At 43.4% G+C, this 115,343-nt stretch carries 97 protein-coding genes, 1 tRNA gene and 1 riboswitch (2 of these 99 cut by a window edge); of the genes, 43 read left to right on the plus strand and 55 right to left on the minus strand.

The window, feature by feature from the left end:
• From uvrB to ACFSYC_RS00490, 4 genes are all read left to right on the plus strand, one after another.
• On the plus strand, positions 1-56 hold the 3' end of the coding sequence (gene uvrB / locus ACFSYC_RS00475) for an excinuclease ABC subunit UvrB (protein ID WP_377122204.1). Its footprint begins 1,972 nt before the window's first position; only the last 56 of its 2,028 coding nucleotides appear in the window; its start codon lies beyond the left edge, outside the window; its stop codon occupies positions 54-56.
• A gap of 256 nt (positions 57-312) precedes the next feature.
• Positions 313-573: a DUF4834 family protein gene (locus ACFSYC_RS00480; RefSeq protein ID WP_377122207.1), complete on the plus strand. Its 261-nt coding sequence runs from the start codon at positions 313-315 to the stop codon at positions 571-573.
• Positions 574-580: 7 nt separating this feature from the next.
• The gene (locus ACFSYC_RS00485; protein ID WP_377122210.1) at positions 581-850 is read left to right on the plus strand and encodes a hypothetical protein; all 270 of its coding nucleotides are present in this window, start codon (positions 581-583) and stop codon (positions 848-850) included.
• Positions 851-934: 84 nt separating this feature from the next.
• A complete protein-coding gene (locus tag ACFSYC_RS00490; RefSeq protein ID WP_377122213.1) occupies positions 935-3,418 on the plus strand; it encodes a YfhO family protein in 2,484 nt (827 codons plus the stop codon).
• A 97-nt stretch (positions 3,419-3,515) separates the two neighbouring features.
• Here ACFSYC_RS00490 and ACFSYC_RS00495 read toward each other — a convergent pair whose 3' ends face one another.
• Complete coding sequence (locus ACFSYC_RS00495; protein WP_377122216.1) at positions 3,516-4,274, minus strand: glycosyltransferase family 2 protein; 759 nt, start codon at positions 4,272-4,274, stop codon at positions 3,516-3,518.
• The gene (locus ACFSYC_RS00500; RefSeq protein WP_377122219.1) at positions 4,271-5,530 is read right to left on the minus strand and encodes a glycosyltransferase family 4 protein; all 1,260 of its coding nucleotides are present in this window, start codon (positions 5,528-5,530) and stop codon (positions 4,271-4,273) included. Before ACFSYC_RS00500 ends, ACFSYC_RS00495 begins: the two co-directional genes overlap by 4 nt.
• A 111-nt stretch (positions 5,531-5,641) precedes the next feature.
• Here ACFSYC_RS00500 and ACFSYC_RS00505 point away from each other — a divergent pair, with 111 nt between their 5' ends.
• The 3 genes from ACFSYC_RS00505 (at position 5,642) to ACFSYC_RS00515 (ending at position 8,991) form a co-directional block, all read left to right on the plus strand.
• Positions 5,642-6,157: a serine acetyltransferase gene (locus ACFSYC_RS00505; RefSeq protein WP_377122222.1), complete on the plus strand. Its 516-nt coding sequence runs from the start codon at positions 5,642-5,644 to the stop codon at positions 6,155-6,157.
• Positions 6,158-6,178: 21 nt separating this feature from the next.
• Positions 6,179-6,925, plus strand: coding sequence for a class I SAM-dependent methyltransferase (locus tag ACFSYC_RS00510; RefSeq protein ID WP_377122225.1), 747 nt, complete (start codon positions 6,179-6,181; stop codon positions 6,923-6,925).
• 245 nt (positions 6,926-7,170) lie between these two features.
• A complete protein-coding gene (locus ACFSYC_RS00515; protein WP_377122228.1) occupies positions 7,171-8,991 on the plus strand; it encodes a glycoside hydrolase family 2 protein in 1,821 nt (606 codons plus the stop codon).
• Between the two features lie 104 nt (positions 8,992-9,095).
• Here ACFSYC_RS00515 and ACFSYC_RS00520 read toward each other — a convergent pair whose 3' ends face one another.
• The 9 genes from ACFSYC_RS00520 to typA form a co-directional block, all read right to left on the minus strand.
• Positions 9,096-10,016, minus strand: a complete 921-nt coding sequence (locus ACFSYC_RS00520; protein WP_377122231.1) for a glycosyltransferase family A protein — start codon at positions 10,014-10,016, stop codon at positions 9,096-9,098.
• A 3-nt stretch (positions 10,017-10,019) separates the two neighbouring features.
• Positions 10,020-10,793, minus strand: coding sequence for a class I SAM-dependent methyltransferase (locus tag ACFSYC_RS00525; protein WP_377122234.1), 774 nt, complete (start codon positions 10,791-10,793; stop codon positions 10,020-10,022).
• A 39-nt stretch (positions 10,794-10,832) separates the two neighbouring features.
• A complete protein-coding gene (locus tag ACFSYC_RS00530; RefSeq protein ID WP_377122237.1) occupies positions 10,833-12,383 on the minus strand; it encodes a lipopolysaccharide biosynthesis protein in 1,551 nt (516 codons plus the stop codon).
• A 10-nt stretch (positions 12,384-12,393) separates the two neighbouring features.
• Positions 12,394-13,158, minus strand: a complete 765-nt coding sequence (locus tag ACFSYC_RS00535) for a TylF/MycF/NovP-related O-methyltransferase (RefSeq protein ID WP_377122240.1) — start codon at positions 13,156-13,158, stop codon at positions 12,394-12,396.
• A complete protein-coding gene (locus tag ACFSYC_RS00540) occupies positions 13,158-14,285 on the minus strand; it encodes a glycosyltransferase (protein ID WP_377122242.1) in 1,128 nt (375 codons plus the stop codon). Before ACFSYC_RS00540 ends, ACFSYC_RS00535 begins: the two co-directional genes overlap by 1 nt.
• Before the next feature lie 3 nt (positions 14,286-14,288).
• Complete coding sequence (locus ACFSYC_RS00545) at positions 14,289-14,975, minus strand: class I SAM-dependent methyltransferase (protein ID WP_377122244.1); 687 nt, start codon at positions 14,973-14,975, stop codon at positions 14,289-14,291.
• Between the two features lie 68 nt (positions 14,976-15,043).
• Positions 15,044-15,832 (minus strand): LamG domain-containing protein, encoded by a 789-nt coding sequence (locus ACFSYC_RS00550; RefSeq protein WP_377122247.1) that lies wholly within the window; start codon positions 15,830-15,832, stop codon positions 15,044-15,046.
• Positions 15,833-15,869: 37 nt separating this feature from the next.
• On the minus strand, positions 15,870-16,652 hold the full coding sequence (locus ACFSYC_RS00555; protein WP_377122250.1) for a hypothetical protein: 783 nt from the start codon (positions 16,650-16,652) through the stop codon (positions 15,870-15,872).
• 87 nt (positions 16,653-16,739) lie between these two features.
• The gene (gene typA / locus ACFSYC_RS00560) at positions 16,740-18,548 is read right to left on the minus strand and encodes a translational GTPase TypA (RefSeq protein WP_377122253.1); all 1,809 of its coding nucleotides are present in this window, start codon (positions 18,546-18,548) and stop codon (positions 16,740-16,742) included.
• A gap of 143 nt (positions 18,549-18,691) precedes the next feature.
• Between typA and ACFSYC_RS00565 the strand changes: the two genes are divergently transcribed.
• Together ACFSYC_RS00565 and ACFSYC_RS00570 are read left to right on the plus strand one after the other, a co-directional pair.
• Positions 18,692-18,871, plus strand: a complete 180-nt coding sequence (locus ACFSYC_RS00565) for a FeoB-associated Cys-rich membrane protein (protein ID WP_377122256.1) — start codon at positions 18,692-18,694, stop codon at positions 18,869-18,871.
• 44 nt (positions 18,872-18,915) lie between these two features.
• Complete coding sequence (locus ACFSYC_RS00570) at positions 18,916-22,278, plus strand: glycosyltransferase (protein ID WP_377122259.1); 3,363 nt, start codon at positions 18,916-18,918, stop codon at positions 22,276-22,278.
• Between the two features lie 228 nt (positions 22,279-22,506).
• Here ACFSYC_RS00570 and ACFSYC_RS00575 read toward each other — a convergent pair whose 3' ends face one another.
• The 6 genes from ACFSYC_RS00575 to kbl form a co-directional block, all read right to left on the minus strand.
• Positions 22,507-23,166, minus strand: coding sequence for a DNA/RNA non-specific endonuclease (locus tag ACFSYC_RS00575; protein WP_377122262.1), 660 nt, complete (start codon positions 23,164-23,166; stop codon positions 22,507-22,509).
• A 60-nt stretch (positions 23,167-23,226) separates the two neighbouring features.
• Complete coding sequence (locus ACFSYC_RS00580; protein WP_377122265.1) at positions 23,227-23,982, minus strand: GAF domain-containing protein; 756 nt, start codon at positions 23,980-23,982, stop codon at positions 23,227-23,229.
• Positions 23,983-24,043: 61 nt separating this feature from the next.
• Positions 24,044-24,625, minus strand: coding sequence for a TetR/AcrR family transcriptional regulator (locus ACFSYC_RS00585; RefSeq protein WP_377122268.1), 582 nt, complete (start codon positions 24,623-24,625; stop codon positions 24,044-24,046).
• Positions 24,626-24,628: 3 nt separating this feature from the next.
• Entirely contained in the window at positions 24,629-25,042 is a 414-nt protein-coding gene (locus ACFSYC_RS00590; RefSeq protein ID WP_377122271.1) for a hypothetical protein, read from the minus strand.
• A 1-nt stretch (position 25,043) separates the two neighbouring features.
• Positions 25,044-26,078 carry a phenylalanine--tRNA ligase subunit alpha gene (gene pheS / locus ACFSYC_RS00595; protein ID WP_377122274.1) on the minus strand — a complete coding sequence of 345 codons (1,035 nt, stop codon included), beginning with the start codon at positions 26,076-26,078 and terminating at the stop codon, positions 25,044-25,046.
• Positions 26,079-26,180: 102 nt separating this feature from the next.
• Positions 26,181-27,371 carry a glycine C-acetyltransferase gene (kbl, locus tag ACFSYC_RS00600; protein WP_377122277.1) on the minus strand — a complete coding sequence of 397 codons (1,191 nt, stop codon included), beginning with the start codon at positions 27,369-27,371 and terminating at the stop codon, positions 26,181-26,183.
• Positions 27,372-27,497: 126 nt separating this feature from the next.
• Between kbl and ACFSYC_RS00605 the strand changes: the two genes are divergently transcribed.
• Together ACFSYC_RS00605 and trhO are read left to right on the plus strand one after the other, a co-directional pair.
• Positions 27,498-29,990 (plus strand): DUF5686 and carboxypeptidase regulatory-like domain-containing protein, encoded by a 2,493-nt coding sequence (locus ACFSYC_RS00605; RefSeq protein WP_377122280.1) that lies wholly within the window; start codon positions 27,498-27,500, stop codon positions 29,988-29,990.
• Positions 29,991-30,068: 78 nt separating this feature from the next.
• Positions 30,069-31,022 carry an oxygen-dependent tRNA uridine(34) hydroxylase TrhO gene (gene trhO, locus ACFSYC_RS00610; protein WP_377122283.1) on the plus strand — a complete coding sequence of 318 codons (954 nt, stop codon included), beginning with the start codon at positions 30,069-30,071 and terminating at the stop codon, positions 31,020-31,022.
• A 44-nt stretch (positions 31,023-31,066) separates the two neighbouring features.
• Here the strand turns inward: trhO and ACFSYC_RS00615 are convergent, their stop codons facing one another.
• Positions 31,067-31,429, minus strand: coding sequence for a hypothetical protein (locus tag ACFSYC_RS00615; protein WP_377122286.1), 363 nt, complete (start codon positions 31,427-31,429; stop codon positions 31,067-31,069).
• A 447-nt stretch (positions 31,430-31,876) separates the two neighbouring features.
• Here ACFSYC_RS00615 and ACFSYC_RS00620 point away from each other — a divergent pair, with 447 nt between their 5' ends.
• A complete protein-coding gene (locus ACFSYC_RS00620) occupies positions 31,877-33,472 on the plus strand; it encodes a LamG-like jellyroll fold domain-containing protein (protein ID WP_377122289.1) in 1,596 nt (531 codons plus the stop codon).
• Positions 33,473-33,503: 31 nt separating this feature from the next.
• Positions 33,504-35,066, plus strand: coding sequence for a glycoside hydrolase family 76 protein (locus tag ACFSYC_RS00625; protein ID WP_377122292.1), 1,563 nt, complete (start codon positions 33,504-33,506; stop codon positions 35,064-35,066).
• Positions 35,067-35,271: 205 nt separating this feature from the next.
• On the opposite strand, the gene ACFSYC_RS00630 is transcribed toward ACFSYC_RS00625, so the two are convergent.
• Both ACFSYC_RS00630 and ACFSYC_RS00635 read right to left on the minus strand, forming a co-directional pair.
• The gene (locus ACFSYC_RS00630; protein ID WP_377122295.1) at positions 35,272-36,138 is read right to left on the minus strand and encodes a DUF808 domain-containing protein; all 867 of its coding nucleotides are present in this window, start codon (positions 36,136-36,138) and stop codon (positions 35,272-35,274) included.
• Positions 36,139-36,442: 304 nt separating this feature from the next.
• Positions 36,443-37,168, minus strand: a complete 726-nt coding sequence (locus ACFSYC_RS00635; RefSeq protein WP_377122298.1) for a Bax inhibitor-1/YccA family protein — start codon at positions 37,166-37,168, stop codon at positions 36,443-36,445.
• A 262-nt stretch (positions 37,169-37,430) separates the two neighbouring features.
• On the opposite strand from ACFSYC_RS00635, the gene ACFSYC_RS00640 reads away from it, so the two are divergent.
• Together ACFSYC_RS00640 and ACFSYC_RS00645 are read left to right on the plus strand one after the other, a co-directional pair.
• Entirely contained in the window at positions 37,431-38,261 is an 831-nt protein-coding gene (locus ACFSYC_RS00640) for a sterol desaturase family protein (protein ID WP_377122301.1), read from the plus strand.
• A 364-nt stretch (positions 38,262-38,625) separates the two neighbouring features.
• Positions 38,626-39,021 carry a hypothetical protein gene (locus ACFSYC_RS00645; RefSeq protein ID WP_377122304.1) on the plus strand — a complete coding sequence of 132 codons (396 nt, stop codon included), beginning with the start codon at positions 38,626-38,628 and terminating at the stop codon, positions 39,019-39,021.
• A gap of 1 nt (position 39,022) precedes the next feature.
• Here the strand turns inward: ACFSYC_RS00645 and ACFSYC_RS00650 are convergent, their stop codons facing one another.
• A complete protein-coding gene (locus tag ACFSYC_RS00650) occupies positions 39,023-39,907 on the minus strand; it encodes an AraC family transcriptional regulator (protein WP_377122307.1) in 885 nt (294 codons plus the stop codon).
• A gap of 113 nt (positions 39,908-40,020) precedes the next feature.
• Here ACFSYC_RS00650 and ACFSYC_RS00655 point away from each other — a divergent pair, with 113 nt between their 5' ends.
• From ACFSYC_RS00655 to ACFSYC_RS00665, 3 genes are all read left to right on the plus strand, one after another.
• Positions 40,021-41,184 (plus strand): alpha-hydroxy acid oxidase, encoded by a 1,164-nt coding sequence (locus ACFSYC_RS00655; protein WP_377122310.1) that lies wholly within the window; start codon positions 40,021-40,023, stop codon positions 41,182-41,184.
• 161 nt (positions 41,185-41,345) lie between these two features.
• Entirely contained in the window at positions 41,346-42,332 is a 987-nt protein-coding gene (locus ACFSYC_RS00660) for a glycosyl hydrolase (RefSeq protein ID WP_377122313.1), read from the plus strand.
• 48 nt (positions 42,333-42,380) lie between these two features.
• Entirely contained in the window at positions 42,381-43,268 is an 888-nt protein-coding gene (locus tag ACFSYC_RS00665) for a dienelactone hydrolase family protein (protein WP_377122316.1), read from the plus strand.
• A gap of 118 nt (positions 43,269-43,386) precedes the next feature.
• Here the strand turns inward: ACFSYC_RS00665 and ACFSYC_RS00670 are convergent, their stop codons facing one another.
• Positions 43,387-43,722, minus strand: a complete 336-nt coding sequence (locus ACFSYC_RS00670; protein ID WP_377122319.1) for a hypothetical protein — start codon at positions 43,720-43,722, stop codon at positions 43,387-43,389.
• A 261-nt stretch (positions 43,723-43,983) separates the two neighbouring features.
• Here ACFSYC_RS00670 and ACFSYC_RS00675 point away from each other — a divergent pair, with 261 nt between their 5' ends.
• Together ACFSYC_RS00675 and ACFSYC_RS00680 are read left to right on the plus strand one after the other, a co-directional pair.
• Positions 43,984-44,733 carry an SDR family NAD(P)-dependent oxidoreductase gene (locus ACFSYC_RS00675; protein ID WP_377122322.1) on the plus strand — a complete coding sequence of 250 codons (750 nt, stop codon included), beginning with the start codon at positions 43,984-43,986 and terminating at the stop codon, positions 44,731-44,733.
• 53 nt (positions 44,734-44,786) lie between these two features.
• Positions 44,787-45,368 (plus strand): TetR/AcrR family transcriptional regulator, encoded by a 582-nt coding sequence (locus ACFSYC_RS00680; protein WP_377122325.1) that lies wholly within the window; start codon positions 44,787-44,789, stop codon positions 45,366-45,368.
• 40 nt (positions 45,369-45,408) lie between these two features.
• On the opposite strand, the gene ACFSYC_RS00685 is transcribed toward ACFSYC_RS00680, so the two are convergent.
• Positions 45,409-45,531, minus strand: a complete 123-nt coding sequence (locus ACFSYC_RS00685) for a hypothetical protein (protein WP_377122328.1) — start codon at positions 45,529-45,531, stop codon at positions 45,409-45,411.
• Between ACFSYC_RS00685 and ACFSYC_RS00690 the strand changes: the two genes are divergently transcribed.
• Complete coding sequence (locus tag ACFSYC_RS00690) at positions 45,530-46,879, plus strand: sulfatase (protein WP_377122331.1); 1,350 nt, start codon at positions 45,530-45,532, stop codon at positions 46,877-46,879. The genes ACFSYC_RS00685 and ACFSYC_RS00690 overlap by 2 nt on opposite strands.
• Before the next feature lie 41 nt (positions 46,880-46,920).
• Here the strand turns inward: ACFSYC_RS00690 and ACFSYC_RS00695 are convergent, their stop codons facing one another.
• Complete coding sequence (locus ACFSYC_RS00695; RefSeq protein WP_377122333.1) at positions 46,921-47,865, minus strand: hypothetical protein; 945 nt, start codon at positions 47,863-47,865, stop codon at positions 46,921-46,923.
• 205 nt (positions 47,866-48,070) lie between these two features.
• Between ACFSYC_RS00695 and ACFSYC_RS00700 the strand changes: the two genes are divergently transcribed.
• From ACFSYC_RS00700 to ACFSYC_RS00720, 5 genes are all read left to right on the plus strand, one after another.
• Complete coding sequence (locus ACFSYC_RS00700) at positions 48,071-50,413, plus strand: TonB-dependent receptor (RefSeq protein WP_377122336.1); 2,343 nt, start codon at positions 48,071-48,073, stop codon at positions 50,411-50,413.
• Between the two features lie 5 nt (positions 50,414-50,418).
• Positions 50,419-51,642 carry a DUF4374 domain-containing protein gene (locus ACFSYC_RS00705; RefSeq protein WP_377122339.1) on the plus strand — a complete coding sequence of 408 codons (1,224 nt, stop codon included), beginning with the start codon at positions 50,419-50,421 and terminating at the stop codon, positions 51,640-51,642.
• A gap of 84 nt (positions 51,643-51,726) precedes the next feature.
• On the plus strand, positions 51,727-52,056 hold the full coding sequence (locus ACFSYC_RS00710; protein WP_377122342.1) for a hypothetical protein: 330 nt from the start codon (positions 51,727-51,729) through the stop codon (positions 52,054-52,056).
• Position 52,057: 1 nt separating this feature from the next.
• Positions 52,058-52,342, plus strand: a complete 285-nt coding sequence (locus ACFSYC_RS00715) for a hypothetical protein (protein ID WP_377122345.1) — start codon at positions 52,058-52,060, stop codon at positions 52,340-52,342.
• A 3-nt stretch (positions 52,343-52,345) separates the two neighbouring features.
• Positions 52,346-54,058 carry a PepSY-associated TM helix domain-containing protein gene (locus ACFSYC_RS00720; protein ID WP_377122348.1) on the plus strand — a complete coding sequence of 571 codons (1,713 nt, stop codon included), beginning with the start codon at positions 52,346-52,348 and terminating at the stop codon, positions 54,056-54,058.
• Positions 54,059-54,123: 65 nt separating this feature from the next.
• Here the strand turns inward: ACFSYC_RS00720 and ACFSYC_RS00725 are convergent, their stop codons facing one another.
• The 7 genes from ACFSYC_RS00725 to metE form a co-directional block, all read right to left on the minus strand.
• Entirely contained in the window at positions 54,124-54,615 is a 492-nt protein-coding gene (locus ACFSYC_RS00725) for a hypothetical protein (protein ID WP_377122351.1), read from the minus strand.
• 21 nt (positions 54,616-54,636) lie between these two features.
• Positions 54,637-55,557 (minus strand): transporter, encoded by a 921-nt coding sequence (locus ACFSYC_RS00730; protein WP_377122354.1) that lies wholly within the window; start codon positions 55,555-55,557, stop codon positions 54,637-54,639.
• Positions 55,558-55,569: 12 nt separating this feature from the next.
• Positions 55,570-56,616, minus strand: coding sequence for a cytochrome-c peroxidase (locus ACFSYC_RS00735; RefSeq protein ID WP_377122357.1), 1,047 nt, complete (start codon positions 56,614-56,616; stop codon positions 55,570-55,572).
• A 6-nt stretch (positions 56,617-56,622) separates the two neighbouring features.
• On the minus strand, positions 56,623-57,459 hold the full coding sequence (locus tag ACFSYC_RS00740; RefSeq protein ID WP_377122360.1) for an MbnP family protein: 837 nt from the start codon (positions 57,457-57,459) through the stop codon (positions 56,623-56,625).
• A 163-nt stretch (positions 57,460-57,622) separates the two neighbouring features.
• Complete coding sequence (locus ACFSYC_RS00745) at positions 57,623-57,991, minus strand: hypothetical protein (RefSeq protein WP_377122363.1); 369 nt, start codon at positions 57,989-57,991, stop codon at positions 57,623-57,625.
• Between the two features lie 51 nt (positions 57,992-58,042).
• Positions 58,043-58,978: a methylenetetrahydrofolate reductase gene (locus ACFSYC_RS00750; protein ID WP_377122366.1), complete on the minus strand. Its 936-nt coding sequence runs from the start codon at positions 58,976-58,978 to the stop codon at positions 58,043-58,045.
• Between the two features lie 108 nt (positions 58,979-59,086).
• On the minus strand, positions 59,087-61,384 hold the full coding sequence (metE, locus tag ACFSYC_RS00755) for a 5-methyltetrahydropteroyltriglutamate--homocysteine S-methyltransferase (RefSeq protein ID WP_377122369.1): 2,298 nt from the start codon (positions 61,382-61,384) through the stop codon (positions 59,087-59,089).
• An 18-nt stretch (positions 61,385-61,402) separates the two neighbouring features.
• Positions 61,403-61,540, minus strand: a riboswitch (cobalamin riboswitch).
• Between the two features lie 132 nt (positions 61,541-61,672).
• Between metE and ACFSYC_RS00760 the strand changes: the two genes are divergently transcribed.
• The 3 genes from ACFSYC_RS00760 to ACFSYC_RS00770 all read left to right on the plus strand — a co-directional run bounded on the left by ACFSYC_RS00760 (position 61,673) and on the right by ACFSYC_RS00770 (position 64,842).
• Positions 61,673-62,134 (plus strand): Lrp/AsnC family transcriptional regulator, encoded by a 462-nt coding sequence (locus ACFSYC_RS00760; RefSeq protein ID WP_377122372.1) that lies wholly within the window; start codon positions 61,673-61,675, stop codon positions 62,132-62,134.
• 99 nt (positions 62,135-62,233) lie between these two features.
• Positions 62,234-63,589: a S41 family peptidase gene (locus tag ACFSYC_RS00765; protein WP_377122375.1), complete on the plus strand. Its 1,356-nt coding sequence runs from the start codon at positions 62,234-62,236 to the stop codon at positions 63,587-63,589.
• 176 nt (positions 63,590-63,765) lie between these two features.
• Positions 63,766-64,842, plus strand: coding sequence for a nuclease-related domain-containing protein (locus ACFSYC_RS00770; protein WP_377122381.1), 1,077 nt, complete (start codon positions 63,766-63,768; stop codon positions 64,840-64,842).
• Here the strand turns inward: ACFSYC_RS00770 and bla are convergent.
• Both bla and ACFSYC_RS00780 read right to left on the minus strand, forming a co-directional pair.
• Positions 64,839-65,720 (minus strand): subclass B3 metallo-beta-lactamase, encoded by an 882-nt coding sequence (bla, locus tag ACFSYC_RS00775; RefSeq protein ID WP_377122384.1) that lies wholly within the window; start codon positions 65,718-65,720, stop codon positions 64,839-64,841. The genes ACFSYC_RS00770 and bla overlap by 4 nt on opposite strands.
• A gap of 73 nt (positions 65,721-65,793) precedes the next feature.
• Entirely contained in the window at positions 65,794-66,147 is a 354-nt protein-coding gene (locus ACFSYC_RS00780; protein WP_377122387.1) for a DUF4180 domain-containing protein, read from the minus strand.
• Positions 66,148-66,300: 153 nt separating this feature from the next.
• On the opposite strand from ACFSYC_RS00780, the gene ACFSYC_RS00785 reads away from it, so the two are divergent.
• From ACFSYC_RS00785 to ACFSYC_RS00800, 4 genes are all read left to right on the plus strand, one after another.
• The gene (locus tag ACFSYC_RS00785) at positions 66,301-66,714 is read left to right on the plus strand and encodes a VOC family protein (RefSeq protein WP_377122390.1); all 414 of its coding nucleotides are present in this window, start codon (positions 66,301-66,303) and stop codon (positions 66,712-66,714) included.
• Between the two features lie 98 nt (positions 66,715-66,812).
• Positions 66,813-67,175 carry a hypothetical protein gene (locus ACFSYC_RS00790; RefSeq protein ID WP_377122393.1) on the plus strand — a complete coding sequence of 121 codons (363 nt, stop codon included), beginning with the start codon at positions 66,813-66,815 and terminating at the stop codon, positions 67,173-67,175.
• Positions 67,176-67,185: 10 nt separating this feature from the next.
• A complete protein-coding gene (locus ACFSYC_RS00795; RefSeq protein ID WP_377122396.1) occupies positions 67,186-67,548 on the plus strand; it encodes a hypothetical protein in 363 nt (120 codons plus the stop codon).
• A gap of 2 nt (positions 67,549-67,550) precedes the next feature.
• Positions 67,551-67,802 (plus strand): hypothetical protein, encoded by a 252-nt coding sequence (locus ACFSYC_RS00800; RefSeq protein WP_377122399.1) that lies wholly within the window; start codon positions 67,551-67,553, stop codon positions 67,800-67,802.
• On the opposite strand, the gene ACFSYC_RS00805 is transcribed toward ACFSYC_RS00800, so the two are convergent.
• The gene (locus tag ACFSYC_RS00805) at positions 67,799-69,337 is read right to left on the minus strand and encodes an FAD-dependent oxidoreductase (RefSeq protein ID WP_377122402.1); all 1,539 of its coding nucleotides are present in this window, start codon (positions 69,335-69,337) and stop codon (positions 67,799-67,801) included. The two genes, ACFSYC_RS00800 and ACFSYC_RS00805, sit on opposite strands and share 4 nt — an antisense overlap.
• Before the next feature lie 206 nt (positions 69,338-69,543).
• Here ACFSYC_RS00805 and efp point away from each other — a divergent pair, with 206 nt between their 5' ends.
• Positions 69,544-70,104, plus strand: coding sequence for an elongation factor P (gene efp / locus ACFSYC_RS00810; RefSeq protein ID WP_377122405.1), 561 nt, complete (start codon positions 69,544-69,546; stop codon positions 70,102-70,104).
• Between the two features lie 183 nt (positions 70,105-70,287).
• Here the strand turns inward: efp and ACFSYC_RS00815 are convergent, their stop codons facing one another.
• Positions 70,288-71,457, minus strand: a complete 1,170-nt coding sequence (locus tag ACFSYC_RS00815) for a Gfo/Idh/MocA family protein (RefSeq protein ID WP_377122408.1) — start codon at positions 71,455-71,457, stop codon at positions 70,288-70,290.
• A gap of 287 nt (positions 71,458-71,744) precedes the next feature.
• Entirely contained in the window at positions 71,745-72,773 is a 1,029-nt protein-coding gene (locus ACFSYC_RS00820; protein ID WP_377122411.1) for a ligand-binding sensor domain-containing protein, read from the minus strand.
• A gap of 297 nt (positions 72,774-73,070) precedes the next feature.
• Here ACFSYC_RS00820 and ACFSYC_RS00825 point away from each other — a divergent pair, with 297 nt between their 5' ends.
• The gene (locus ACFSYC_RS00825; RefSeq protein ID WP_377122414.1) at positions 73,071-73,625 is read left to right on the plus strand and encodes a hypothetical protein; all 555 of its coding nucleotides are present in this window, start codon (positions 73,071-73,073) and stop codon (positions 73,623-73,625) included.
• A 29-nt stretch (positions 73,626-73,654) separates the two neighbouring features.
• Here ACFSYC_RS00825 and ACFSYC_RS00830 read toward each other — a convergent pair whose 3' ends face one another.
• Together ACFSYC_RS00830 and ACFSYC_RS00835 are read right to left on the minus strand one after the other, a co-directional pair.
• A complete protein-coding gene (locus ACFSYC_RS00830) occupies positions 73,655-74,665 on the minus strand; it encodes a glycosyltransferase family 4 protein (protein WP_377122417.1) in 1,011 nt (336 codons plus the stop codon).
• A 110-nt stretch (positions 74,666-74,775) separates the two neighbouring features.
• On the minus strand, positions 74,776-75,672 hold the full coding sequence (locus tag ACFSYC_RS00835; RefSeq protein ID WP_377122420.1) for a polysaccharide deacetylase family protein: 897 nt from the start codon (positions 75,670-75,672) through the stop codon (positions 74,776-74,778).
• Between the two features lie 349 nt (positions 75,673-76,021).
• Here ACFSYC_RS00835 and ACFSYC_RS00840 point away from each other — a divergent pair, with 349 nt between their 5' ends.
• A complete protein-coding gene (locus ACFSYC_RS00840) occupies positions 76,022-77,536 on the plus strand; it encodes a serine hydrolase domain-containing protein (protein ID WP_377122423.1) in 1,515 nt (504 codons plus the stop codon).
• Positions 77,537-77,951: 415 nt separating this feature from the next.
• On the opposite strand, the gene ACFSYC_RS00845 is transcribed toward ACFSYC_RS00840, so the two are convergent.
• Together ACFSYC_RS00845 and ACFSYC_RS00850 are read right to left on the minus strand one after the other, a co-directional pair.
• Positions 77,952-78,680, minus strand: coding sequence for a hypothetical protein (locus ACFSYC_RS00845; RefSeq protein WP_377122426.1), 729 nt, complete (start codon positions 78,678-78,680; stop codon positions 77,952-77,954).
• Between the two features lie 118 nt (positions 78,681-78,798).
• Positions 78,799-78,875 (minus strand) — tRNA-Met (locus ACFSYC_RS00850).
• 146 nt (positions 78,876-79,021) lie between these two features.
• Between ACFSYC_RS00850 and era the strand changes: the two genes are divergently transcribed.
• Positions 79,022-79,897 (plus strand): GTPase Era, encoded by an 876-nt coding sequence (gene era, locus ACFSYC_RS00855; RefSeq protein ID WP_377122429.1) that lies wholly within the window; start codon positions 79,022-79,024, stop codon positions 79,895-79,897.
• 156 nt (positions 79,898-80,053) lie between these two features.
• Complete coding sequence (gene der, locus ACFSYC_RS00860) at positions 80,054-81,355, plus strand: ribosome biogenesis GTPase Der (RefSeq protein ID WP_377122432.1); 1,302 nt, start codon at positions 80,054-80,056, stop codon at positions 81,353-81,355.
• Positions 81,356-81,486: 131 nt separating this feature from the next.
• On the opposite strand, the gene ACFSYC_RS00865 is transcribed toward der, so the two are convergent.
• The gene (locus ACFSYC_RS00865; protein ID WP_377122435.1) at positions 81,487-83,067 is read right to left on the minus strand and encodes a S41 family peptidase; all 1,581 of its coding nucleotides are present in this window, start codon (positions 83,065-83,067) and stop codon (positions 81,487-81,489) included.
• A 223-nt stretch (positions 83,068-83,290) separates the two neighbouring features.
• On the opposite strand from ACFSYC_RS00865, the gene murQ reads away from it, so the two are divergent.
• Together murQ and ACFSYC_RS00875 are read left to right on the plus strand one after the other, a co-directional pair.
• Positions 83,291-84,103 (plus strand): N-acetylmuramic acid 6-phosphate etherase, encoded by an 813-nt coding sequence (murQ, locus tag ACFSYC_RS00870; RefSeq protein ID WP_377122438.1) that lies wholly within the window; start codon positions 83,291-83,293, stop codon positions 84,101-84,103.
• 105 nt (positions 84,104-84,208) lie between these two features.
• Positions 84,209-84,775 carry a hypothetical protein gene (locus ACFSYC_RS00875; RefSeq protein WP_377122441.1) on the plus strand — a complete coding sequence of 189 codons (567 nt, stop codon included), beginning with the start codon at positions 84,209-84,211 and terminating at the stop codon, positions 84,773-84,775.
• A gap of 79 nt (positions 84,776-84,854) precedes the next feature.
• Here the strand turns inward: ACFSYC_RS00875 and ACFSYC_RS00880 are convergent, their stop codons facing one another.
• The 4 genes from ACFSYC_RS00880 to ACFSYC_RS00895 all read right to left on the minus strand — a co-directional run bounded on the left by ACFSYC_RS00880 (position 84,855) and on the right by ACFSYC_RS00895 (position 101,227).
• Positions 84,855-87,323 (minus strand): glycoside hydrolase family 95 protein, encoded by a 2,469-nt coding sequence (locus ACFSYC_RS00880; protein ID WP_377122444.1) that lies wholly within the window; start codon positions 87,321-87,323, stop codon positions 84,855-84,857.
• Positions 87,324-87,466: 143 nt separating this feature from the next.
• Entirely contained in the window at positions 87,467-93,013 is a 5,547-nt protein-coding gene (locus ACFSYC_RS00885; RefSeq protein ID WP_377122447.1) for a carboxypeptidase-like regulatory domain-containing protein, read from the minus strand.
• A 136-nt stretch (positions 93,014-93,149) separates the two neighbouring features.
• Positions 93,150-95,909 carry a carboxypeptidase-like regulatory domain-containing protein gene (locus ACFSYC_RS00890; RefSeq protein ID WP_377122450.1) on the minus strand — a complete coding sequence of 920 codons (2,760 nt, stop codon included), beginning with the start codon at positions 95,907-95,909 and terminating at the stop codon, positions 93,150-93,152.
• The gene (locus ACFSYC_RS00895) at positions 95,906-101,227 is read right to left on the minus strand and encodes a carboxypeptidase-like regulatory domain-containing protein (protein ID WP_377122453.1); all 5,322 of its coding nucleotides are present in this window, start codon (positions 101,225-101,227) and stop codon (positions 95,906-95,908) included. The genes ACFSYC_RS00890 and ACFSYC_RS00895 overlap by 4 nt, the downstream gene beginning before the upstream one ends.
• A 769-nt stretch (positions 101,228-101,996) precedes the next feature.
• On the opposite strand from ACFSYC_RS00895, the gene ACFSYC_RS00900 reads away from it, so the two are divergent.
• From ACFSYC_RS00900 to ACFSYC_RS00910, 3 genes are read left to right on the plus strand one after another with little or no spacing between them, the layout of a single operon-like run.
• Complete coding sequence (locus ACFSYC_RS00900; protein ID WP_377122456.1) at positions 101,997-103,712, plus strand: IlvD/Edd family dehydratase; 1,716 nt, start codon at positions 101,997-101,999, stop codon at positions 103,710-103,712.
• Between the two features lie 47 nt (positions 103,713-103,759).
• Positions 103,760-105,073, plus strand: coding sequence for a GntT/GntP/DsdX family permease (locus ACFSYC_RS00905; RefSeq protein ID WP_377122459.1), 1,314 nt, complete (start codon positions 103,760-103,762; stop codon positions 105,071-105,073).
• Positions 105,074-105,108: 35 nt separating this feature from the next.
• Positions 105,109-105,822, plus strand: a complete 714-nt coding sequence (locus ACFSYC_RS00910; protein ID WP_377122462.1) for a 3-keto-disaccharide hydrolase — start codon at positions 105,109-105,111, stop codon at positions 105,820-105,822.
• A gap of 619 nt (positions 105,823-106,441) precedes the next feature.
• Here the strand turns inward: ACFSYC_RS00910 and ACFSYC_RS00915 are convergent.
• The 10 genes from ACFSYC_RS00915 to ACFSYC_RS00960 form a co-directional block, all read right to left on the minus strand.
• Entirely contained in the window at positions 106,442-108,187 is a 1,746-nt protein-coding gene (locus ACFSYC_RS00915) for a tetratricopeptide repeat protein (RefSeq protein ID WP_377122465.1), read from the minus strand.
• A 22-nt stretch (positions 108,188-108,209) separates the two neighbouring features.
• On the minus strand, positions 108,210-109,136 hold the full coding sequence (locus tag ACFSYC_RS00920; RefSeq protein ID WP_377122468.1) for a PstS family phosphate ABC transporter substrate-binding protein: 927 nt from the start codon (positions 109,134-109,136) through the stop codon (positions 108,210-108,212).
• Positions 109,123-109,353: a hypothetical protein gene (locus ACFSYC_RS00925; RefSeq protein WP_377122471.1), complete on the minus strand. Its 231-nt coding sequence runs from the start codon at positions 109,351-109,353 to the stop codon at positions 109,123-109,125. Before ACFSYC_RS00925 ends, ACFSYC_RS00920 begins: the two co-directional genes overlap by 14 nt.
• 9 nt (positions 109,354-109,362) lie before the next feature.
• The gene (locus ACFSYC_RS00930; protein WP_377122474.1) at positions 109,363-110,181 is read right to left on the minus strand and encodes an energy transducer TonB; all 819 of its coding nucleotides are present in this window, start codon (positions 110,179-110,181) and stop codon (positions 109,363-109,365) included.
• 32 nt (positions 110,182-110,213) lie between these two features.
• Positions 110,214-110,756, minus strand: coding sequence for an ExbD/TolR family protein (locus ACFSYC_RS00935; protein ID WP_377122477.1), 543 nt, complete (start codon positions 110,754-110,756; stop codon positions 110,214-110,216).
• Positions 110,757-110,762: 6 nt separating this feature from the next.
• Positions 110,763-111,377, minus strand: coding sequence for a biopolymer transporter ExbD (locus ACFSYC_RS00940; protein WP_377122480.1), 615 nt, complete (start codon positions 111,375-111,377; stop codon positions 110,763-110,765).
• An 86-nt stretch (positions 111,378-111,463) separates the two neighbouring features.
• Positions 111,464-112,294, minus strand: coding sequence for a MotA/TolQ/ExbB proton channel family protein (locus tag ACFSYC_RS00945; protein WP_377122483.1), 831 nt, complete (start codon positions 112,292-112,294; stop codon positions 111,464-111,466).
• A gap of 576 nt (positions 112,295-112,870) precedes the next feature.
• The gene (gene nhaA, locus ACFSYC_RS00950; RefSeq protein ID WP_377122486.1) at positions 112,871-114,169 is read right to left on the minus strand and encodes a Na+/H+ antiporter NhaA; all 1,299 of its coding nucleotides are present in this window, start codon (positions 114,167-114,169) and stop codon (positions 112,871-112,873) included.
• Positions 114,170-114,179: 10 nt separating this feature from the next.
• Positions 114,180-114,521, minus strand: a complete 342-nt coding sequence (locus ACFSYC_RS00955) for a translation initiation factor (protein WP_377122489.1) — start codon at positions 114,519-114,521, stop codon at positions 114,180-114,182.
• Positions 114,522-114,526: 5 nt separating this feature from the next.
• A protein-coding gene (locus tag ACFSYC_RS00960) for a diacylglycerol/lipid kinase family protein (protein WP_377122492.1) crosses the window boundary here: on the minus strand, positions 114,527-115,343 show its 3' portion. The gene runs 80 nt beyond the window's last position; the window shows 817 of its 897 coding nt (coding positions 81-897); its start codon lies off the right edge, out of view; its stop codon occupies positions 114,527-114,529.

Below are 115,343 nucleotides of genomic sequence, written 5' to 3' on the forward strand. Positions count from 1 at the left end.
AACTGCGCGATGAAATGTTTGCTTTAGAGAAAATGATGGAAGAGAAATTTGGGTAACTCTAATGCATTCCTGGTTCTCATTTCGATACGGGGACGCGTGAGAAAACTTACACGTGCGACCTGCAAGCGGATAAAATTTCTCGCTATGCTTCAATGACAAGGTCGGGCTAAGTGATATTGACAATACCGCTACAATTCTGAAGTAACAAAGCGGCCCTTTCGTTCGTCTATAAACAAATAATCGCAAAATCATAAGCAAACACTTTTGCCGTTATAATATTTATATTTGTACGCTTAGTAAACAAATTAAAGAATGTCAGCATTACTTAAATTTCTATTAATCTCTATATCAATACTTTGGCTTATAAGGGCGGTTTTTCGTTGGTTATTGCCTATGTTATTTCAAAGCGTTATCAGCAAGGCACAACAACAGGCTCAGGCTCAATACAATAGCCAACAACAACGCCAGCAGCCACCTGCCGGGCGTATAAAAGTTGACTACGCGCCTCAAGCTCAAAAAGGCAAAATCCCAGACAACGAAGGCGATTTTGTTGATTACGAGGAAGTAAAGTAACCTCACTATGTTACCAGAGGAGCTATACAATCGCAGGCGCAATCATAATAATACCCCTAAGTATGCGCTGCTTATTATTGCCAACTTTGTGGTTTCCAGTGTTTTATTCTCGCTCACCGGCAAGCTTAACTGGTTTTTTTATATCACCGTTTTTGGCCTCGCGCTATACAACTATTTCACCATCCGCCGGCATATCCATGAGTTTACCAAACAGGTAATAATTGCTTACGCTTTAAGCCTGGTAGCGTTGCTTTTCTTCTTTTTTGTTACCCACTAAAAGGTTTCAAACATATAATTCCTATTGTCGGGCAATTTTCTATTTTTGAGGGAATTATTTTTTATCCAATTTAAATCACTTTAAATGAGTAACTGGTTTAAGCGCAATGGCATTCACTTTGCTATTACCGCATTTTTTTTCGTGATCTGTTTCTTCTATTTCACGCCTGCATTTCAAGGTAAAACCTTAGGTCAGGCAGACGTTATAGGGGCACAGTCAACCGTAACCGAGATTAATGCTTATAAGGAAAAAGGCACTACTATATTGTGGACCAACCAAATATTTGGCGGTATGCCGGCTTTTCAGTTATGGGCGCCATACAAAGCCAGCATTACCACGCATGTCATCAGCACGCTAAAAGCGACGTTTCCTAACCCCATAGATACCGTTTTAATATTTTTAATAGGTACTTATTTCCTGTTTATCGTATTAAAAATGAACCCCTGGCTGGCAGCAGCAGGCGCTGTGGCGTTTACCTTCTCGTCATACAATATCATATTGCTGGTGGCGGGCCACGCTAATCAGGCAGCGGCCATAGCTTATTTTGCACCAATACTGGCAGGTATAATTTTAACGCTGCGGGGTAAATATATCTTAGGCGGATCATTAACCGCCCTGTTTTTGGCTATGGAGATCCGTGCCAACCATATCCAGATGACTTACTACCTGATGCTAGCTATCTTGATTTTAGTAGGTATCGAGTTATATCATGCTATTAAGGCAAAAACAACATCATCGTTCTTTAAGTCTGTTGTTTACTTAGCAGGTGCATTAATACTGGCGGTAGCGGTAAACGCTTCTATCCTTTGGAGCACTTATGAGTATGGTAAAGAAACTTACCGCGGTCCGTCAAATTTAACCCGCCAAGCCAGCGAACCTAAAAACGGCCTTGGTCGCGAGTATGCTTATCAATGGAGCCAGGGCGTTGCAGAATGCTTAACTTTTTTAGTCCCTAACGCCTTCGGTGGCGGCAGCGGCACAGAGGTTTTAGACGAAAACTCTGCTACTGCTAAAGTATTTGCAGGCATTGCACAAACGCCTGAGCAAGCGGTACAATATGCCAATTCAATGAATGGTTTCCCGGGCATGGGTACCTATTGGGGTAATAAGCCCGGTACCAGCGGTCCGTTTTATTTTGGAGCGGCCATTTGCTTCCTGTTCATCTTTGGTTTACTGGTTGTTCGTAACCGTATTAAATGGTGGCTGTTGGCTACCGTGGTACTCACCATGTTGTTATCGTTTGGTGGCAACTGGCCGTATGTGTCTGATATTTTCTTTAACTACTTCCCGCTGTACAACAAATTCCGCACGGTCGAATCTATATTGGCGGTTGCCAGCATCTGTTTCCCTATATTGGCATTACTGGCCATTAAAGAGGTTTTAGAAGCGCGCGAGAGTAAAGAGGTTTTCAAAAAGCTTAAACTGGCAGGCTACATTACCGGTGGTTTATTATTGATATTGATTGCTGTGCCCGAGCTGTTACTGAGCTTCAGATCAACCGAGCAGGCTAACGGCGTTGCCGCCCTTGCAGAGGCGCTTAAAAACGATACTGCGCTGGCTAATACCATATCTAACGCTATCACAAAAGATCGTGCCGCGTTAGAACGTGCTGATGCTATCCGCTCTTTAATATTTGTGGCACTGGCATTTGGCTTGTTACTGGCTTATATCAAAAATAAGATCAACAGCACTGCTTTGTCTTTAAGCTTTTTAGTGCTGATTTTAGTAGATGTTTGGCAGATTGACAAACGTTACTTAAAAGACGAAAACTTTGCAGATAAGGTTGAAACCTATACCCCACAAGCCCGTGTGGTTGACCAGTTCATCCAGCGTGACAAGGACCCTAACTTTAAAGTGTTTGATTATACCCAAAATCCGCGCGCCGATACGCATAACCCGTTTTTTAACAAATCATTCGGCGGCTACTCTGCCGCGCGTTTAAAACGTATTGAGGAGCTGATTGATAACCAATTTACCAAGAGCATTAACCATGATGTTTTGGATATGATGAATGTTAAATACATCATTAATCAGGACCCTAAAACCGGTAGCGTTGGTATGCAGGCTAACGAAACCGCATGTGGCCACGCCTGGTTTATCAATAGTGTTAAATACGTAAAAAGTGCTGATGAAGAAATGGAAGCCATTAGCAGCTTTGCCCCTAAACATGCGGCCATTGTTGACGAACGCTACAAAAACCAGATCAGCGAGAAAGACGCTTACCTTGACACAAACGCTACGATTAAACTCGTAAGCTACAACCCTGATCACATGGTTTATCAAAGTAGTTCAACCTCATCACAGATAGCCATATTCTCAGAGATCTATTATGACAAAGGCTGGATCATGAAGGTGGATGGCAGAGAAACGCCTTATTTCCGTGCCAACTATTTGTTGCGCGCCGCGCAGCTACCGGTAGGTAACCACAAAATTGAATTTAATTTTCACCCTACCTCGTATTATATGGGCGAGAATATCTCGTTAGCAGGGTCGGTACTATTGGTATTGGCTCTAGGCTTTGCCGGATACTCCGAAAACAAAAAGAAACCTACAGGCAAGAAAGCCTAAAGGATTTTAAAATGGAATATAGAAGGGCGATAAGTTTATACTTATCGCCCTTTGTGTTTTTTGTGATTGCGAGGAGGAACGACAGCTTGCGTTGCTACTAATCGTTAGTCCGCCTGTTCATCAACCAATACCACCCTAAATTAAAAGCGATAACAGCGTGATTAAATAGCGTTGGCGTTAACCCGTAGTACCGCTTCATAATGTCAAAACGTTCCATCAAACTTTGGCGATGCTTAAGTTTCGACATGCCGCCAACGGCGTATTTAGCAACATATTGATGCACGTTTACAATCGTTGTAGCCTTTTTTGCTGCGCGGATTATCCAGTCGATATCAGCGCTTAGCTGGTATCTGGCGTCATAAGGCTCAACCAATGCGCGTTTGATGTATATCGCCTGATGGCTAATACTCATTCCGTATTTGAAATCGCGCCAGGTAAAGCGCTCAGGCGCCGCGTGACGACGTTTGCCAAGGCTGTTACTCTGCTGGTCTATCATTTCCGTTTCGCCGTAATAAATATCAGCATTGGTGGCTGTCGCAAAGACCTTAGCAACCGTATCAGCCCCGTAGATCTCATCGCCCGAGTTCATGAACAACACATAATCGCCGGTAGCAAGCGCAAGGCCTTTGTTCATGGCGTCATAAATGCCATTGTCTTTTTCAGTAATAAATTTGGCAAGGCGATCTTCGTATTTCTTAACAACGTCGATAGTACCGTCGGTAGACTGCCCGTCAATGATGATATATTCTATGTCCGTATAAGTCTGATTAAGCACCGATAACATGGTCTGCTCAAAACTAGCCACGTTGTTATACACAACCGTAATTACAGATAGTACAGGCTGCCCGGCTTTCATTTACTTAGTACGGATTGATAAAGGTTAATATATTGATCGGCCACCAATTGGTTGGTATAGTTATCTAAGACTTTCTGCCTGGCGTTTACAGCAAGTTGGGCATCGCCGTTAAGCATCTCATACAACCCTTTGGCCATATCAGCCGGGTGCTTAAATTGGGCGAGGTAGCCATTTTGCAGATGATCTACCATCTCTGGGATCCCACCGGTATTAAATGCTACAACCGGGGTACCGCAGCTCAGGGCTTCCATCACGGTATTGGGCAGGTTATCTTCTATTGATGAAGTTACAAAAACATCCGCCAGGCTATAAACTTCGGCCAGGTCATCTGCTGATGTCAGCAGGTTTAACTCATACACCTTAAACGGCAATGTAGTGACATCAAAATGCTTGTTTTTACCGAAGATCACCATTTCTATATTTCCGGCGTCCTCGTATCGTTTCAAAACATCTAAGGCCTCTACCAAATAGCTTATACCTTTACGTTTATCATTAATGTTAGCGGCACCAAATAAAATGATCTTAGCGTCAGCATTAATTCCCCGCTTTTGCCTTGCAGCAATTTTATCGCGCGGCGAAAAAACATCTATATCTATCGGATTGGGGATAGACTCAATCCGTTTATCACCAATCAGCGAACTTTGTTCGCCCACTCCGGCCAACCATTGGCTACAGGTTACAAAGGTGATATTGGCAGCACCCGCATACAGCGCAGCTTTACGCAGCCAACCTGAATGTGAGATATCCTTAGGACCATCATCCCGCAGGAGATAACAGTTACCACACTCATACATAAAATGATTGCAGGTACCCGGGTAGTGGCAGCCGCCGGTAAATGCCCACGTATCATGCAGTGTCCAGACAATGGGTTTGCCCGTGTTGAACAATTCTTTTAGATCTCGGATAGACAGGAACCCTTGATTTGTCCAGTGCAGGTGTAAAATATCAGCATCTTTAACCAGCGGGTGGTCTGCTATGCTGGTACCGGTATTGGCAGTAGAAAAAGCGAACCGCACCGATCTGTCCTGTTCATGAAAAAGCATGAAGGGGATCCGCTCCATCAAGAAATTAAATTTGGCTTGCAACCGCGCAAAAAACCCATCCGCAATACCTTCAACCCGTTCATCATCGGTGTTTTTATGCTGCACCAGCAAACGCGCATCTGCCTGTTGCGCTGTCAACGCTTTAAGCAAACGCAGGCAGGCCGCGGAAGCGCCGCCACCGGCATCAGACGTGTTGATGAGCGTAATTTTCATTGTCACAAGTATACTAATAATGCCGCAAGCAGAAAGACTAATGCAGAAAGCAATTGTTATGCGGAAAAACTTTACTTTTGGTTTCAGTAATCACCCAAGGGATAAACACTAATGAGCTATTTGTTTCAGGACAGGGCGGCCAACCGCCGCAACTTTAAGGGGCAGCTGGTTTTGTTTATGTTCAGGCTGGTGTCGCTCATCAACCGGTCTATGATAGCCAAGGTGATTTGTTTTCCATACCTGTTACTGTACCGCTATTTGGCAGAGTGGGTTTGGGGGATTGAGATACCACGTAAAACTGTTATTGGCAGAGGCTTATCCCTATACCATGGGCAGGCATTAGTTGTTAATCAGGGCGTTATTATAGGCGATAATTGCACCTTGCGTAACTCTGTTACCATTGGCCACAAAAAACTGGCAGACGGCAGCTTTAGCCCTTGCCCGCGCATTGGCAATAACGTTGACATTGGCGCTAACGTGGTGATTATTGGCGATATAGTGATTGGCGATAATGTGATTATTGGCGCAGGATCGGTAGTAACCAAAAGCATCCCGGCCAACAGCACCGCGGTGGGTAACCCCGCACGCATATTGGATAAAAAAGAAGAATCATCAGCAACCGTATAAAATTAAGGCTACAGCATATTAATGGATAATAATTTAACCGACCGTTCTTTTTGGAAAGCATTTTGGGAGTCAAGAAAAGGGCTGATTTTTAACATCAAGCGTGACTATATTTTTGGTGACATTTTAGGGAAATTAAAGTCAGAAAAAAACGCTAAAAATGCAATAGAATTAGGTGGTTTTCCGGGTTATTATGCTGTTTACCTTAAAAAATACGAGAACATGGATACCACCCTGTTCGACTATTTTATTCATCGTGATCTCATTAATCAATTATTGGTTGCCAACGGACTAAAAGACGGTGATATCAACATCATTGAAGCCGACCTGTTTACCTACCAGCCCGAAAAGCAATACGACGTAGTTACGTCGTTTGGATTGATAGAACACTTTAAGGATACCAAAGCCATCATTGAGACCCACCTGCCCTTTTTAAATGAGGACGGCGTGCTCTTTATAACCCTGCCCAACTTTAAAAGCATCAATGGTTGGGTGCAACGTAAATTTGATATCGAAAACTATAACAAGCATTACATTGAATGCATGGACCCGGCGCTGCTGGCCCGCATTTTTAAAGATTTAGGGCTAAAACAAGTAGAGTCGTACTACTACGGTAAGTTCTCTATGTGGTTAGAGAATAAGTCTACCCAATCTGCCCTGTCAAAAGCTTTTGTTAAAGGACTTTGGTTCACCGGTAAGGTTATTACCAAGATCATCCCTTTTGAGAGCAAAGCTTTATCGCCTTACATTGTTGTTAAGGGAATAAGGTAGCCCTTACCTACCGCCTTTTAAAGGAGGCTTCGCTGGAGCCTAAATTTACTTTCACTTAAACTATAAACAGGAAGTTCCTACGGAACTATTTGCCGCATGGCAAATCCGGAGGAGTAACTGTTTAAAGCGTTCTTGTCATGCTACGATGCTCCATGGGAGCCTCCTGTATAAAATGCCCCAATAGGACAAATCTTTGCACCTTTATATTATATTTGGTAACCCTGTAAATCAGATCATTTATCATCATGAATAATCGCGCTAAATTGTTGTTGCCGCTCCTGGCAATCTTTAACTTTTCACATCTTTACGCCCAGGTTGCAGATCTGCCCACCCGCTGGACAAAGGCTGCCATGGAGGCTGTTGTGCCATTCCCTGAATATCCTCGTCCGCAATTAGAACGTACCGACTGGCTAAATTTAAACGGCAGTTGGGATTACATTGGCGGCAAAGATGTACTTACCACCTTAAACGCAGAAACGGCGATTGACTTTGGTACCGCAACAGGTAAAATCCGTGTTCCTTATTGTCCTGAGTCTGTCATTTCGGGCGTAAAACGCAAGCAGGAGATCAATATGTGGTATCGCCGCACTGTCACTATCCCGGTCAACTGGAAAAATAAAGACGTTATTATACACTTTGAAGCTGTAGCACACCAGGCCACCTTGTTTGTTAATGGCAAAAAAGTGGGCAGCCACTCCGGTAGCTATGAGGAGTTTAACTTTAACATCACCCAATATTTAACCGAGGGCAAAAATACCCTTACCGTAGCAGTTTATGATTTAAACGATGGCCGGGTACCATCAGGCAAAAGCGGCCCGCGTGGCGATTACACCTTCTGTTCGGGCATTTGGCAAACCGTTTGGTTGGAGCCGGTAGACAAAACTTATATACAAAACATCACCCTGCTGCCTGATCTGGACAACAGTCGCTTAAAAGTGCAGGTAAATACCAGCGGACAAGGAAATATTACCGCTATAGCCTTGGATGGTAAAAAGGTAGTGGCGCAAACTACGTCTACTGGTGGTACCACCTTTTACCTGCCTATCGCGTCGCCCAAATTATGGTCGCCGGATAGTCCATTTTTGTATGATCTGAAAATTAGCCTGCAGGGTGCAAATGGCGCTAAGGTTGACGAAGTGAAAAGCTATTTTGGCATGCGCGATATCAAGCTTGGTAAGATCAACGGTGTTAATCGCCCGCTGATTAACGGCAATTTTATTATGCAGTTAGGTTTGCTTGATCAGGGTTACTGGCCGGATGGCATCTTGACCCCTCCTACCGAAGAAGCCTTAAAGTTTGATATAGAGTTTACCAAAAAGGCAGGTTATAACCTGATCCGCAAACACATGAAAACTGAGCCGCAGCGTTTCTATTATTATGCTGATAAAATGGGCTTACTGGTTTGGCAGGATATGCCCGCAATTTGGTATCAGCACGAAGATACTTTGAAAGTGCGAAATAACTTCAGAAAGGAATATAAGACACTGATAGATCAGCATTATAACTCACCTTCTATCATCACCTGGGTACCTTTTAACGAGAACTGGGGCGCGTTTGATGTGCCAGGCATTACGGCATGGACCAAAAAATACGATCCGTCAAGATTGGTGAATGGCAATTCGGGCTTTAACAATAACCCCGGCTATCAGAAAGCCGAAGGCGACCCAATGAACGGGGATTATGTTGATACCCATATTTATGTCGGGCCGGATGGTGCATCAAGACCGGATAAAAACCGGGCGGCTTCATTGGGTGAGTTTGGCGGTGTCGGGTTATTTGTAAGGGGCCACATGTGGCCCACAAGAAACGATGCTTATGACTATGAACCTACAAAAGCACGTTTGACTGATAGGTACGTCCTCTTAATTGACCAGGTAGAGCAACTCATGAAGTACCGAGGACTGAGCGTTGCCATTTACACCCAAACAACCGACGTAGAGCACGAAGTGAATGGCGTGCTAACTTATGATCGTGCAGTAGAGAAAATGGAACTGGAGCGAATTAAAGCGGCACACAAGGCCGTTATTGAGGCTGGTTATAAGATAGTAGAGAAGGGCGGGAGGTAATTCAATAAATACCTGTAGAGACGCAATGCATTGCGTCTCCCGCCGACAAGTGTAGAGGATTGAGAAGCATTGCGTCTCAATGTACCGGGATACGTTTTGAATTTCTAAGCGTTATTAGCTTCCTTTTTAATTTTCCATTGCTTAAAAAACCGCACACCACGCTCTATAAGCGAGCCCTTGCGTTTTTTAAGGAAAGCTTTAATCACCGTGTGGGCCTGCTCGTTTTCCTTTATTTCCGTAGGGAAATATTTAATAGGTTGTTGCGCTACTTTAACACCGTACATATCCTCTATGTTAGAGTGCACGCCCGTACCGTCATGCCCAATGTTGTGCACCAACGAGTGCGCGGGATGCAGGGCGATACCTTGGTTTAAAAAGATAGAAGCATACCAGCGTATGGCCCAGGAGTTGTTTTTGCCGGCTTTAAACTCCTCCATCTGTTTCCAGAAATTCATGGTGTATTCGATAGAAAAATTATATTTCTTTTCTGCATCAAAGCCAGCCATCAGTTTATCAATATCAGGCTCAAAGTTTTTCCACGCACGTGCCCAGGTGGCCCAGCCCCAACTGGTGGCTATGCGGTAAAAGAAGGTTTCAGGTAGCGTTTTATCTTCCAGCGGATACATGTAAGCGCCTATATGCATTACCTCATCATCTCGTTGATATTTGGTTAATCCTTCGTTAAAATATTGTAAAGTATATGGTGACGAGATCAGATCATCCTCAAAAACAATCACCTTTCCAAATTCAATAACTAGCTGGCTAACCCCAATAATAATAGCATTTGCCAAACCCAGGTTCTCTTTACGGGTAACAACCTTAACAGATTTAAAGCCCTTTACCTCGTTAAGCAAAGCGCGCACCTCATTTACCTTAGCCCTATCTGCTTCTGTTTTCGGCCCATCAGAAAAAATGAACAATTGCGACTCGGCGGCCAGTTCATTCTGCTGCAATGATTCCAGTGTTCGGCGCGTATGCTCGGGCCGGTTATAAACAAATAAGGCTATAGGGGCAATGTTTTGCATGGCTTAAAATATCCCGGGTTGATGGTCTGCTTTTTTACATAAAACCGTATAGTAGTTGGCAAATTGCTCTTCCACCTTTTTACCAAAAACGGCGGCTGCGATTCTTTTAACACTATGTTCAAGATCGATCTTTAAAACACTCCAAAAGTTTTTAGGTTTTCTCAGCGTTTCGAAGGTATAAAACTTGGTTACTTCAGGTGCTATGGTGTCGGTCAGGTCCTTAACGATATCCAATCCCTCTGTCAATAATAGGTATCGTAGTGATGTAGGTGTATAAACGTTGATATGTCCATACGCCAAAAAATGTTTAATCCTGGTGTCAACCCCCTGCTTATAGTCGCGTGGCACTTCTATCACAATCATTTTGGCAACACGTTTTAGTTCGCGCAGTAATAAACGTTCGTGCTCAACATGCTCTAACACATGTGTCAGGATGACCAGGTCCATACTCTCATCGCCGAAGGGCAAATGATAGCCATCAAACTCCTGTACAGATTTTATAGCTGCAATATTGCGTTCTTTAATGCGCTCTACACCACTCGCAGACAATTCGACAGCGTGTAGCTCGGTCGAGAAGTTGCGGTCAGCGAGGAGCTTTAAAATCACGCCATCGCCTGCCCCAACTTCAAGCACTTTATCAAAGGTATACCCTTTACAAACTTCGGCAATATGCTCAACCTTGTACTTGGCACCTAGCATACGCCAGGTTTCATCATTATCCTGGTAATAATTGTCGTACGCTGTCTTAAGGTTTTCGCTGCTGTTAACTTCTGGCATGGGTTGATATGGATGTAAATCGGAGAGCCAATTTAGAAATTATCTGATAAAGGCTAACATTTTTTTAAGCGTAGCATCAACCTTGTCATTAATATCTATCGAGATCTGACAGTAATAAGCCAGCAAGCCATAACAAAGGGTAGTTACGCCGCTGCGCACTGCTATATCTAAAAACACGTTAGGTATGCGCCAAAAGTATTTTCCCACGGCCCAGCCTGCTATTGCAATAAACACTACCAATAGGTGCTTATAGCTAAAGGGCTGCATTTTAAACCTTAGTTTTAAATAGAACCAGGTACAAAGGTTAATGAACACTGTAGTTAACAGGTAAGCAATTGCCGCGCCCATGCCAAGGTATTTTGGTATCAGCATATAATTTAAGCCGATGCAAAAAATAGCCGCAAAAATAGTTAAAGCTGTAATTAGCCTGTATTTGTGCGATGTGGTAATAATGTAGGTATTTAGTCCGCCGGTAATATCAACCAAAAAGCCCAATCCAATCACTAAAAACAAATCAAAATATTTAGGGTCTACATACTCAGGGGTTTGCACAATGGCATACAGGTTTTCGCGGTTTATTATAATGCCGATAAATAACAGGCAGCCTATCAGCATTTGTATGATGGATGTTTTGTAATAAACCTCGATAATATTTTGGCGGTTGTTGGCTTTCCAGGCATCGGCTACAATAGCGTAGGTAGTGCGGCTTAGTGCTTGCGCAGGGACACTAATTACGATGGCTATGTTAAAATACCAGCTGTACACACCCTGTACCCCATCGCCGGCCATTGCACTTAGCATAAGCGAATCTACCTTTTGCAGCAATACATAAATAGAGCTAGACACCATGGTAAAAAGGCCAAAACCAAGTATCTCGCGCTTGTTTACCGTTATCAGCGTTGTCGAGTCGAGCTTGTAAGAGAAGTTTTTTGTAGCTATAATGCTGATAAGTTGCAGCAGCGAAATTAACCCATTGGAGCCTATGTAAACCAGCACAAAAGTGTCAAAGTTTACCCAACCGGCTATCATCATTAACAATACAACCGATGTGATAAGCCTGAGCAACACATTCTGTAAAAAATTAGAATAGATGGTTTGATAAATGATGCGGCCCGTCATCTCCAGATAATTGAAGGCCAGCACAAAGAATGACAGCGGAATAAGATAGTAGTAATATTCTACCAAATATGGAGTATCCCTTACAGCGTCGGGCTTTTTAAACTTACCTGCCTGCGCTATGTGGTGGGCGGTGTCGTTAAAATAGGATAATATAACCGGCTTAAATGCTACAAATAAAATACTTGCTATTGCAAAACCCACCAGCGCCAAACCCGCCGACCAATGCATAAAACCGCTATGCTTTTTATCATCTGTACGGTAAGCCGGGAAATATTTGGCCAATATGCTTGGCACGCCCATAGAGGCGGCTAAAGAGTATAATACAGAAATACTAGTGATAAGCGTGTAAAAGCCATACTCGCTGATGCTTAAACATTTAGTAAAAAGCAGCACCGTATTTACATACGCTATTACCATACCGGCGTATGATACTATGGTATTTTTATAGGCCTGCGCTTTTACTATCCCCATTTAACGCGTACTAATATTTTATGCCGATACGACCGGTATAGTCTATACGGTTTAACAATAAAGGTAATTTGTGGGCATCAATATATTCGTCAACCGCTTTGCGAGCGCCTTCCCAGTGTCCGTAATCATCAATAATAATGACGCCGCCCGGTACCAGCAGCGGGTATAGATGCTCCAGCTCATGCTTGGTCGACTCATAAAAATCAGTATCCAAACGCAGCAAAGCAATTTTGCCCGGCAATGTATTTGGGATGCTATCCTCAACCTTACCTTTTACAAAATGCACTTTGGCTGCCGGGTAGCCTAAACCGCCTACATTTTTCTGCACCTCGTCAATAGTAGAATAGCACCAAACAGAGGTTGGGTCCTCACGCTCGGTAGTGTTCATCAGCTCAAGCGCATCGGTACCGGTAAATACTTTGTCTACCTCGGTAGGTTCAGACATCCCTTCATAAGTATCGTACAAATAGATCTCGCGGCCTTTGTCGCCAGCTTTCATTAGGGTGTCAATAGCAGCCATAGTACTGCCGCCGCGCCACACGCCACACTCCACAAAATCTCCCTGAATATCATTTTTAACCAGGTAATTCACCGCATTGCAAAGCGATGCAATACGCTCTGGCGTAGTCATGGTATAAGGTTTTACCTTTTTATAGGTAGCAACAGTTTCTTTATCAAAATCAGCCGGAAGGCCATCAACAACTAATCTTTCGTCTGGCTTTACTATGTCGTAACCAAATTTTTGGGCAATGCCCCTTACTGTTTTTCTGATCATTATTTATTGTCTGCTATAGCTTGCTTAAGCATTTTGGTAATCGTATCTATTCTGCTGTGAATATCGTAATTTTCGCGAATGTGGGCAGCTTCTTTTTTGCCTAACTCGACCGCAAGGTTTACATCAGCGGCTATTTTTTTCATATAATGGGCCATGCCCTCAATATCATGCTCGGGCACCAGGTAGCCGGTTACGCCGTTAACTACAGCTTCTTTAATACCGGCATGCTGGGTACTCACAATGGCCAGGCCGGATGATCCGGCTTCGAGTATAGTTACGGGCGTACCCTCCATGTCGCCATCGGCGGCGGTAACAGAGTGTTGTACAAAGCAGCGTGCCTGCGCAAAAAGTTCTTTTACCTGTTCGGCTTTTAAGCCGCCGTATAGGGTAACGCTGTCTTCTAATTCAAGCGCTGCTATCAGCGCCTTTACATCGCCATCCAGCGGGCCGGTACCTACCATAGCCAAAGTGGCATCCGGATATGCATCAAGCACCAGTTTAAATGCTTTGATGACTGAGGTTGGTGATTTTTTGGTAACAAACCTTCCAATCGCCAAAAACGCGCGGCCGGATTTTGAAATATCCAATACCGGGAAAGCTAAAGTATCAACCCCGCATGATGCGGTTACAATTTTCTCTGCAGGGGCGCCCATCCTAATCAACTCTTTCGCCATATCGCCTGATACTGCTATCAAGCCGCTGGCGTAGTTAAACGCTTTCAGGTAAAGCGAATGGTACAGGTCGACCGTAGCGCGGTGGTGCACATCTGCGCCATGATAATGGATCACCAGTGGCACGCCGGCCAGTTGGCAAGCCTCGGTAACTAATGCGCCTACCATGCCGTATTCGGCAAATACCACGTCTATCTTTTGTTGGGTTAGATATTTGGCCAGCGCGCGGGTGCGCACGCCTATTTCTAGCTTATTGAATATCTTTTTTTGGATCAGATAACTTAGCAAGCCAAAAGATGACTTGATCAAATACTTGCCCTCATGATCATAAACCGGGAACACGCCGCCATACAGCACCTTTTTGTTACCGGGCAGGCGCTCAATGTGTTCCCTGATAAAGGTCTCTGAAAAAGTGTCTTTATTGGGCTTAATGACGCAGAGGTTAAATTGCTCCATTAATTAGTTTAACGGTTTTTGAGCCAATACAACATACAACGATGCATCCCTGTCGCGCTGGGCCTGGTTGTTCATCTTATTAAAAAGCCTGATCTTAAGCTGCATAATAAATGCAAATGGCGGCACCAAAAAACGGGGTAATTTATTAATAATAGCATCCTGCAATAGCTGCAAGCCGCTGGCTGCCAAACCCATAATGCCGTGAAAAGAGGTGATCTTAAAATCCTCGTCCTCTACTGTTTTGCGCAAGCCGGCGCTGGTCCAGCGCCAGTAATCATTAGGCGTAGGGTGATAGTACCAGTAGCCGTGGGTGGTTAAAATAATGCTGCCCCCCGGTTTTAATATGCGTAAAGCTTCTTTCAAATAACCAGATGGGGTATCCACATGCTCCAGCACCTGGTTTGACAGGATGATGTCGCAGTAGTTATCAGGAAGGGTGGTTTTGCTGTCAAAGTCTATATGGTGTTCAGCCTTAGGGTTCATGTCGAGGTCCACCCCCAGGTATTTACCAACGTGTGGTTCAATAACGCTGCGGTAAGGCATATCGCCGCAACCAAAATCAACCAATAGCAGCTGTTTGTTGTTAGCTGTTAGGTCTCCGATGATTTTGATGGTAGCATCGCGCAGATGCGTTAAATGCACATATCTTGGGTGGAATACGCTTGGGCTTAGCCTGTCGTTAGCTTTCATGCGGCTAATTTACGGCTTTTATGCAGGTTATTAAAATACATAATAACCTGTATAAAGGCAGCCAAATATTAGTTGGTTACAGCGTAAAGTTTTTTAACCTGTGCAGCAGTTAGGGCGCGGTTATAGATCCGCACTTCATCCAATTTACCTTTTAGCAGGTAAGAAAAACTTTGACTGTCAGCACCAATATAAAGGTCGGCATTTGCTGTCCTTACAGGTGTAGGTATTTTAATAGCGGTGTTGTCTAACACGCCATCAATATAGTAGCTAATTTGTTTTTTATTAAAGTCGTATACGGTGGTTAACATATGCCATTGGTTAAGCGCAATAGGTTTGATACCTGCGGCAAGTGTGTCAGTGCCGCCTGACAATTGGAAACTTGTAGCACCTACTGCTCCACCGTTAGAAATGGCATTGCCATTGAGAGAGTAATTCCAGCCATTTTTTGATCCCGTGCCTCGTTTACACAAAATTTCACTACCGTACGACGCGTTGTAGGCATCAAGATTTACCCAAACACTTAACGTAAAATCAATACTGTTCAATCTCAAATCTAACTTATCTTTTACAACAACATTACTGCTGAGCCCGTTAAACTGTAATGCAGAGTTGACTTTGTTATTTCGATCAGTAGTATAAGTTACGTTGGCAGCAACGCCGTGATTGCTTTTCCCTGAAGAGTCAACAACGCTTCCATTGAAAGTATAGTAGGCTAATAAGCCTATTTTTAAACTATCAACAGTGGGCGTTACCGGCGGTAATGTCGGAGGTATTTCAGGAGTTGGTACAGCATCTAATTTAATACACGCTACGCCAAACACGGCTATAGCTAAAAATAAAAATATAATTCTCTTCATGCTAAGGTTTATTAACCTGATAATAAGGTATATAATTTTATTTATGTTTTGAGTAATGCCTTGATAAATTAAGGTTATTAACGGTGTCTTTACGCCATATCACTAAGGAATCAGCATTAACTTTTTGTACCTCGAATGAGCGCTCGTTGGTTTTGTTTTTATCAAGCACTAGTAAACAACCTGGCTGCGCCACGCCCCAGGTACCATTTACCGGCGGCGCAGGTGGTGTACCCGGCGTAAGCGAGTTAAATACCACATTGTAACTTGCATCTGGGTTTAACCTGAAATACCCCGACTGTTTTACAAATTCTGATTTGTAAACTGTATCAATGCCGTATGGTCTTTGCAAGGTAAAGGCCATATCCCAGCGGGCTATCAGGCTGCCAGAGGTGGGGCACTTAAAGGCCGCGTATCTTTGAATTACCGTTGTCTGGCCAATTTTTTGGTGAAGGATCAACGAATCGTCAGATAACTTCACAACGGTGAACCGGCGCTCTCTAAAGCCACCCGAGTTTAATACAAATTCGCAGTTTTTGTTAATGCTCCAGGTGCCGTTAAACGGTGCGTCGTCACTAAAAAGATTGTAGCTATAATTGCTATTGATCTGGAAATATCCGTTGGGATAAACCATGCTGTGGCTTAGCAACTTGCCACTGGCATCAACTACATCTGTTTGGTAATTTTTTATAGACCATCGTTTCATATAGTCGATTGACGAATCATGCAGGCAAATATCGGTAGTACGCACTTCTTTACGACATGATGCCAGCAATACTGCGGCAAGTAAAAAGCACCAAACTAAGCTATCCTTTTTCATCATCGGGGGAATGTAAATATACTGGTAATAGGTAAACAAAAAAAGAGCCACAATTACGTGGCTCTTTTTTATAATTTATCGTGTTAAATATTACGACTGGAACTTTTTGGCGTTGATTTTACGCTCGTTCTCATTCAAATAAATTTTACGTAAGCGGATGCTTTGAGGCGTAACCTCAATATACTCATCAGCCTGAATATACTCCATTGACTCTTCTAAAGAGAATTTGATAGCGGGCGCTATACGTACGTTGGTATCGCTACCAGATGCACGCATGTTGGTTAACTGTTTACCTTTAGTTAAGTTAATAACCAAATCATTATCACGAATGTGCTCGCCCAAAACCTGGCCTTCGTAGATATCAACTCCCGGATCAATGTGGAAACGACCGCGATCCTGCAATTTATCAATAGCGAAAGCAGTAGTTTTACCGGTATCCATAGATACCAATACACCGTTTGAACGGCCTGGGATAGTACCTTTCCAAGGCTCGTAAGCTTTAAAGCGGTGAGCCATAATAGCCTCGCCACCGGTAGCGGTTAATACGTTGTTACGTAAGCCAATAATACCACGTGCAGGGATCTCAAACTCTAAGTGTTGCAAGTCGCCTTTAGGCTCCATGATCAACAAATCGCCTTTACGTTGCGTAACCAATTCAATTACTTTACCGGCAACTTCTCCGGGAACGTCAACCGTTAAAACTTCTATCGGCTCGCATTTAACACCGTCAATTTCTTTAACGATTACCTGGGGCTGGCCTACTTGCAATTCGTATCCCTCGCGACGCATAGTCTCGATCAATACTGATAAGTGAAGAATACCACGACCGTATACTAAGTATGAGTCCGGCGAATCTGTTTCAACAACTTTCAACGCAAGGTTTTTCTCCATCTCTTTGTACAAACGGTCACGTAAGTGACGGGAAGTAACAAATTTACCTTCTTTACCAAAGAAAGGTGAAGTGTTGATGGTGAACAACATGTTCATGGTAGGCTCGTCAATATGAATAACCTCCAATTGTTCCGGTTTTTCAAAATCAGCAATGGTATCGCCAATGTCAAAACCTTCAATACCTACTACTGCACAAATATCACCTGCGGTAACTTCTGTAGCTTTAACCTTACCTAAGCCTTCAAATGTGTAAAGCTCTTTTATACGCGTTTTTTGGATAGTACCATCGCGTTTAACCAACGATACCGGCATATTCTCTCTAACCACACCCCGTGCAACACGGCCAATTGCAATACGACCAACGAAAGAAGAATAATCTAACGACGTGATCTGCATTTGCAATGTACCCTCGCTAATTGGCGGCGGTTGTATGTTTGCTATAATAGCATCCATCAAAGGAAAAATATCCTCAGTTTTTTGCTTGTAATCTGTGCTCATCCAACCTTGTTTTGATGAACCGTAAATTACAGGGAAATCTAACTGGTCTTCTGTAGCTTCAAGGTTATAGAATAACTCAAAAATTTGTTCATAAACTTCTTCAGGGCGACAGTTTTCTTTATCAACTTTATTTACAACCACAATTGGTTTTAAGCCTAATGCCAAAGCCTTTTGGGTTACAAAACGTGTTTGAGGCATAGCGCCTTCAAAAGCATCGCAAAGTAGTAACACACCATCAGCCATTTTCAGTACACGCTCAACCTCACCGCCAAAGTCGGCGTGACCAGGCGTATCAATGATGTTAATTTTAGTACCCTTGTATACTACCGATACGTTTTTCGAAACGATAGTGATACCACGCTCGCGCTCCAGGTCATTATTATCCAATATCAACTCACCAGTTTCCTGGCCTTCGCGGAAGATTGCACAACTGTGCAGGATTTTATCAACCAAAGTAGTCTTGCCGTGGTCAACGTGTGCGATGATCGCAATATTTCTTATATTTTGCATGAAATGCCTTTAAAATTTGGCGCAAAGGTAACGTTAATATATGGGATATTAAAACGTTTGATGCATTTTCAACTCCTTATAGTTCAGTTGAAAGTAAAAAAATGCGCGGGTAACATATCTTACCTAAACACGTTTATTAATAAATGCCTATTTTTGCTACCATGAATATACAGTTGATACTGGTTTTACTCATATTTGCGGCTGCCCTGTTTTTTATTGGGCGCATGATGTACAGAAATATATTTGTTAAGGAAGGTTGCGGCGAAAATTGCAAATGCGGGGTTGATTTTTCGAACATCGATACCCACAAAGCTGTTAAGTAACACAACCAGGCCCTGCTCTATATTTCTGCTAAATCGTTTCCCTAATGGCTGCAAAGCAGATTTTTCAAGCTGAGAACCCCGGCCGGTGGACCCGCTTTAAGTGGACAAGCCGTATCCTATTAATTGCTTTGGTATGCAGTATTATTGGCTCAACCATTACCATCACCTCGCAGACTTATCCGGTACTGCCCAACCTTAATCCTACCCCAAAAAAACTGACTAAAGAGGAGCTCGATCAGCTTAAAGCCTCAAAACAGTTTAAAGATTTTAGGATTGACAAGAGCCACCTTGAACGTCTTGAGCGTACCCGTTCGGGCTTTCGCGCCAGGCGGCCCAATAATAAAGACCGTATAAACGCCGCCTATTACCGCCCCTGGGAAGCACAAGCCTATAACTCGCTTGCAGACCATATTGGCAAGCTTGACATGATAGTGAGCGAAGGTTTTTATATTAAGCCCGGCGCCGATACCATACAAGCCAAAGTGGATACAGGCCTTATCAACATTAACAAAAAATTTAAAAAGCCGGTAATTGTTACCATTGGCAACTACGTAAGCTACACCAATAATACCGGCAAGTTTGATACCGACGATATTGAGCGCATTATAAAGCGCAAAGATTTGCGGGCCACTTTTATCAACAGCATTGCCAAACAACTGGCTATCCATAACTTTAAGGGCATTAACCTCGATTTTGAAGATATAAAAGATCGCAACGCGCCTAACTACATCAAATTTCAGCAGGAGCTTTATACTATTTTACATGCCAAAGGCTACCTGGTAACTCAAAATGCTGTACCCGACGACGAACAGTACGACCTGAAGCGCCTGCAACACGTTAACGACTACCTGTTTATAATGGCCATTAACCAGCATACCGAAGAGAGTAATGCCGGCGACATATCAAACCAGCATTGGGTCGAAGTAATATTAGACGAAGTTTGCGCCAAAATCTCAAGTGAAAAAGTTATCCTGACGGTATTTGGCGGGGGTGTAGATTGGCCCGAAAATAGCGTGGGTAAAGCCATTGGCTACCAGGCCGCCATCAGTATAGCGCATGAAAACAAGGCCAAAATAATTTACGACCCGCAATCGGCCAACTTGCGCTACAGCTATACAGGTACCGACAGCCTGAAACATACCGTTTACTTTACTGACGCGGCCACAAATTTCAACATCATCCGTATGGCCGATGATTGGGACACAGGTGGCGTGGCCCTATGGCGGTTAGGCAGCGAGGACCCACGGATTTGGACCTTTTATCAGAAAAATCTTGCCATAGACTCGTTGCGCAAAACTGGGTTAGATATGAAACATCTTCGCTCCGTTGGCCTCAATAACAAGATAGATTATGTAGGCGATGGCGAAGTGCTTGACCTGATAACCACCCCGGTTAAAGGTGAGATTGACGTTAAGATGGATACCACCAACTACGTCATCACTGATCAAAAATACATTAAGCTGCCTACCAAATATGTTATCCGCAAATACGGCTACAAACCGGGCAAAATAGTTTTAACGTTTGACGACGGCCCCGATCCGGACTTCACGCCACGGATACTGGATATACTAAAAAAAGAAAAAGTGCCTGCCGCCTTTTTCGTGGTAGGATCAATGGTTGAGAAAAACCTGCAGCTATTTAAGCGCATTTATGACGAGGGTTACGAAATTGGTAACCATACCTTTTTTCACCCCGATATATCGCAGGTTAGTATTGAGCGGGTAAACCTGGAATTGAATTCTACGCGCAAGCTAATCGAATCGGTTACAGGGCACAGCACCATACTGTTTCGCCCGCCATTTAATGCCGATGCCGAGCCGCAAACGCTGGAAGAGGTGATACCTGTGGCCGAGAGCCGCAAACAGAACTATATAAATATTGGCGAATCTATTGACCCATGGGATTGGGAGCCCGGAGTTACTGCTGACAGTATTGTTGCCCGCACCATTCGCCAGGCTAACAACGGATCAATGGTATTATTGCACGATGCCGGCGGCGACAGTCGCGAGGCTACCGTACAGGCTTTGCCCCGCATAATCCATTTTTTTAAAACTCATGGCTACGAGTTTACTACCATAGCCGACATTATGGATAAAACCAAAGACGACCTGATGCCACCCGTAAAAAACGGCACGAGGCTAACCACGTCGTTAACGGATGTTTTTATAATGACTTATTATTACTTCAACTGGTTTTTGTTGTATGTGTTTCTGTCGGCCATATTTTTAGCTATCGGCCGCATTGTGCTTATCGGGATTTTGGCTTTAAGGCAATACAGCGAGAACAAAAGCTTTAAACGCTACCGGGAGCGGGTAAACAAAATGCAGTTACACCCGGTGAGCATTATTGTACCAGCCTTTAACGAAGAGGTTACCGCGCTTAAAACCATTGAAAGCTTACTAAAAACCGAATATGACAACTTCGAGATCATATTTATTGATGACGGATCAAAAGATAAGACCTATGATATGGTTTATGCTGCCTACGGCGATAACCCGCACGTAATGGTGTTAACCAAGCCCAACGGCGGCAAAGCATCGGCCCTTAACTTTGGTATTACCCACGCCAGTTTTGACTACGTAGTTTGTATTGATGCCGATACCCAGCTAAAAGATGATGCCGTTTACCACCTGATGACCTATTTTACCGATGATGAAATAGGCGCGGTAGCCGGTACGGTTAAAGTAGGTAACGACAGTAATATTATTACCCGTTGGCAGTCTATAGAATACATAACCGCCCAAAACATGGACCGAAGGGCATTTGACCTGATCAATAGCATTACCGTTGTTCCGGGAGCTATCGGGGCGTTTCGCCGCTCGGCGGTGTTCGAAGCCGGCGGTTTTACCACTGATACGCTGGCCGAGGACTGCGACCTTACTATGCGGATATTGAAAAAAGGCTATGTGATACGTAACTGTGCCGATGCCGTGGCTTACACCGAAGCACCAGAGACCATTAGCGGCTTGCTGAAACAACGTTTCCGCTGGAGCTTTGGGGTAATGCAAAGTTTCTGGAAAAACCGCAGCGCCCTTTTTAACCCAAAGTACAAGTTTTTTGGCATGGTGGGCATGCCTAACATATTGATCTTTCAAATTGTATTGCCGCTGTTCTCTCCCCTTGCAGATCTGTTTATGATTATGGGGCTGTTTAGCGATAAGCCCGAGCGCATCATGATCTATTACGGCGTGTTTGTATTGGTCGATTTTATTGTGGGCACCATTGCCTTCTGGATGGAAAAAGAGGATTATAAAAAGCTGATCTACATCATTCCGCAACGTTTTGTGTGGCGCCAGTTGATGTACTATATCCTTTTTAAATCAATACGTAAAGCATTGAAGGGTGAGTTGAGCAGCTGGGGTGTGTTGAAACGGACGGGGAATGTGAAGGGAATGAGGAAGAAGTAATACAAAGTTATGTTATCAGCCATAAACGTGTAAAATACCCTTTTTAGGACTAATCTTGTTTCATTCTGAGAAATCTAAATGATTTTAAAAATGCTCATTATCAATAGATTAAACAAAAATCTTGTTTCATTTTGTTTTACTAAAATTTAGCAATCACCTAATTATCAATAAATTAGTTCAAAATCTTGTTTCACTTGTTTCATGTGTTGCACACGCGCGTGAAACAAACTACCTCACTCCCGACCCGGCAATGGCCAGCGGGTAGCCAACTGTATTACTGAGCGAAGCGGTATCTATAGGCCAGGCCTGCTGGCTGTTGTCGTTAGGGAAGATGAGGCTATAAACCATCATGTGGGTAGCCGAGTCGATAACCACTTTATAGCAGTAGTCGGGTACGCCAACGGGGTGGCCGGCCTTTAAGGTACGGTTGGTATAGATAGCCCCCGCCGTGATATACAGCGTATGGCTTTGAGACAGCTCGCGGATGCGGCTCTCCCAAACCTTCCAAACGCCACGGTTGAGCTTACGGGTTTGAGGGATGCAGTTATAGTAGCTAAAGGTCTGCTTATCAAGGCTACAGCTATAGGCAAAGTCTTCGGCATTAGCCAGGTGGCCGCGGTCGTAGCCTGATCGTCGGTAATCGTCGGAGGTAGCGGTGAGTGTACTGTCAGGCTTAAAGTCGAAGTTGTCGCGCTCGCAATCGCCGCCCCCTTGCTTCAAAGTGTAGGTGACGTATAAAGGATCCTTTAATGTATAGGAGTAATAGGATTTGTAGTTACCCATATTGATAACACTATCCACCCGCTGGTTATCATGCGGCACAGACTGCTGTTGGCAACTTGACAAGAAAATGAGGATGGCTAACAATTGTAACAGTTTCGGCTTCACACAGCAAAGTTGGCATTTTACCCCAAACCACAAAAGCGAAAGCTGTTAAAAAGAAAGAAACTAACCTACAGATTTTAGGCTTGCCTCTGCAACAATCAGTTTTTCGGCCATCTCAACAGCCTTACGCTGCGCCGGAGAGCCACTATCATAAAACCCAAGCCCGTCTAAATGCACCGCTATCAGCTCCGCAAACAGCTGGAACATGCCTATGGTCTCTGCGTTGTTTACTTTAGCTGGCTTAGGGTCGATAGAGCATAGAGTGCCGAAAAAAGACCCGTCCTTTAAAACAACGGGCAACGAAATGTAGCTTTGAAAGCCGTATTGTAGAGGGGTATGATGTTGGGCAAATTTAGGATCCTCGGCAACATGATCAATCACAATGCCCTTACCACTTTGCCGTATCTCATTACATATGGTTGATACAAGCTGTAGCTCGCCACCGGGTTTGAGGCCAAAGTTAATTTCATCGCGTACGCTGCAGGCTACCCATTTATCATGCGTAACCCGGGCAATTGCGGCGAAGCCCATCCCTGTAATACGGCAAACAACCTCCAGCATTTTGGGCACCATGGGGATGCGGTTTATAGCATCAATATCCGTCCACGCACCGGGGTCCTGTATCAATCTGTTAACGTCAACCTCTAGTATCGCGGCAATATCAACCACCCTGCGCAGGCTGATCTCTGATTGGCCCAACTCTATTTTACTATACCCATTTTGGCTTATACCTAGTTTATAACCCAGGTAGTCTTGAGAGTAATTGCGAAACAGGCGCGCGTTACGGATGTTGCTGGCAACAGCTTTTGCGTTGTACATGGGTTATAGGGTATTCTTGGTAACAGAAGTAACTGTGTAATTGGTAATACAGGAGCCTGAATTAGATCGTAATTGCAGCCTTTACAAGGTAAGGTAGTATTTCTTTTTGAAAGGATACAAAGTTTTTGCGCACGTCGCTGTCGCTAACTGAAGTGAAAGCGAAGCTAAATACAATGTTCTTGCTGCATTTGATTAAAAAACGCATGCGTTGCGCATAGTTATCAGTTTTCCGGATGGCGGTAATGCGGCTGAAAGATGCCAGCAACAGATCCTCTAACTCATTGCTCAGGTTCTTTAAAAAGTCCTGCGAGTTTGTGCTCTCGCGGATGAAATCCCAGCCTATAAACTCGTTGCAAACCGTATAGCTCAATCGGCAGGTTTTCATAATCAGGTTTCCAAGATGTTCTTCCTCGTCCATTTCAGACGGGTTAGCTTGTACCAGTTCGTCGACACTAACGCGTATGTAGTCCATCAGTAAAGTATGTAAAACGTGTTCTTTACTGTCAAAATATTTGTAAATGGTGGCTTTAGCTATTTTAGCGCGCTTTGCAATTTCGTTAACACTGGTTTTATGGTACCCGAATTTTCGAAACAGTTCTTGCGCTGCCTTCTTAATGCTATCCTTTATTTTGTCGGCTTCCATGTATCAGTTAGTTACAAATATCTCAAAATAACTAACATTTACTGTATAAGTCTTCAATGATTTTACAGCAGGGGCTTTGGCGGGTGTACCATCCTGTAAAAGCCATTTAGCGCCGCTGCATGGATCGGTTACGGTAAGGGTGGGATTATCAAGATTTAGGGCGCACTTATTTTGCGGCTGATAGGCGCTGCACCGGTCGTATGCAGCATAACCCTGCGTAGTACGATACAGGATTAAACCCGACACGCCATAACCGTTAATAATAACGGCACCACCGGGATTCTTTAAAGCTGCTAATCGAGGATCATTCAGGGCCATCTGGAAATTAACAGCTACACTGGGGACATAGTCAGTTGATTTACCGCAGCCGAACCAGCTGAGTATCAACAGTGCAATTATCCCCGGTTTTTTGATCATGCTATATAATTTCAGTTTGAAACTGTTTCAGAAAACGCTCATCATTCTCACTAAATAAACGCAGATCGCGTATTACATATTTAAGATTGGCAATACGCTCCATACCCATGCCGAAAGCAAAGCCGGTAAATTTCTTACTGTCTATGCCGCAATTTTCTAACACATTTGGATCAACCATGCCACAGCCTAAAATTTCAACCCAGCCGCTATGTTTACACATATTGCAGCCCGCTCCCTTACAAATGGTGCATGATACATCCATTTCCGCAGATGGCTCGGTGAACGGAAAATATGATGGACGGAAACGCACCTGCGTGCCTTCGCCATAAAGCTCTTGAACGAAATGGTAAAGCGTTTGCTTTAAATCGGCAAAAGACACATTCTCGTCGATATATAAACCTTCAACCTGGTGAAAAAAACAATGGGCACGGGCAGATATTGCCTCGTTACGGTAAACGCGGCCCGGCATAATAGCACGGAACGGTGGTTTGCCGTTCTCCATCATACGTACCTGTACAGATGATGTGTGGGTACGCAAAGCAATATCGTCTTTCCCGGCATTTTTCTTAATGAAGAAAGTATCCTGCATATCACGGGCGGGGTGCTCTTCCGGGAAGTTCAAGGCAGAGAAATTATGCCAGTCATCTTCAATTTCCGGCCCCTCGGCTACGTTAAAGCCAAGGCGTTTAAATATATCAATGATCTCATTACGTACCAGTGATAACGGATGGCGCGAGCCTACCTGAAAGTTATCGCCGGGTAAGGTTAGGTCGATGTCTGATTTCGATTCGTCAACAGCCGAAGTAAGGTTCTCTTTAAGATCATTGTATTTGGCTTCGGCCAGTTGTTTAAACTGGTTCAATACCTTGCCAAATATGCGTTTCTCTTCAGTACCAACGGTTTTAAAATCTTCAAAAAGATCTTTAATTAATCCCTTAGTTCCTAAAAATTTAATACGGAACACCTCCAGTTCATCCGCGTTAGCGGGAGAAAAAGCGTTTATCTCGGCAGTGTATTGATCTATTTTATCTTGCATTATAATGTATTGTAATCTACAAAATTAACATATTTGTCGTTATAGGGAGCCAACGTTACAGCGTGCTATCGCTTCACCTCCCGTAATGACAAATGGAGTCGTTTATTTAATCACTGCTAAAGCCTTACCTACTTTTGTAAAGGCAGCAACAGCTTTATCTAAGTGTGCAATATCATGCCCGGCAGAGATCTGCACACGGATACGTGCTTTGCCTTGCGGCACCACAGGGTAATAAAAACCAATAACGTAAATACCTTCTTCAAGCATTTTCGCAGCAAATTCTTGCGCAAGTTTTGCGTCGTACAGCATTACAGGCACAATTGGGTGCACCCCCGGCTTGATATCAAAACCTGCTTCGGTCATCGCTTTGCGGAAGTATTGGGTATTGCTTTCCAGTTTATCGCGCAGTTGTGTTCTCTCGCTTAACATATCCAACACAGCAATTGATGCACCGGTAATTGCCGGGGCCAAAGTATTTGAGAACAAGTATGGTCGTGAGCGTTGGCGCAACATGTCAATAATTTCTTTACGGCCTGATGTAAAACCACCCGATGCGCCACCCAAGGCTTTACCTAAGGTGCCGGTAATAATATCTATCTTACCCATAACATTATGGTGCTCATGCGTACCTCTGCCGGTTTTACCCATAAAGCCTGAGCAGTGACTTTCGTCAATCATCACTAAGGCATTATATTTTTCGGCAAGTGCGCAAACTTTATCTAATTGAGCAATAGTGCCATCCATAGAGAAAGCGCCATCGGTAACAATAATACGGTGACGCAAGCCTGCCGTTTCTTGTAGTTTAGCTTCCAAATCGGCCATGTCATCATGTTTGTATCTGTAGCGTTGGGCTTTACACAACCGTACACCGTCAATTATAGAAGCATGGTTCAACTCGTCGGATATAATAGCGTCCTGTGCGTCAAACAGCGGTTCAAACACACCACCGTTAGCATCAAATGCTGCGGCGTAAAGTATGGTATCCTCAGTTCCTAAAAAATCAGATATTTTTTGCTCTAGTTGTTTATGGATATCCTGTGTACCACAAATAAAACGTACCGACGACAAACCGTAGCCATGGGTATCCATCGCTTTTTTTGCAGCTTCAATAACCCGCGCATCACCGGATAAACCCAAATAATTATTGGCGCAAAAGTTTATTACTTCCTGCCCACCCTGCACGGTGATATCGGCGCCTTGCGCCGAGGTGATGATACGCTCTTTTTTAAATAAACCTGCCTCTTCTATAGCGGCAAGTTCTTGTTGCAAAACCGGTTGTAGTGTAGTGTACATGAGATCGTTTAATTTGCGCAAAACTAAGCATTTATAGGGGGATTTGACTTCACATCTACTTTGTTTAAATAATAATATGCCACAAACAAAACATTTAAGCTTTTTAAGCATTATTTGTTCAAACGCATGAAAAGATTTTTACTCCCGATATTCTTCATAATTAACGCCTTAGCATTTAAGGCGTCGGCTCAACAATACGTTTTGTCGGGCCGTATTACTGATGCGAAAAACCAGCCAATTTCTTTTGCCTCGGTTTACATTCGTAATTCAACTTACGGCACAACTACTAACGAAGAAGGTATCTATAAATTTAACTTAAGCCCCGGCACTTACGACCTGATATATCGTTATGTAGGGTACAGAGAGCGCGTGCAGCGGGTTGTTATTAATGATAAGGAAGAGCGCCGGGATTTACAGCTAGAGGACGAGACGTTTCAGTTAAACACCGTAACCCTTGCCTCTGATAAGCGTAATGCAGACACTGCGGCGGCTATTATTTTGCGTAAAGTAATAGCTAAACGCGAGTATTATTTAAACGAAATTAAATCATACGGGTGCGCCATCTATGTAAAAGGTGTGCAAAAATTAATAAGCGCCCCTAAATCATTACTAAAGAGCGGCGTATCAACCGTGTTGGATCTTGACAGCAATGGACGGGGAATATTGTACCAGTCAGAAACGCTGTCAAGTTTTAATTACCAAAGCCCTGATAAGGTGAAAGAGGAGATGATAGCATCGCGCGTTGCGGGTATTACCCCCACGTTTAGCTATAACAAAGCGTCAGACCTGGGCGCTAATTTCTATAATAATATTTTCACTATCGAAGGTTTGAGCAGCAACGGCTTTGTATCCCCAATTGCCCATAACGCTTTTAAATATTACAACTACAAACTGGTGGGCAAAACTGTTACCAATGGCCGCACTATTGACAAGATATCATTATGGCCTAAAGGATTGGGCGACCATGCTTTTGAGGGCGACATATACATTGTTGAGGGCGATTGGCGTATCTATAGTGTAAACCTGCGCCTAACAAACAGAACCAACAAGCTTAATTTGGTAGACACCATGCTGATAAGCCAGCAATATGTAGCTGTACAGGATAGTACCTGGATGCCGGTATCTATCCAATATGACTACAGCGGCAAGGTATTTGGTTTTAAATTTCAGGGATATTATTTGGGTGTTTATAACAACTATCGTTTTAACGTACAGCAGAAACCGGGCTTTTTTAATGGCGAGATTTTAAAGATAGACACCATTGCCAACACTAAAAACGAAGACTATTGGGTCAAAACCCGCCCAATTCCGTTAACCCAGCAAGAGGCACGCGACTATCAGAAAAAAGACAGCATTGCGGCCGTGCAAAAGTCGGGGCCATACTTGGACTCCTTACAAAAAAGCAAGAACCAATTTCTTATTTTGCCTTACATTGTATTTGGTTTTACGTCTACCAGCAGGGACAATAAAGACTCACTGTATGTATTTCCGTTTAATCAAACCTTGTTTTACAATACGGTTGAAGGTGTTGGCGTAAACTTAAAGGCCCGTTATTCCACCACGTCTGATGACCTTAAAACGTTCAGCATTTCGCCTGCAATACGATACGGATTTGGCAATAAGTTATTCAATGCCAATGTGCAGGCATCTTACCTTTACAACCCTTTTAATGCCAGTCAATTTTTTATTAATGCGGGCAGCGATGTAATTGACCTTAATAATGTAGGCACACGATCTCTGTTTTTTAATACGCTAAGTACACTGCTAAGTAATAACAATTATGTAAAATATTACAGGTCCGAATTTTTAAGCGGTGGTTATCGTCGCGAGCTGTCCAATGGCATCATGTTTAATGGTTCATTAACGTACGCCAGGCGTACCCAGATGTACAACAATTCGTATAATCACATTTTTAAAGCCAAAAACAGGGAATATACATCAAATAACCCGCTGGCGCCACCGGGCACGCCTGCCGATGACCGCTCGTTTTTGTTTCCGCAGCACGAGGCGTTAACTTTAAATACGTCCGTTAAGTTCACTTTTGATCAAAAATATATAACCCGCCCAACCGGCAAAGTTTACCTGCCATCAGCCTACCCTACTTTAACGGTAAATTATCGAAAGGCTTTTTCTGGCATTTTAGGTGCTGATGCCGATTACGATTTTGTATCGTTAGATATATCGCAGGATAAGATCAGAACGGGGCTGCTTGGCTATTCGGCATTTAAAGTAAATACAGGTACGTTCTTTACTAAAAAGGCCTTGTACTTTATGGATTACAATCACTTTTTAGGCAACCAGGGTACCACATTTGATCCTACTTACATTGGCAGTTTTCACTTCCTGCCCTTCTACCAGTTCAGCGCCCCAAGTTTTTATCTTGAAGCTCATTATCAGCATAACTTCGCCGGGGCGTTACTTAACCGCATAGGCTTTATCCGTAAGCTTAAGCTCGAAGAAATTATAGGTGTAAACTACCTTACTGAACGCAGCAACATGAACTATAGCGAAGCTTATGTGGGCCTGCAGCGGTTTGTTTTCAGGGTTGATTACGGCATATCTTACGCGGGTAACAGTAAGTATATGCAAGGGTTCAGGATATTTTATGGTATAAGATAAGCTGGGTCTTTTCGGTTTCAGCTCAATAACTTATCTTTGCGCCTCATTTAACGCCGTTTGCAGCGGCATCAATGGTTTATGGCACAATACAATACACTACTGTACTATTGTTATTCGACAATAGCCGACGGCGAGCAGTTTGCAGCCGATCATTTAAAATTTTGTAAATCCCTTAACCTTACCGGCCGGGTTATAGTTGCCACCGAGGGCTTAAACGGCACTATCTCAGGTTCGCCCGAATCTTGTAAAGCCTATATGGATACTTTACATGCTGATGAGCGTTTTGCATCAATAGACTTTAAAGTTGATGAAGTTGATTCCCCGTCATTTGTAAAAATGCATGTGCGATATAAAGACGAGATAGTACACTCCGGTTTGCGCGATCCGAATATCATCAATCCTCAAGATAAAACAGGGATTCATTTAGAGCCACAAGAATTCCTGGAGATGAAGGATGGCGAGGATGTAATAATTCTAGACGTACGTTCAAACTACGAGCACAACCTGGGCAAATTTAAAAACGCTATTACGCTGGATATTGAGAATTTTCGTGATTTCCCGGAGAAGATCAACGAGCTGGCTGAATACAAAGACAAAAAGATAATTACCTACTGCACCGGCGGCATTAAATGCGAAAAAGCATCGGCGCTGTTATTGCACGAAGGTTTTACCGATGTTTACCAACTGCACGGCGGCATTATAAAATATGGCAAAGAAGCAGGGGGCGAAGACTTTGATGGTAAGTGCTACGTATTTGATAATCGCTTAGCGGTTGAAGTAAATTCGGTTAACCCGGTGGTGATTGCAACTTGCTACAATTGCGGCAACGTTACCGATAAGATGATCAACTGCGCCAATCCCGAGTGCAATGAGCATTTTACCCAATGCGATGACTGCGGCACCACTATGCAAGGCTGCTGCTGCGATGCTTGTAAAGAGCATCCCCGCAAGCGCGAGTATGATGGTACGGGTTACTATGTAAAGGTGCCGCTGCCGGTTAACGTAAAGGCAGGTAAAGTTTCGCTTGCTTAATTAAGCCTGTCATCCTTCGCTACGCTCAGGATGACAGGCTGTTCTTACCACTGCATTACTCTAATGCCAATTTGCCCGTCTACCAAGCCAAATTCTTTTGCGCCCCAGGGCCTTAACGTCACTTCATTCAGGTTGGGATGCAGCAGCTCAGGGAATTTCGAGGCTACCTTCTGGTAAACGTGTTCGATATCGTGTGTCACCAATCTTAATTCAGGATGATCGGTTTGGGCCTGGTGTTTATTTTCAAAGATCATAACGCTTAGGCTACCTTTATCTACCACACAAAATGGATTGGCGGCATTTAGATCCTGGTGGGCGAGAGTAAATTCGAGGCAATCAATAAAAGTTTTAAGGCCTATGTTGATATCAGTGTAAAACACACTTGGCACCAGCTTGGTAAAAGTCATACCAGATTGATGAGTTGGCCTAAGCTAATAAATTTAAAAATCCTTTTAAAAAGGTTGGTAGCAACCTATAAGCGGTAACGGTTGTTTATCCCAACAAAGGTTATCATGATCTTCAAAAGCTTTTTCTTTAATCAAAAAGCAACTGTAACGCTATAAAAAGTAGCAAAACGAGAAGTGTAATGCTAGAAACACAAATTAAATTTGGCTTTCTGTTTTTTTTGCTACTTTAGTGCCACCAATTATTTACCGTTAAACAGCTTCAACCTTTTACCTAAATCCAGATAACTCCATTGCGGGTAGCCAATTCTGAGTAATTTGTTAAAGCGTTTATATTGATTAACACTAAGCTTAACCAGCTAAATAAGTACGACATTGTTTTGCAATTATAGTCAATCAATTCCGTTGTGCTCAAACCCTAAATTTTATTCACCCAATAACCAATTACCTATGTCAAAAAATTACCAGGCATTATTGCTAAGTGCGGCTCTAGGTTTGCAGCTGCTTATGTATGGCTGCACCAAGAAAGAAACCGTTAATCCTATCGTCGTCGAAATGACGCTGGAGAAATCTAACGTAGCCCTGTTACCCAGCGGCACCATAAATGTGAACATTAACAGTGGAAACGGCGAGTATAAAGCTATATCGTCAAATGATGATATAGCCAAAGCCACTGTAAGCGGCAACATTATAACCATTACCGCCGGTACAAACCAAGACAAAGCGCATGCCTACATTGTTATCACCGATAAAATGTTTAAGCGCCAAAGCATTGATGTAGAGGTTTCAAAGCTATTTGACCTTGTGCTAAGCAAAACGCAGGCCGATCTTGAAGTAGGTATCACCGGTAAAAACGAAGTCACCATAAATATAAATAGCGGCAATGCCGGCTACCAGGCCGAAGCTATTGAAAATACCGCATCATTGGTAGAGATCAACAAAACCAAGATAGAAACCTATGGCAAACTTACCATTAAAGCGCTTGCAGCTGGTACGGCAAAGGTTAAAGTGACCGACGCCAAAGGTAAAGAAGCTATTATAACACTAAACATTACAGCTCCAACTGCCGTCGCGTTAAGCAAAACTGACATTACTCTTGCTGCTGTACAAGCCAGTACAGAGATAAATATCACTGCAGGAAATGGCGATTATAAGGTTAGCGTTGCTAACCCACTAATAGCAAAAGCTTATATAATTGGCACCGTATTAACCATTAAAGGTAAGATCAACGGCACCACAGTGGTAACTATCGAAGATAAAAAAGGACAAAAAGCTACTGTTAATGTTAAGGTTGATGGTGCAGCATTTGCTATGAACCTTAGCGACCAGTACTTTGGTTATGCCAATTTTAATGACATAGCTATTGTTGACGTATCGGTAAAATCAGTTAAAACCGTAACATTTGAGCTTACCTGTAAAATAGATGGCTACCGCGGCCTGCAAACCTTTATCGGGCTGGAGGGCAACCTCCTCATCAGAGGTAAAAATGACGATTTCCGCCCGACGCATCCCTTACAGATTGTCGGTCTTGGTGATAAGATCACCCTTGAAAGCACATCAAACTTTAACCTTAACCAATGGATGAACATTGCGCTCGTGGTTGATTGCAACCAAACTGATGTGAAAGAAAAATACAAGTTATACATTAACGGTGTGCAGGATGTATTGGTGGTTATACGCCAAGACGAAACGCATACATCCATAAACCTTGCATCAAGCAGCGATGGTAACAGGTTTGAGATTGGCCGCGCCGTAGGTCAGGATTTTAGAGCTATGAAAGGTACTATCTCTGAAGCCCGTGTGTGGACTGTTGCCCGTACCGCGCAGCAAATTAAAGATAACATGTGCGGCCTAACTGGCGCTACAAACCCCGGCCTTTTGGCCCGCTGGAACTTTACTGCCGGTGCAGAAACAGGTTACATACAGGACAGCAATGGCGGCAAGTACGAAACTAATCTGATACTGGCTAACGCCAAGGCAGGTGGTAGCTATACCCAAGTTAAGGCCCCGGCCAGCGTGTTTGTAAGCAAAGGCTGCCCTAATTAATGCATGGTTTAAAAGATCTAAAAAAATTGAAATGAAAATATTATCTAAAATATTTATCCTGTTGGCGCTTTGTACGTTTGTACTAACCGCTTGTAAAAAGACACAGGAAATAATTATGCCTGGCGACACCGTTGGCACAACAATGGTTGGTGTAACCGGCTTAAGCGCGGTGCCGACTACAGAGGAAAATGAGCTTCAAATAAGCTGGACTAACCCTAACGACGAGGCACTGTCTAAGGTATCGGTGTCTTATACGCCAACATCAGGCGGAGTGAACGTTACTGCTAACCCGGTGCTTTTAAATGCCACTAAGGGTGCCGCGCAAAAAGTATCTGTTATTGTACCTAAAACCGTACAGTATAACATTAGCGTGGTTGCTATCAACAAAGCCGGGGTACGCTCTGTTGCGGCGACAACCCAAGCTACACCGTACTCGCCTACGGCGCCACCGGTGGCCGATTTAACGCCGGTATTTTTGAAACGTGCCGATACCCTGATGACATCGTTGGTGAGTCTTTACCTTAACGGTAAAGAGCGAGACATCTGGACCTCAAACTATCCGTTTAAAGATGGTTTTTGGAACGGCGCGGCGACAATGTGGGGGCACGGTGGAGCTTTCTCTGGCTACGCCGCTTTTAAAGAAGCTGCAGAAGCATACCCAACCTATAAAAACAAAATAGCAGGATCTTATGACAACCGTTTACTAACAGGTATAGACAAATTTAGAAACACCAAGGGTGGCAAACCAGAGGCATTCGCGGTGTACCCTGGTACCGGCGATGAGCGCTATTTCGATGACAACATTTGGGTGGGCCTGGATATGGTTGACCTATATATGCTTACCAAAAACGAAGGTTACCTTACACGCGCAAAACTGGTTTGGACCTTTGTTGCCTACGGCACGGATAACGTAATGGGTGGCGGTGTTTACTGGAAAGAATTTGGCGAATCAAAAAACACCTGTTCGAGCGCGCCTGCAGCGGTTTTAGCTGCTAAATTGTATATGGCAACTAATGATGCTACATATTTACAAAGTGCCAAAGCTTTATACGCGTGGACAAAAACGAACCTTCAAGACCCTGCAGATTATTTGTATTGGGATAACATTCACCCAAGCGTTTCAGGCAACTTTAACTCGCCGTTGGTTATTGAAAAATCTAAATTTGAATATAACGCCGGCCAGCCTATGCAAGCGGCGGCATTGCTGTACAAAATAACCGGCGAGACGCAATACCTTACCGATGCGCAAAACGTAGCTAAAGCTGCTTACGCCAGATGGTTTGCTCCGTTTAATTCTTACACCATGGGCGAGTCGTTCAGGATAATGCAACCGGGCCATGTATGGTTCCAGGCTATCCTGTTCAGAGGGTTTATTGAGTTGTATAAGATAGATGGGGACAAAACTTATGTCCGTGCTTACCAGAAAACCATGACCAATGCCTGGCTATCCAACGCCCGCAACCGTACCACCAATTTGATCAATAGTGATCTGAGAGGGGGCACAACGCAGACAGATTTTGACATACTGTTTCAGGGTGCTTGTTTAGAAATGCTATCGCGATTGGCGCTTTTAGAGCATCAGGGATTAAAGTAGTCCAAACAAGTTTTTATAAGCGATAAAGCCTTTCTACATAGTTGTGGGAAGGCTTTATTGTTTATATCTGTGTAACCAAAGCTCTGTCATCGCGGTGAGCAAAAATACTACCTTGGGATAGTCCGTTACCAAACCGCCCTCCGAAGAAGGCTATCGCACAGCCGGCCCTTTATCTATTCAAAAAAGGAATCATCTTGTACAAGTTTCACTTCTTAAATGCTGATATCGCTTTTTTTCCACCTTCTGCTACCGCCACTGCCAATAAGCCTGCCACTATGCCAAATGTTAGTTCTTTAACTATAACCGGCCAGGTTGGAAACAGGTGATGGAAGTATTCAATATTGTGCGCAAAAATACCGCCCGATACAAGGATAAGGGCTATAGTACCAACCACGCCCAATACTTTAATAATAACGGGTAGCGACTTAACTAGCAGTTTACCCAGTAATGAAAAGAAGCCTTTGTTTTTTGAGCGATTAATAAGGCTGTAACCCGCATCGTCCATACGAACAATAAGGGCTACAATGCCATAAACGCCAACGGTGGCTAATAGCGCAACAGCAGATACGGTGATGATTTGCGTAGTCAGATCTTTTTCTACAACTGTACCCAGTGCAATGATGACAATCTCGACAGACAGTATAAAATCGGTAGTTACGGCTGATTTCACCTTGGCCTTTTCAGCTTCGGCATCATCAGTAACCGCTTCTTTAATTACCTCGTGCCCCTTCTTTTCGCGATGAAAAAGAAATTCTACAATCTTTTCTACCCCCTCATAAGCCAAATAAAATCCGCCTAAAACTAAGGCTACGGTAATAGCGACAGGCAAAAATGCGCTTAGCAATAGCGCAATAGGAACTATAATTAGCTTATTTATAAAGGAGCCCTTTGTGATGGCCCAAAGCACTGGTAACTCGCGCGACGATAAAAAGCCGGTGGCTTTTTCGGCATTTACTGCAAGGTCATCGCCCAAAATTCCAGCGGTTTTACGCGCGGCAACCTTTGTTGTTATTGCCACATCGTCCATTAACGCGGCTATATCGTCTAAAATAGCAAAGAAACCAGATGCCATGTTTTATATAAGTTGATGTGTGGCAAGATATAAATTACCTACGGCTTGCTAAAGCTAAAATCAAGCCAAGAGTTGGTTTGCGGCTACATCTAACCATTCACGCTTTCGGAGAGGCGAATGGCTGTGCGATGCAACGATGGGGTTATCGCCCTTTCTAAATCGCTTATATATCTTCCAAAGCGAGAGACCGCGTGAACCGATCATCAATCGCAGATGAGCACCTGGTAAAGAGGAATTAAAATGCCGGTAGAAAAGCAATAAATAATTTACACTTTTTTACCGGCACGGTTATGGTTTATTGTGCTTAGCGTCTGTTACCAAAAATACGTAACATAGACATAAACAGGTTGATAAACGTTGTGTAAAGCATAAAAGCACCAATGATCACTAATTTTTTTGATTCTTCTGATCCATATTCTAAGCCCGCGCCTATACGCTTCAACATTTGCATATAGAATGATGTTAGGCCTATCATTATAATAACAAATACGATGCTGATGATGTAGTCAAGCTGCGCGCTTTTCATAAAGAAATTGATCAAGCCAACCACAAAAACACCGATAAAAACGGTAAATAGGATTGAACCAAATTTGGTTAGATCTTGCTGCGTTGTGTAACCTGCAACCGCCATAACAGCAAACACTGCTGACGCGCTTAAAAATACCGTGAACATAGAGCCTGCCGTATAAATGAGCCCTAAAATACTTAGCGTTATACCAATTGCCACCGCATACCCCATAAAAAGGCCAATCATCGCAGTATAAGATATACGGTTAAAACCGAAGTTGATCACTAACGAAAACGCCAACGGGGCAAACAATACACCATAACCTAACATGGTAAAACCGGTTGGCCCTACAATAAGATTTAACAAAGTAATGTTAGCAAAAAACGCATACGCAGTAGCTGCAGATACGCCCAAAGCGACAAACATCCAAGTGAAAACTTTTGCGAGATATTTTCTTGACGAGTCGGTATCAGTTACTTCAATTACGTTGTCGTAAGAGTAATTTGATTTATTATTTTCCATTCGTATTTAAAGATTACAAAGTACGAATTTACTGTTTTATACTTAAAATGCAAGGGGACCTATTTAAGTTTACAAATTCTTGATAACGCAAACTCCGCTAATAACATGGCAGCTCATGTTGAAGAATAAGAATAATAATTGCTCATAAATCAGCTTTCTTGTATTACGCTCCCACCTGCAATAAAAGAATAATAATTTTACCATGAGTGGTAAAAACTTCAGCATTATTTAATGCATATTTGCACTAGTAAACTGATTTAGCATGAGTTTTGAGCCATTTATAAAAATTTTCAGCGTTACGGCAATCCGTTACTTTGTGGTAGCAGGTATTCCGTTTTTACTTTGCTATGTGCTGCTAAAACAATGGCTATCTCCGGCTAAAATTCAAGTCCGCCATGCCTCAAAACAAGATTTTGCGCGCGAGATCTTGCACTCCATGCAAACTACACTGGTTTTTACCGTCATTGCCTGCTCGGTATTTTATACTCCCCTGCGCAATTATACCCAGGTTTACACAAAAGTTGCCGATTACCCCACCTGGTGGCTATATGCCAGCGTAGTGCTAAGCCTGGTAATACATGATACTTATTTTTACTGGATGCACCGCTTGCTGCACCACCCTAAGCTATTTAGGTACGCACATTTATTGCATCATAAATCTACTAACCCATCACCCTGGACATCATATTCTTTTCATTTTTTAGAGGCCTGGACGGAAGGATTGGTGCTGTTGGTAATTGTCGTAATACTACCTATGCACGCTCTAGCCATAGGGTTATTTGTACTGATAGGTTTCATTATCAACGTATATGGCCATTTGGGCTACGAAATTGCGCCTAAATGGCTGCGCCACACTGTCTTGTTTCAAATTAGCAACACATCAGTACATCACAACCTGCATCACAGCAAGTTTACGGGCAACTACGGCCTGTACTTCAGGTTTTGGGATAGGGTGATGGGTACCGAAAACCCAAACTATGTAAAGGAGTACGACCGTGTACAGCAGAATAGAGTTAATAAAAAAGGCAGTGATATAAGTTTATATGTTGATGCAAATCAAACTAATAAGCAATCTCTCGCCGCTAACTCTTAAGGCTCTTATTATTTGCGATTACCTTAGATAGACGGTATCTGAATATGTTTCGATAGCATATAAACGGTAAAGATGCTCACGCTACTAATTCGAAGGTTAATTATCAGGCAGTATCCTTTCTTAATTGCAAATAAAAATTTATTAGTTTGAGCTTCGTTTTGTTAAAGCGCCCTACATGCTGCTCAGCATTCTTGCTTTAATTATGTGAAATGTAACTTATCCAGCCGGGCCGGGAAAAAAGTATATCGTTCCTAGCTGCGTTTACTAAAAACCTCATATTGATAAAGATTTATTCGATTATTTTTCTGCGCCTCTGTAACGTTACAGCGGCGGCTGACGTTTAAACGGCCTAAACCTATACATTATGAAAATTTTACTTTTCCTTTTTATTATGGCTGCTACGGCCACAATGATTTCATCCTGCAGCAAGCAATCACTTCCTGTAAAAACATTAGCTCGTACCGTCAACTTTAATCGGTATACCGAAAAGGATTTTTCGGCCGAAAAAGGGAATATAACGTTCTTTGTCCAGATAACTGATGGCTCAAAAAAACTGCTCGATTCTGCAGTTGCTACTATGAGAATTAATGAAATACCTACCCAGGCGAATAAGTTGATTTACGCAAAAACGCTAAATAACACCAATGGCGAGCTCAAAGTTGGTTTTAAATATGTGCTTGAAAACTTTGGCTATTCCTTGCATTACGACATATTCAACTCCAACGAAGTGCACAAAGAGATGAACTTTTCTTATAAATAATTTAAACACATAGCGGCAGATTTTTCACATGCATGGCGGCCCGGTACTTATCAGGCGAAAGCTGGTTACGCTTTTTGAATAATCTTGAAAAGTAAGAAAAATCATTAAAGCCCAATTGGTGAGCTATCTGCCCTATGGGTGTATCGGTATGTACCAGTATCCGTTTAGCCTCCAGCATTATACGGTCACTAATAACCGCTGTTACAGTTTTGCCTGTGGCCTTTTTAATGACGGCATTGAGATGATGCGGCGTGACATGAAGCGCCTGGGCGTAATAACCCAAAGGACGCTGACCCGCGTAGCCGCTCTCTAACAAATAACGAAATTGATCCATTAAAACTATGTGTGCAGAGGTGATTACAGTCCCTTGCTGGGACTGGTAAACCCGCTCTAGCCCTGTCAACAATACAAACATCAGTGAGCCAAGCGCCAGGCGCGAATAGTCGTTCCGTGCAAATTCAGCGTACATTAGTTGCAGTACCGGTTCCAGCGATGCCCGTGTTTCTGCATTGACCGTAAGATGCGGGTTTTTGTAACTGTTGCGCAAAAACGCCAGCCTATCCAACGCCTCGTTATTGATAAAGTTTAGGATGAAGAACTCCTCGGTAAACATAATGCTGTGTCCCTTAAGCGCGCTATGGGTTTCAATGCGATGCACTTGCCCCGGCGAAATAAAGTAAACGTTATCGGCAGATAACTTCCATTCGTGATCATCAACCACATGTTTAGACTCACCTTCACAGATCCATAGTATCTCGTAAAAACTATGCTTATGGGGCCAAACAAATTGGGTGGGGCGGTTCAGGCTTTCAAAAGGAGCTATCATAAACTGCTGCTCCTTATTATAAAAAGGCGAAAAATCTGATATGTTATAAATTTTTATCATTTATATCCTGGCCCATAAAGCTATCAAAAAAGTACCAATTAAGATAGGTTTTATGCTAACCATACCACGTTGTAAGCTATTACTTTTATAATCTGAATTAAACCGCAAGCGATATGTCAACACCCGACTTATTTAAGTACAACCCCAATTACCCATCAGTGGCCGATCTGAAAAAGAAAGCCAAAAGCCGCATCCCAAAGTTTGCTTTTGACTACCTGGAAGGCGGTTGTAATGAAGAGGTAAATCTTGGCAAGAACGAAACCGACTTTCAGGCTATTGAACTAATGCCTCAGTATTTAAAAAAGTATAACGGCGTTGACATCAGTACCGAACTCTTCGGCCATCGCTATGACGCGCCCTTTGGTATCCCACCCATAGGCCTGCAAGGGCTAATGTGGCCAAATGCGCCCGAGATTTTAGCTAAGGCAGCGGTTAAACATAATATTCCCTACATATTGAGCACCGTATCAACTTCAAGCATTGAGCACATTGCAGAGGTTACTGACAGCAAGTTTTGGTACCAATTATATCACCCCGCTAAAACCACCATGCGCGATGATATTTTACAGCGACTGCGCGATGTTAACTGCGATGTATTGGTTGTTTTGGTTGATGTGCCATCGTTTGGTATCCGTTATCGCGAGGTTAAGGCCGGCTTATCTATGCCCCCTAAGATGAATATCAACAATATCTTTCAGGCGTGCATAAGGCCTACCTGGTCATTAAAAACTTTGCAACATGGCATCCCTGAGTTTGCTACGCTGAAAAAATACATGGAAAAAGGCCTGGACATGAGCCAATTGGGCGAATTTATGAATGCGTCCTTTGACAAACGGGTAGAAATGGACAAGATTGCCGCCATACGCGACCAATGGAAAGGCAAGATCATACTTAAAGGTATAGTTAGCGAGCCCGATATGGAAAAGGCAATAGCCTTAGGGGCAGATGGCGTCATCGTATCAAACCATGGCGGCAGGCAGATAGACGCGGGCGAGTCTTCTATAAAATCGTTAATCCGCATAGCGGGTAAATATGGCGACAAAATGCCGGTGATGATGGACGGCGGTGTACGGTCAGGTCCGGATATTGCACGTGCCATGGCTTGTGGTGCAAAGTTTGTATTTATGGGTCGCCCGTTTATGTATGGGGCGGCAGCTTTGGGTAACCAGGGAGGCAACCATACCATAGCTATGTTTAAAGCTCAATTTAGGCAGGCCATGGAACAATTATGCTGCGAAAACGTAGGTGCCCTGCCGGCTACGCTCATAAAGAAATAACGATTATCAAATCCACAAACCTCTGTTAACCCGCAGGGGTTTTGTTATTTAGGTATTATAAATGATACGCTAGCGTATTTTTGTTTTGCGCAGCGGATGGTATCTTTGATGAAATGCCTGCAACCACCTCTACACGCTTTTATTGTGCTTTTATATGCTTAATGGTTTTTGCCACACAAGCCCATGCGCAACAGCGTAAGCAATTGTCAAATAAAAATGCGTCAAGGCAGGCTAAGGCCTTGTATGCCTACCTGCAAAACGTGTACGGTAAAAAGATGCTGTCCGGGCAAATGACTTCAAACTGGGGCTTTGATGAACTAAAATATATTGAAGACAGTACCGGTAAACTCCCTGCTATCCGCGGACTGGATTTTATTGACAGTGCCAAAAATAATAACGAAGTAAAATATGCTAAACAATGGTGGCGCAAGGGCGGCATACCCACCCTTATGTGGCACTGGGGCGCACCGACCACTGGCGGGGGCTACGAAAACTCAAAGAAAGAGATAGATATAGACAAGATATTTGAAGAGGGAACCCCAGAGCATAAGGCTTTTTGGAAAGAGATGGATGAGAAAGCCGTGTTGCTAAAAAAACTTCAGCGTGCCAACGTGCCGGTATTATGGCGGCCGTTTCATGAGCTAAACGGCAACTGGTTTTGGTGGGGCAAGCAAGGCCCCGAACGCTTTAAACGCTTATGGCGAACCATGTATAACTATTATGTACATGACAAGGGCTTGAATAACTTGATATGGGTATTATGTTTTATGGACAAGCCCGACCCGGCCTGGTACCCCGGCCACGAATACGTTGATATTGCCGGACCTGACACTTACAAAGAGGCCGAGTCGCGCATCGGTATGTTTAATGGTACAAAGGCAATAGTTGGCGATGTGATGCCAATAGCGTTCCACGAATGCGGTATCCCGCCTGATCCGCAGCAATCATTTGACACCGGTGCTAAATGGCTTTGGTTTATGGAGTGGCATACCAACTTTTTACAAAAGGTTCCAACTACACACCTTAACTACGTGTACCATCATGATTTGGTAGTAACCTTGGATGAAGTGCCTGATATTGTTAAAGATTATGGCCCAAAACCGCGTTCTGTATTTGAGCGGATCTGGTGGTTTTTGTCGGGGCAATAGTTTAATACTTAATTTAAACGTTTATCTTAGATAAAGAACCACTAACATATGAGCCAGATAAACAAAGAAGACATCACGCAAGATATATATAATTTGTATGATGATTACGCGCATAACCGCCTTGACCGTCGCGGGTTTATGGAGAAGCTGTCCCTGTACGCCGTTGGCAGCCTCACGGTGCCGGCACTGATGAGTTTCCTGATGCCTGATTATAAAAACAATATTCAAATCAAGGCCGATGACCCGAGGTTAAAATCTGAGTATATTACGTATGATTCGCCTAACGGTGGTGGTAAAATCAAAGCACTGCTGTCTAAACCTATCGATGCTAAAAAGGTTCTTGGCGGTATCATTGTAGTGCACGAAAACAGGGGGCTAAACCCATACATCGAAGACGTTGCGCGCCGTGCTGCGCTTGCTGGTTTTATCAGTCTTGCACCCGATGCCTTAACCCCACTTGGTGGTTACCCCGGCAGCGATGATGCAGGCCGCGAGATGCAGTCTAAACGCGATAAAGGCGAGATGGAGCAGAATTTTATAGATGCTTTTAATTATCTTAAAAATCATAAAGATTGCAATGGCAAGGTAGGTGTTGTAGGCTTTTGTTATGGCGGCGGCATCAGTAACATGATGGCGGTCCGTGTGCCCGAACTGGCGGCAGCGGTACCGTTTTATGGTGGCCAACCGGCTGTTGATGATGTGCCCAAAATCAAGGCCCCTTTGCTGTTACATTATGCATCGCTGGATACCCGTATAACAAACGGATGGACTGCTTATGAGGCGGCTTTAAAGGCAAATAACAAAAAGTACCAGGCGTTTATATATGAAGGCGCCAATCACGGTTTCCATAACGATACCACGCCGCGGTATGATAAAGCCGCTGCCGAGTTAGCCTGGAAACGTACGATCGATTTCTTTAAAGAACATTTAGGTTAACAAGTTTCAAAGAGCATGTATAGATTGCATGATTAGCATATACAATACCATTAAACTCACTATTAAACAAAACCCGCTGCTTGCAGTGGGTTTTTGTTTAATAGGTGAGCCGATATCCTTAATTCCACAACGTGCCGTTAAGGCCCAGTACAATCCCTATCCACAGGGATATAATAAAACCTATTACCCCTACCGTAATAACCAATATCTTTTTTAATCCCTGTAGTTTCAAACTAGTCATCAGCGCGAAAAATGCCGCGCCACCTGCTGTAACTAACGGCGTAAGTACAACAGGTTTTATGCGCCAGTAATTGCCCCAGGCAACATTAGGGTGGTCAACATTAAAAATAAAGAAAAGGATAACTGCCAGGCCAATGCCCCAACCAATTAATGCAGGCTTAATTAGTGATGCCGTATTAAACGACGGTGTGGTGAATGTGTTTGCTGATGTCATGATAATTAATTTTAATCATTAAAAGTACTTTGCGTTACAAAGTTAAACGATGGCTTTCATATTTCCAAATAATAATTTGCTCTTTCAATTAACCGCTTAAAGCTAGCACATATCAACCGGGAAAAAACGGCTAAATTTTTACTTGACTATAAATCAATTGTCATCAAAACTCCACATTTAATAATAACAGAACGATTGTTCCAGTATTGTATTTACTTTTGGAACGTTCATTCCGATATAAAATAATGAACGCCAAAAATCATGTCAAAATTATTAAACAAGGTAGCAGTAGTAACAGGCGCATCAAAAGGTATTGGTGCTGGTATAGCAAAAAGTTTAGCGGCAGAGGGAGCCTCGGTTGTAGTTAATTACGCATCGTCAAAAGAAGGTGCAAAAAAAGTTGTGGCTGACATTGTTGCCGCCGGTGGCAAAGCCGTAGCGGTACAAGCAAACGTTGCAAACGCAACCGATGTAGACCGTTTATTTGCCGAAACCCAGGCGGCTTTTGGTGCTGTGGATATTTTAGTAAATAACGCAGGCGTTTATGAATTTGGCGCTATAGAGGCCATTACCGAAGAGCACTTCCACCGTCAGTTTAACACCAATGTGTTAGGCTTGCTATTGGTAACCCAGGGAGCTGTAAAAAGCATCGGCGACCGTGGCGGAAGCATCATCAACATTAGCTCTACCGTTACAAGCATCACTCCGCCAGAGAGTGCAGTATATACCGCAAGCAAAGGCGCGGTTGATTCTATCACCAAAGTATTAGCGAAGGAATTAGGCGCTAGAAAAATTCGTGTAAACGCCATTAACCCGGGTATGGTTGAAACCGAAGGTGCTATAACAGCTGGCTTTATCGGTGGCGATTTCCAAAAGCAAATTGAATCGCAGGTACCGCTTGGCCGTATCGGCCAGCCGGATGATATATCACCTATAGCCGTATTCCTGGCGTCCGACGATTCTGGCTGGTTAACCGGCGAGATATTGGTTGCCAGCGGCGGTTTGCGTTAATTAAATAATTAAAAATTAGTAATTTGCCCGCCCAAAGCGGGCTTTTGCAGTTTATGGCCAGAACAAAAGATTTTGACGAAGCAGAGATACTTAAAAAGGCAATAGCGCTTTTTTGGGACAAAGGCTATAATGGCACTTCTATGCAGGACCTGGTAGATGGGCTGGGTATAAGCCGCTCAAGCCTTTACGATACTTTTGGCGATAAACACCAGCTGTATATAAAAGCGCTGGATACTTACCAGAAAAATTATGGAGGGCAGTTGTGTACCCTTATCCGCGAGTCGCAAACGGCAGAAATGGCTATTCATGACTTGTTAGCCATGGTTGTAAATGACCTGCTGGCCGACAAACAACAGCGTGGCTGTTTTATGGTTAATGCCGGTATTGAATTGGCTAATCATGACACCGAAGTAAACCAACTGATCTGTCAAACTCAGAACCAATTAGAGGATACTTTTTTGTCGGTTATAGAACGCGGCCAGGCAAGCGGCGAAATTAGCCCCAATAAAAATCCCCTTGCCTTAGCGCGTTTCCTTAATAATACAGTTAAAGGTCTGCAGGTGTCGGCAAAGTCGTCTACAGATCGCGCTTTTTTTGACGATATCGTTGAAACGGCGTTAACCGTGTTGGTTTAAAGGAGCGCATCATTTGCTTCTTCACTAACAAATCCTACTTTTACTGATGATGAATCTCTTCGTCAAACCTATCTGTAATAGAAATTATGAAATCGGCAAATTCAATTAAAAAGGTCATTACCTGTTTTGTAGTGGTTTTTCTTTTAACCGCAAACGGTACCATGGCCCAAAGTAATGCCCAACCCAACGTACTGTTTGTGTTAATTGATGACTTGAATGATTACGTTACGCAGCTTAAAGGTTACCCCGGCCTTAAAACCCCTAACCTTGATAAGTTTGTAAAAACGTCGGTGAACTTTAAAAAGGCGTATTGCGCAGCACCGGTGTGCAACCCATCACGTGCCGCTATGTTGAGCGGCATAGCGCCCTATCACTCTGGTATTTATGATAACGATAACCGCATAGTTGACTCGAAGGTGCTTGACAGTGCTGTCTTTTTGCCCGAACTATTTAAAAACAACGGCTATACCACACTTACCCGTGGCAAAATTTTCCATACTGACCCGGCGAAAGCGAAGTATGATGCCATGTGGGATGTTAAAGCCGGAAAAGGCAATTACGGGCCGAACGCCGGCGTTCGCAATGTACCACGCGAGTTGAAAGCCCCACCCATGTTCAATTACGCGGAGTGGACCGGACCTGAGTCTGACCACACGGATAATGTAACTGCCGAAACTATTAGCGCCCAGTTAAAGCAAACTTACACTAAGCCTTTTTTTATGGCGGCAGGTTTATACAAACCCCATAACCCATGGACGGCCCCCAAACGTTTTTTTGATCTGTACCCGATAGAAAGCATGCAGATGCCAAAGGTGTTAGAGTCGGACTGGGATGATTTGCCTGAAATTGCTAAAGGCTGGGCGGCCAGCCCGGTTGATTACGATATCATGAAAAAAAGTGGCAAATGGAAAGAAATTGTGCGCAGTTACCTGGCCTGTATCTCTTTTATGGATTACAATTTCGGTCGCATTATAGCAGCGTTAGACAGCAGCGCTTATAAAAACAACACCATTGTCGTAGTATCGGCTGATAACGGTTTCCACATGGGCGAGAAAAAGCACTTCGCTAAGTTTGCCTTATGGGAGCAAACCACCCATATTTTACACCTATGGCGCGTGCCGGGCCTTACCAAACCTGATCAAACTTGCAATGAAACTGTAAGCTTGCTGGATATCTATCCCACGCTGATGGAACTTTGCAGTTTGCGCGGACCAGCATCGCGCATTGACGGCCGTAGTATTGTACCCTTGCTAAAAGATCCATCGTTAACATGGAAATATCCTGCGGTTACTACTTATAAACAAGGCAACCAGGCTATACGCAACCAACAATACCGCTACATCCGTTACAGCGATGGCACAGAAGAACTTTACGACGAACTAAAAGATCCTAACGAATGGAAAAACCTTGCCAAAGAACCGTCAATGAAAAAGGTGACAGAGGGATTTAGAACGCAGATAAGCAAAAGCTTTTTGCCGGCGACAGCGGCGGTTAAGGGCGGAGAGGAATAAATTTAACGTAATCACATAACAATTCTTACTCTTCTTAGCCCTCACTTTTTTATCGGCCCGATATATTTCCGGGCTATCACCAAATTAGCAAACTTAATATGATGCGATGCCCCGGCGGGTGACTGATCATCATAGAATTCTATCCACAAATTATTAATATTCAACTTAGCATTGGTTCGCCATTTAAAACCTTCAAAGGGTTGCTTGGTTGTGTCGTTATACCAAGAGTCTGCATCCCAATAGCCTTTAGGAAAACCCGGGCCCCAATGGCCCACCTCTTTACCGTCCTGCCAAACTTTTAGTTCGCCGTTGTGGGCGGTTATCGGGTTATTTAATTTTATCATCAGCTCAACACACATCCATTTGTCCCATTGCAGTGTCTGGGCAGTAGGGCTGTGGTTCACCATATCGTTACCGTAACATTTGCCACCACCTCCTTGTCGCATATCGCCCCAATATAAATAGGTGTCCATGTTGGGCGCTAAAACAGGTTCGTAAGCCACGGAAATCCTTTTATCGCCCAAGCCACAAATCCCCGCCCGCGGATTTGGCCAGGTAGTAGCCGGATTATAGCCCCCTATCCATACTGACTCATGATGGATATATCCTTTGGACGATGCCGGGTACTTAACATAATAGCGCAAATAAATTGTGCCATCAAAACCTGGCTTAAAAATGCGATACAGATGGCCGCCATCATTTACGCCACCCTTGTTAGTCATCACTAAAGCCGGCACTTTACTGCCGTCAGGCACATCTTTACTATCCAACCACATGCCATCCCGGTTACGCACATCACTGTACCTACTACAGATTTTATCCAAACCGTCGTTAAAACTTCCGCTATAAAGCACGTCAGGGTCTTGCGCTATTCCTGCATCGTTCCTGTATTTTCCGGCTATGCCTATTGGCGAAACCTTTAACAAAGGCTTAAAGCTGGAAGAAATAAGAATAATTGGAATTATGATTAGGGCCTTGGTATTCATAGGATTAAATATAAATAAAAAACAATACAGCGCTTAATAGCGTAAGCCGTTTCTTTCATCCTATCTGTAGCCAAAAAGCTATTATAAATATTATTTGTAATTAATCTAAATAAGAATAACTTTGACAAAAAATAAGCCACACAGCGGGAAACTGTGCGGCTAGGTCCCAATTAAGGGTGTTTTTTAAATGTGACTCTAAAAAACGATGCAATTTAAACAAATTTTGCTCTTGGTGCTTTTATGCGCCATTACTTTCTCTTCGTATGCGCAACGCTCTGGCTCTATCAGCGGGGTAGTCAAAGATCAGGCAGGTACTTTACCTGCAATTACGGTTAAAATAGCCGGAACCAACCGCGCAACAACCTCCAACAATAGTGGTGAGTATTTATTGCAAAACATTGCTCCGGGTAATTACACCTTAGTGTTTACTGGTGTAGGTTTCAAGAAAACCGAACATACAACCACCATAACGGCCGGTCAACAACAAGTAATTAATATCACTTTACAAGAAGACAAGGCCGAGCTTGATGCCGTAATGGTAACAGGCCGCACCATTGTGCAGGAGGTTAACCGCCAGGCTTTTAACGTTACCGCTATTGATGCCAAAGCGCTATATAATACAACTCTTGATTTGAGCGGCGCGCTCGACCGTGTTTCGGGCGTACGTGTTCGTGAGTCGGGCGGTGTAGGATCAAACTTTAATCTTTCTTTAAACGGCTTTTCGGGTAACCGGGTACGCTTTTTTATTGACGGTGTGCCGATGGATAACTTCGGGTCATCATTCCAGATTAACAACATTCCAATTAACGTGGCCGAGCGACTGGAGGTCTATAAAGGTGTGGTCCCGGTTTGGTTAGGATCTGACGCCTTGGGCGGCGCCATTAATATTGTTACCGGCGACAGGTTTAAAAACTACATAGACGCGTCTTATTCATACGGATCATTCAATACACACCGCGGTGTTGTCAACGCGGCAGTGACAACCGATAATGGTTTTACTTTCCGACTAAACGCTTTCCAAAACTATTCTGACAATAGCTATAAAGTAACAGTCGAGGCTGCCGATATCAAAACGGGGGCCTATGCCCCTGCTGCTGTTTTAAAGCGTTTTCATGATACTTATCACAATGAAACTTTAGTAGCAAATGTTGGTGTAGTAGGCAAAAGCTGGGCAGACCAATTGCTTTTAGGTATCACGTTAGGCAAAAACTATAAAGAGTTCCAAACCAGCGTGCGCTTAGTTGTGCCTTATGGCGCCTGGCACCGCCATGGCGACATCATTATGCCGACTTTGAAATACCGTAAAACCGATTTGATTAAAGGCTTGGATGTTACCCTTAATGGTAACTTTAACCTGGGTACCGAGTACAACGTTGATACAGTATCAAGATATTTTGATTGGTATGGCAACTCAATACCTAAAGCGGGCAGCGGCGAGCGTCAAAGAAGCCTGTCGCGATACAGAAATAACACGGGGCTAATAACCGGTACCGCCAGCTATAAAGTTACCGATAATCAAACCGTAGCCTTAAGCAATGTATACAGCACTTTCTCTCGTAACGGTACAGACGCTTTCAACGACGGCTTTACCCGTGGAGAGGTAAAACCAAGCTTGCGTAAAAACGTATTGGGACTTGCTTATACTTATGATAAAAAGAATGAATGGAGTGTATCAGTCTTTGGTAAAAACCTGTATCAAAAAGTACCTGGTCAAAAAGCATTTAACAGGTTTGGATATGGTACCGCCACAAGTTACTTTCTGTCAACCAAAGTGCAACTTAAAGCCTCTTATGAGCGTGCACAACGTTTACCTGAGTCAAACGAATTGTTTGGTGACGTAGAGTTAGTACAGGGTAACCTTTCGCTTCTGCCAGAACAAAGCCACAACGCCAACTTAGGCATAAGCTATGGCTTTAATGTTAAAGACGATCACCATTTCCTGATTAATGCTAATGCAACTTACCGTTACTCTGACAACTATATCTACCAAAGATTTAATCAAAACCAAACGTCTTTAATGTTAGAAAACCTTGAGGGTGTATTCACCTACGGAGGTGAGGGCGAAATAAGATACTCCTATAAAAAATGGCTTTCTGCAGGCGCTACTGCAACTTACCAATATCTTGAAAACCAACAACGCCTTGTGCGCGACGCTTCGGGAAATTTAGTTCCAAGTCCGGTATATAAAGATCAGATGCCTAACATACCCTTCTTTTTTGGTAATGCCGATGCATCTGTAACGCTTAGGGATTTTAAAGGCAAAGGCAATACCCTTAACCTGGGCTACAACCTATTGTTTGTACAAAGCTTTTACCTGTACTGGCCAAGCCTTGGTGGCCGTAGCGACACAGACGATAAACGTGGTATACCATTACAATTAAGCCATGACCTAAGCGCCGTATACAGCCTTAACAACGGTCGTTACAACATTGGCCTTGAAGCTAAAAACATAACCGAAAACAGGCAGTATGACAACTTTAGTCTGCAAAAACCTGGCCGCGGCTTCTATCTAAACCTTCGCTATTTCTTTAACTCTTTTAAAATATAATCCATATGAAACTAAAATCAACTTACGCCTTACTGCTTGCGGCCGCTGCACTGGCATCCTGTTCAAAAAGCAAAAATGCCGATCCTATCCCTGTGTTGCCGACAGAAAAGGGCACCTACATTTTAACGATTAGCCCTACAGCCTCTACTGGCGTTGCCGATTATTTATTAACCTCGTCAAATCTTGAAACCGGCACTACCAGTATTGTTGGTAATGGTATTGAGCAAGACGGTACTTACCGTTATTATGTAACTGCTAACGGCAAATTTTTTAGCATGCTTTATGGCCAGGGCAATCCTGGCGCCGTAACCGCTTATAAGGTTAATGGTGGTAAATTAAGCAAGTTATCAAACTTCCAGACAGAAACCGTACAAGCGTTTGCCCCGGTTAATGATGACCTTATGCTGTTAAAAATTGCACGGAGCTTAACCGCCCCTACTTGTAGCTGGTTTAAAGTAAATACTAATAGTCTGACCATTACGTCGCAAGGAACATTTGATAACCTGGCAATGACCGGCACAGGCGAATTAGCGCACTTTACCTGGATAAAGCAAGTTGGCACTAAGATTTTTGCACCATATCAGTCTATTAACGACAGGAGTTTTAATACTGCTGTCCCTAACAAAGCTTTCATCGCTATCTTTAATTATGCTGATATGAAGCTTGAAAAAGTGATCACCGATGACAGGGCCAGCTTTATTGGCCAGTACTTTACCGATGGTTTGTCAGTACAAGAAAACGGCGACATTTATGGATACTCACCATCAGCTGCTACGACAGCAGGCGTTGTTTCATCTACCAAACCATCAGCTATCTTGAAAATCAAGTCGGGTACTACCGAGTTTGATCAGAGCTATTACTTTGATGTAGAAGCAGCAAGCAGCGGTTTAAATATTACCCATTGGTTATATCTGGGTAGCAACAATTACCTTGTACGCTCTCAAAATAAAGCAGAAAAGACAAGTGGTTTCCCCGCCGGTTTACGCCTGGGTATTGTTAACGTAGTTGATAAAACCTACAAAGCCGTTACCGGTTTCCCTAAGGTCGAAGATGTATCAACTTTAACCGGTAACAACTACTCGCCCAAAGACGGAAAAACCGGTTTCATTGGTGTTAACTTAAAAGACGGTACCAGCTTTGTTTACAAAGTTGACGCAAGCACCGCAACCGCTACCCGCGGCCTAAAAGTTGAAGGTGGGGTTATTACTGCAATTCAAAACCTTAAATAGTATTTAGCTCATCAAATAACCGGGAGATCGTGATATCCTCCCGGTTTATTTTGTTACAACGCAGCATAAATAATAGCACGGCTTATGATCAGTACATTATACTTCATTCAATTTGTTGCCTTTTACCTTTGGCAATTAAGCGCTAAATCAGCTAAGGGTGGCGCTAACTCTACCATAACGGCAAAAATAATCAGCAACAAAAAGGCAGCCCGCATATTGGGTGCTGTGCTACTTTTGATAACTGCTGTTGGCTTTGTATGTGCTATTGGACTCTTGAGTGGCCTTTGCGGCTTTGTTGTTGGATTGATGGGGGTAGGCTGCCTGTCGGTAGTCCTGGAGCCCTTTAATTACTTGCGCCTGCCTGGTGTAGTGGGTCTGTATTTTTGTTGTGTTGCACTCGAAATTTTAATTTAACATGCCGGCAAATAAAAAATATCTAAACAAATCTGGTTGGACCAAACTTTCAAAAATCCTTGCCGGCACCGTTGGTGGTTACCTGGTAACTATCAGTTTCCATGCAGCATTAACGCGTTTATTTCCGTTGGATAGGGTGATGGTTACATCATTTATTACAGGTTACCTGCTTTGGGCAACGCTATTGCTTTTTGCTTTTTTGATTAAACAAGCCTGGAAAACCTGGGCTATATATGTGGGCCTGATCGCCCTTTTCTCGGGTCTTTACCTGATACCAACTGCTTAGATCATGGATAACAGAAAATACAACATTTATTTCAACACGCATACCGTTAGCGGCATCATTATTTGCGGTATCCTGTATGTGATATTTTTTGCCGGCTCGTTCTCTTTTTTTAAAAACGATATAGCTGCCTGGCAAAAAAATGATTCGTACGTAAGCAGTGCCAAATTAGGGAAGCCCGATTTTAATTACCTGATAGATTCGCTGGCAAAAAAGCACAAACTCAAAGGCCGCGACTTTGACTTTAGCATGCAGCACCATACAGCAAATGTATACGTCTCTATGTCGGCATCGCACGATTCGACAGTTAAAAAGCAAAAGGCGCATGGTAAACCGGGGGAACAACCCAAGAAAAAACGTGGCGGCGGCCGCGGCCGTGGTGGTGACAGTGATAACGCCTTTTTTACCTATGATTTTAGTAAAAAAGCTGAGGCTGATTACACGACATCATACACCATGGGCGAGTTTTTATACCGCCTGCACTTTTTGGCGCCAGTTAACCAGGTATTTCCGTTTAGGATAGGGGTGCCGTTTGGTTACCTGCTAGCTGGTATAGTGTCATTTATTTTCTTATTTGCCCTTATTACAGGTTTGCTTTTGCATTGGGACAAGATGGTGTCAAACTTCTTCACTTTCAGGCCATGGAACAAGTGGAAATCTGTTTGGACAGACCTGCATACCGTTTTGGGTGTTATAGGCTTTCCTTATCAGCTGGTATTTGCGCTTACCGGTATCATACTTATTTTTAACTCCTTTTTAATTGTGCCCTACACTAAGTTGTTTTATAAGGGACAGGAAGAAAAAATTTATAAGGACCTTGGTTTTGGGATAAAAGGGGAATTCAAATATACTTACCAAGCCTTGGCTGATACTACTTTTAATTTAAACGATATGGTGACAGCAACGGCCAATAAATGGCAACGCAGCGACATCACATTGGTAGCCATACGCAACTACGGCGATAAAAACATGCATGTAGTTATACAAGGCAAGCCACATACCGACGCGCAGATGAACGGCGTTGGCGAATTGATCTATCGTGTTAGGGACAATAAAATACTGTCAGAACGCTCCCCGCTTTCAGAGCCAACCTACACGGCAACTGTAACCGGGATATTATATCACTTGCACTTTGGCGATTATGGTGGCCGCCCGATTAAAGTAATTTATTTCGTACTGGGTATAATGGGCTGCATTGTCATCAACTCGGGCGTAATGATATGGCTGGTAGCCCGTGATAAGAAAAGCATACCGGAGCGTAAACGCAAGTTCAACTTCTGGACAGCGAATATCTACCTAGCCACAAGCTTAAGCCTATTGCCGGTAACAGGTATCACCATGATTTCGTTATTGTTTATTGATAAACCGGGCCAGCCGGATATTTACCATTGGTTCTTTTATAGCTGGTTAGGTTTAAGCGTTTACTTTATGGCGCTTCGTAATCTTGATCGTGTTAATCGTCATTCTACTTTCCTGTCGACTGTAATTTGTTTTGCACTGCCGATACTTGACGGCGTAGTGCGCGGTAATTGTTTTTGGGAAACTTATAAACGGGGCGCTTTTGATATCCTGTTTATTGATGTGTTGTTCCTTTCGTTAGCCATTATCAGCGCTATCATACTATGGAAAATAAAGACCAAGCCGCAGATGGATGCCACCGCATCGGCTCCTAAAGTTAAGGCAAAATCTAAAGCCAGAGAATTAGCTACCGCTGAATAGTCTTTGTGCAAACTTATAAGGCAGATTAGCGGTATTCGTGCTAATCTGCCATTATACGTTTAAGCTTACATATTATGCATACTATGCTCATGTTTTGCTGTAGTATCGCGTTTTATATCAAAACGTTTCAAGTAATTTTCAGACTCCGTTATGGCCGCATTGTACAAACTATCAAGCCTTTTAACTTTTACCTTTTCGGCCTCAAAATAAGCCACGGCTTCGGCGTTTGATTTGCCATCCATATCGGTCTTAAAGTTTTCCATCCAATTAGACATTTGATCGCTCAGGTTATTCAAGCGCTCAGTAAGTAATTTAACTTCTGTGCGCAACTCCCCAGTATCCACCTCCAAATAGTGGGCTTTTACCCCTGGCATACCTGTTAAACACAGCGAATCCAATGCCATTTTAGTGCTCATCAGCCTTTCATCACTGGCCATTAACCCATCGTGCAGGGTAATAACTTCCTTACGGACATCTTTATAATTCGCCTCATTTTGGCAACTCTGTGTCGTCAACGCAATCGCCGATACACAGATCAAATAGTGGATCTTTTTCATTTGATTAAAGTAAAATTCGATCTAAAAAGCTACAGAAAAATGGATCATCAACCTGTCGCCGGCATTTACCCGGTTGTTTGCCAACTGCTGTGATGCCACATGTTGATAATTGGCCCCGGTAGAATAACGCCCCAAAGTAGCCTCTACCCCACCTATAGCAGACAGCGCATGTCCGCCCGAAACCTCAACCGTATACTTGCCGCCCTCTGTATCTTGCTGCGATGTTTCGTACAGCATACCGGCGTTAGGCGCTATGGTCAGTTTTTCAAAAAACCGAAACTTGTAGTATATTAAAGCGTTGGTTGTCAGCTTGTTTCCGTAGCGGTAATCATACTTGTTTTGGGTATTGATCTTGTAGTTAGCGTTAATATTAAGGCCCAGGTCCATCAGCCGAATATCATAGGCCGCATTCAGCGTAAAATCTGTACTGGCCGTGCCTAATTGGAAGTTATTGGGCGATTCTGTCGACAGCGCTCTTTCAGCAGGCTCGTATTTTCCGGTAGGCGCCTTAACACCCATACCCACCCAAAGCGATTGCAGCAGCAGATCATAACCAACGTTACTGCGGGTGCTAAAAGCATTATAGTAACCCATTACGGCTACATCGCCAAGGCCACTTTTATGACCATCGCCGGCTTGAGCCAGTCGGCTATTAAAGTTGTAAGGCACAAATGCCAGCACTCTGAACTTGGCACCCATGTTCCAACCGCCCCAAACTTCGGCAGTTTGGTAGGTTTCGTCTGATGTCAGGGGGGAGCGTTCGCCGCGGGGCCCTAAGTGCGCGATCAACGCTTTATGCTGATACCGCAGGCCAATGAAACGCTTATTGTATTCGGGCAAAATACCCAGGTAATAGCCGCCCACACCACAGCCGCAAATATCGCAGGCAAGGGATGGCAGGCTGATGACGCTGAGTATAAGTATGATGATGTATTTCTTCATAGTGTTTGTGATTTATTGTTCAGACAAGTCTTTGCGGGTTACAAAGTCTATGTCGTCGAGGGTTTTCAAAAAGGCGGTTAGCTTAGCGCGATCACCGGCAGACAACGTTATCCCCAACTTACCATCCTTTTGCAAAATCGGATCAAGATTTGGAGTTTGCTGTATCCCGCTGATGTAATGGTCAAATACAGCATCCAGGGTTAAAAACCTGCCATCGTGCATATAAGGTGCGGTATAGCTCAAGTTGCGCAGGCTGGGTACCTTAAACTTGTACTTGTCAGTTTGTTGCAAAGTGGCGGTGTACAAACCCACATCGTTAATGGCGCTTGGTGCCAGGCCGTTGTTTCTGAACCCGTTATCAGTGAACAATGGTTCGCTGTGGCAGCTGCTGCATTTGCTTTTAAATAGCTCGTACCCCGCTTGCTCATCCGCAGTAAAAGCAGCACCCTCTTTACGAATCACTCTGTCGTACCTGGAGTTGGCGCTAATGCACATCAACATAAATTGCGACAGCGATTTCATAAACCTTGCAGTAATGATATCCTCTGTGCCAAATGCCGCCTTAAACATCGCCGGGTACTTGGCTACGCCTTTCAGTTTGGCCATAACGTTCTCCAGGCTCTCGTCCATCTCCTCATGCGTGGTTATGGGTACTATGGGCTGCAGGTCAAGGTCAAATACACCGCCGCCCCACATAAAGGCCTTGTTCCAGGCCAGGTTCATGATGGGTGGCGAGTTGCGCGTACCCAGACGGTCGTCAATACCGTGGCTCACATCATGCCCGTGTTGCGTAAAGGCAGAAGATTGAATATGGCACGATCCGCACGAAATGGTGTTATTGCGCGATAATCTTGGTTCATAGAACAGTGACCGACCCAAAATAAAACCTGCTTCGGTAATTTTGTTGTTTGTTAGCTTGTACTCCGGCTCGGGGAAGTTAGCGGGTTTCTGGAAACCCAGAAATCCGCTAACCGTTTGTTTAATTTGATCTTCTTTTTTACAGGCAATCAAAAACCCCGCGAAACCGAATATCACTATCCAGAATGCTCGTTTTTTCATGATCTGCTAGTTTTCGGTGTGATCATGCTTGAATAAACCCGGAAGATTTGCGGATACACTGGTACTAAAATCGCTAAACATAACGCTTGGGTGCGCGGCTATGCTAAACGGATTTTTGCCATTGAATACCCTTATCAGGTCAACCAGTAAATGCACATTGCTTTGCCTGTCTTTACGCACTTTGGCAACGCCACCAGCGGTAAGATCAACGGTGACTGTCCGAATGTTATTGATGGTAGGTGCCGAGTATCCACCGAAACCACCAATATGATACCTGAACGCTTTTTTACCGGTTGGGTCGCCACTAACGTCATTGCTTATCGCGTCGGCATTGCCTTCCATTCTAAAGAAGATATAACCGGAGTTCCAGCCCCAATACATTCCGCCATCATGGCCTCCTGATGGATCTAAGACACCTGTGCGCTTACTGATATCCATGGTACTGCGCAAGCTATCTACTCCAATGGTAAAGGTTACTTTGGTGTAATCGCCCTCGGGCACTTTTACCTTGGCAAAACGGGTGCTACGGTCTGCACTTTTAATCAAAAAGTAGCTACTGTCCTGCTTAACGGTGTACGTGGTACCGTCGGCCTTGCTTACTTTGATATTGCTTATAAAATATTGCACCAGTGATATGGTGAATTTCTCGCCTGCAGCATTGGTATATGGGCTGGCGGTATTGTTAAAGGTCAATGTGCGGTCGCCAACAATGTTATCAAACTCAACAGAGAATGAAGCCAGTACATTCTCATTATATGCAGGGGCAATGTCTGTTTTTTTTGAGCAGCTTGTAAAAGCCAATAGCAGGCATAGGCCTGTTAAAAGTTGTTTATATATTTTCATGATATAGCAATAGTGTAAAGAGCACGCAAAGTCGCTCCTCAAGTTTTCTTAAATTGTTCAATTGATGAATGACTATATCTACTAACCTTGAGGGGTAGACACAGCAAAGCAGGCCCATGTCCATTATCAGTAATGAAACATGCGGCGTATACTTAAGAAAATACTAGGCTATTTTAGGCGGCTGAAATACCGGCAGTGAGCGGCTAACAACGTCTGGTGTTGCAGCCAACGGATAAGATATAATTTGTACAGGTTGAGTAAATGTAATAGCAGTAGCTGGTGCCAGGGCTTCCTGGTAATGGCTCCTTTTTGCTTCCTGCTCCTGTTTTTTCTCTTTTTCTTCGGCTGCTTTCAGTTTTTTCATCAAAAAGCAACTGCCGTTACAGTTCATCCAGGGGCGGGCTTTATTTTCGCAAAGCTGCGCTGCTATGTAGCTTTTATTTACCTGAAAACCGGCATAGATAAAGAAACGCGAAAAGTTGGTACTTATCAGCGTAACCAATAAAAATATGGATACTACCCGGTTTAACATTGCCGCAAAGATAGGTATAGAATGTTTAGCGAATAAATTTCGGGGAGATTTTTATACTTTCCTTATACCCTTTTTAATCAGTAATGCGCCAATCTCGTTAGTCATATTGATAGATGCTTCGATCTCGTCTTTACGTATAGCCACGCTTTCAATATTGAAACCAAATGGGATAGAACGCTCGGCACAAAAATCAATTAGCTCACGGGCAATATTAAGACAAACCTCGACAGAACGCTCCAACATACTTTCGGCATTTTTTAGTTCTTCTTTCAACTCCTCGGGGATATGGATACCCAACCACTCCATAAAGGTTAGCGTCTTTGGCGACCCGCAGGCAGTAAGAGTAAATATAATGGTAGGGAATTTTTTATTGTCTTTAGTGCAGGTTTGGCTCAGGTCCTCAATCACCTGTTTTGCATACTCCACATTAAATACGCATTGCGATATAAAGTATGACACCCCACAAGTGGCTTTGTCAAGTATACGTTGGTCCTCGTCTTTTAAAACGGCATGCCTTTCGGGGATGGTAACGGCGCCAACCACAGAAGTTTCCTGGTGTTTGCTCCAGATTTGATAAGCCTCGGGCAGCGTGGTTCTAACGGGGAAATCGGGTGCAGGTACGCCCACAAATACCGGGTAAAAGGAATTGTTATGTAATTCGTCTAACCAGGCAGAAAGTTCTTCTTTTGAGAATTTTCCCGCCGGGCGATAAATGATTTTAGGTATTTTAAGGTCTTGCAGGTATTTGCCGGCAAATTCAAACGGATCAAGCGCTTTCAGAAACGGGAACGGGCGTTCTTCGACCGTACGGGCAGATTCGTCCTGAACGTCATAAACTATAAGTGCGTCAATATCCAGCGGAATAAGGCGGGCGATAGTTTTCTCGGCTATCTCGCCTATGCGCTCGGGGCTGGTTTCTGACTTGGGAGGCGTAATACCGTAAATTAAAATGCCAGACTCGCCGGTTTGTATCTTGTTTAGGAACATGAGTGTCTAAGTCTTTCAATATAACAACTTTTGTTTTGTTGCCATAGCGTGTGCAAAGGTAAAATTATCTAATTAATAACTGCGGCAAAATCACCCGCAGTTATCGGTTTAGGCCTCAACGCTAATCTGTGTACGAGCCTGTTTGGCCGCCGCAACCATGTTCTCTAACGCGGCTTTCGTCTCCGGCCATTTACGGGTTTTTAAACCACAGTCTGGGTTAACCCAAAGATTTTGCGCCGGCAGCAATTCGGCTGCTTTTGTTAACAACGATACCATTTCTTCTGTTGATGGCACACGTGGCGAGTGGATATCATATACTCCCGGGCCAATCTCATTCGGATATTCAAAATTCGCGAAAGCATGTAAAAGCTCCATTTGCGAGCGCGATGTTTCTATCGTGATTACATCAGCATCCATAGCGGCAATATGCTCAATAATATCATTAAACTCGCTATAGCACATATGGGTATGTATTTGTGTTTTGTCTTCAACACCACTTGCCGTTACACGGAAGGCTGATACGGCCCAATCCAGGTAATGCGGGCGTTTGGCTTTGCGCAATGGTAAACCTTCGCGTATAGCGGCCTCATCAATTTGTATAATGCCTAAACCTGCTTGTTCTAAAGCCAACACCTCGTCACGGATAGCTAATGCGATTTGGTTAGTGGTAACATCACGTGGCTGGTCATCGCGCACAAAAGACCATTGCAAAATTGTAACCGGGCCAGTCAACATGCCTTTCATCGGTTTGTCGGTTTGGGCCGCTGCAAATTTGCTCCACCGCACCGTCATATCTGCCGGGCGGCTTATATCGCCATAAATAACAGGCGGTTTAACACAACGGCTGCCATAACTTTGCACCCAACCATTCTTTGTGAACAAGAAACCGTCCAACTGCTCGCCAAAATATTCAACCATATCGTTACGCTCAAACTCGCCGTGTACCAGAACGTCAATCCCTAGTTCTTCCTGCCAGCGTATAGCCTCTATGGTAGCTTGCTCAAGCGCATAATCGTACTGCTCCAGCGTTAAATCGCCTTTTTTAAATTTAGCACGTAGTTGCCGAATGTCGTCCGTTTGCGGGAATGACCCAATGGTAGTTGTAGGGAAGTAAGGCAAATTAAATCGTTCGCGGTGCAATTGCTGGCGGATAGGGAAAGCGCTTTTGCGGGTAGCATCAGCTTCGGTAATAGCACTAACGCGATCTTTCACAACCTGCTTATGCACTTTTTGCGACGCGCTTCTACTAGCGATGGCTTTTTTATTGGCTTGCAGCAACTCAAAATTTCCGCTAACGATCTGTTTTAACTCGGCAACTTCCTTTAACTTCTGTTTAGCAAAAGCCATCCAGACTTTAATGTCAGGGTCAATGGCAGTTTCCAGATCCAAATCAATTGGGCTGTGCAACAATGAGCATGATGGCGCAATAATGACACGATCGCTGCCCAATTTTTCGATTGCTCTATAAATCAAGGCTAATGATTTTTCGTAGTCATTTTTCCAAACGTTGCGGCCATCAACAACCCCAACAGAAAGTTGCAGGCTATCTGGGATCAACGCTAAAACTTCGTCCAGTTGCTCGGGAGCACGTACCAAATCAACGTGCAAAGCTGCAATGGGCAGGTTTAAGGCTAAGTTTGTATTATCTAACAACGCTTCAAAATAAGTAGCCACCACCAGCTTAACGCCACTTATGCGGTTGGAAATAGCGCGGTAAGCAAAATCAAAGGCTTCTTTTTCTTTTTTAGACAAGTCTAGCGCCAGGCAAGGTTCATCCAGTTGTATCCAGGTGGCGCCCTGTTGTATCAAACGGTTAATGATTTCAACATAAACAGGCACCAATTTTTTTATCAGGTCTACGCGCTCAAAGCCCTGCTCCTTTTCTTTGCCCAATAACAGGTAGCTCACCGGGCCAACTAAAACAGGCTTCGCTTTATCGCCCAATGTTATCTTGCCCGCGGCATATTGTTCAAACACTTTTTCAGACGATATTTTAAATTGTTGTTTACCAGTAAACTCGGGCACTATGTAGTGATAATTTGTATCCAGCCATTTCGTCATTTCCATGGCGGTAATGTCCAGGTTGTTTTTTTGATAGCCACGGGCCATAGCAAAATAAAGATCGATCTCATTATTCCCGGCCACTTTTGTTACGGGGGCGTAGCGCTCAGGTATTACACCTAAAAGCAGGTTCATATCCAGCATTTGGTCGTAATAACTGTAATCGTTACAGGGAATAAGATCAATACCGGCCTGCAATTGCGTTTGCCAGTTTTCTTCCCTTATCGTGTAAGCAACCTGCTGTAATTCGTCCAGGTTAATTTTGCCTGCCCAAAAGTTTTCGCAGGCTTTTTTTAGTTGTCGTTGGCCACCAATGCGCGGGTAGCCCAGGTTTTGTGTTAGCATTTTCTTTAATGTTTTAATTGATAAATTATACTTAAGGCAGGTAATCTGGCTAGTAACATCCATTACTCACATTTGCGCGAAAGCCCATGATTTGCACACGGTTCCCCCTTGATCCCATTTAAGTACGTAGATAAAATCTTAAGCTTAAAATTCTTCTCAAAATTATATATAAAGATTACTGTGCTTTATTTTAATATTTATTCGGCTTAAAAATCTACATTTATCGATTATTAACATTTATTAGTCTGCAAGAACAACTTAAATCATTTAAACAAAGAAAATTATTCTATGCCAGAACTGGACGAAACAGATATTAAGCTTTTAAAACTATTGGGTAATGATTCAACTTTGACCATGAAAGAGCTGGCTGCAAGGGTAAACCTTTCGCCCTCGCCAGTATTTGAGCGCGTTAAACGATTAGAGGGAAATGGTTATATTAAAAAATATATAGCCCTGATAGATTCAGAGAAACTTAATCAGGGGTTGATTATCTTTTGCAACATCAGGCTTAAGCAGCATGACAAAAGTATCGGTCATGATTTTGTGAGCGATGTACTGCAACTAAAGGAAGTAACAGAATGCTACAATATATCCGGCGATTATGACTTTTTATTGAAGGTTTATGCCCGGAATATGAAGCATTATCAAGACTTTGTATTTAATAAGCTTGGGTCGGTAAAAAGCATTGGTAGCACACATAGCACCTTTGTGATGTGCGAGAACAAGAACTCTTACAACATCAATTTGTAGGGTATTTACCCGCTTGGGTAACATATGTGTTAAGGCTTGTGCCGATATGGCCTGAATATTATATTTGTTAAAATTAATTATCTCATTTTAACTCTCTTAATGAAATCAACCCTAACCAAACTAGCCGGCCGTGCCATGGGTGCGGCAACAGTATTGCTATTGAGCAACCTGACAACAATTGCCCAAACCGTAAGCGAGGCCGACAGGCATGCTGTTGTTACCAAGCTTACCGACAGGTTGGTAGAAGTATACCCGTTCCCTGAAATTAGCGCTAAGTATAAAGAGGCTTTGCTTAAATTTGAAGCAGCGGGCCGTTATAATAACCTGACAGAAAACGAATTGGCATCGAAACTTACCGAAGACCTGCGTAAAACGCATAAAGATGTACACCTGCGTGTTTCTCGCAGCGCACCTCAGGGACCAAGAGGTTCGAGACCACAAGGCAACTCTGACGCTAAATCAAATTATGGCTTTAAAAAGGTAGAGATCGACGGCGCTACATCTACTGCATATGTAGATATCCCTGGCCCCTTTTTAGGCTCGCAAGAAGCATTTGAGATGGCGGCGGCGGCTATGGGTATGTCGGCCTACAGCAAGTATATTATTCTTGATGTGCGCCACAACCCTGGTGGTACCGGACAAATGGGCCGCTTCCTGGCATCTTACTTTTACAATCCGGGCCGTGAGCAGTTTTACCTGAACGGTTTTTATAAAGACCGCAAACGCGATGAGCAAGAGTGGACTTACGCTTACACCCCCGGCAAACATATGCCTGACGCTAAAGTATACATCTTAACCGGTAGAGGCACAGGTTCTGCATCTGAGGGTTTTGCTTACGCCATGCAAAAGCTAAATCGCGCTACCATAGTGGGCGATACCAGCGCAGGCGCGGGCATTGCTGGAGGCAACGTTCAGTTGGGCAGCAATCTACAGGCCTTCATCCCTATCAAAATGGTAGTTGGCCCTAACGATAACGTAGGCTGGGAAGGCGTTGGTGTCGCACCGGACGTATTAACGGGTAAAGAAGACGCGTTAGTGGCTACCCGCAAACTGATCTTAAAAGACATTCTACAAAATTCACCGGATTCATTACAAAAAGTAGCCGCCCAATGGGTGATTGACAACGACGGCATTGCCGCCAGCGCTGCTACCAACATGAAAACCAAATACAGCGAATTAGTTGGCAAATACAGCAACAACGTTACTATCACGGCCGTTAAAGGCGATTTATTGTGGAACCGCGTTGAACCCGGCAAACCGGTTGAAAGCTACATTTTAAAAGAGTTAAAACAGGATGTTTTGGTAATCACCGGCTTAAACGCTAACCTTGGCCCAAATTCATCGCGTGTATACATTAACCGCGATGCAAAGGGTAAATCAGCAGGCTTAACCCGTAAAACGCTTATGGGTAATGGCACCGTATCTACCACGCCGCAGCCGTTGACTAAGATTTAATCGGACAATTTTTGTATTGACAAAGCCCCAAATTGAGAGATTTGGGGCTTTGTTGGTTTATTTAGTTAGAGACTTGGAAGAGTATGTACCAGTCAGTACATGATTTCTTATATTCGCTACTGATTTAATACTTCACAGGTTATATAGCTTACGGTAGTTTAGTGTAATGATTTGATATGTGTAAGGTTTATAATACCGTTGGCTGTATAACCGCTATAAATGAGCACCTGCTGAGCCACAGTATCTGTGAACCCCAATCTTTAGAAGATCTCATCAGTTTTCAGAAGACCTACCATATTGAGAAACAGCAAATCATCTCAAATAGTCAATTGCGCATTGACTTGGAACGGCGCACCCTGGCGGTAGAACTTGATCAATTAAGTGCTTTTATCAAAGCAAAAAGCATTGAGGTTAAACGAAAACTATTATTGAAACTTAAAGCCCCAAAAGATAAATTATCTTATTTATCCAGGGATGAGCCTGATGCTAAACCTTCCGTAATAAATTATTTAAAAGTATTTTGGTTGAGGCTTGTAATACGGGTTATCAAACTTATTTCCTATGTTAAATATAAAAATGCTGTAAAATCGCTATTAGATAATTTTAGTATAAAAAATATCCGCTATCAGTTTCTTATTGCGAGCCCTACGGATGCTGTGATGGAAGGCTGTTCTGTAGAATTAAAGAAGCTTACTCATAAAAAAACTGTTATTGACGAGATCAATAATTGGATTTACGGGGCTTGGGGCGAACAGAAGGTTGTTGCTGAATTGGAGAAATTATCAGATGATTGGATATTGATCAATGACTTTAAATACAAATTTCATCGAGCGGTCTACAGAAAAACCGAAAATGATTACATACAATCCATTCAAATAGACCATATTTTAATTAGCAAGTCGGGTGTGTTTTTGATAGAAACAAAAAATTGGGGTGAAAACTCAATAAATAACCCTGAGTTATATTCTCCCATTAAACAAATATCCCGAGCCAACTTTGCGTTGTATAGAATTTTAAACGGCAACGTGCGTAATCAAAAATCACTTCTAAACGGACACTTCCTGGGAACGAAGAAAGTTCCAATCAAAAACTTACTTGTATTGATAAATAAAAAACCTCTTGAACAGTTTCCGTTTGTTAAAATTTTGAGCTTAGCCGATTTGCTTAAATATGTAAACTATTTCCAGCCTTGTTTCTCAAATGACGAAACCCTAAAAATTGCTAATTATTTAATTTCCGTTCAAGGGCGTTAATAAATCTTTGCTGTTCGTTGTCCCGCAACTTTCTTATCAAACGCTTTCTGCAACTCATTAAGTTGCGCATCATAGCCCTTTCTGTCCACAAACGCTGCCGGATTATATTTATCGCCAGGCTGATGTTTTTTGGCAAGGTTAAACTGGCTCGCGTGCGATGCTACCCAAATGTCAAACTTCAGTGCTTTCATGGCTTTTAAAGTGTACGCATAATCCTGCGCCATTTCGGGATAAGCTTTTACATCAGCAAAGCGATTTTCTATGATAATAGTAGGCATATTAGCTATCAGCACCTTGTGCATCCGTTTCTTGCCGTTTACAGTCAACATAAAACTGCATGAACCTTTGGTATGCCCGGGGTGATGCAGCATGGTTAATTTGGTGCCGCCTAATTTTATAACATCATTATCGTTTAGTAAGCGGTCGGCTTTTATAGGTTTAAATGGGCTATGGTTACCGCCAAAATAATAATCAGACAGTCCGCCATCGGTAGCCACGCCTGCATCTCCCCTATCAACCATAAATTTTGCGCCGGTTAGCTTTTTTATCTCGGCCATGGCCCCCATATGGTCAAAGTGCGCTTGCGTGGTTAATAGTATTTTAGTGTCGGCAAATTTAAAACCTAATTTCTCTATACTCGCTTTTATAAGTGCAGTTGACGCTGCTAAACCGGTATTGATCAATATGTTTCCGCCCGACGTTGTTACCAGATAGCAAGCCAAATCGGTGGTGCCAACATAGTATGAATTACCAACGATATTAAACGGAGCATAAGGCTTAACCCATTCGGCACTCATTGCCGCGGGCTCTGATATCTTTTGCGCCAGCCCGAAGGTGTGGATGTATAACAAGCAGATAAGGATCAATAATTTTTTCATAGTATTATTAATGGGTGTGAGATAAAATCCGGTGTGGTCAGTCGACAAATTATGTTATTTGGCACTAATCGGTTTAAAGGCTGTCTAAAACCTCGGCTAATGAGTTCCTGAAACTTACCAAATTGCCTTTATTGCTTTCAAAAATAAAATCTCTCAGGCTTTTACTTTCCACCACCTTGAAGTCGCCAATGATAGCCAGCCGGACTCTGCGGTTTGAAAACTTCTGTAGCACATCTCCAGCTAGCCCCGTTTTTAAGTCGAAGAAATCTGCGGCCAACTGCCCGGCTTTAATAATAATCGCATCAAACCCCTGATAATACAGGTCGTTAAGTACCTGTGTGCCATCATCGACGGAGTTTATTATTATAGCGTCTGACAGAATTTCCGCTATCTGTATTCCGTTTTTTTGATGGGTGATGATTTGCATAGTTGCTAAAGTAGAAATTTTTGATGCGATTGCAGGTATTTGTCGTGATTGCAAAACTTGCACATGTCGCAATCAGCCCCTTAACTTGTCGTTTTTGCCCATTCTCCGGGGCACTGTATGGGCGTACATTTGATTAACTAAAACAACAAACTCATGGCGACTCAAATTTTCGTAAATCTACCGGTTAAGGATCTTGACAAATCTGTAGAATTTTTCACTAAACTTGGTTACACGTTTAACCCGCAATTTACCGATGAGAAAGCAACTTGCATGATCATCAGCGATACCATTTACGTGATGCTGCTAACGGTGCCTTTTTTTCAAACCTTTACTAAAAAAGAAATTATTGACGCGCACAAACAGGTAGAGTGTACTATTTGCCTATCGGCTGATAGCAAAGATGCCGTCAATAAAATGGTGGAAATAGCTGAAACCGCAGGCGCAATTATACCAAACCCGGCCACCGACTACGGTTTTATGTATCAGCATAGCTTTGCAGACCTTGACGGACACCATTGGGAATATGTATGGATGGACCCAAAGGGCGTGCCCGAGCATCAGGCATAACGTATTAATACCTTATCGATAAGAGTAACTACGCGTTTTTAAGTCAAGCCTAACTGTTTGCGCGATAGTTGATATTGTTTAGTATAAAAACTAACACTATGGAAACTATCAATTTAAACAATCAGGACGAGCTCGTAAATAACACAAACTCATTCAACATTGGTTCGGCTAATGAGTCTGACAATGGTATAGCTGACCAAACCGATTACCCGGAAGATGATCTTAAAGGCGACGATGATCTTGAAGGAGATGATCTGGCTATCGGCGACGATATAGAGGATGCTGATTTAGGGAGAGAGGACGATTTTGGATCTCAAGACTCAGAAGGTGGCGACCTTACAGGTGGCAATGAGTTGAGCGAAGATGCCGATTTAGACGACTCCGATCTCACCGACGATAGCGACGTTGACGGAATAATTCGGGCGCTGCCAACCCGACAGAACTTAATTCGTAAACAGTAGTATCTGATATATGGAAACTAAACTCCTTTCTCCGAAATGGCATGCACTGATAGACTATGCTTTAACCGGTAGCCTGTTGGCACTGCCAACCTTGCTTAAAATGAACAAGCAAGCCAAATTGATTTATGCCGCCGAAGCTGCCGTATTATTGCCTTACGTGGCACTAACCAAGCAGCCGTTAGCACTAAAAGGGTTGATCCCTTATAAAACACACGGTAAGATAGATGCTTTCAATGTGGCACAATTTGCTGCTCAAAGCTTGCTGCCGGCTTTCCGTAAAAACCGTAAAGAACTGCTTTTTAACGTTGCTTTTACAGCACTAGCAGGCATTTCGGTCCTACTAACGGATTGGAAAGCATCTCAAGCTTCGTGATTATGATGAAAATTGGTAAGGACCTTGAGAAGTTGCTAAGCAAAGTTTACGAAGCCGATGCTATGGTTGAACGCAGCATGGGGCGCTATGACCTGGCTTTTAAAACTGATGACCAAGGCAGACCAACAATACTGTTTATCGGCAAAGCCGATGAAGAAGGAAAAATAAAAGGTGAACGTTTTGCCCGCCGCTTGGTTACAGATGCGGCGGGCAATATCGTTAAAGATCACTGGGATAATAAGGGTAAAGTTTAGTTACCTATTTTAGCAAGACCGCGTGTGGCCGGGCCGGTTATCACTTTACCGTCAATATCATAACGGGCGCCGTGGCAAGGGCAATCCCAACTACGTTCGGCATCGTTAAAGTTTACAATACAGGCTGCGTGTGTACATACCGGGGTAAGCGCATGGATCTTACCGGCTTCATCACGATAAGCGGCTATCTTCTCTCCGTCAACTTCCACTACTTTACCTGTGCCGGGTGCCAGGCCTTGCAGCGACTCTGTTTCATCAATATTAAACCTGTCGGCCACAAAATGATAGGCCACGTCGGCGTTTTCTTTAATAAACTCGGTAAAACCGGTAATTGGCTTAATTCGCGCCGGGCTAAATATCTCTTTGTATTTGCTTTCGCCGGTCGCAATCAGGTCACTTAATATTTTGCCGGCAATGCTACCCAGCATCATACCATTGCCATTATAGCCTGTGGCACAATAAACACCCTCGGGCGCTTCGGGCATCTGCCCTATGTATGGAAAGCCGTCGGCAGGGATATAATACTGCGCCGACCAGCGGTATTTTACCGACGATACATTGTAATATTGGCGCGTATATTTCTCCAGGTCCTCAAAAGCTTTTTCAGGATCATCGTGCCCGGTTTTATGGTCATTACCGCCTATAATTAGTAACTGCTCGCCATCAATTTCGTGCGTACGTACATAATGATAAGGTTCTTGCATATCGTAGATCAGAGCATCGGGATAATTTGCGTCTTTAAGTTTAACGCCTAAAACGTAGCTGCGATAAGGGGCGCATCTAAAACTAAATGAAGTTATCTTGGGTGGGATGTGCGTAGCATAGATTACCGCGCCGGCAGTGAATGTCAACTCCCCGGCCTTTACTGTAAGTGTTTCATCTTCTTTTGACACATCGTCCGCCAAAACATTTTCCATCACAACACCGCCAGCCGCTTCAAAAGCGGTAAGCAAGCCCTGCAAATATTTTATAGGATGAAACTGCGCTTGCCCTGGAATTATCACGGCTTGTTGAAAAGGCACCGGCGTTGGCACCTCAGTCTCGTAAGCCATATCCACCCCAACTTTTAGCGCACTATTATAAATATCTTCCAGTTGTTTTACCTGGTCTTCGTCTTCCGCATACACGTAGCCGTTCTTTTCGGCGTAGTCGCAAGTTATGTTGTGCTGATCGATAAGTGCCTTTATAACCGCATGCCCCTCGTTAACAGCGTCGGCAAATAACTGTGCGCCCTCTTCGCCGAAACCGCTTTCAGCTTCCTGATAAGTTGTATCGGCAAAAGTATTAATATGCGCGCTGGTGCCGCCCGTAGTACCATAGCCCGGCCGGTGAGCATCCAGCACTAAAACCTGCTTGCCCTTTTGTTGTAAGGATAACGCAGCGGTTAGCCCGGTAATGCCACCACCTACAACAATAACGTCAAAGCGTTGACTATTGTTAAAGCCGGTTTTTAGCGCTGGCCCGGTAAGCTCCGCTTGCCAGGGGCTGGGTAACCCGCCGTCTCGTTGTATTTTATCTGTGTTCTGCGTTTCCATTGGTAGTTGTTTGATGGTAGCCTTTAAAACAACATTTTCAAGCGATTAGTTTTGCGGCAAATACGGTTTTGGTTGGGTGTAAGTACGTGGCACGGCTAATCTCCCTTAAATATACCCAAAGCATTAAAATGTAATTTGCGGCACGACGACAGTAGGCATTGTCATCTGATAAGTTATATTTGGCCTAAATTTTAAAAGCATTAAAAATGGCAAAGGCATCTGAAGTTAAAGTAGGAAATATATTACGCTACAACGGCGAACTGGTAACCGTTACCGAAGTTATGCACCGCACACCCGGTAAAGGCGGCGCATTTTATTTAGACAAATTTAGAAACATTAAAACTGGTAAAATAGTTGAAGCACGTTTGGGTACAGACGAGCAGGTTGAAATTTGCCGTGTAGAAACCAATGATTACCAATACTTGTACGACGACGGCGATTTTATGGTGATTATGCATAACGAAACTTATGAGCAGTTTAACATATCTAAAGACTTATTAGGCCCATCTGTAAAATTTTTGGCCGAAGGCATGAACATCGTGGTATCTTTTGAAAGCGAAGAGCCAATCATGGCGCAAATGCCAAACTTTGTTGAGTTAGAAATGACTTATGTAGAACCTGCTGTTAAAGGCGACACATCATCGGGCGCCATGAAGACGGCTACTTCCGAAAACGGTATTGAAATAAAAGTGCCGCTTTTTGTAAATCAGGGCGATAAAATAAAGATAGATACCCGCACCGGCGATTACGTCGAGCGTGTAAAATAACATAGACTTGTTATTTTGAAGCCGATAGAAAGATCGGTTTTTTGTACTGGGAACAATAAATAAAAAATGGCCTTTCTCACTAAGAAAGGCCATTTTTTATTTGAGTGTTCCAATGAGTCAAAAGATTATTTTGTAAATTGGATTATTACCTCTTGGCTACGTTAGCCGGAGGTGGTTTAATCTTTACACGGTATAAGTTGTCCATTTGTCATTGCTGGCGTTGGAGGCTACCACATTATCTATAAACGCCATGCCGCGTATACCTTCGTTGATCGAAGGAAAGTCAAGCCATTCTGGTTCGGGTTCCCTTCCTTCTATCCTGGCGCCAAGGGCCAATACAAAGTTTTTGTAAAGATTAGCAAATGCTTCCAAATAGCCTTCGGGATGCCCTCCCGGCGTACGGCAATTCGATGTCGCGCTTTTAGATAGCCTGTCGGTGTAGCCCCCGCCTGCTCTCAAGGTTTCGGCTGGCCTATCAAACCATCGTACGGTTAAGGTGTTGGGTTCCATTTGCGACCATTCCAGCCCCCCGTTCTCGCCATAGATGCGCAGTTTAAGGGAGTTTTCCTCGCCGGCAGCAACCTGGCTCGCTATCAGCGTGCCTGTGGCTTCTTGTTCAAACTTAAGCAGAACGGAGCCGTCGTCATCAAGCATACGGCCATCAACCACGATATTAAGCGCAGCGTTTAATGCGGTAATCTTAAGGCCCGAGGTGTACTCTGCCAAATGCGCGGCATGCGTACCTATATCGCCCATGCAACCAGCTTTGCCAGATTTTGAAGGGTCTGTGCGCCATGATGCCTGCGCATTTCCTTCACGCTCAGACAGGCGGCTAAGCCAGCCCTGCAAATATTCTACATAGATCTTCCTCACTTTTCCAAGTTTGCCTGATTTGATGATCTCGCGGGCTTCTTTAACCATAGGATAGCCTGCGTAAGTATGCGTAAGCAACAGCATCAGGCCTGTTTCTGCAAGTTTTTTCTCCAATAGTTTAGCCTCTTCCAAGGTAAAGGTTATCGGTTTTTCTATAACCACGTTAAAGCCACATTCAAGGGCTTTCATGGCGGGGGCAAAGTGTGCGAAATTTGGTGTAACGATAGTTACAAAATCCATACGCTCATCTGCCGGGCGCGCCGCCTCTTTGTCAAGCATGTCAATATAAGAGGTATAGATCCGGTCGTCGGGCAAGAATAGCATTTTTCCGCTTTCCTGAGCTACGTCAGGGTTTATACTTAAAGCGCCGCAAACTAATTCAACTTGACCGTCCATGTTTACGGCCAGCCTGTGGATAGCACCGATGAAAGCATCTTTGCCCCCACCTATCATGCCCATACGCAGTTTTCTTTTTTTCATGTGTTTATTGTGTTTTATAATGTAAAGATGTAATCTGTCAAATTTGATGTAAGATATTATTAATTTACAATATCAACACAGAAAAAAAGAGTGGCCAATATCGATTACACTGGTAGCAATTTCAACAAGAGGGATGGGGTATTGGTCGAACAAGCTTTCATCTTGCTGTTTGTCCAGTAATGAAAACCAGCAAGGTATCGTTGAGGCGATTCTTCCAATAGCCACCGAACGGAGCGCAGATAAAGCACTTGCCCTTCCGAGGTTGCCCGTGAGCCTTGGAAGAAAGCTCACCGGATAAGGCCCTCATAACGATACGCCCCGCTCATAGACCCAACCCAAATACTACCGTCGTTGCCTTCTAAAATGCCGAAAAGCCTTCCTTTATTTCCTTTTTGTTTTGGCTTTATTTCGGTTGCAGCCGGATTTTTATCTGTCAATGATTTTGCATCATAACGCGTCAGCACCCAGTTCCGGTCAGTTGCATTTTCTGAGCTGGTCCAAATGTTGCCTTTTTTATCCTCGTAGATATAACTGGTAACATTCTGTGTGACATTGGTGAAGGCGCGGCCGTCATAGCGCCAAAGGCCATCTTTACCGCCCAGCCAAATGTTGCCTTTTTTATCTTGTACAGCACTGCTAACATTTACAAATGATTTGCCGTTTGGATTGGCGACAGCTGTTGCTGTTATGCCGTCGTAAACATAAAAACTGCCCTTGGTGCTAAACCATAATTTCCCTGTTTTGTCTTCAAAAATGTCATTAATATCATTTTGTCGCCAAAGCTCATCTTCGTACGTCGATACGTGGGTAGAATCAGAAGGAGCGCCCTTTGTGTCCAATCCTTCTTTCATTTTAACGGTTTGGAAAATTTTGCCATCGTAGCGACTGGCCCCGGCATCGGTACCGAACCAGATATTCCCAGCCTTATCTTCATAAATACCAGTAACAGCATCGCTGGCAAGGCCCTGTTTGGTGTTGTAATTTTGGAAAGATTTCCCATCGTAATAATAAACGCCCGAACCAATAGTGCTAACCCAAAAATTCCCTTTCCTGTCCTCTAAAACAGCGTAGAAACGGGCCGAACTTACCTTGCCGGTAATATTGGTAAATAATTTCCCGTCCGATCTGAAAATGCCTTTCACGGTAGCAAGCCAAATGTTGCCTTTGCTATCCTGCTTAATGGTACGAACCAAGGCCTTTGGTCCTTGAGTAGCGGTAAGCTCTTTTGTTTCTTTGTTTTGGGCCTGGCAGGGCACGTAAAGAGCAAACATTAATAACAATGTGTAAACGTGCGGGTAGTTACTGGTTTTTCTCATGATGTAAAAAATTGATTGAGCAAAAGTATAGCGACACCTCTCATGTTGAGGAATTTGGATTGTAAATAAAAATGTAAAATGTTTGTAAATGACGGGGTTACAATGTAGATTAACACAAAGACAAAAACCTATGGCTTTACACACAAGCGGGACGCTTGCGGTAGTGGCGGGACGGTTTCTGGTAAAAAACACATGAGGTCCACATTGTAAATACAAAATTTACATTTTTATTTACAATCCAAATTACTAAAGCCGTAACATATCAAAGTAGATTTGCTGAACCAATTTTGATATGAAATGAAAAATAAAAGAAATGTTTTGTACAGCCTGGCTATCATGTTGGTTGTCGTAATTTATTTCCCGGTACAGGCTCAGCAAAAAAAGGGCACTCATCGCGCTAACTTTTCCGGCGAATGGAAATCTAAAGAGTCGATAAGTATGGGCGGAAATATTGTTTGTACATATAATTCGGGGGACCGTATGCTGGCTAACACAATGAAAATAGCAGAGCAGGTAAATTTTCTAACCATAGATGTGTCAAGTTCGTTTCCTGGCGCAGCGCTGGTTAAAAGCCAGGAGAAACTGACCTTTAATGGTAAAGCAACCGAGATTAATCACGGCCAGGGAAGAGGAAAGAAGTTTACCGCAAAGTGGTCAGCTGATGGCCAAACTATGACTGTAAACTCAACTGTACTCCTGAAGTATCCTCAACAGAAACAAGAATTTGTTTACGTAACAGAAGTTTGGAAGTTGAGCAATGATGGCAAATCCATTTCTATTCAGGCCAATGCGAAATCTACCATATTCAACGGTGAGCGTTATTGGAAGACGGTGTTTGAAAAGGCCTCTTAGTAGTTTTTTTGCCGCTGTTTAGTGTTATCTTACTTTATGCTTTCACCTAATTGTTGTAGTTTCTCCTGATATTTTGCAACCATTTTATCTTGGGTAAACATGCTTTTATAATGTGCTCTGCAAGCTGACCCCATTTGTTCATACTCATCTGCAGATATTTTAACCAGGTTATTCAATGTTAGGGCCACCTGGTTCCAGTCTTCCTCTAGTTTAAATCCGGTTTTTCCGGGTATAGCTATTTCCAGATTGCCTCCAACATCGTTTACTAAAAGTGGCTTTCTCATCATTAGGCCCTCAATCAAGCAGGTGGGCAACCCCTCTCTTTCTGAATAGAGCATTATGTAATCTACCGTAGCTAAATATTCTGGAATGCGATCTACAAAGCCTAACGTGCTAAAGCTAGGTTCGTTTTTACAGCGCTCTTTAAGTTCGTCATACTGCGGACCAGTACCTATAAAGTGGATCTCTATAGCAGGCAGCAGCTTGCCTTTCAAATTTTCTACGATTTTTAGCTGCCGTTTCAAATCATATATCTTTGCGGGATATGCAATAATAACTTGTTTCCCTGGCAGGTAATTAGATGGCTGGTTGTTATACTCATCCTTTAAGCCATTATATATCAATTTAATATTTTCACCTTTTAAACCAAAATAATTACGCAGGTTCTCAGTTACCTTGTTTGATATAGAAACGATGTCTCGGGGGAATAATGTTGCCCAATTTAATGTATCGTACACGCTGTGTGCGACATATATTGCCTTGAAATTAAGAAAGAACACTCTTTTTAATATCATTATAACGGTCATCATCTTCCGGCTATGTACAAGCAGAATTTTGTTGTTAAGCAGAAAAGGGTTTCTAAACTTTATATATTCTGACGGGGCAATATTATATTTCGGGTGCAGGTTGCTATAATCTTTAAACCCTAATATCTTGGCCTTGTACGTGCCTTTTATCTCGTGATGTACAATCATCAGGATTCGTTGGGCACCCCCATACTCATGCAAATCATCAGTGAATGATAATACTTCAAGGCCCATTGCGTTATTTTTAACTTTAGTCAACTTTAATAGGTGAGTAATTGAATCAAAAAACATCTTAATTGGTTACTATCTCAATAGTTTGGTTTTAATTTTATTAAGGAGTTAACTTAGGGCTGCCTTAACACAGATTGCCACACCCCTAACATCCTACAAAGGGCTTCTGCATTAGAAATTTTTTCGATGACAATAAAACGAGGCAGCTCAAGCGTGTTCTTGATTCGCTCTTTGGTAAGCGGTACTTGTTGTGTGGTATACGCTATATCATAATTCAATTTCCGTAAAATTTCAACTTCTCTTGTGCCATAGCTTCCGTTGGGATAAGCAAATGAATTTATTTGTTTTCCTATCCATTTTTCAATAGTTTGTTTGGATTCGCTAAGTTCGACAAAAGCCTGTTCTTCGCTGCATTGGGACAGTATGGGATGGGAAATAGTGTGTCCGCCTATGGTCACCATGTCTTGTTTGCTTATAGCTTGCAACTGGGAGACGGTCATCGCTTCACGCTGCAGGGTAACTTCTTCTTTTATCTGCTTAATTACGGCAAGTCTTTCCTCGTTGGGTAAATTCTTAAAATATTCAACAGGGTTAGTGATAATCTTCTTTTGCTGCCCCGGCCAGATATATGACCACCAGAAAACTCCGTTTTCAACAGGTTCTGTAGATATAAATATGGTTACCGGTACCCGGAATGTTTCGGCAATAGGAATAACTGCTTCAACATTACCTTTCCAACCATCATCAAATGTAATTACTACAGCATTCTTTGGGAACGGCTTCTTGCCTGTGGAAACGGCAAGGATATCGTTTTGATCTAAAAAAGTTAAACCATTTTTTTTTAACCAGCTAATGCAATAATGAAAAGTATCCCTGGAAGGATCATGAAAAAAAAACGAGAGGATCATTTCTCCTTTTTTAATACGTTGCTTTACGCGGTAGGTAAAGCCTAAAGCAATAAAAATATTTGCTAATAACCAACCCCCATAATATCGTATTATATTTTTCATATTTCATCGCAAAACGAAGGTTCCCCTTGCAGGAGCTACACTTTTAAGCATAATAATACAATATTTTGAGCCTTATTGTTTTATTTATAAATTATTCATTTATAGATAAGAATGGTCCAAATTTAAAGAATGGCAAGTTATTTCTGTTCAAGTCAATGCAAAATCTTCCATATTCAATGGTGAGCGTTATTGGAAGACGGTGTTTGAGAAAGTGTCTTAGGATTAAAATTTTAGGGGCGTTGGATGGTGTTGTACCAACATCATACCTGACAAATGCGGCACGCATGCGTAGCGATGGGGGAATAGTTTACTAAATTGCTTACTTTAGCCTAAACCAATCAATACCGCCATGCTTGCCTATCGCCGTGTCATCTCACTTGCTGTCGCTTTACAGCTCAGCCTTGTTTTATTGTTAAATGGACAAGATCTGCCACGCAGCAAACCCGAAGACCAGGGAGTCGATTCTAAAGGCATATTGGGTTTTGTGAACGCTACGCGTAGCAGTAAAACCGAATTTCACAGCTTTATGCTGGTCCGCCATGGCAAAGTAGTGGCCGAGGGTTGGTGGAATCCGTACAAACCTGAATTGCGACATACCCTTTACTCATGTAGTAAAAGCTTTACCGCTTCCGCAATCGGGTTTGCTGTCGCTGAAAAGAAATTGGCGCTTACGGACAAAGTGATCTCTTTTTTTCCTGATAAATTACCGGCTAACGTAAGCCCTAATCTGGCGGCGCTGACCGTAAAGGACGCGTTGATCATGGCAGACGGGCAAGACCCGGAGCCCAGCCGTTTATCGGCCGAAGCTGATTGGGTAAAAGGCTTCCTGGCTACACCCATTGTGCACCAACCGGGTAGCGTTTTCCTCTACAATTCTTTAGGCACCTACATGCTTTCGGCAATCATTCAAAAAGTGAGCGGCCAAACGCTGTTACAATATTTAAAACCAAGATTATTTGACCCGCTTGATATAAAGGGTATGGATTGGGAAACTGATCTGAATGGCGTTAATACCGGTGGTTGGGGCCTGCGCGTTAAAACCGAAGATATGGCCAAATTTGCCCAGCTTTTTTTACAGCATGGTCAATGGAACGGCAAACAGGTACTCCCTAAAGGCTGGGCCGAAGAAGCCAGCTCGGTGAAGATCATCCAACATCCTGACTTAGCACAAGCCAGGAAGGATGCCAGCGACTGGGAACAGGGTTATGCTTATCAGATGTGGCGTTGCCGGTATAACGCTTACCGTGGCGACGGTGCATTTGGTCAGTTAATGATTGTTATGCCCGACCAGGACGCAGTGCTGGCGATTACGGCAGAAACCTCAGACATGCAGGGGGAGATTAACCTGGTTTGGCGATACCTGTTGCCCGCGATGACTGTCGGTAAATTGCCAGCCAATAAAATAGCCTACGCGCAATTGCAAACCGCCTTGAAAGAGCTGGCTTTGCCGCCAGCAACTAACAGCTCAGTAAGCGAAAAAAAGAACGGCACTTATCAGCTGGAAGCCAATAAGTTCAATTTCAGTACCGCCACTTTCAATAACAAACAACTTACGCTTAAAAACGATACGGCCAGCTACACACTGGATTTTGGCGCCGGAGCCTGGCAAACAAGCACCACGCAAAAACCCGGTCCGTCCCTAACCGCAGGGGCACAGGAGAACCGAAGCATGCTTTTCCCCGCTAAAGTAGCCGGCAACTACAGCTGGACCGACGAACGTACAATACAACTGACCTTACGTTATATTGAGAGTCCTCATACTGAAAAATTTACCTGCATTTTTGATGACCAGGGTTTGACCATGAAAATTACAAATACTGTTGAGCGTGGCAAAGAGACCATCATCAAAGGTAAACTTCGCTAAAAGTTGGTCATGTGTTTCCTATCCCTTGTTGGTGTTCTCACCAACAAGGGAGCGGTGGGAAGGTGCATGGTAAGAGTACGGCGGTAATTACGGGTTTAACACTTGCGTATACTTGTGGTAATCATCACAAAAAAAGCCTTGATCTTTTGATCAAGGCTTTTTCATTTCTGGGTAGCGGCAGCAGGGCTCGGACCTACGACAGTAAGTCGACGGATAAGAGATCCAGCGAACTACCAACAAAATATTTTTAAAATAAGAAAGGTAGCGGAAGCAGGACTCGAACCTACGTCCGTTAGCTAACGGATATGAGCCACCCGCATTAAAGCCTACAACTTCGAACACTATGCCTGTAGGCTCCAACTACACCGAAAGCCACTTTTCTTCCGAGCTGGGGCCTCAATAATATTTAAAGCTATTACAACTTGGCGTCTGATTTCTTTATAATTTTCCGCATATCTTTTTGCAATGCAGCCTTCAACTCATCTATTGCGCTTTCGCACATCGGCATAATTTTTTCAGGGGTCATTACAGGTACACCGCCAACTAACGGTGCCATGTTTTTTGATTTTGCATCCTGTTTAATAGAAAATACCTTGTCGCCGTTTTTATTATATAAAGCTAAAGTGCTTACGGCGCTAACTTTTACTACACCCATGCCACCAAAACCTATTTTAATCAGTTTAAAATGTATAGATACGGTCATTATACCATCGGCTTCGCTAAACATCTTTGCCATATTTTCTTCATTCGGGCTTCCTACGTAGTGCAGCAATATCTTATAACCATCTACTGCGGTTAAAAAATTTGCAGTGTTTAATATGCCGCTTGTTGCGTTGCCAACCGGAACAAAAGCCTTGTAGGCTTCGTTCTTTAAAACTTTCTCTTCGGGCAGCACCGCAAACGGAAGGCTTTTTGAATAATCATCGAAAAACCGGGTATGAAAGTCATTTAACATTGGTGTTAAGTTAAATGCAGGGTCTTCGTTAAGTTTGGTAACCGCTAAATAAGCTACCTCTCCAAAGTCGGTTACGTCAATTTGCTTGTTGATAAAAAAGCTTACAACGGCTACGTTTTTAGTTTGCGCGTTTGCAGATCTGATGGCAAACATCGCTAGCATCAGCGTAAAAAATAAAGATTTCTTCATTTGGGATTTGGATAAGGAATTGATGAACAGAAAAGTAAGAAAAGCTTTTAGCTTTAATGTCAAGTCTAGGTTACTAAATAAAAAAAGCCTTAATCTTTCGATCAAGGCTTTTCACTTTTGGGTAGCGGGAGCAGGACTCGAACCTACGACCTTCGGGTTATGAGCCCGACGAGCTACCAACTGCTCCATCCCGCACTGTGTTTTGGTGTTATTACATAACGGGCATAACTCCGTAATGTTTGTCCCAATTGTCAAAAAAGCATTTTGTGCTCCCGTTTTATTGGACTGCAAAGATATAATTCGTTTCTTTGCAGTCCAAATATTATTTTAATTTTTTTTCTATGGGTCATAAAGCAGGTTTTGTAAGCATCATTGGTAAACCAAACGCGGGTAAGTCTACCCTGATGAACGCGCTTGTTGGCGAAAAGATGTCTATCATCACCCCAAAAGCTCAAACCACCCGCCACCGTATATTGGGTATTGTTAATACAGACGAGTACCAAATTGTATTTTCTGACACCCCGGGTATCATCAAACCGCACTACGAGCTGCATGAGCGTATGATGCACCAGGTAGAAGGATCGATAGTCGATGCCGACCTGATATTGCTGGTGACTGACATTTACGAGGAGTACGACGAAGAGGATGTGATCAAAAAATTGGCCGGATCGGAAGCGCCGCTACTGGTACTGGTTAACAAAATTGACCAAAGCGACGAGGAAAAGGTTAAAGCTAAAATTGAATACTGGCAAGAAAAACTGAACCCTAAAGCGGTTTTTGCGATATCTGCCTTGCATGATCATAACGTAATATCAGTAATGAACTTTGTTATTGAGCATTTGCCGGAGCACCCTGCTTATTACGAAAAGGATCAGTTAACAGACAGGAACGACAGGTTCTTCGCGTCAGAAATGATCCGTGCACAGTTGTTGAAGCAATATAAAAAAGAGATCCCGTACAGCTGCGAGGTTATAGTGACCGCCTTTGTTGAAGGCGAGAAGCTGCACCGCATCAGCGCCGAGATTATTGTAGAGCGCGACAGCCAGAAGAACATCATTATTGGCGAAGGCGGCAAAATGCTGAAAATAGTAGGCACCTACGCCCGCCGCGACATGGAAGAGTTTTTTCAGAAAAAGATCTTCCTGGAAACCTTTGTTAAGGTTATACCAGACTGGCGCAGCAAAAAAAATTACCTGAAAAAATTTGGGTACGAATAGAATAGTTATGAGATTTGAAATGTGAGATATGAGCGCCTTTAAGCAGGCTATTATATCTTTAGTTTTGAAGCTCAGGAATGCAATAAATAGATGTTGATTGTGGATGTGCAGAGTCAAAGTCTCACATCTCAAATCTCACATCTCAAATCTTATAAAATGAGTAACATAGTAGCCATAGTTGGCCGCCCCAACGTAGGCAAATCAACCTTATATAACCGTTTAACAGAAACCCGCAAAGCTATTGTGGATGACTTTAGCGGCGTAACCCGCGACCGTCATTACGGTACCTCTGAGTGGACAGGCCACGAATTTACCGTTGTTGATACCGGTGGCTACGTAGCCAACTCTACCGATGTGTTTGAGGCCGCTATACGCGAGCAAGTAGTTATCGCCATCGAGGAAGCGTCAATCATTTTGTTTTTGGTAGATGTTACCACGGGGATTACTGATTTAGACGACGACATTGCAGGCTTACTGCGCAGAAGCAAGAAACCCGTTTTTGTTGTCGTTAACAAAGTTGACAACAACAATCAGCAGGTAGACGCTACGGTGTTTTACAGCCTGGGCCTTGGCGAGATTTACAACATCTCATCGATGACAGGGTCTGGCACCGGCGAATTGCTGGACGAGATGGTTAAACATTTTGAGGATATCAAACTTGAAGAAAATACCCGCCCCAAATATGCCATAGTTGGCCGCCCTAACGTGGGTAAGTCATCTATCATAAACGCCTTGATTGGTAAAGACCGTAACATTGTCACCCCTATTGCCGGCACCACGCGCGATTCTATCCATATCCATTATAACCAGTACGGTCATGATTTTATGCTGATTGATACCGCGGGGATGCGTAAAAAGACCAAGGTAAAAGAGAACATAGAGTTTTACTCGGTTATGCGTACCATTAAAGCCCTTGAAGAGGCCGACGTCATCATCCTGATGATTGATGCGGTTGAGGGTATCGAGTCGCAGGATATCAATATTTTCCACCTTGCCGAGAAGAACAAGAAAGGCATTATGGTGGTAGTTAACAAATGGGATTTGATTGAGAAGAACAATAAAACCACCAAGGTTTTTGAGGACATTATCAAGCAAAAAATAGCGCCGTTTAGTGATGTGCCTATTGTATTTACTTCGGTTACCGAAAAGCAACGCGTATTGAAGGTAATTGATGTGGCTAACAAGGTTTACGAAAACCGCGCCCGCAAAATAGCCACGTCAAAACTTAACGAAGTGATGCTGCCTATTATTGAGCATTACCCACCACCGTCTTTAAAAGGTAAATACGTTAAAATTAAATACGCTACGCAGATAGCGGGCACATCGCCCATGTTCGCGTTCTTCTGTAACTTGCCACAGTATGTTAAAGAACCGTACTATCGTTTTATAGAAAACAAGCTCAGAGAAAACTTCGACTTCAGCGGCGCGCCAATACAGGTGTGGTTTAGGCAGAAGTAGCGGAAATGCCGATTTGCAATTGTGCGATGCTATTTATGATTTAATTGTTTTTGGCGTTAAATACTTGCGCGGTAAAACAGCTTTGCCTTAGAAAGGCATTGTGCACATTGGCAAATCTGCATATTCGCACATTAAATACTTTCTACCGCTTTTCTGATCGTGGCGTCGTTGGCGTTAAGGGTGCGGTAGTATTCTTCGTCGCCCCATTTAAAGCGGGCGGCAAATGCTTTGATCAAATTTTTAAGGTTGTCTTTAGACGACATTACCTCGCGGGCATCCATATCCGGGATTTTTTGCGATGCATAGATAATAAAATTGCCCAGGTCGGCATCGCTAACGGTAAAGTTTTTAAAGTAATCCGCAGCGCTGTATTTAGCCAATAAGGGTTGCATGTTATCTATCACGTAAGCGGTAAATAATTGCTTGTTGCTCAGCTGATGTGTTAAATACGTGCTCAAGGTAGTATCGGCAGGCACAAAAATGTCCGGCATGATACCGCCACCACTAAACACCTTACGCCCTAATGATGTATGATAATTGGTAGGCTTGCTAAAAGCGCTATCCTTTAAATTACTTTCTTCGGATAGCAGTTCGCCCTGGCGCACGCGTTGTGCCAGCTCATTGCGGTAACTCTCTACCCCCTTGCTATATGATTTTTGTATAGACCGTCCCGACGGCGTGTAGTACCGCGCCACCGTAAGATTAACCGCCGATCCATCGCCAAACAAAAACTGCTCCTGCACCAATCCCTTACCAAAAGAACGCCGGCCAACAATTACGGCGCGGTCAAGGTCTTGCAAGGCCCCTGCCAATATCTCGCTGGCAGAGGCAGAGTACTCGTCAATTAACACAGCCAGTTTACCTTGCTGAAAATTACCGGAGTCTGTCGCAAAATAGTCTGTGCGCGGGTCATGCACACCTTTTGTGTACACAATAAGCTGTTTTTTTGTTAAAAATTCATCGGCCAGTGCAGTAGCGGTGTTTAAGTAACCGCCACCATTGCCACGGATGTCCAGCACCAATTTTTGCATGCCTTCGGCTTTTAGTTTTATTAGTGCCTTTCTAAAATCGGCATCGGTGGTTGAGGCAAACTTGCTGATCTTGACGTAGCCTGTCTGCGTATTGATCATGTAGGCGGCATCCATGCTGCTTAGGTCAACGTGATCTCGTTTTATATCAAAGTACTTGATCTTTCCCCTGCCTGATGGTATGGCGGCCAGCAAAAGCTGAGTGCCCTTTTGCCCCCTAAAAGCCTTGCTGACCTTAGCAGTATTCAACTCAGAACCGGATAGCTTTTTATGGTCGATTTCTACTATGATATCACCCGGCTTTAACCCGGCTTTGAATGCAGGTCCACTGGCTGCCACCTGGGTAAGTACCAGGGTATCGCGCAGCAAAATATATTCAACACCTATGCCGGTAAAACCACCTTCAAGCCGTTCGTTAATGGTAGATGCTTGTTGAGCGGGCAGGTATAATGAGTGAGGATCGAGATTTTGCAACAGGGTGTTCACGGTTGAGCCTTCAATGCTGTCCACATCAACGGAGTCCACATAATTGTGCCTTACCAGCTCTAACACCTTAGAAACCTTGTCTTTATCATCAAAGTTTATCTTGCCAGTCAGGCGGTTATCGCTTACAAAAAAACCGACAGCCACCCCCACTAACACCAATAAGGCCGATCTAAAAATAATACCTGCGGTTCTTTTCATAAATTGATACAAAAATAATATTTTGAGCGGATAGCGCTATATGATTATCATAGTAAACATCAATTAAAACTAATAATTATGTAAAATAATGCCACTGTGTATCAATGCGTTTAAAAAAAGCATATTTCAACGCGTAAACCATACACTAACAGCAACTATTACAACACCAATAATTAATCCACTTTAAATAATTTTACCGATTTTTGGCAAAATTTCAGACAACATGCAAAGCAGCACCGAAAAAGAATCGAACTATAATAATCTTGACCAAAAAAGCATTGCCGAGATATTGAAAGATATCAATTACGAGGACAAAACGGTTGCTGTATCGGTTAGTAAGGCTATGCCCCAAATAGAGAAGCTGGCAGAGGTTATTACCGGGCGTATGAAAGCCGGTGGCCGCCTGTTTTACATTGGCGCGGGCACCAGTGGCCGTTTGGGTGTAGTTGATGCTTCAGAGTGCCCGCCTACGTTTGGGGTTCCGTTTGATTTGGTGGTAGGTATCATAGCCGGTGGCGATGGAGCAATACGCAAAGCAGTTGAATTTGCCGAGGACGACGCCGAGCAAGCCTGGAAAGACCTGTCAGCTTACGATATTACCGATAAAGACGTAGTAGTAGGAATAGCTGCATCGGGCACTACGCCATACGTTATAGGCGGATTAAAAGCCGCTAATCAAAATAAAATAGCAACCGGTTGCGTTGTGTGTAACAGCGGCAGCCCGGTGGCAGCCGAAGCCAATTACCCGGTTGAGGTGGTTACCGGCCCCGAGTTTTTAACCGGCAGCACGCGCATGAAAGCAGGCACCGCCCAAAAGCTGGTACTGAATATGCTGACTACTACCGTTATGATACAGCTAGGCAAGGTAAAGGGCAACAAAATGGTGGATATGCAACTCTCGAACGATAAGTTGATCGACCGGGGCGTGAAGATGGTGATGAGTGAAACAGGGATAGACTACCCAACCGCTGCCGACTTGCTAAACACTCATGGTAGTGTACGCAAGGCGGCAGACTTTTACCATCAAAACAAATAGATGTGCAAATGCGTGGATATGCAGATGTGCAAATGAACAACGGAATTAGGAAGTAAATAATCAAAAATCTGCACATCTGCATTAGCATATCTGCACATCAATACAATGCACGAAATAGAACCATATTATAAGTGGCGTGACGACTACATAGCGGCTGAAGACGAATACTCGCCTTTTTATGAGACGCAGTATAGTGAGTTTGAGTTCGATAAACAGGTGTACAACTTTTTACTGCATCCCCAATGGGATTCGTTTGGGTCTAACACGCTGTACATGAAAGTGCTGTACGCGGACTATGACCGCGGTTACGCTATTATAGAGTTTATCGGCGAATGGAACGATGCCATAAACAACGACATAATGATGCTTAAGCGCGAGATCATTGAGTTAATGATAGACAACAACATCACCCAGTTTATACTAATTGGCGAAAACATACTGAACTTCCACTCGTCTGACGATTGTTACTATGAGGAATGGTTTCAGGATGTGGAAGATGGCTGGATAGCCGGCATCAACTTCCGTGAGCATGTGATTGAAGAGTTTAAGCGCAATAATATCGATTATTACATCAACTTTGGCGGCGACCTTGACGATGTTAATTGGCGTGCACTAAAACCCGTACAACTCTACAAAAGAGTAGAAGAACAGTTGACAAAAAGACTAAATTAGGACTAATACAAAGGCATTTAACCACCAATATGGTAGTAATCTGGTAGTAATCACTGAGTAAATTAAGGGTAAAATCTTGTTACATACCCACAAAGATATAAGTCTTACCGGCAACTGTTGCTAAATCATACAATTGCGTTGCTTTTGCTCCAACAGGTTTAAGTTGGGCCTTTTCTGACACAACCGCTTTTTTACCCTCGGCTACCTGATAGAAGAAGTTGGTATTTGCCCCCTTAGCATTTTTAAGCGCACCGCCTACCATTTTTATGGTATTGGGCACACGCAGTCGGCAATTACCCCCAAGCGTTGATTTGATCTTTACTTCGGCCAGTTTACCGTCTTTCCACTTCATGCTTACAATCTCGAATCCGCCGCGGGCACGTAAACCGCTTATCGAACCGGCAGGCCATGTGTCAGGCAAGGCAGGCAACAGGTTTAGCGCGCCATCGGCGCTTTGCATCAGCATTTCGCTGATACCCGCAGTGCAACCAAAATTGCCATCTATCTGAAACGGCGGGTGGGCATCAAAGAGGTTAGGATAAGTACCACCCCCATTGTTCGAGCTGCCCTGATTTTTACCGGTTGGCGTAAGTTGGTTTTGGATCAGTTTGTAGGCGTGGTTACCATCAAGCAATCGCGCCCAGAAGTTTACTTTCCAGCCCATGCTCCAGCCGGTTGATACGTCTGTGCGGTAGATCAATGACGTGCGTGCGCCATCAAATAACTCAGGCGTGCGGTAAGGCGAGATCTGATTGCTTGGGTACAAGCCATACAAGTGAGATACATGGCGATTATGATCCTTAGGGCTATCCAGATCGTGCAGCCACTCTTGTAGCTGCCCATATTGACCAACCTGCATGGGTGGCAGACGATCGCGGGCTGCTTTTACTTTAGCGGCAAATTCGTTATCTGTGCCCAAGATTTTTGAAGCTGATATAACTTCGCTAAAAATATCAAAGACAATCTGGTTATCCATGGTAACACCGGCATCAATAGAGGCGTTCCCATACGCGGTTGGGTTATTTTCGGGCGATGTGGATGGCGACACTACCAGCCATTTATGCTCGGGCTCCTCAATCATCACCTCTAAATAATATTGCGCTGCGCCGCGGATAACCGGGTACACTGATTTTAAGTAGGCTTTGTCGCCACTATACATGTACTTATCCCAAAGGTGGGTAGTCAGCCATGCACCTCCCGAAGGCCATAAGCCCCAGTAGACACCGTCTACAACGCCATTTGTGCGCCAAATGTCCGTATTATGATGGGTAAGCCAGCCGCCAACATTATACATTTTGCGGGCAGCCTCTGCTCCTGTCTCTGATAGTTCTTTAACCATTTGTACTAGTGGCAGGTGCATCTCTGGCAGGTTGGTTACCTCTGCCGGCCAGTAGTTCATCTCAGTATTGATGTTGATGGTATATTTGCTATCCCAGGGCGGGCTCATTTCTTTGTTCCAGATGCCCTGCAGGGTTGCCGGCTGGCCGCCCGGCTGCGATGCCGAGATCAGCAAATATCGCCCAAACTGAAAATACAATTCTACCAATTGCGGGTCGTTGCCAGTCGCAAACGCATCTAACCGTCGGTCGGTTGGGATTTTGGCTGCATCAGTCTTGCCCAAGTCGAGTTTTACACGGTTAAAGTATTTTTGATAGGCCGCCACATGGTTGCTTACCAGTTTGGCATAAGCTATTGGCCAGGCTTTATTAAGATAGGCATTAGCCCGCGCCGTTTCATCAGCGCTTACATCATGATAATTTACAAAGCTGGTAGCTATGGATATAAACAGCGTGGCAGCATTGGCATTGCTTACATTCACTGACGTATCAGATGTCGCGATGCTGCCGCCATCTAACTTCACCTTAACTAATGCCTGAAATTTATCCTGACCCTTTACGCCTTCCATGTCACCCGACGTACCTGAAAGTGTCAATTGGTTACCTTGCGTTACTACGCCTGACTTTTGCGGACTTTTCATGGCTGCCGAGAATGTTAAACTACCAGGTTTACTAGCTGTTAAGTGAACAACGATAACCTGATCAGCATGCGATGAAAAAACTTCGCGTTTGTAAGTTACCCCTTTAACCGTGTAGCTTGTTGTGGCGATGGCCTTGGTGAGGTCCAGATCACGGTAATAGTTTTGGAAGTTTTCATGCCCCGGAAAATTTAAGTACAGGTTACCAACCGGCTGATAGCACATACCATTATTGCGATTGCTGTGCATGGTCTTTTCGGCCAGGGCGGCGGCTTCCTTGCGTTTGTTTTCAAATATCAGTTTGCGGATCTCGGGCAGCGAATTATAGGCGCCTTCAACAAAGTTTTTACCCGGTCCACCAGCCCAAAGGGTGGCCTCGTTTAATTGTATAGTTTCGCGCTGGGGGTTGCCGTATACCATGCCACCTAGGCGGCCGTTGCCCACAGGCATTGCCCGCTCCCAAACGTTGCCCGATGGCTGATCATACCACAATTTCAGATCAGTTGGTTGCGCAAAAAGGCCGTTGGTTGCACTAAGTAGTACAAGCGCCAGCAGGGTTGGTCTTAAGGTCATTACAATTGGTTAATAGCATAAAGCTATCAATTTTTTCAATGCCCGGGCATTATACCAACTGCACGCTGTGCTATAATCAAACTGCCTTTACTTAAAATGTCATTATCGCTAACAACAAGGTTAAAATTATTTAACAGATAGCATCAGTTTATGGGGCGCTGTTCTTTGTTAAGTTTTATCTGCGCATCGCCAATACCACCCGTAACATCTGTACCGGCGATGGTTACGGTATACTTTCCATTAATATCCGAAGTGTAGAACGACAACTTTGCCTTGCCATTTATATCGGTATTAATATTAGGCTCCCAGAAAATAGTAGCCCTAAGGTCTAAGTTGTTATTGGGGTGTATGCTATTGTATTTTGGGCTGTAAAATTGCTGCGGATACATAATAGGCAAGGGGCGGTAACTGGTTGTGCCCGGCTTAAAGGGATTCATAAATCCGGCTTTGTTTAGTGTTTCTATATCTATTATCGCATAATTGTACGGAAAGCTCCGGTAATATTTGTATCTGCGCAGACGTGGGGTATTTTTACCTATTTCAAGTGATTTAAAGTTTTGAATTTTAAACTGGCTTATCTCTGATATCAACTCTTCAAGTGAGTTTGGATCATCTATATGCAGCAGCTCAAGTATTTCTCTACCATCAATAGTGAAATCTTTCCAATCTATAAAATAATCATCGTCAATTTTCATGACTATTCTACCTGCACGCTGGCGCCAGTCTTTTATAATTTTAAAACCAGGTATCTTTTGTTTCAATAATTCATAGAGGTTGGTAGTAGTTGACTCCTTAATGTCCTTCTCATCAAAGGCAAGGTCAGCCTCAGCTTTTAGCCAGCCGTCTTTTATTATTTTTCTTTGCTGTATTTTTACCTCTTTTAATACATTGCCTTTTAAGACAATGTCATCTTCATGGGCTAATTGTGTTTTGCGTTTTACAAAGTTTATCTGGGTAATGTCGGGGTTTACAAACCAGGGTAATATTGGGCTTGTTACGGTTTCGGGGATGCGGGGTTCTTTAAAACGGTCTACAGCCACATCGGCACTGATCATTTTTGTGCCGCCCTTATTATTGGCCTGCACAAAAAATGACCCGCTATCTATCTGCGGTAAATTTTTAAACTCGTACCTGCCGGCACTATCTGTAAGGGTAGTCAATAAAAACGCCGGTTTTTGCGACGACAAGATAACCTCTGCGCCCACCGCCGGTTTGTTGTTCAGTCGCGTTATTTTGCCGGTAACCTTAAAATCTTTTTCGGCGTTAAATTTGGGTGGGGAGGGGGCTGCAAAAACGTCTTTCCAGTCGTAAGCTGTCCATCCCTGGGTAAGCATCAGGTTGTCAAGCGCCAGCCAGGCATCTTTATCTTTGCGGTTGATGTAGTAGGCTGGCGTTTCTATACTGCCCTTAATTTCGGTATTGAGCAGCAACCCGGCCAATATACCATTGTTTCCTAAACTATCGGACTTAACCTGCGAGTCATCGGTAACCGCGAGCGAAAAATTGCCTTGAACCGGGAAACCGCTTTTGGTTTTTACTTCAATGTCAAGGCTTACACTATCGTGCTTGTTATAAATAGTTTTGTTGGGGCTGATGTTAATGTTTAACTGATCGTGATGATCTATAAATACCCGGCGCTCATTTAACGGTCGCAAGCCTTTAAATAACGTAAACCGCGCTATGCCCGTAGGAAACAAGTTTTTAGCTACGCTACACTTAGTTAGATTTGCCTGCACCGTTTGCGAATAATAGATAGTGCCTCTTGTAGTGCCAACAATATAGCAGGCGGTATCAGTACCCAAGGCATCAATTCCGGATAGATTGATGGCTATAATTTCAGACTGCTCGGGGTTATTAATTTGCATTACCGTGCCTTGTGCTTTTGCCTTAGGCAGCGGGTATTTTTTATCGCCCGATTGGTTTAATGTGGCAAAATACGCTTTACCATATTCTGGCATAAACTCAAACGCACCCATGCCGTTACGCAAGCTGATAAACGAAGTGATCTTATTACCCAGGCTATCAAGCAATGTGCCCGATACCGATATGCCGGCACCCTCCTCATCCAATGCCTTAAAGGCAACTTTCGATTTTATTCCCGCTACCAAATGGCCGCTTTCGGGTAAAAACTGCAGATCAATATTTTGATTGCGGTTAAGCAATAAGGGCAATCTTATCAACTTATATTTTTGATTTTTATCAAGCGTTATCAGCTCTACCCGCATACGGCGGCCGTTGAGTTTTTCTTTTAAAGAGGTGTTTATTTTAATGCTGCCGTCAAGGCCGGTTTGCAGTTCCTCTCTATATATCCAGGTTTGAAACTGGTGTGCTTCGGTACGTAGTTCCATTACCTTTACCTGTACCTTTTTTAAGGCAACCGGCGACAGGATATTATCGGGCCGATTAAGTTTAAGGTCGAGCTTTAAAACATCCTGTCCGTTTACCCGGGCAACACTGGCTTCTGACTTCACCAGCCAGGCATCCTCTGCCGGCAGGCCTAAATAAAGCCGCTGGCTGTAAAAGGTATCTTCGCCAAAATTTTGCATCCAGTTGGTATAGGCCCGCAAAGTAAAGCCCCCCTCATGAAATATCGTTGTTGGCAAGGGTATTTGCGCCCATGCTAAGCCATCTTTAACAGGTACACTAATGCGCCGCGATACCATGGCGCTATCGTCAATTAACTCTACATACAGCAAACCGCTTTTCTTTGATCCTATAAGTTTGTTATCGGTAACATAGGCTTTAAACCAAAGAGTATCGCCCATATTATAGTAGGGTTTGTCAAGGTGCAGGTAAACCTTCTCTACCGGCAGGCGTTTATTGAAACTATCTAACGGGGCAGTTATCAGCGCTAAACTTTTATCTGGTTTTATAAAGTATGGTAAGCCTGCTTCTGCCTGCGCGGCGTCAACTTTATAGCGGTACACCTGCCGGCCTAACTCGCCATCGGCATTAATACCTTCTATAATTACTTTGTAGTTGCCCGGGCCATCGGCGTTAAAAAAGTTAAAGGCAGCTTTGCCGTTAACATCCGTTTTTAAATATGGGTTCCAGTAAATTGTTGTTCGCAGATCAGGCAGTTTGCTTGAGCCCGGCTTATCATAACGCGGTTGATAAAACTCGCGCACTTTATTAAAGCCTTTGGGGCTTATGTTGGCAACGCTAGGCGTATAGTTTTTACGCACATAACCGCGCTTAGTCATAATCAATAAACCGGGGCCACCCATGCTTGAAAGCATAGACCCCAAAGTTCGTACAATTTCTATTTTATATATGGACTCCGGCTGCACCTGATAGCCCTCTAAAATTTCGGCAGCTTCATCTGGTTCAACTATTCGGCCATCAAGAATTACCTTCAAGGGCGAATAACCGCCGCCATAAGCATTCTTTATCCAGGGATAAGACGCAATGCCCCCCCATGGCTTAAGCATAGAGAAGTTTATCTTATGCGCCAACCAAAAGCCTAACGATGTTTGGATCGTATCATCCGGCGCTATGATAATCGTTTGGTCAGATAAACCCTCGGGTATCTTAAACATACCCTGATTACTATACGGTGGTGGTACTGGTTTACGAGCCTTGATCCGCACTTCGCGCAGACGATGCACTTTGTCTAACTGGCCGGTTTGCTCATAAATATCATCCAGCTTTTTGCCGTTGTCTATATATTCTTTTAGGGTTGCAGCTATATTGGTAGTTACATCACTCAGGTTAGGGTTAGCTAACACTTGCAAATTAGGCAACTGGTCAACCAAGATCTTTACCTTATCGGTATTTTTAGCGCCCCTTGCCTGTACGCTAAACTTAATGCTATCCGTCATAAATATACCGTCAAACTTAAAGCGGCCAACACTATCCGTTTCGGTAAATTTGGTAACACCTGCAATAACCGACATAAGCGTTACCGTAGCCTTTGGCAGCGGCTTGTTGCTTAAAGTAGTTACCCTACCGGTAATTTTAGCGCCCAGGCCTTCTACCTCAAACCTAGGTTTGGCTTTTGTAAAGCTTTCCAATTGTTTCCAGGCAAACCTGCGGTAGCCTTGGGTGAGCATCAGGTTGTCCAGCGCGCGGTTTACTTCTTCGGTTTCCTTGGTAAAATAATAGTTGGGGCGCTCCACATAACCTTTCAGATCTGACGTGAGCAACAGGTGCGAAAAGATCGTGCTCTCCCGGCTCTCTTCTATAGGCATCTTGCCTTCATCTACAACAGTTACAGAAAAGTTGCCTGCTGTTGGCTTGCCTTTACTGTCCATTGCCAATAGGTCAATTTTAACATGCTCTTTACTTTTATAAGTATCCTTAGCGGTTTTTAAATCAAGCGCCATTAAATCTTTACCGCGAATAAATGCTACACGTTCACTTAATGGTTCGCCATTACTGTTAAACAAGGTAAACTGGGCCACACCGCTTGGGAAGTTTTTCTTATCTATCCATACCGAAGTCATCGCTTTCTCAATTTTTACTGACGATGCAAATATGTTTTCGCCGCCGGTTTGGGCTATCAGGCCAACACTTTGAGGCTGATTTAACAGATTTGCCGAAGCATGGATGCGCACTAAAACACTGTCTTTACCGGGTTGATAAACATTTAACGTATAGCCATCGTCAACTGCTTTAGGCAGGGGCAGCGTTAATATATTACCATTTGGCAAACTTATACTGGTCGAATAACTTTTACCCGCCTGCGGCTTTAATACAAAGTTACCCATGCCCGCGTGCAGTGTCTCAAAAGACGCAACTTCCGCAGCCAACTCGTCAATTATTTTTCCTTTTATGCTGATGCCTAATCCGTCGACCCCGACAGCTTTAAAGCCAACCTTTGAGGTTATGCCATTCACCAAATTTCCACCCTCGGGGAAAAACTGAACATCTGTTTGCAACCGGCCCGCCTTAATGGCAAAATCTCTGACTATAGGATATTTATTTGAACCATCAATAGTAGCACGTATGTAGGCCCCGTTTAGGTTTGTCTTGTCGGCATTGTCTATTTTAATACTGACGCTACCTAAGGCATCTGTTTTGATGCTTTGATTCCACACCACTTTATTTTTTAGCACAATTTGGTAGCGCAGGTTGCGGTCGCCCAGGGCGCGGCCCTCGTCGTCTGTAAAATTGAGCAGCGCGGTGAGCTGTTGTTTGCCGTCGACGGTTCGGTATTGATAATCAGCTTTGGCTACCAGGTTTTGACTTAGCAGATCGCCTACGGTAAAAGTATGGTCAAAGAAATACTCGGGGCCGGCATTGCGCATCCATTGAGTGTGGGCTCGGATGCGGTAGCTTCCCTGCTTATAATCGTCAATCAAAACAAAATCGCCCATTACCATGCCGGCGGTTACCGGTAGCTTTAGTGCTTTTACTATCGAATCGCGCTCGTTGATCAGGTCCACATAAACAGCGCCGCTTAAAGCCGATAGCTGGTGACGGCTGCCGATGGTAACATACCCCTTAAACCAAATGGTATCACCAAGTGCATAATAGGGTTTGTCCATGTGCAGGTAAATTTTTTCCTGCGGGATGCTGTCTGTCCAGCGCTGCAGCTGATTTACCAGCTTATCAAAGGGACTGTCGTCGGTCTTACTGACGAAGGAAAAAAGGGCTAAAATTGCAAAAGATAAACTAAGCCTAAAGATCAGTTTATAATTGATCTTTAGGCGTTTAGCTAGCACCGGAAAGGTACGAGGGATAATCATGACTTAGGTTTTTAGGTATTGGTTGCTCTAATGTAAATACATTATCAGCTGCCTGCAACTCCTCCTCTTCACTATCTTTCAAAACTGACTTATAATGCCAATTTCAATATCACTTACCTACTTTTACGTCAGTTAATTACTGTACTGTATACCGATAAACTTTGCGGGCAAGCATCCCCTCTGCGTTAATGCCCTCAATGGTTACACGGTAAGTGCCGGTTTGGTCGCTGTTATAGTAACTTACCTTGCTGTGTCCTGTTGGGCCGGTTAATATCCTGGGGTTCCAGTAAACGGTACTACGCAAATCGGCAGCGGCAGGGTTATTTTGCGGTATATTGTACTTAGGTGCATAAAATTCGCGGACGTAATCATAACCCTTAGGCGCATAATGAACTATAGAGGGGTCGCTGCTTTTGCGGAAATTGCCGCTTTTGGTGTAAATGGCAATCACCGGCGGTGGTATCCTGGTATTTAATCTTGACAAGTTTAGCGGCCCCAACAGTTTAGCATTAATGGCATAGCTATCGCACGATACCACTACTTTAGCTATGTCTTCAGTATTGTTAATCAGTACAGACTGGTAGTAACATGGCTGTATCATCACGCTATCAATCAATATTACGTATTGCGTCTTTTGCTGAAATATAGGGATCCACAATGGCCCACCGCACTCGCCTGTGGTATCCAGTAATTGCTGAAACCTTACTCGGCTCCTGTTGGCTTCCTGCAAACATTCCCATAAGGAGGTGCACGGCATGCGGCTATCGGGCCTGAAAACCATATCGGCCTGGCTCTCGGTAATAGCGCCCGCGCCAAATTTGGGTTTCGCCGCACGGATACGTACTTCACGCAGCTCTTTCACCCGGCCCGGCTTACCTTGCTTTTGCATTTCAAGGTCTTGTTTTAGGCTGTTTTCCAAAGCAGTTTTTATCAGTGTCGGTATGTCGGCATTTACGTCGCCTATGTTTTTATTAAAGCTTATCACCGGCGGTGTCACCTGGTCTACAATGGTATTTACGCGTTTACCACCCTTAGCATTAGCGCCCTGCACGGTAAAGTCTATACCGTTTGTTATTAGCAGCCTGGTAAAAGCAAACCTGCCGTTTTTATCCGTTATGGTATCGCGGGTAAAGCCGGTTTTGTTGTTGATGATAATTACCCTGCCGCCGGCTACGGGTTTGTTGTCAAAGGTTACCACCTTACCGGTTATTTCGTTAATCAGCTTGTCGGCTTTATAAGTATTAGCGGGGCTCGTGTTGCTTAAAACGTCTGTCCAGTTAAAGCGGCGATAGCCCTGGGTAAGCATTAAAATATCCAGGTTGGCCTTTGTATCATCAGAAGGTTTAAAAAAGTAGTAGTTTGGTTTTTCTATATAGCCCTTAATGTCCGACGATAGCAGGATATGCGAGAAGATAGAGTTCTCGTTCGCTTCATAAGACGGTACGGCATCCTCGCTCATTACCGACATGGAGAAGTTACCACCAACGGGTTTACCCAAGCCGCTCAGGGCGTCAATATCAATGTCTATCTTTTCGCGGCGGGCGTATGCTTTTTTATTGCTGTTTATTTTCAGGTCGATATTGTCATTGTTCTGTATAAACACTACCCGTTCATTTAACGGGCTGCCACTTGCCGAAAACAAGGTCAACTGCAGTATCCCCGACGCAATTTCTTTAGTAGGCAAAGACACCACAGCCGAACCATTTTGAATGGGCACAGTCATAGAGAAATACACTTTGCCACCCATTTGGCCTATTAAACCCACTGTGTTAGCGGCCTTAGTTGCGCCAGTATTAATGCGCACTAAAACAGAATCTTTTTGCTGATTTAAAACAGATAATACGTAGCCATCATTAACCGCAGCGGGCAGGTTAACCGTGTTAGACGCGCCATCTGGGTAGGTTATGGTGGCGGTGTAGCTTTTGCCGGCCTGTGGTGTTAAGTAAAAATAGCCCATTCCCAAATGCTTTACATCAATTTGAGCTACCTGCTTGTTGTCGCTGTCATTGATCACCCCGGTTATAGCAACGCCCAGGCCGTTGGTGCCCGTGGCTTTAAAAGCCACCTTGCTTTTTACGCCGTTAATAAGACTGCCGCTCTCCGGAAAAAACTGCACATCCGTTTGCAGCGATGCTGTTTTGATTGGAAAAGTTTTAGGCACGGTTTCGCTGCCGGACAGGTTTACTTTTGTCATCAGATAGCTATTGCTTAACTCGCCCGGTTTTGCGTTGGGCAGGTTGATGCTTAGCTCGCCGGCTGCATTGGTTTTACCGCCCCCGGTTGCCAGTATCCTGTAACTTTCTTTAAGCTGATAACTTACATTTTTTGATACCAGCGGATTGCCTTTTTCATCAGTATATTTAAGTATAGCTTTAATGTTGGTTTTGCTGCTACTTTTGGTGTATACGTAATCTATTTTAGCAAAAACCGAGTTTGTGATAGAGTTGCCAATGGTAAAGGTTTTATCATAAAAATAGTCGGCACCGGCATTGCGCATCCATTGGGTGTAGGCGCGGATACGGTAGTTGCCCTCGCGCGTCAAGTCATCATCTAACACAAAGTTCCCTACAGACATACCTGTTGTAATAGGGAGTTTAAGTTGCTTGGCTATTGAATCGCCCTCGGTGATCAGATCAACATATAAAGCACCACTAATGGCCGATAGCTGGTTCTCGCTGCCGACAGTCACATAAGCTTTAAACCAAATGGTATCGCCTACCAAATAATAAGGCTTATCAGTATGCAGGTACACTTTCTCCTGCGGGTTTGCGTCAAACCATTGTTGCAGGCTGGCTACAACTTTATCTATGGGGTCCTCGGCCTTTTGAGTAAAAGCTAACAATCCAGCCATAAGGCAGCCTACTATAACAAGGGTGTAACGCGCTTTTATTTTCATGGCTTGGTGGTATTAGTGTTTATTTTTTGGGTGGCATCGCCTAAGCCACCACCTATATCAACGCCGGCAACTTTAATTGTGTATTTGCCCTTACTGTCTGATGTATAAAAAGATACTTTGGCTTTACCGTTGGCATCTGTAGTAACATTGGGCGCCCAAAATAGTGTCGAACGAAAATCAGGCTCTATAACAGGTGAGACTACATTATACATTGGGCTATAAAACTCCTGTGGACGCATTACAGGTAACGGGCGGTAAGTTACCGTGGCTGGCGACTCGTTGAAAAACCAGCCGTTACCATTTTTAGTAGTTATTTCAACCACAGTAAATGCTGGTGGGTCCATAGAAAGTACGTTTACACGTGCCTCTAAATAACCGGCCTTAAAGCCTGCTTTATAATACCAGCCACCACCACTTGACAATCCATAAGGATTACCGTCGGCATCATTAAGGTTGGCGCTTCTTAATTTATCTTCAGATGCTATGACGTCTATAGGTTTTAAATACATAAGCGTCCTTCGCCACTGTGGGTTATAATAAACAAGTGTGTTTTTCACGCTATAGTTAATCTCCATGCCTCTGTAGCCGGCTATACCAAATTTACGCAATTCTTCCCGCAGGTCATCGGGGGTCGAGTTTGGTCCAAGCTCAATGGGCAGGCCGCCACCATCAACATTTACAATTACGTAATTACCATTCCATTTTAAGGTTGGCATCAATTTGTCATAGGTTATGCGCAGGCCTTGCAACTTTTGTTCAAGCAGGTCAAGCAAATTTATTGTTGCAGATTGTTTGATATCGGCTTCGTCAAAAGACATATCTGAATTACCCGGGCCATTACGGTTAAATGATTCGGGGATTATTTTTTTTGATCTGATCTTTACCTCCTTAAGGACGTTGCCGGTAAGTTTTAAATCATCTTTGTTTCTGGCTATACGTTGTTTAATAAAGTTAAGCTGAGCGCTATCGGTATTAATATACCAGGGTAAGGCCAGGTTATTAAACGGAGGTACTGGCGGTGCCCTGAATTTCTCAACCGAGATATTGCCAAAAGCTCTTGCTTTACCTTTGTCGTTGTTAGTTTGAATGAAGAATGATCCGGTATCAATTGTCGGCAGGTTTTTAAAAACGTACCGTCCGCTCATATCCGTTGCGGTTTTAGCAAGAAACGAAGGTTTCTGAGACGATACTATAACCTCGGCATTGGGTACAGGCTTTTTACCCAAATTGGTGACTATCCCGGTTATTTTAAACTCTTTTTCGGCCTCAAACTTCGGTAGCTTTTTAGGCGCGAAAATATCTTTCCAATCATAACCTGTCCAGCCTTGGGTAAGCAGCAAGTTGTCTAAAGCCTGCCAGGCTTTGTTGTCCTTACGGTTAATGTAATATCCCGGGTTTTCTATGTAGCCTTTTAAGTCTGAGTTAAGCAGCATACTGGTCGCAATATTCTGGTTGCCTAAACTGTCGGCTCTCACCTGCGTGTCGTCCGTAACGGCGAGCGAAAAACTGCCTTTTAGAGGGATGCCGCTTTTGTCTTTCACCTCAATTTCCAACCCCACGCTATCCCGCTTATTATAGTTAGCCTTATTTGGGCTGATGCTGATGTTAAGCTGGTCTTTATTATCAATAAAAATCGCACGCTGGTTCAACGGCGTTTTCCCTTTAAATAAGGTAAACCTGGCAATACCTGTAGGAAAGAGGCTTTTGGCTATCGCGATATCGGGCTTTTTAGCTTCTACCTTTTCCGAGTAATAGATAACCCCTCTTGACGTCCCAATTAAATAAGCGGCGCTGTCTGTAGGCATTTTATCAAGCCCGGCTAACGCGATGGTTACATTATCGCCCTGCTCCGGATTATTAACATGCATTACCGTACCTGCCGGGCTAATTTTGGGCAGGGCTACCACTTTTGTAATAGGCTGCAATATTTTAGCAATGTAGGTCTCGCCGGCTTTTGGGGTAAACTCAAAGGAACCTATACCGTTATGCAAAGTAGTAAACGATACCACCTCATTACCATTGCCATCAAATACACCGCCCAGGGCGGCCATGCCTTTGCCATCTTCGCTTATAGCTTTAAAGCCTACAATTGATTTTAGGCCATTAACCAACTTTCCACCCTCGGGTAAAAACTGAAGGTCCATCTTTTGGTCACGGTTAATAGTTAGTGGTATTTGCACCACCTTATTGTTATCGCCTTTCTCCAGGCTGGTTATTTGCACACGCACCCGGGTGGCATCAGCTTTATCTTTTATAGCCTGCGATAGTTTGAGCGAACCATCCAGACCGGTTTGCATCTCTTCTTTATAAATGTAATGCCACTCGTCAAAAATCTTTACCTCCACCTTTTTTAAGGCCACCGGCGACGATAGTCCATCGGCACGGTTTAATTTAATATCTACTGATAACTGATTTTTATCGTCCACACGTTTTAATGCTGCAGACGACCTTACCAGCCAGGTATCCTCTGACGGCAGGCCAATATGGATCTGTTGGGTAAAAACATAATCTTCGCCAAAGTTTTGCATCCAGTTAGTATAGGCGCGTAGCGTGTGGCTGCCCCCTCTAAATATTTTATTGGTTAAAGGTATCTGTCCCCAACCAAAGCCATCCTTTATAGGTATGCTGATCCGGCGTACCATGTCAGAACTATCGGTATCCAGCTCTACATACAACAATCCGCTTATTCGTGATCCGGTAAGGTTTACTTTATCTAATAAATAAGCTTTAAACCAAAGCGTATCGCCAATGCTGTAATATGGTTTGTCGGTATGCAAGTAAACTTTTTCTGCCGGCTTCAGTGCATTTAAACTATCCAACGGGTCGCTTATCATTGCCAGGCCTTTATCAGCCGGGTTGGCACTTGCGGTGGTTTGTCCTTCGCCAACGGTGTATCTTAACACCTGGCGGCCCAGCTCACCATCAGCATTAATGCCTTCAACTATCACCTTATAAGTACCCGGCCCGTCGGCATTGTAAAAGCTGAACGCTGTTTTGCCGTTGGCTTCGGTTTTCAGGTAAGGGTTCCAGTAAATAGTAGTGCGCAGGTCAGGTATTTTATTGGCGCCCGGCTTATCATATCGCGGCGAATAGAACTCGCGCACTTTGTTGAAGCCTTTGGGCGCGGCGGTAGCTACGCTTGGGTTGTAAGCAGGTTTGCGCGCGGCGCCAACCCTAGTAATAATCATGATGGCAGAACCACCCAACAGGTTTTTCATTGCCATGTTTGACCGTACTACCATTACTTTGGCTACGTCTGTGGGCAGTATGCTGCCCACCAGTATTTCAGATATCTCATCCGGGCTGGTTATTTTTCTACCGTCCAGTATCAGCACCAAATCTGTTTCGCCTTTTGTGGAGGGCCGCATGTCTTTTATTTTGGTATAACCCATTTCCGAGATGATATCAATGCCTTGCAGTTTTGCCTGCAAACACATAGATAGCGTATTGCAATCTGCGGCCTCAGGGAAAGTAACGGTTTGGTCCGCTGATCCCTCCGGAATCCTGAACATGCCTTGCGGAGTTATGTCTCTATCAACCGAGGTTTTGGTGGTTTTAATATCAACTTGCTTTAAATATTGCATTGCTGACAATCCCTGTGCGGCTTTGCCCCCTTTTGCAATTATTTGTTCAATAATTGCACTGTTACGTGCAAAATCTGCCTTGTTTTTGCTAATACCTACCTTTGCTTTGGGCAGGCTGTCTAAAATAACCTTTACGCGGTCGTTGTTTTTATTACCGCGGGCCTGCACCGTAAACTTCACACTGTCGGTCATAAATATACCGTCAAACTTAAAGCGACCCATCGAGTCGGCAGTGGCTACTTTATTTACCCTGGCTTGTAACGACATCAGCATTACACTGGCATTGGGCACCGGCTTTTTGTTGAGTGTTTGTACCTGGCCGCTTATATCTATGCCCAAACCTTCTACTGCAAACTGGGGCTTAGCAGCAGCTGTTGCTGCAACTTCTTCTTTCCATACATACCTGCGGTAGCCTTGTGTTAGCATCAGGTTATCAAGCGCCCGGTTTACTTCGTCTGTTGGTTGGTTAAAATAATAATTGGGTTGCTCTACATAGCCCTTAAGATCTGATGTAAGCAGTAAATGGCTTAGTATGGTGGTCTCACTGTCCTCATCTGCCGGTACTTTGGTTTCGTCTACTACCGTTACCGAGAAGTTGCCAAAACTTGGTTTGCCCTCCCCATTTTGTGCCTGAAGATTAATTTTAACCGGTTCGCGGCTTTTATAGCTTGCTTTAGTGCTTTCCAGTTTAAGCTGTAATTGATCTTCGCCGCGAATAAAGGCTACACGCTCGTTTAAGGGCTCGCCCTTCATGTTATAAATAGTAAACTGTGCAATGCCCGACGGGAAGCTTTTTTTATCCAGCCATATGGAGTTTGTTGCCCCGCTGATTTTTATGGCCGAAGCAAAAACGGCTTCGTCGCTAGTTTGAGCTACCAGGTTAAGATCGGTCTGTACCAAATCCGACGATGCCATTACCCTTACCAGTATACTGTCTTTATTAGGTTGATAAACGCTTAGCACATAGCCGGTGCCATTTGCTTTTGGTAACTCTGCTGTTGTGGTTTTGCCATCGGCAAAGGTTATTTGCGCGGTATAACTTTTGCCGGCTTCGGGGCGCAGCGAAAAGCTACCCATGCCTGCATGCTGGCTTTCTATCTGCGCAACCTCTTTGCCTGTAGCGTCTACTACTTTGCCTTTTATAGCTACACCTAACCCATTGGCTGCAATAGCTTTAAATGCTACGCGAGACAGTATACCGTTTACCAGGCTACCACTCTCAGGGAAAAACTGCACCGCCGGTTGCCCGTGTTTGGCAGTTGCTGTCTTTTTGCTGAGGGCAGGGTTGCCTATGGTAATCGCTTTATCAAAAAAGTATTCTTCGCCGGCGTTACGCATCCAGCGGGTGTAGGCCCGTATGCGGTAGTTACCATCGGGTACGCCATCATCTGCAATAAAATTACCCATTACCATGCCCGTGGTTACCGGCAGTTTAAGTGAGCGAATGATAGAATCTCTTTCAGTAATTAAATCTACATACAAGGAGCCGCTTAGTGCCGATAGTTGATGATGGCTGCCAATAGTGACATAGCCTTTAAACCAAATAGTATCGCCAAGTGCATAATAGGGTTTGTCCAAATGCAGGTATACTTTTTCGGGCGGGATGTCGTCTGCAGCCTGTTTAAATGTGTGCAGTAGTTTACCAAATGTGCCATTTGCGTTTTTTACAAAAGCAAATGACACCGTTAGTAAACAGATTAGTGATAAGGTGATAGGTAGGTTTTTTATCTTCATGGTATTAGTATGATGCTGTATTATCGCGACGGCGAGACTAACACATCCAAATTAATAAGGCTTAAATCATGGCTTGCCGCCCCGACATTCGGCGTAATAAGAAGTGGAAAGGTTATAGCGAAAGGACAATAGCAAAAATAGGACCGCAACTGATTGACTATCAGTTTCATAAAAAACAAATTAGCAGCCGAAGGTAACGGGCGAAAGTCATGATTACAGGTCGAATTAGGTATTGATTGCACCAATGTAAAAACTTTATTACATCACTTGCAAGCAATATCAACTAAAGCACCTAAAAAATGACTTATAATGCTAGTTTTGATGGGGTTTGAGAGATGTCGGTGGGGCATTATACCGGCGCGGCTTTAACAGCCGCACCGGATAATTAACCAACTCAAACTAATTTGTCGTGATGCCAACCCCCTATTTTGGCTTCCTAAAATTAGCCTGTTTTCACAGGTGATAAGGTTTAGATTTTTGAAGGTAAATAATATCATAATATGATTTGTTGTTCATTTTGTTCACAATTTCGTTCACGCTGTAACTAACACTATTTCAACTACTATAATGTTAAGAAAACCGAATAATTAATCGGCTATATCAGTAGCGACAGCACCAGGCCATGAGCGATCTTTTTAATTGGTTTGTACCAAACATTTGCTACTTTGCAGTATAAACAACCAATTTAAACAACACTTATTTATTGCTTTACCGCATCCCAATATTATATCGGGCCGGCCTATACAATAAATAGCAAAATATATTTAATATGGCTAACTACCGCAGTACCGACTGGTTTGGCAAACGAGACAAAATGGGCTTTATATACCGCAGCTGGATGAAGAACCAGGGTATGCCCGAGGATATGTTTGACGGCCGCCCGGTGATAGGCATTTGCAATACATGGTCTGAACTTACCCCCTGCAACGCCCACTTGCGCGATATTGCCGAAAGTGTAAGGCGTGGCGTGTTAGAGGCTGGCGGTTTTCCGGTAGAGTTTCCGATTATGTCATTAGGCGAAACCTTATTGAAGCCTACTGCTATGCTTTTTAGAAATTTGGCTAGTATGGACACGGAAGAGTCTATCCGCGGTAACCCTATTGATGGGGTAGTGCTGCTTACTGGCTGCGATAAAACTACACCATCAACTTTAATGGGTGCTGCAAGTGTAGACTTGCCTACCATTGTAGTACAGGGCGGACCAATGTTAAACGGTAAATATAAAGGCCATGACATAGGATCGGGCACCAACGTCTGGACCTTTACGGATGATCTGAAAACCGGCAAAATGAGCTACGCAGAGTTTACTGAAGCCGAAAGCTGCATGTCGCGCAGCCCGGGACACTGCATGACAATGGGTACAGCGTCCACAATGGCCTGTATGGTAGAGGCGTTAGGGATGTCATTAAGTGGTGGTGCGGCAATCCCTGCGGTAGATTCGCGCCGTAAACGTATTGCACAGCTGTCCGGCCGCAGGATAGTGGAGATGGTAAAGGAAGACCTTAAAATGTCGAAGATTTTAACCCGCTCTGCTTTTGAAAACGCCATAAAGGTAAATGCCGCGGTTGGTGGCTCATCAAACTTTGTGATACACCTTACGGCAATTGCCGGCCGTATGGGGGTTGAACTTAACCTTGAAGATTTTGATAACCTGGGCAGCAAAATGCCATTACTGGTTAATCTTATGCCTAGTGGCAAGTATCTGATGGAGGATTTTTACTACGCCGGCGGCTTACCTGCCGTGCTTAAACAAATGAGCGGGCAACTGGATATGGATGTCCTTACGGTAACGGGCCAATCGCACAAACAAAATATTGAAACTGCCGGTGTAGTGTATAATGAGGAAGTGATATTCCCTTTTGATAAGCCGGTAATTGCCGAAGCCGGTATAGCTGTTGTTAAAGGCAACCTTGCACTTAATGGGGCAGTAATAAAACCATCGGCTGCTACACCTGCGCTAATGCAGCACCGTGGCCGTGCTGTAGTTTTTGAAAATATTGAAGACTACCATGCCCGTGTGGATGACCCCAACCTTGATATTGACGAAACCTGCGTAATGGTTTTAAAATGCGTTGGCCCGGTAGGGTACCCCGGCATGCCCGAAGTTGGTAACATGACACTGCCCAAAAAAGTATTGGCAAAAGGAGTAACCGATATGGTGCGCATATCAGACGGACGCATGAGCGGGACGGCCTTTGGCACAGTGATACTGCACGTGTCCCCAGAGTCGGCCATAGGAGGCAACTTAGGCTTGGTGCAAAACGGTGATATGATTGAACTGGATGTGGCAAATAAACGCCTGCACCTTGAAGTAACAGACGAGGAATTGGCAGAGCGCCGTAAAAACTGGGTAGCGCCACCATTGGCATCAGAGCGAGGGTACGTTAATTTATATGTTAACACCGTATTGCAAGCTGACAAAGGTGCCGATCTCGATTTTCTGGTGGGTGGTTCCGGGTCTGAGGTTTTGAGGGACTCGCATTAATCAACCCTGTCGTTCGAAATAAAACATAATAGATCCGGAATAGAAACATGGTAATCATCATCCTCCTCATCTGTATTATCACGCTTATTTTGCTGGTAACCTGGGCAAAGGTAAACGTGTTTCTTACTTTTTTAATCATCTCGGTAATGGCTGCGCTATTGCTCGGTATGCCTTTGCCAAACATCGTACAATCTGTTAATAAAGGATTGGGGGATATGCTGGGCTCACTGGTTATTGTCATTGTGTTGGGCGCCATGCTGGGTAAGCTGGTTGGCGTTAGTGGTGCAGCCCAAAAAATTGCCACATCTATGCGGCAGGCCTTTGGCGAAAAATACATTACGTGGGCCATGTGCGCTACCGGCTTTATCGTCGGCATACCTTTATTTTATAACGTTGGATTCTTTTTGCTGGTGCCTATTATTTTCTCTGTGGCCGGCAAGTATAAGTTACCTTTGGTATATGTAGGTATCCCGATGCTGGCATCGCTGTCTGTAATGCATGGTTTTTTACCCCCGCATCCGTCGCCAATGGCCTTGCTGGTGCAGTTTCATGCTGATATATCTAAAGTATTTATTTACGGCTTTATAGTGGCCATACCTACCTGTGCCATAGCGGGGCCGATATTTGCCAGGACGCTGCGTAGAATGTACACCAATTCGGCCATCGCTAATTCTGTGCAGGACATCCCTGATGAAAAACTGCCCGGTCTGGCTAACAGTATCCTGTCGTCTTTATTACCGGTAATTATTATCGGCCTGAGTACTTTGGTGGTGCGCTTTAGTGGTGATAACAAAACGTTGAAAGACGTCGCCGCCTTTTTAGGCGACCCTAACATTGCCCTCATGGAAACTATCGCCATAGCAACGTATTCGTTGGGGATGCGCATGGGCATGAAGCTAAGCGAAGTAATGAACGTATATGCCGACGCTATTAAAGAAATAGCTACTATAATGCTCATCATTGGTAGCGCGGGCATTTTAAAACAGGTGTTGCTGGATAGCGGATCCAGCGCGCAAATTGCTGATTCTTTGCAGGGCCTTAACCTGCCACCTTTGCTATTGGGCTGGATCATCGCTGCAATATTAAGGTTATGCTTAGGGTCTGCAACGGTGGCGGGTTTAACCGCAGCAGGCATCATCTACCCATTGATGCAACAAGTGCCGGCCGACCCTAACCTGATGGTGCTATCCATTGGCGCGGGCAGTTTATTTTGCTCACACGTAAATGATACCGCCTTTTGGGTGAACAAAGAATATTTCGGTATGACAATGAAACAAACCTTTATGTCGTGGTCGCTTATGGAGACTTTAGTATCTGTGATAGGCTTGTTAGGGGTGCTTATATTGAACACATTAATCTAATAATTTTGATATTTTTGATAACACCATTACAAATCATGAAGAAGATATTTTTAACCATTTTATTAGGAGCGGCGCTATCACCGGCCTTCGCCCAAAAAACCAAAGACAATACGCTAACAAAAAAAGAAGCCGGCGAAAAATGGAAGCTGCTATTTGACGGAACTACTGCTAAAGGCTGGACCAACAGCGAGGGCCAACCCCTTACCGCGGCACCCGGCGGCTGGGAGATTATTAACGGCGCACTTACTTTAAAAAAGGATGCCAAAGGAGGAGATATTTTTACAACCGAAGAATATGAAAATTTTGAGTTTGTAGCTGACTTTAATATTGAGCCGGGCACCAACACCGGTATAAAATACCTGTTTCATAAATATGATAAAGGCGGCAACCTGGGCTGCGAGTTTCAGATTATTGACGATGTTTTAGGCGAGGACAACAAATTGGCCGACCACCTGCTGGGATCATTTTACGATGTACTGCCACCTGTTGAGGCCAACAAAAGAGTTAACCCACCGGGCCAGTGGAACACCATCCGGGTGCTGGTAAAAGGCAATAACGTACAACATTTTGTAAACGGCAAAAAGGTATTAGAATATACCCGCGGCAGCGAAGCATTTTTAGCCGGCGTTACCGACAGCAAATTCAATAAAGTTGAACCGACCTTTGGTACTGTAGAAAAAGGCCGCTTTATGCTACAGGACCATCATGGCCCGGTTAAGTTTAAGAATATTAAGGTGAGAGCGCTGTAAGGGCTTTTAATCTAAAGGCTGCTGGTAGCCAGTAATGGTCGGAAGGTTTCTTCCGACTTTCTGTTTTAACGAGGGTGATTTATATAAATATTTTATAATCGGATCTTTATCTCGTTAAATCCGGGCGAATCTATGGTGGTCAGTGGCCGTCAAGTTCAGCTCTACACGTATTCCCACCAATAAAACCCGCAAAAAATATTATAGCGAAGAATGGTAGAACCACTTTTCGGCTTGTCGTAATCAAGAGCAAGGGCGAAAATGAGAAAGAATATAGCTATTGACTAATGAGTTACAATACTCAGCGGCGGAGATTTCCATAGCATACAAAAGCGTTGGGATATAAAGTCTTTTTTCGCCTCATCAAACCGGAACTCAATGCAAGACATCTTGTTTCGCTTAACAAAATAGGGATACTGGTAATCTTGTACATGACACTGATCGTTGTAATGATGCTGTAATGTATAAAAAAGCTAACATCAAGTAAGAGATCTAACAATCAAATGGTCATCAAACAATTTGGTCGAGCCCCAAGCCTTCTTTTTTTAAACATAAAAAATGGCGGAATTTCTTCCGACCATGGCTGGCCTCAATGCTGGCCTGTTTTGTATGAATTATTCTATTATTTACTGCCGGCCTTTTTAACTGCCGGTTTTGTAGATGAAGCCTTGCTATCGAAATAAAACTTAGCAAAGTAGGCTTCAGGGTTAAACTCAAGGGATTTAGTATACCATTCTTCTGCTTTGGGTATGTCTTTATCACGATATTGAGAATAATTACCCAAGTAACCATAAGCTTCGGCAATGCCGCGTTTCTCAGCCGCTGTTGGCGTAGCTTTAGCTGTTAATAGCGTTACAACTCTCTCATAATGAGGTTTTGCAATCCCTTTAAAATTTGAATAATCAGTATCTTTTTCGTCTGCTATATAGGCTCTATACTGAGTGGCCTGATAAATCGGCGATGCAGCTTTTTGCTCTACAAAGCTCAGGGCTGAATCAGCTTTAGTAAGCCAAGTTGAATCTGGCTTAATTTCCTTATTGGTTTTAGCCGCTCTTGATTGACCTTTAAAGGCTTGATAGGCACTAACGCCATAGTAAAAACGCTCGTTTAACAATAATTTTCCTTCAGACTTTTGAAACATTTTCTCATAAGCAGCCGCCGCTTCTGCCCATTTGAATTTAGCTCTGTACATAGTAGCTATGTCAGAGTAAATTTCGTCAGCGCTTGTGCTATCTAGTTCAGCAGCCTTTTCAAGATTAGCAACCGCTTTAGTAGTATCTTTTCCTGATGCTAACTGAATACGGCCCAAGTAAGTGTAATCTCTTGGCAAAATACGTTCCGGTGTCGCTTTTGAAAACCAGCTATCCAATGCAGTTTGAGCCGCCGGGTAATCCTTATTTTCATAAGCTGCATAACCTAAATAGCGGTAAATACGAGCATTAACTGAGGCTGACTTAGAAAGCTTAGTTGCAACCTCCTGTAAAGTGGTGTAATCACCTGCGTTTACTAAAAAGTCAGCGTAACGCAATAACGACTCCACAGATTCGTCTGTTAAGCTTATGTATTTTTTATAATTCTCTACCGCTAACTTAATCTTCTCAGACGCAACCTTACGGTCTCTTTGAGCCTGAGTTTTTTGGGTCTCAGCCAACTCTCGATAAGCTGGACCAAAATTAGGGTCGATAGCTAGAGCCGATTGAAATTGTTTCTCAGAGTCATCAAAGTTGTTTGCATATCTCCACAACACACCTGTTGCAACATTTGCAGTCGGCGATTTTGGATCAAGCGTTAAAGCTGCCTGATAAGCATCGTAAGCATCATTACTTTTTAACTGAGAGCGGTATGCGTTACCTAAGGCTACCAAAACATCGGCATCTTTAGGGTTGACAGTTTTACCCTTAGTTAAAGCATCGATAGCTGCGTTTGCTTTTGCAGGCGGAAATTTGCCGTCTTTAGCATCAAGCAAATAAGCTTTACCAATGTATAAGTACGGACGGCTATCTTTTTTTGCAGTTAATTGTATAGCCTGGTTAAAGTTTGAAGTAGCGCCTGTAGCATCATTTGCTGCAAGGGCAACCGCGCCTAAACCTACGTAGCTTATAGCTGATTTTGGATCAGCAGCTAAACCTTTAGTAAAGGCTGCTTTGGCAGAATCCGCATAATCCTGCGTAAGGTAAACCCAACCCAGGTAGAAGTAATTTTCATCACTCGGTTGCGTATTTACCAAATTCTTAAGCATTCCATTTGCTTTCTGATATTGCTCTGCATCGATAGCTTTCTTGGCGTCAGCAAGACTTTGCCCGAAAACAGCTGATCCGATAAGCATCAGCCCCAATGCCGTATTAGCTATTTTAGTGATCATTTTCATTTTCATTTATTTAGATGTTTATTTATAGATTCTTTTTGATGTTAATTTCCCTTGACGGTATTGAGTCTGGTAAAATACCTGATCTCAAAATGATCCGCTGTCCTCTTTGACTCAATACAAACTGTCCAAATCCAGAAGCTAAGCCCATTTTACCGGTACAGTTTATCAAGAATAGATCCCTCACCAGCGGATATTGTTTGAGCGCTATGGTAGTTTGAGATGGCTTAAAGTATTGATCAGGGGCATCTTTACTATTCTCATCCTTTACCGCAACTATCTTTACTTTATCTACCGCAGCCGCATAATCTTTACCCGGATCATTTAACCAAACAAAGCCCGTTATGCCAATTGCCTGCGGGTGCTGACTAATATACTTAATAACTTCCTTATTGTTTTTGACTGCAAAAAGGTTCTTAAGTTTAAAATCTTTTATGCCGGTAAACTCTTTCAAATAACGTACTAAACTTGAGTTTGCATTATCAAAAACGATATCAGTACCCGTTTTAGTCTCTCCGTTAAGTATTTTCTTTATTTCATTAACGGTAATCAAGGTATCTGCCGACGATTGGTTCACTATAAAAGTAACAGCATCAAGCGCAAACCTATTAGTTACTGGCGGCAGCGTTCTGTCTTTAAATAGTTTTTCCTCTGCGGCACTAAGCTTGCGCGACAAAATAGCAAATCTGATGCTGTCATTTAACAGCAAACGCAAAACACTATTCTCTGTCTGGTAAGAAATATCGAGCGTAGCCTTAGGGTTTAAATACTGAAACACATAAGCCTCTTCATCAACAATGGGTTGAAAAGACTCATCAGCTATCAATTTAACCCTGCCAGCCGCAACAGTTTCTTCTTCGGAAGTTTTTGAATTATTTTGGTTACAGGCCGTAAAACCGGCAATTACTACAAAACTTAACAGTAAATAGCGTAAGCTATTATTTATCATCATCGTCTTTTTTTAATAAGCGCGAGAAGCGCAACACAGAATAGATAATTATTAAACCGCCAAACAAAGGCTTGGTGTAGCCGCCATCGTCCGGTAATACTAAATCTGTAAAAATCACCATTAGGCCAAGGCCCAAAAAGCATATAAATGTGATAGCTCCTAAAATAAGCAGAAACCGCCTTTTGAGCGATTTCTGCTTATTGATAAAATCTGATGACATATTGTCTGGTTATTCCGTCTCTAGCGTAAACGCTATTGGCACGGTGTAAGATACACGAACCGGGCGGTTATTTTGAATACCTGGTTTCCACTTCGGTGATTTTTTCAATACACGAATAGCTTCTGCCTTCAACGTCTCACTCGGGCCACGTACCGCAACAACATCAGTTAAGCTACCGTCTCTTTCTACAACGAACGAGCAGATTACTTTACCGCTCACACCGTTTTCACGGTCAATCGGTGGAAATTTGATATTGTTACCTAAGTATTTACTAAAAGCCTCTAAACCTCCAGGGAACTCAGGTTGTTTTTCTACCTGGCTAAATATCGTGTTCTCGTCCTCAGTAACCTGTTTTGTGTCAGAGTTACCCACCGGCTCGTCAATACGAACTTCAGCAGTAGGGTCGCCTTTCTGATCTTTTTGACCAGGGTCGGCACTCTTTAAATCTGCCTGCGTAGGTGGTTCTTCAATTACCTCGTTATCCGGCTTTACAATCGGCGGAGGGAATTTGATTTGATCCGTCCTTGGCTTAGGCGGTTCTGGTGGTGGCGGCGGAGGTAATTTTTTTGCATCAACCGGAGGTGGCGTTAATACCACGTCGGTGATTTTTACCTTCACAGGAGCCTTAGGGATAAATCCCTGAATAGCATTGATAATTGTTGGTAACGATATGGCAAACACAAAGAAAGCGGCACCGAATAAGAAAGCCCGGCCAGTACGTCCGGCGTTTTTCTTTCTTAACTCATACGCACCGTAAGCTTTGTTTCTATCGTTAAAAACAACGTCAATCCATTCCTGCTTTAAAATGTCTAATTTTGATCCAAGCATTATTTCAAGCTTTAAAATTTACGTTAATTTTATTAATATGCGCCATCGCGCTTCAACAGCTCAACCTCAATAGGTGTGATATCTACAATAGCTCTTTGTTGATTAGCTACGATATTTAACTCATCCATCATAGTTACCATATCCACGTAAGTTGATTTATCGCTTGGCTTAACCAAAACGATCATCTCTTTACCAGATGCTGCCAACACTTTTTTATTTTGCTCTATCAAAGCTTCGCGCATTTGCTTGCTATTACCCAATTTAACCACCGTTGGCGATGTTAAAGGATTTTGAGGCAAACCCATGTACCATTCGGCTTTGTTACCGCTTCCTAATAATACCGTCATGGTACGGGTTTCGGGTACGGGCAACTGATTGTTGTTTTTCTCGTCCTTGTCCGGCATGGTTAGGTCCAATGCTTTTGGTTTTTGCAATGTCGTGGTCAGGATAAAGAAGGTGATCAATAAGAACGCCAAATCCACCATCGCGGTTAAATCCACCCTGGTGTTCTTCTTCTTGGTTCTTACCTTGCCGCCGCCTTTTTTACCCCCGCCGGAGGTATCTAATTCTGCCATTTCTAATTATTTTTGCACCGCTCTAAGCGATGTGATTAAACCAAACTTGTTAACTTCTTGCTTTTGCAAGGTTTTGATAATTTTTGCAATTGTAGGATACTCCTCTTTGCTGTCGCCTTTAATAGCTATACGCAACTCTTTGTTGTGTACAAGCTTGTCAGCTTTACGCGCATTTTTAATCCAATGGTACAATTCATTATTATCAGTAGTGTCTACAGGTACACCAGCTTGCAAAGTGCCCGTCCTTTCGGCCGGGGTCATGTTCAAATAGCTTTTTAAGCTTACAATAGACACACCTACTGCGTCTAAGCTTTGAAACGCTTTTTCTTCGTCTGGTGTAAAGGTTAGGTTGTATTGTGCAGCCATACCTTTTAATGTCTCTAAACGCACGTCAGCGCCTTCCACACTAAAGAATACTTTACCCTGTGCAACAAGCATTGTCGAAAAATCCGACTCAGGCAATGCCTCTATGGTTGTTGATGCAGGGATATCAGTTGGCAATGGATCCTGTACCTTTGGTTTTGCAGATAATATAAAGAAAGTTAACAGCAAAAACGCGACGTCGCACATGGCGGTCATGTCAATTGATGTACTTTTTCTTGAGACTTTAGCTCTTGCCATAATTGTTTATTTAAAATATAGTGTTAAATGATAAATTAACTCCAGGTCTCAACACACCGCTAAGACCTGGATATTAACACTAAAATTTATTTGTTTTTATGGGTTGCTGCAAATGTAGAAACGATACTGAAACCTGTTTCGTCGATAGCGTAAGTTAAGCTATCAATTTTAGAAGTAAACACGTTATACATTACAATCGCGATAGCTGACGTACCAATACCTAGAGCGGTGTTAACCAATGCTTCAGAGATAGCCGCAGATAAGGCTGCTGTATTAGCACCAGAACCAGCTAATTCGTGGAATGCCTTGATCATACCGATTACCGTACCCAATAGACCGGTTAAGGTACCGATGGATACCAGGGTAGCGATAATAGTTAAGTTTTGCTCTAACATAGGCATCTCTAAAGCAGTTGCTTCTTCGATATCTTTTTGGATAGCCATTGTCTTTTGATCAACGTTCAAAGTTTGTTCTGCTTCCATTTCTTTGTATTTTTTCAAACCAGATTTGATAACGTTTGCTACAGAACCTTTTTGCTTGTCGCACTCAGCAGTAGCCGCGTCAATGTTACCTGAATTAAGGTTAGCTTGAATTTTTTTAACAAAAGCGTCGATACTTGCAGTACCTGATGCTTTACCGATAACGATAAAACGTTCTATAGAGAATACAATTACCATTAATACAAAACCCATTGTTACAGGAATTAAATAGCCGCCTCTGTAAACGATTCCGAATAAATCTACAGGCTCGCCTGCTTCAACATCACCACCTTTAAAGTGACTTGGATGAGCCAAAATAAAGAAAAAGATTAATGCTGTTACAAGGATACAAAGAGGTACAGTCAAGGTCGCAAACATGCCAGATGCACTTGAGCTTTCATTTTTAACGGTAGTTGGTTTTGTTGGTGCGTTTGCCATTACTTTAAATTTTAGTTTTTAGTTTTTGTTTATTTTTAGTTAGTTGATTGTGTGTTTTTTTAAGCGGATAACAAAAATAGAATATAAATGAAATAAAAAAACAGTTTCGTAATTCTTTAATAATTATTTAACATTTGCTATCGTTGGCGTTCTTAGGCTATTAATAACAGCCTTAAAATAATACTTGTTACAACAATTTTTTACAATAAAACCTATTATTTTTTTAAATAACAAGCGGTAAGGTATAAAGTTGTGTAATTATAACGTTATAATGCTGTAATAATCTTGTTATAATAGATGTTTTTAATAAGCAAGATTCTTAAACTCATCAACAGCAACACTTTACCACTGCATTATGCCAAAAGACAATACGAATAATTCCCTCTCAATTCCCCTCTAGTCATTCAATACGCTTAATCAAATCTACATTACACAACAAAAATGCCTTACAACCGATAACGTTTATATAATTAGTGGCACAATATCAGCACGTTTATGCAGTAAAACAAGCCTAAAGCAAGTTTTTTATTATATCTCAATATTAACTAAAAAATTAGTCAAATATTGCAACTTAAATTATTTGGCGCGTTTTAAAACCAACATGCCAAGTACACCAGCAATAATCGATGCCAACAATATGCCATATTTGGCTTGCGAAATATATAAGCTATTAGAAAAAGCAAGCCCGCTGATAAATAATGACATCGTAAAACCCACTCCTGCAAGCAAGGCTATCCCTATAATGTGCATCCAGCTGGCATTTAAAGGCAGGTCAGAAATTTTTGATTTTATCATTAACCAGGTAAAGCTAATTACACCAACAAATTTACCTACAACGAGCCCAATCATAACGCCAATAGTAACAGGGTTTTGTATCGCGGTAAAAAAGTCAGCACTTATAATTATGCCCGCATTAGCTACAGCGAATAACGGCATAATAATAAAAGCTACCCAGGGATGGATGGCATGTTCAATTTTTTGCAGTGGCGTTTCTGCTGCAAGGCTCAATTCCTTAACATCATATATAATATGATACTGATTAGCGGTTAGCAAAGTGCTGTTGTTTGGTATTTCTTCATCAAACTTGTAAGACATTTGACGGAGGGTGTCTGAATATTTACTTTCGCTGATACGGGTTACTGCAGGCACAGTGAAAGCTACTAAAACCCCTGCAATGGTAGCATGGATACCTGAAAAATAAAAGCATATCCAAACGGCTATGCCCACAATAAGGTAAAAGCTGCTGGTACGTATACCCATCTTGTTACCTATAATGAGCGCTACCAAAAAAATCGCGGCTAAACCTAAGACAGCCAAATTTAGCTGGTTGGTGTAAAAAAACGCGATTACAAGCACGGCCCCCAGATCGTCTGCTACTGCTAAAGCAGCTAAAAATATTTTTATTGACGGCGGCACGTTTTTGCCGGCCATAGATAATAATCCCAACGCAAACGCAATGTCAGTTGCCATCGGGATACCCCATCCGCGCGTTGCCTGGGTATTGCTATTAATTAAAACGTATAGTAGGGCAGGTACAATCATTCCGCCCAAAGCAGCCATCATTGGCAATGATGCCTTTTTTAAGGTCGATAATTCGCCTGCCAAAAATTCTCGTTTGAGTTCAAGCCCTATAACGAAGAAAAATATCGCCATTAAGCCATCATTTATCCAAACATGCAAAGGCTTGCTTAAAATGTACCTATCAAAACCAACCGATAGATTGATCTCCCACAAATGTTCGTAGCTTTCATGATCTAAATTGGCCCATAAAATGGCGGCAAGCACACAAGCTAGTAACACCACACCGCTTGTATATTCTAAATGAATAAAACGACTTACGGGAGCAAGAATTTTTTCTATTGGAGTTTTTTTCATTTTAGCGTTTTCAACCACCTGCCTTTTTAGCCTTGTAGCCATCGGCCTGTAACATAACAAGTATTCTATCGCGAAAGTCGCCCTGTATTAATATCTCGCCATCTTTTACACTACCGCCCACACCGCATTTAGTTTTTAGCTTTTTCCCTAAAGTTTCCAGGTCGTTATTGGTGCCTACAAAACCCGCTATGGCAGTTACCTGCTTGCCCCCGCCTTTGCGGTCGAGAAATATCCGGAGGTTTTGCTGCTGTGGCGGAAGGGTGCCCGCGTTATTAGCCGCAGTGCCATTATATTGAAAACTCGAATCGGTAGAGTACATTACACCACCGGTACCTTTATTTTTTTTTGACATACAGCCTATTTAAAACTATCGCCTACTATTATTTTTAATGATTGCGGTAACACACTGATTTCTACTCTTTCGCCAGCAGTCTCCGGCTCGCCGTCTAAATGCAATGGCCCATCGCTGTCGCGGGTAACCACAATATGTTTACCGCGAATAATCTCTACATATTTTGAACCTTCGGCAGTTTTGGTAAACATGCGTATCCCCATTTCAATAAACCGCCAAAGCGGAAAAGGTTTTATTACACAAACATCTATTAAACCGTCCTGCACCGATGCATACGGCGAAACGTGCGCATTGTTGCCAAATTGCGATGAATTAGCAAAGCTCAACATAAAGGCAGTACGCTTGTACGTTTTGCCGTCTATTTCAATAGTATATTCATGAGATTTATAGTTAATAACCTCTTTAAACGACGATTTAATATAAGTGATAAACCCACGGGTTTTACCATGGGCAAATACCTGGCTTATGTGAGCATCAAAGCCCATACCGGCCATATTAAAAAAAGCCTTTCCGTTGGCCGTAGCCGAGTCTATACATGCAACTTTGCCATTATTTAGATTTTTTATAGCAGCTTCGATATCCATAGGGATAGCCAGGAACCGTGACAAACCATTGCCAGACCCGCAGGGCACTACACCCAATGTAGCATTGCTACCTACAAGTACTGACGCTATCTCATTAACGGTACCATCGCCGCCAACGGCAACAATCATATCGTAATTACCCTTAGTCTCTGCGGCAACCTCGCTGGCGTGCGCTATACCTTTGGTGAAAATAATAGTACTTTGGCCATTAAAGTGTTTACCAATTAATTCTGGCACA

It is taken from the genome of Mucilaginibacter antarcticus, from assembly GCF_042686155.1.
GTDB lineage: Bacteria > Bacteroidota > Bacteroidia > Sphingobacteriales > Sphingobacteriaceae > Mucilaginibacter > Mucilaginibacter antarcticus.

Excerpts from the sequence above, each read along its gene's own strand:
- ACFSYC_RS00480 (WP_377122207.1), top strand. The coding sequence starts at position 313 with ATGTCAGCATTACTTAAATTTCTATTAATCTCTATATCAATACTTTGG.
- ACFSYC_RS00485 (WP_377122210.1), top strand. The coding sequence starts at position 581 with ATGTTACCAGAGGAGCTATACAATCGCAGGCGCAATCATAATAATACC.
- ACFSYC_RS00490 (WP_377122213.1), top strand. The coding sequence starts at position 935 with ATGAGTAACTGGTTTAAGCGCAATGGCATTCACTTTGCTATTACCGCA.
- ACFSYC_RS00495 (WP_377122216.1), bottom strand. The coding sequence starts at position 4,274 with ATGAAAGCCGGGCAGCCTGTACTATCTGTAATTACGGTTGTGTATAAC.
- ACFSYC_RS00500 (WP_377122219.1), bottom strand. The coding sequence starts at position 5,530 with ATGAAAATTACGCTCATCAACACGTCTGATGCCGGTGGCGGCGCTTCC.
- ACFSYC_RS00505 (WP_377122222.1), top strand. The coding sequence starts at position 5,642 with ATGAGCTATTTGTTTCAGGACAGGGCGGCCAACCGCCGCAACTTTAAG.
- ACFSYC_RS00510 (WP_377122225.1), top strand. The coding sequence starts at position 6,179 with ATGGATAATAATTTAACCGACCGTTCTTTTTGGAAAGCATTTTGGGAG.
- ACFSYC_RS00515 (WP_377122228.1), top strand. The coding sequence starts at position 7,171 with ATGAATAATCGCGCTAAATTGTTGTTGCCGCTCCTGGCAATCTTTAAC.
- ACFSYC_RS00520 (WP_377122231.1), bottom strand. The coding sequence starts at position 10,016 with ATGCAAAACATTGCCCCTATAGCCTTATTTGTTTATAACCGGCCCGAG.
- ACFSYC_RS00525 (WP_377122234.1), bottom strand. The coding sequence starts at position 10,793 with ATGCCAGAAGTTAACAGCAGCGAAAACCTTAAGACAGCGTACGACAAT.
- ACFSYC_RS00530 (WP_377122237.1), bottom strand. The coding sequence starts at position 12,383 with ATGGGGATAGTAAAAGCGCAGGCCTATAAAAATACCATAGTATCATAC.
- ACFSYC_RS00535 (WP_377122240.1), bottom strand. The coding sequence starts at position 13,158 with ATGATCAGAAAAACAGTAAGGGGCATTGCCCAAAAATTTGGTTACGAC.
- ACFSYC_RS00540 (WP_377122242.1), bottom strand. The coding sequence starts at position 14,285 with ATGGAGCAATTTAACCTCTGCGTCATTAAGCCCAATAAAGACACTTTT.
- ACFSYC_RS00545 (WP_377122244.1), bottom strand. The coding sequence starts at position 14,975 with ATGAAAGCTAACGACAGGCTAAGCCCAAGCGTATTCCACCCAAGATAT.
- ACFSYC_RS00550 (WP_377122247.1), bottom strand. The coding sequence starts at position 15,832 with ATGAAGAGAATTATATTTTTATTTTTAGCTATAGCCGTGTTTGGCGTA.
- ACFSYC_RS00555 (WP_377122250.1), bottom strand. The coding sequence starts at position 16,652 with ATGATGAAAAAGGATAGCTTAGTTTGGTGCTTTTTACTTGCCGCAGTA.
- typA (WP_377122253.1), bottom strand. The coding sequence starts at position 18,548 with ATGCAAAATATAAGAAATATTGCGATCATCGCACACGTTGACCACGGC.
- ACFSYC_RS00565 (WP_377122256.1), top strand. The coding sequence starts at position 18,692 with ATGCCTATTTTTGCTACCATGAATATACAGTTGATACTGGTTTTACTC.
- ACFSYC_RS00570 (WP_377122259.1), top strand. The coding sequence starts at position 18,916 with ATGGCTGCAAAGCAGATTTTTCAAGCTGAGAACCCCGGCCGGTGGACC.
- ACFSYC_RS00580 (WP_377122265.1), bottom strand. The coding sequence starts at position 23,982 with ATGTACAACGCAAAAGCTGTTGCCAGCAACATCCGTAACGCGCGCCTG.
- ACFSYC_RS00585 (WP_377122268.1), bottom strand. The coding sequence starts at position 24,625 with ATGGAAGCCGACAAAATAAAGGATAGCATTAAGAAGGCAGCGCAAGAA.
- ACFSYC_RS00590 (WP_377122271.1), bottom strand. The coding sequence starts at position 25,042 with ATGATCAAAAAACCGGGGATAATTGCACTGTTGATACTCAGCTGGTTC.
- pheS (WP_377122274.1), bottom strand. The coding sequence starts at position 26,078 with ATGCAAGATAAAATAGATCAATACACTGCCGAGATAAACGCTTTTTCT.
- kbl (WP_377122277.1), bottom strand. The coding sequence starts at position 27,371 with ATGTACACTACACTACAACCGGTTTTGCAACAAGAACTTGCCGCTATA.
- ACFSYC_RS00605 (WP_377122280.1), top strand. The coding sequence starts at position 27,498 with ATGAAAAGATTTTTACTCCCGATATTCTTCATAATTAACGCCTTAGCA.
- trhO (WP_377122283.1), top strand. The coding sequence starts at position 30,069 with ATGGCACAATACAATACACTACTGTACTATTGTTATTCGACAATAGCC.
- ACFSYC_RS00615 (WP_377122286.1), bottom strand. The coding sequence starts at position 31,429 with ATGACTTTTACCAAGCTGGTGCCAAGTGTGTTTTACACTGATATCAAC.
- ACFSYC_RS00620 (WP_377122289.1), top strand. The coding sequence starts at position 31,877 with ATGTCAAAAAATTACCAGGCATTATTGCTAAGTGCGGCTCTAGGTTTG.
- ACFSYC_RS00625 (WP_377122292.1), top strand. The coding sequence starts at position 33,504 with ATGAAAATATTATCTAAAATATTTATCCTGTTGGCGCTTTGTACGTTT.
- ACFSYC_RS00630 (WP_377122295.1), bottom strand. The coding sequence starts at position 36,138 with ATGGCATCTGGTTTCTTTGCTATTTTAGACGATATAGCCGCGTTAATG.
- ACFSYC_RS00635 (WP_377122298.1), bottom strand. The coding sequence starts at position 37,168 with ATGGAAAATAATAAATCAAATTACTCTTACGACAACGTAATTGAAGTA.
- ACFSYC_RS00640 (WP_377122301.1), top strand. The coding sequence starts at position 37,431 with ATGAGTTTTGAGCCATTTATAAAAATTTTCAGCGTTACGGCAATCCGT.
- ACFSYC_RS00645 (WP_377122304.1), top strand. The coding sequence starts at position 38,626 with ATGAAAATTTTACTTTTCCTTTTTATTATGGCTGCTACGGCCACAATG.
- ACFSYC_RS00650 (WP_377122307.1), bottom strand. The coding sequence starts at position 39,907 with ATGATAAAAATTTATAACATATCAGATTTTTCGCCTTTTTATAATAAG.
- ACFSYC_RS00655 (WP_377122310.1), top strand. The coding sequence starts at position 40,021 with ATGTCAACACCCGACTTATTTAAGTACAACCCCAATTACCCATCAGTG.
- ACFSYC_RS00660 (WP_377122313.1), top strand. The coding sequence starts at position 41,346 with ATGGTTTTTGCCACACAAGCCCATGCGCAACAGCGTAAGCAATTGTCA.
- ACFSYC_RS00665 (WP_377122316.1), top strand. The coding sequence starts at position 42,381 with ATGAGCCAGATAAACAAAGAAGACATCACGCAAGATATATATAATTTG.
- ACFSYC_RS00670 (WP_377122319.1), bottom strand. The coding sequence starts at position 43,722 with ATGACATCAGCAAACACATTCACCACACCGTCGTTTAATACGGCATCA.
- ACFSYC_RS00675 (WP_377122322.1), top strand. The coding sequence starts at position 43,984 with ATGTCAAAATTATTAAACAAGGTAGCAGTAGTAACAGGCGCATCAAAA.
- ACFSYC_RS00680 (WP_377122325.1), top strand. The coding sequence starts at position 44,787 with ATGGCCAGAACAAAAGATTTTGACGAAGCAGAGATACTTAAAAAGGCA.
- ACFSYC_RS00690 (WP_377122331.1), top strand. The coding sequence starts at position 45,530 with ATGGCCCAAAGTAATGCCCAACCCAACGTACTGTTTGTGTTAATTGAT.
- ACFSYC_RS00685 (WP_377122328.1), bottom strand. The coding sequence starts at position 45,531 with ATGGTACCGTTTGCGGTTAAAAGAAAAACCACTACAAAACAGGTAATG.
- ACFSYC_RS00695 (WP_377122333.1), bottom strand. The coding sequence starts at position 47,865 with ATGAATACCAAGGCCCTAATCATAATTCCAATTATTCTTATTTCTTCC.
- ACFSYC_RS00700 (WP_377122336.1), top strand. The coding sequence starts at position 48,071 with ATGCAATTTAAACAAATTTTGCTCTTGGTGCTTTTATGCGCCATTACT.
- ACFSYC_RS00705 (WP_377122339.1), top strand. The coding sequence starts at position 50,419 with ATGAAACTAAAATCAACTTACGCCTTACTGCTTGCGGCCGCTGCACTG.
- ACFSYC_RS00710 (WP_377122342.1), top strand. The coding sequence starts at position 51,727 with ATGATCAGTACATTATACTTCATTCAATTTGTTGCCTTTTACCTTTGG.
- ACFSYC_RS00715 (WP_377122345.1), top strand. The coding sequence starts at position 52,058 with ATGCCGGCAAATAAAAAATATCTAAACAAATCTGGTTGGACCAAACTT.
- ACFSYC_RS00720 (WP_377122348.1), top strand. The coding sequence starts at position 52,346 with ATGGATAACAGAAAATACAACATTTATTTCAACACGCATACCGTTAGC.
- ACFSYC_RS00725 (WP_377122351.1), bottom strand. The coding sequence starts at position 54,615 with ATGAAAAAGATCCACTATTTGATCTGTGTATCGGCGATTGCGTTGACG.
- ACFSYC_RS00730 (WP_377122354.1), bottom strand. The coding sequence starts at position 55,557 with ATGAAGAAATACATCATCATACTTATACTCAGCGTCATCAGCCTGCCA.
- ACFSYC_RS00735 (WP_377122357.1), bottom strand. The coding sequence starts at position 56,616 with ATGAAAAAACGAGCATTCTGGATAGTGATATTCGGTTTCGCGGGGTTT.
- ACFSYC_RS00740 (WP_377122360.1), bottom strand. The coding sequence starts at position 57,459 with ATGAAAATATATAAACAACTTTTAACAGGCCTATGCCTGCTATTGGCT.
- ACFSYC_RS00745 (WP_377122363.1), bottom strand. The coding sequence starts at position 57,991 with ATGTTAAACCGGGTAGTATCCATATTTTTATTGGTTACGCTGATAAGT.
- ACFSYC_RS00750 (WP_377122366.1), bottom strand. The coding sequence starts at position 58,978 with ATGTTCCTAAACAAGATACAAACCGGCGAGTCTGGCATTTTAATTTAC.
- metE (WP_377122369.1), bottom strand. The coding sequence starts at position 61,384 with ATGCTAACACAAAACCTGGGCTACCCGCGCATTGGTGGCCAACGACAA.
- ACFSYC_RS00760 (WP_377122372.1), top strand. The coding sequence starts at position 61,673 with ATGCCAGAACTGGACGAAACAGATATTAAGCTTTTAAAACTATTGGGT.
- ACFSYC_RS00765 (WP_377122375.1), top strand. The coding sequence starts at position 62,234 with ATGAAATCAACCCTAACCAAACTAGCCGGCCGTGCCATGGGTGCGGCA.
- ACFSYC_RS00770 (WP_377122381.1), top strand. The coding sequence starts at position 63,766 with ATGTGTAAGGTTTATAATACCGTTGGCTGTATAACCGCTATAAATGAG.
- bla (WP_377122384.1), bottom strand. The coding sequence starts at position 65,720 with ATGAAAAAATTATTGATCCTTATCTGCTTGTTATACATCCACACCTTC.
- ACFSYC_RS00780 (WP_377122387.1), bottom strand. The coding sequence starts at position 66,147 with ATGCAAATCATCACCCATCAAAAAAACGGAATACAGATAGCGGAAATT.
- ACFSYC_RS00785 (WP_377122390.1), top strand. The coding sequence starts at position 66,301 with ATGGCGACTCAAATTTTCGTAAATCTACCGGTTAAGGATCTTGACAAA.
- ACFSYC_RS00790 (WP_377122393.1), top strand. The coding sequence starts at position 66,813 with ATGGAAACTATCAATTTAAACAATCAGGACGAGCTCGTAAATAACACA.
- ACFSYC_RS00795 (WP_377122396.1), top strand. The coding sequence starts at position 67,186 with ATGGAAACTAAACTCCTTTCTCCGAAATGGCATGCACTGATAGACTAT.
- ACFSYC_RS00800 (WP_377122399.1), top strand. The coding sequence starts at position 67,551 with ATGATGAAAATTGGTAAGGACCTTGAGAAGTTGCTAAGCAAAGTTTAC.
- ACFSYC_RS00805 (WP_377122402.1), bottom strand. The coding sequence starts at position 69,337 with ATGGAAACGCAGAACACAGATAAAATACAACGAGACGGCGGGTTACCC.
- efp (WP_377122405.1), top strand. The coding sequence starts at position 69,544 with ATGGCAAAGGCATCTGAAGTTAAAGTAGGAAATATATTACGCTACAAC.
- ACFSYC_RS00815 (WP_377122408.1), bottom strand. The coding sequence starts at position 71,457 with ATGAAAAAAAGAAAACTGCGTATGGGCATGATAGGTGGGGGCAAAGAT.
- ACFSYC_RS00820 (WP_377122411.1), bottom strand. The coding sequence starts at position 72,773 with ATGAGAAAAACCAGTAACTACCCGCACGTTTACACATTGTTATTAATG.
- ACFSYC_RS00825 (WP_377122414.1), top strand. The coding sequence starts at position 73,071 with ATGAAAAATAAAAGAAATGTTTTGTACAGCCTGGCTATCATGTTGGTT.
- ACFSYC_RS00830 (WP_377122417.1), bottom strand. The coding sequence starts at position 74,665 with ATGGGCCTTGAAGTATTATCATTCACTGATGATTTGCATGAGTATGGG.
- ACFSYC_RS00835 (WP_377122420.1), bottom strand. The coding sequence starts at position 75,672 with ATGAAAAATATAATACGATATTATGGGGGTTGGTTATTAGCAAATATT.
- ACFSYC_RS00840 (WP_377122423.1), top strand. The coding sequence starts at position 76,022 with ATGCTTGCCTATCGCCGTGTCATCTCACTTGCTGTCGCTTTACAGCTC.
- ACFSYC_RS00845 (WP_377122426.1), bottom strand. The coding sequence starts at position 78,680 with ATGAAGAAATCTTTATTTTTTACGCTGATGCTAGCGATGTTTGCCATC.
- era (WP_377122429.1), top strand. The coding sequence starts at position 79,022 with ATGGGTCATAAAGCAGGTTTTGTAAGCATCATTGGTAAACCAAACGCG.
- der (WP_377122432.1), top strand. The coding sequence starts at position 80,054 with ATGAGTAACATAGTAGCCATAGTTGGCCGCCCCAACGTAGGCAAATCA.
- ACFSYC_RS00865 (WP_377122435.1), bottom strand. The coding sequence starts at position 83,067 with ATGAAAAGAACCGCAGGTATTATTTTTAGATCGGCCTTATTGGTGTTA.
- murQ (WP_377122438.1), top strand. The coding sequence starts at position 83,291 with ATGCAAAGCAGCACCGAAAAAGAATCGAACTATAATAATCTTGACCAA.
- ACFSYC_RS00875 (WP_377122441.1), top strand. The coding sequence starts at position 84,209 with ATGCACGAAATAGAACCATATTATAAGTGGCGTGACGACTACATAGCG.
- ACFSYC_RS00880 (WP_377122444.1), bottom strand. The coding sequence starts at position 87,323 with ATGACCTTAAGACCAACCCTGCTGGCGCTTGTACTACTTAGTGCAACC.
- ACFSYC_RS00885 (WP_377122447.1), bottom strand. The coding sequence starts at position 93,013 with ATGATTATCCCTCGTACCTTTCCGGTGCTAGCTAAACGCCTAAAGATC.
- ACFSYC_RS00890 (WP_377122450.1), bottom strand. The coding sequence starts at position 95,909 with ATGAAAATAAAAGCGCGTTACACCCTTGTTATAGTAGGCTGCCTTATG.
- ACFSYC_RS00895 (WP_377122453.1), bottom strand. The coding sequence starts at position 101,227 with ATGAAGATAAAAAACCTACCTATCACCTTATCACTAATCTGTTTACTA.
- ACFSYC_RS00900 (WP_377122456.1), top strand. The coding sequence starts at position 101,997 with ATGGCTAACTACCGCAGTACCGACTGGTTTGGCAAACGAGACAAAATG.
- ACFSYC_RS00905 (WP_377122459.1), top strand. The coding sequence starts at position 103,760 with ATGGTAATCATCATCCTCCTCATCTGTATTATCACGCTTATTTTGCTG.
- ACFSYC_RS00910 (WP_377122462.1), top strand. The coding sequence starts at position 105,109 with ATGAAGAAGATATTTTTAACCATTTTATTAGGAGCGGCGCTATCACCG.
- ACFSYC_RS00915 (WP_377122465.1), bottom strand. The coding sequence starts at position 108,187 with ATGAAAATGATCACTAAAATAGCTAATACGGCATTGGGGCTGATGCTT.
- ACFSYC_RS00920 (WP_377122468.1), bottom strand. The coding sequence starts at position 109,136 with ATGATGATAAATAATAGCTTACGCTATTTACTGTTAAGTTTTGTAGTA.
- ACFSYC_RS00925 (WP_377122471.1), bottom strand. The coding sequence starts at position 109,353 with ATGTCATCAGATTTTATCAATAAGCAGAAATCGCTCAAAAGGCGGTTT.
- ACFSYC_RS00930 (WP_377122474.1), bottom strand. The coding sequence starts at position 110,181 with ATGCTTGGATCAAAATTAGACATTTTAAAGCAGGAATGGATTGACGTT.
- ACFSYC_RS00935 (WP_377122477.1), bottom strand. The coding sequence starts at position 110,756 with ATGGCAGAATTAGATACCTCCGGCGGGGGTAAAAAAGGCGGCGGCAAG.
- ACFSYC_RS00940 (WP_377122480.1), bottom strand. The coding sequence starts at position 111,377 with ATGGCAAGAGCTAAAGTCTCAAGAAAAAGTACATCAATTGACATGACC.
- ACFSYC_RS00945 (WP_377122483.1), bottom strand. The coding sequence starts at position 112,294 with ATGGCAAACGCACCAACAAAACCAACTACCGTTAAAAATGAAAGCTCA.
- nhaA (WP_377122486.1), bottom strand. The coding sequence starts at position 114,169 with ATGAAAAAAACTCCAATAGAAAAAATTCTTGCTCCCGTAAGTCGTTTT.
- ACFSYC_RS00955 (WP_377122489.1), bottom strand. The coding sequence starts at position 114,521 with ATGTCAAAAAAAAATAAAGGTACCGGTGGTGTAATGTACTCTACCGAT.